The organism is Streptomyces sp. CB01373 (assembly GCF_002803075.1).
Taxonomy (GTDB): Bacteria; Actinomycetota; Actinomycetes; order Streptomycetales; family Streptomycetaceae; genus Streptomyces.
The window spans coordinates 113250-228592 of record NZ_NNBK01000014.1 but is presented as its reverse complement, the minus strand read 5'-3'; the positions used below and the strand labels follow the sequence as shown (position 1 = coordinate 228592).

The 115343-nt window shown below is 71.5% G+C and carries 90 protein-coding genes, 3 pseudogenes and 1 riboswitch (1 of these 94 only partly in view); of the genes and pseudogenes, 53 read left to right on the top strand and 40 right to left on the bottom strand.

The genetic code is table 11. From position 1 onward, the window contains the following. On the top strand, positions 1-690 hold the 3' portion of the coding sequence (locus CG719_RS24005) for an AI-2E family transporter (RefSeq protein ID WP_100570785.1). The gene continues 537 nt to the left of window position 1, outside the view; only the last 690 of its 1227 coding nucleotides appear in the window; its start codon lies beyond the left edge, outside the window; its stop codon occupies positions 688-690. Between the two features lie 79 nt (positions 691-769). Here the strand turns inward: CG719_RS24005 and CG719_RS24000 are convergent, their stop codons facing one another. After that, positions 770-1702 (bottom strand): aminoglycoside phosphotransferase family protein, encoded by a 933-nt coding sequence (locus tag CG719_RS24000; RefSeq protein WP_100570784.1) that lies wholly within the window; start codon positions 1700-1702, stop codon positions 770-772. A gap of 246 nt (positions 1703-1948) precedes the next feature. Here CG719_RS24000 and recA point away from each other — a divergent pair, with 246 nt between their 5' ends. Both recA and recX read left to right on the top strand, forming a co-directional pair. Beyond that, positions 1949-3064, top strand: a complete 1116-nt coding sequence (gene recA / locus CG719_RS23995) for a recombinase RecA (RefSeq protein WP_100570751.1) — start codon at positions 1949-1951, stop codon at positions 3062-3064. 3 nt (positions 3065-3067) lie between these two features. After that, the gene (recX, locus tag CG719_RS23990; protein ID WP_100570750.1) at positions 3068-3937 is read left to right on the top strand and encodes a recombination regulator RecX; all 870 of its coding nucleotides are present in this window, start codon (positions 3068-3070) and stop codon (positions 3935-3937) included. Between the two features lie 112 nt (positions 3938-4049). Here the strand turns inward: recX and CG719_RS23985 are convergent, their stop codons facing one another. From CG719_RS23985 to CG719_RS23955, 8 genes are all read right to left on the bottom strand, one after another. Then, a complete protein-coding gene (locus CG719_RS23985; RefSeq protein WP_100570749.1) occupies positions 4050-4472 on the bottom strand; it encodes a rhodanese-like domain-containing protein in 423 nt (140 codons plus the stop codon). Next, positions 4469-5080, bottom strand: coding sequence for a cysteine dioxygenase (locus tag CG719_RS23980; protein ID WP_100570748.1), 612 nt, complete (start codon positions 5078-5080; stop codon positions 4469-4471). The genes CG719_RS23985 and CG719_RS23980 overlap by 4 nt, the downstream gene beginning before the upstream one ends. A gap of 146 nt (positions 5081-5226) precedes the next feature. Beyond that, the gene (locus CG719_RS37420; RefSeq protein ID WP_324838480.1) at positions 5227-5298 is read right to left on the bottom strand and encodes a putative leader peptide; all 72 of its coding nucleotides are present in this window, start codon (positions 5296-5298) and stop codon (positions 5227-5229) included. A 113-nt stretch (positions 5299-5411) separates the two neighbouring features. Beyond that, positions 5412-7013 (bottom strand): FAD-dependent monooxygenase, encoded by a 1602-nt coding sequence (locus CG719_RS23975; RefSeq protein WP_100570747.1) that lies wholly within the window; start codon positions 7011-7013, stop codon positions 5412-5414. Positions 7014-7291: 278 nt separating this feature from the next. Further along, positions 7292-8197, bottom strand: a complete 906-nt coding sequence (locus CG719_RS23970) for an amino acid ABC transporter permease (RefSeq protein ID WP_100570746.1) — start codon at positions 8195-8197, stop codon at positions 7292-7294. Then, complete coding sequence (locus tag CG719_RS23965) at positions 8194-8859, bottom strand: amino acid ABC transporter permease (protein ID WP_100570745.1); 666 nt, start codon at positions 8857-8859, stop codon at positions 8194-8196. The genes CG719_RS23970 and CG719_RS23965 overlap by 4 nt, the downstream gene beginning before the upstream one ends. A gap of 131 nt (positions 8860-8990) precedes the next feature. Next, on the bottom strand, positions 8991-9830 hold the full coding sequence (locus tag CG719_RS23960) for a glutamate ABC transporter substrate-binding protein (RefSeq protein WP_100570744.1): 840 nt from the start codon (positions 9828-9830) through the stop codon (positions 8991-8993). Positions 9831-9927: 97 nt separating this feature from the next. Then, positions 9928-10704 (bottom strand): amino acid ABC transporter ATP-binding protein, encoded by a 777-nt coding sequence (locus tag CG719_RS23955; RefSeq protein WP_100570743.1) that lies wholly within the window; start codon positions 10702-10704, stop codon positions 9928-9930. A 286-nt stretch (positions 10705-10990) separates the two neighbouring features. On the opposite strand from CG719_RS23955, the gene CG719_RS23950 reads away from it, so the two are divergent. Together CG719_RS23950 and CG719_RS23945 are read left to right on the top strand one after the other, a co-directional pair. After that, positions 10991-11677, top strand: coding sequence for a response regulator transcription factor (locus CG719_RS23950; protein WP_100570742.1), 687 nt, complete (start codon positions 10991-10993; stop codon positions 11675-11677). Positions 11678-11686: 9 nt separating this feature from the next. Beyond that, on the top strand, positions 11687-13102 hold the full coding sequence (locus tag CG719_RS23945; protein ID WP_100570741.1) for a sensor histidine kinase: 1416 nt from the start codon (positions 11687-11689) through the stop codon (positions 13100-13102). Here CG719_RS23945 and CG719_RS23940 read toward each other — a convergent pair. Beyond that, entirely contained in the window at positions 13092-14090 is a 999-nt protein-coding gene (locus CG719_RS23940) for a TAXI family TRAP transporter solute-binding subunit (RefSeq protein ID WP_100570740.1), read from the bottom strand. The two genes, CG719_RS23945 and CG719_RS23940, sit on opposite strands and share 11 nt — an antisense overlap. Positions 14091-14196: 106 nt before the next feature. Between CG719_RS23940 and CG719_RS23935 the strand changes: the two genes are divergently transcribed. Next, positions 14197-14601 (top strand): MazG nucleotide pyrophosphohydrolase domain-containing protein, encoded by a 405-nt coding sequence (locus tag CG719_RS23935; protein WP_100570739.1) that lies wholly within the window; start codon positions 14197-14199, stop codon positions 14599-14601. A gap of 218 nt (positions 14602-14819) precedes the next feature. Here the strand turns inward: CG719_RS23935 and CG719_RS23930 are convergent, their stop codons facing one another. Next, on the bottom strand, positions 14820-16025 hold the full coding sequence (locus tag CG719_RS23930) for a glycosyltransferase family 87 protein (protein WP_234375728.1): 1206 nt from the start codon (positions 16023-16025) through the stop codon (positions 14820-14822). Between the two features lie 233 nt (positions 16026-16258). Here CG719_RS23930 and miaB point away from each other — a divergent pair, with 233 nt between their 5' ends. Further along, positions 16259-17788 (top strand): tRNA (N6-isopentenyl adenosine(37)-C2)-methylthiotransferase MiaB, encoded by a 1530-nt coding sequence (gene miaB / locus CG719_RS23925; RefSeq protein ID WP_100570737.1) that lies wholly within the window; start codon positions 16259-16261, stop codon positions 17786-17788. A 57-nt stretch (positions 17789-17845) separates the two neighbouring features. Beyond that, positions 17846-18559: a class III extradiol dioxygenase subunit B-like domain-containing protein gene (locus CG719_RS23920; protein WP_100570736.1), complete on the top strand. Its 714-nt coding sequence runs from the start codon at positions 17846-17848 to the stop codon at positions 18557-18559. 108 nt (positions 18560-18667) lie between these two features. Here the strand turns inward: CG719_RS23920 and CG719_RS23915 are convergent, their stop codons facing one another. Beyond that, positions 18668-19000, bottom strand: coding sequence for an antitoxin (locus tag CG719_RS23915; protein WP_100570735.1), 333 nt, complete (start codon positions 18998-19000; stop codon positions 18668-18670). A 187-nt stretch (positions 19001-19187) separates the two neighbouring features. On the opposite strand from CG719_RS23915, the gene miaA reads away from it, so the two are divergent. The 6 genes from miaA (at position 19188) to hflX (ending at position 27692) form a co-directional block, all read left to right on the top strand. Continuing rightward, positions 19188-20126 (top strand): tRNA (adenosine(37)-N6)-dimethylallyltransferase MiaA, encoded by a 939-nt coding sequence (gene miaA / locus CG719_RS23910; RefSeq protein WP_100570734.1) that lies wholly within the window; start codon positions 19188-19190, stop codon positions 20124-20126. 108 nt (positions 20127-20234) lie between these two features. Next, positions 20235-20732: a hypothetical protein gene (locus tag CG719_RS23905; protein ID WP_100570733.1), complete on the top strand. Its 498-nt coding sequence runs from the start codon at positions 20235-20237 to the stop codon at positions 20730-20732. A gap of 112 nt (positions 20733-20844) precedes the next feature. After that, positions 20845-21714 (top strand): diaminopimelate epimerase, encoded by an 870-nt coding sequence (dapF, locus tag CG719_RS23900; RefSeq protein ID WP_100570732.1) that lies wholly within the window; start codon positions 20845-20847, stop codon positions 21712-21714. A gap of 298 nt (positions 21715-22012) precedes the next feature. Further along, on the top strand, positions 22013-24193 hold the full coding sequence (locus CG719_RS23895; RefSeq protein WP_100570731.1) for a RelA/SpoT family protein: 2181 nt from the start codon (positions 22013-22015) through the stop codon (positions 24191-24193). A 289-nt stretch (positions 24194-24482) separates the two neighbouring features. Further along, positions 24483-25964 (top strand): M1 family metallopeptidase, encoded by a 1482-nt coding sequence (locus tag CG719_RS23890; RefSeq protein WP_100570730.1) that lies wholly within the window; start codon positions 24483-24485, stop codon positions 25962-25964. Positions 25965-26180: 216 nt separating this feature from the next. Then, a complete protein-coding gene (hflX, locus tag CG719_RS23885) occupies positions 26181-27692 on the top strand; it encodes a GTPase HflX (protein WP_100570729.1) in 1512 nt (503 codons plus the stop codon). A 71-nt stretch (positions 27693-27763) separates the two neighbouring features. Here the strand turns inward: hflX and CG719_RS23880 are convergent, their stop codons facing one another. The 3 genes from CG719_RS23880 to CG719_RS23870 form a co-directional block, all read right to left on the bottom strand. Then, a complete protein-coding gene (locus CG719_RS23880; protein WP_100570728.1) occupies positions 27764-28996 on the bottom strand; it encodes a trypsin-like serine peptidase in 1233 nt (410 codons plus the stop codon). A gap of 152 nt (positions 28997-29148) precedes the next feature. Next, positions 29149-30384: a trypsin-like serine peptidase gene (locus CG719_RS23875; protein WP_100570727.1), complete on the bottom strand. Its 1236-nt coding sequence runs from the start codon at positions 30382-30384 to the stop codon at positions 29149-29151. Between the two features lie 221 nt (positions 30385-30605). Beyond that, positions 30606-31646, bottom strand: coding sequence for a MerR family transcriptional regulator (locus tag CG719_RS23870; protein WP_100570726.1), 1041 nt, complete (start codon positions 31644-31646; stop codon positions 30606-30608). 478 nt (positions 31647-32124) lie between these two features. Here CG719_RS23870 and CG719_RS23865 point away from each other — a divergent pair, with 478 nt between their 5' ends. The 4 genes from CG719_RS23865 to CG719_RS23850 all read left to right on the top strand — a co-directional run bounded on the left by CG719_RS23865 (position 32125) and on the right by CG719_RS23850 (position 39113). After that, complete coding sequence (locus CG719_RS23865) at positions 32125-33837, top strand: diaminobutyrate--2-oxoglutarate transaminase family protein (protein ID WP_100570725.1); 1713 nt, start codon at positions 32125-32127, stop codon at positions 33835-33837. Positions 33838-34245: 408 nt separating this feature from the next. Then, a complete protein-coding gene (locus tag CG719_RS23860; RefSeq protein ID WP_100570724.1) occupies positions 34246-36177 on the top strand; it encodes an IucA/IucC family protein in 1932 nt (643 codons plus the stop codon). 76 nt (positions 36178-36253) lie between these two features. Continuing rightward, positions 36254-36994 carry a GNAT family N-acetyltransferase gene (locus tag CG719_RS23855; protein WP_100570723.1) on the top strand — a complete coding sequence of 247 codons (741 nt, stop codon included), beginning with the start codon at positions 36254-36256 and terminating at the stop codon, positions 36992-36994. Positions 36995-37139: 145 nt separating this feature from the next. Continuing rightward, positions 37140-39113 carry an ATP-dependent DNA helicase gene (locus CG719_RS23850; protein ID WP_100570722.1) on the top strand — a complete coding sequence of 658 codons (1974 nt, stop codon included), beginning with the start codon at positions 37140-37142 and terminating at the stop codon, positions 39111-39113. 172 nt (positions 39114-39285) lie between these two features. On the opposite strand, the gene lexA is transcribed toward CG719_RS23850, so the two are convergent. After that, positions 39286-40065 carry a transcriptional repressor LexA gene (gene lexA / locus CG719_RS23845; RefSeq protein ID WP_100570721.1) on the bottom strand — a complete coding sequence of 260 codons (780 nt, stop codon included), beginning with the start codon at positions 40063-40065 and terminating at the stop codon, positions 39286-39288. A 564-nt stretch (positions 40066-40629) separates the two neighbouring features. On the opposite strand from lexA, the gene nrdR reads away from it, so the two are divergent. Beyond that, positions 40630-41184, top strand: a complete 555-nt coding sequence (gene nrdR / locus CG719_RS23840; protein ID WP_100570720.1) for a transcriptional regulator NrdR — start codon at positions 40630-40632, stop codon at positions 41182-41184. Between the two features lie 160 nt (positions 41185-41344). Continuing rightward, positions 41345-44236, top strand: coding sequence for a vitamin B12-dependent ribonucleotide reductase (locus CG719_RS23835; RefSeq protein WP_100570719.1), 2892 nt, complete (start codon positions 41345-41347; stop codon positions 44234-44236). A gap of 64 nt (positions 44237-44300) precedes the next feature. Here the strand turns inward: CG719_RS23835 and CG719_RS23830 are convergent, their stop codons facing one another. Next, positions 44301-44834, bottom strand: coding sequence for a TerD family protein (locus tag CG719_RS23830; protein ID WP_100570718.1), 534 nt, complete (start codon positions 44832-44834; stop codon positions 44301-44303). 155 nt (positions 44835-44989) lie between these two features. On the opposite strand from CG719_RS23830, the gene CG719_RS23825 reads away from it, so the two are divergent. From CG719_RS23825 to CG719_RS23805, 5 genes are all read left to right on the top strand, one after another. Beyond that, positions 44990-45595 (top strand): YdbC family protein, encoded by a 606-nt coding sequence (locus CG719_RS23825; RefSeq protein ID WP_100570717.1) that lies wholly within the window; start codon positions 44990-44992, stop codon positions 45593-45595. Positions 45596-45710: 115 nt separating this feature from the next. After that, the gene (locus CG719_RS23820) at positions 45711-46379 is read left to right on the top strand and encodes a histidine phosphatase family protein (RefSeq protein ID WP_100570716.1); all 669 of its coding nucleotides are present in this window, start codon (positions 45711-45713) and stop codon (positions 46377-46379) included. Between the two features lie 3 nt (positions 46380-46382). After that, positions 46383-47291 carry an ADP-ribosylglycohydrolase family protein gene (locus CG719_RS23815; RefSeq protein WP_100570715.1) on the top strand — a complete coding sequence of 303 codons (909 nt, stop codon included), beginning with the start codon at positions 46383-46385 and terminating at the stop codon, positions 47289-47291. 332 nt (positions 47292-47623) lie between these two features. Next, the gene (locus CG719_RS23810; protein WP_100570714.1) at positions 47624-48325 is read left to right on the top strand and encodes a ribonuclease HII; all 702 of its coding nucleotides are present in this window, start codon (positions 47624-47626) and stop codon (positions 48323-48325) included. 68 nt (positions 48326-48393) lie between these two features. Next, a complete protein-coding gene (locus tag CG719_RS23805) occupies positions 48394-49023 on the top strand; it encodes a hypothetical protein (RefSeq protein WP_100570713.1) in 630 nt (209 codons plus the stop codon). A 240-nt stretch (positions 49024-49263) separates the two neighbouring features. On the opposite strand, the gene CG719_RS23800 is transcribed toward CG719_RS23805, so the two are convergent. Beyond that, positions 49264-49878 (bottom strand): hypothetical protein, encoded by a 615-nt coding sequence (locus CG719_RS23800; RefSeq protein ID WP_100570712.1) that lies wholly within the window; start codon positions 49876-49878, stop codon positions 49264-49266. A 261-nt stretch (positions 49879-50139) separates the two neighbouring features. Beyond that, positions 50140-50325 (bottom strand): annotated as a pseudogene (locus CG719_RS23795) (hypothetical protein); the annotation flags it as partial. A 140-nt stretch (positions 50326-50465) separates the two neighbouring features. Here CG719_RS23795 and CG719_RS23790 point away from each other — a divergent pair. Beyond that, entirely contained in the window at positions 50466-52625 is a 2160-nt protein-coding gene (locus CG719_RS23790; protein ID WP_100570711.1) for a RecQ family ATP-dependent DNA helicase, read from the top strand. A 204-nt stretch (positions 52626-52829) separates the two neighbouring features. Here CG719_RS23790 and CG719_RS36675 read toward each other — a convergent pair whose 3' ends face one another. The 3 genes and pseudogenes from CG719_RS36675 to CG719_RS23780 form a co-directional block, all read right to left on the bottom strand. Beyond that, positions 52830-53018 carry a hypothetical protein gene (locus tag CG719_RS36675; protein WP_100570710.1) on the bottom strand — a complete coding sequence of 63 codons (189 nt, stop codon included), beginning with the start codon at positions 53016-53018 and terminating at the stop codon, positions 52830-52832. 21 nt (positions 53019-53039) lie between these two features. Then, positions 53040-53121: pseudogene (locus CG719_RS36670) on the bottom strand (4'-phosphopantetheinyl transferase); the annotation flags it as partial. Positions 53122-53293: 172 nt separating this feature from the next. Continuing rightward, positions 53294-54187, bottom strand: coding sequence for a ScbA/BarX family gamma-butyrolactone biosynthesis protein (locus CG719_RS23780; protein WP_159024944.1), 894 nt, complete (start codon positions 54185-54187; stop codon positions 53294-53296). A gap of 159 nt (positions 54188-54346) precedes the next feature. On the opposite strand from CG719_RS23780, the gene CG719_RS23775 reads away from it, so the two are divergent. Further along, a complete protein-coding gene (locus CG719_RS23775) occupies positions 54347-54973 on the top strand; it encodes a ScbR family autoregulator-binding transcription factor (protein ID WP_100570708.1) in 627 nt (208 codons plus the stop codon). 11 nt (positions 54974-54984) lie between these two features. Continuing rightward, on the top strand, positions 54985-56004 hold the full coding sequence (locus tag CG719_RS23770; RefSeq protein ID WP_234375727.1) for an NAD-dependent epimerase/dehydratase family protein: 1020 nt from the start codon (positions 54985-54987) through the stop codon (positions 56002-56004). Here CG719_RS23770 and CG719_RS23765 read toward each other — a convergent pair. Continuing rightward, a complete protein-coding gene (locus CG719_RS23765) occupies positions 55938-57131 on the bottom strand; it encodes an IS701 family transposase (protein WP_100570706.1) in 1194 nt (397 codons plus the stop codon). The two genes, CG719_RS23770 and CG719_RS23765, sit on opposite strands and share 67 nt — an antisense overlap. Positions 57132-57448: 317 nt before the next feature. Between CG719_RS23765 and CG719_RS23760 the strand changes: the two genes are divergently transcribed. The 4 genes from CG719_RS23760 (at position 57449) to CG719_RS37580 (ending at position 61574) form a co-directional block, all read left to right on the top strand. Beyond that, complete coding sequence (locus CG719_RS23760; protein ID WP_159024943.1) at positions 57449-58120, top strand: TetR/AcrR family transcriptional regulator; 672 nt, start codon at positions 57449-57451, stop codon at positions 58118-58120. Positions 58121-58227: 107 nt separating this feature from the next. Further along, positions 58228-60090, top strand: coding sequence for a 2-oxoacid:acceptor oxidoreductase subunit alpha (locus CG719_RS23755; RefSeq protein WP_324838443.1), 1863 nt, complete (start codon positions 58228-58230; stop codon positions 60088-60090). Then, entirely contained in the window at positions 60080-61123 is a 1044-nt protein-coding gene (locus CG719_RS23750) for a 2-oxoacid:ferredoxin oxidoreductase subunit beta (RefSeq protein WP_100570703.1), read from the top strand. The genes CG719_RS23755 and CG719_RS23750 overlap by 11 nt, the downstream gene beginning before the upstream one ends. Positions 61124-61322: 199 nt before the next feature. Further along, on the top strand, positions 61323-61574 hold the full coding sequence (locus CG719_RS37580) for a hypothetical protein (protein WP_376494986.1): 252 nt from the start codon (positions 61323-61325) through the stop codon (positions 61572-61574). A gap of 234 nt (positions 61575-61808) precedes the next feature. On the opposite strand, the gene CG719_RS23740 is transcribed toward CG719_RS37580, so the two are convergent. From CG719_RS23740 to CG719_RS23695, 10 genes are all read right to left on the bottom strand, one after another. Continuing rightward, the gene (locus tag CG719_RS23740; RefSeq protein ID WP_100570702.1) at positions 61809-63089 is read right to left on the bottom strand and encodes a homoserine dehydrogenase; all 1281 of its coding nucleotides are present in this window, start codon (positions 63087-63089) and stop codon (positions 61809-61811) included. A gap of 172 nt (positions 63090-63261) precedes the next feature. After that, the gene (locus CG719_RS23735) at positions 63262-65592 is read right to left on the bottom strand and encodes an amino acid adenylation domain-containing protein (RefSeq protein WP_100570701.1); all 2331 of its coding nucleotides are present in this window, start codon (positions 65590-65592) and stop codon (positions 63262-63264) included. Beyond that, positions 65589-66383 (bottom strand): hypothetical protein, encoded by a 795-nt coding sequence (locus CG719_RS23730; protein WP_100570700.1) that lies wholly within the window; start codon positions 66381-66383, stop codon positions 65589-65591. Before CG719_RS23730 ends, CG719_RS23735 begins: the two co-directional genes overlap by 4 nt. Continuing rightward, entirely contained in the window at positions 66380-67393 is a 1014-nt protein-coding gene (locus CG719_RS23725) for an NAD-dependent epimerase/dehydratase family protein (protein ID WP_100570699.1), read from the bottom strand. Before CG719_RS23725 ends, CG719_RS23730 begins: the two co-directional genes overlap by 4 nt. 2 nt (positions 67394-67395) lie before the next feature. After that, entirely contained in the window at positions 67396-68736 is a 1341-nt protein-coding gene (locus tag CG719_RS23720; protein WP_100570698.1) for a cytochrome P450 family protein, read from the bottom strand. Between the two features lie 25 nt (positions 68737-68761). Beyond that, positions 68762-70033 carry an MFS transporter gene (locus CG719_RS23715; RefSeq protein WP_100570697.1) on the bottom strand — a complete coding sequence of 424 codons (1272 nt, stop codon included), beginning with the start codon at positions 70031-70033 and terminating at the stop codon, positions 68762-68764. Next, a complete protein-coding gene (locus tag CG719_RS23710; RefSeq protein ID WP_234375726.1) occupies positions 70023-73697 on the bottom strand; it encodes a type I polyketide synthase in 3675 nt (1224 codons plus the stop codon). The genes CG719_RS23715 and CG719_RS23710 overlap by 11 nt, the downstream gene beginning before the upstream one ends. After that, positions 73694-77137 carry a non-ribosomal peptide synthetase gene (locus CG719_RS23705; protein WP_100570695.1) on the bottom strand — a complete coding sequence of 1148 codons (3444 nt, stop codon included), beginning with the start codon at positions 77135-77137 and terminating at the stop codon, positions 73694-73696. Before CG719_RS23705 ends, CG719_RS23710 begins: the two co-directional genes overlap by 4 nt. Before the next feature lie 65 nt (positions 77138-77202). After that, positions 77203-78864: a condensation domain-containing protein gene (locus tag CG719_RS23700; protein WP_100570694.1), complete on the bottom strand. Its 1662-nt coding sequence runs from the start codon at positions 78862-78864 to the stop codon at positions 77203-77205. Between the two features lie 10 nt (positions 78865-78874). Further along, the gene (locus tag CG719_RS23695; RefSeq protein WP_234375725.1) at positions 78875-80005 is read right to left on the bottom strand and encodes a cytochrome P450; all 1131 of its coding nucleotides are present in this window, start codon (positions 80003-80005) and stop codon (positions 78875-78877) included. A 518-nt stretch (positions 80006-80523) separates the two neighbouring features. Here CG719_RS23695 and CG719_RS23690 point away from each other — a divergent pair. The 6 genes from CG719_RS23690 (at position 80524) to CG719_RS23665 (ending at position 84755) form a co-directional block, all read left to right on the top strand. Beyond that, a complete protein-coding gene (locus tag CG719_RS23690; RefSeq protein WP_100570692.1) occupies positions 80524-81573 on the top strand; it encodes an aldo/keto reductase in 1050 nt (349 codons plus the stop codon). A gap of 116 nt (positions 81574-81689) precedes the next feature. Continuing rightward, positions 81690-81872 carry a hypothetical protein gene (locus tag CG719_RS23685; RefSeq protein WP_100570691.1) on the top strand — a complete coding sequence of 61 codons (183 nt, stop codon included), beginning with the start codon at positions 81690-81692 and terminating at the stop codon, positions 81870-81872. A 50-nt stretch (positions 81873-81922) separates the two neighbouring features. Beyond that, positions 81923-82402, top strand: coding sequence for a hypothetical protein (locus CG719_RS23680; protein WP_100570690.1), 480 nt, complete (start codon positions 81923-81925; stop codon positions 82400-82402). A 56-nt stretch (positions 82403-82458) separates the two neighbouring features. Further along, positions 82459-82782, top strand: a complete 324-nt coding sequence (fdxA, locus tag CG719_RS23675) for a ferredoxin (protein ID WP_100570689.1) — start codon at positions 82459-82461, stop codon at positions 82780-82782. 15 nt (positions 82783-82797) lie between these two features. After that, a complete protein-coding gene (locus CG719_RS23670; RefSeq protein WP_100570688.1) occupies positions 82798-83574 on the top strand; it encodes a thioesterase II family protein in 777 nt (258 codons plus the stop codon). Continuing rightward, a complete protein-coding gene (locus CG719_RS23665) occupies positions 83571-84755 on the top strand; it encodes an epoxide hydrolase family protein (RefSeq protein WP_401739863.1) in 1185 nt (394 codons plus the stop codon). Before CG719_RS23670 ends, CG719_RS23665 begins: the two co-directional genes overlap by 4 nt. A 329-nt stretch (positions 84756-85084) precedes the next feature. On the opposite strand, the pseudogene CG719_RS23660 reads toward CG719_RS23665, so the two are convergent. Further along, positions 85085-85422, bottom strand: a pseudogene (locus CG719_RS23660) (recombinase RecQ); the annotation flags it as partial. Positions 85423-85567: 145 nt separating this feature from the next. Here CG719_RS23660 and CG719_RS23655 point away from each other — a divergent pair. The 6 genes from CG719_RS23655 to CG719_RS23630 all read left to right on the top strand — a co-directional run bounded on the left by CG719_RS23655 (position 85568) and on the right by CG719_RS23630 (position 95214). Beyond that, a complete protein-coding gene (locus CG719_RS23655) occupies positions 85568-87208 on the top strand; it encodes a DUF4192 domain-containing protein (protein ID WP_100570687.1) in 1641 nt (546 codons plus the stop codon). A gap of 106 nt (positions 87209-87314) precedes the next feature. After that, complete coding sequence (locus tag CG719_RS23650) at positions 87315-88073, top strand: NUDIX hydrolase (protein ID WP_100570686.1); 759 nt, start codon at positions 87315-87317, stop codon at positions 88071-88073. A gap of 152 nt (positions 88074-88225) precedes the next feature. Continuing rightward, positions 88226-90925 carry an ATP-binding cassette domain-containing protein gene (locus tag CG719_RS23645; RefSeq protein ID WP_442802743.1) on the top strand — a complete coding sequence of 900 codons (2700 nt, stop codon included), beginning with the start codon at positions 88226-88228 and terminating at the stop codon, positions 90923-90925. 162 nt (positions 90926-91087) lie between these two features. After that, positions 91088-91975, top strand: coding sequence for a FadR/GntR family transcriptional regulator (locus CG719_RS23640; RefSeq protein ID WP_100570684.1), 888 nt, complete (start codon positions 91088-91090; stop codon positions 91973-91975). A 704-nt stretch (positions 91976-92679) separates the two neighbouring features. Continuing rightward, the gene (locus CG719_RS23635; RefSeq protein ID WP_100570782.1) at positions 92680-94221 is read left to right on the top strand and encodes an RNA polymerase sigma factor; all 1542 of its coding nucleotides are present in this window, start codon (positions 92680-92682) and stop codon (positions 94219-94221) included. A gap of 135 nt (positions 94222-94356) precedes the next feature. Continuing rightward, positions 94357-95214 (top strand): S1 family peptidase, encoded by an 858-nt coding sequence (locus CG719_RS23630; protein WP_100570683.1) that lies wholly within the window; start codon positions 94357-94359, stop codon positions 95212-95214. A gap of 99 nt (positions 95215-95313) precedes the next feature. On the opposite strand, the gene CG719_RS23625 is transcribed toward CG719_RS23630, so the two are convergent. Then, positions 95314-95544 carry a DUF7455 domain-containing protein gene (locus tag CG719_RS23625; RefSeq protein WP_100570682.1) on the bottom strand — a complete coding sequence of 77 codons (231 nt, stop codon included), beginning with the start codon at positions 95542-95544 and terminating at the stop codon, positions 95314-95316. A 442-nt stretch (positions 95545-95986) separates the two neighbouring features. Here CG719_RS23625 and CG719_RS23620 point away from each other — a divergent pair, with 442 nt between their 5' ends. The 3 genes from CG719_RS23620 (at position 95987) to CG719_RS23610 (ending at position 100357) form a co-directional block, all read left to right on the top strand. Next, positions 95987-98110 (top strand): DNA gyrase/topoisomerase IV subunit B, encoded by a 2124-nt coding sequence (locus tag CG719_RS23620; protein ID WP_100570681.1) that lies wholly within the window; start codon positions 95987-95989, stop codon positions 98108-98110. Between the two features lie 103 nt (positions 98111-98213). After that, positions 98214-98768, top strand: coding sequence for a DUF485 domain-containing protein (locus tag CG719_RS23615; RefSeq protein WP_100570680.1), 555 nt, complete (start codon positions 98214-98216; stop codon positions 98766-98768). Then, positions 98765-100357, top strand: coding sequence for a solute symporter family protein (locus CG719_RS23610; protein WP_100570679.1), 1593 nt, complete (start codon positions 98765-98767; stop codon positions 100355-100357). Before CG719_RS23615 ends, CG719_RS23610 begins: the two co-directional genes overlap by 4 nt. A 34-nt stretch (positions 100358-100391) precedes the next feature. On the opposite strand, the gene CG719_RS23605 is transcribed toward CG719_RS23610, so the two are convergent. After that, positions 100392-101081 (bottom strand): response regulator, encoded by a 690-nt coding sequence (locus CG719_RS23605; protein WP_100570678.1) that lies wholly within the window; start codon positions 101079-101081, stop codon positions 100392-100394. A 160-nt stretch (positions 101082-101241) separates the two neighbouring features. On the opposite strand from CG719_RS23605, the gene CG719_RS23600 reads away from it, so the two are divergent. The 3 genes from CG719_RS23600 to CG719_RS23590 all read left to right on the top strand — a co-directional run bounded on the left by CG719_RS23600 (position 101242) and on the right by CG719_RS23590 (position 104041). Beyond that, a complete protein-coding gene (locus CG719_RS23600) occupies positions 101242-102057 on the top strand; it encodes an ABC transporter ATP-binding protein (RefSeq protein ID WP_100570677.1) in 816 nt (271 codons plus the stop codon). Continuing rightward, positions 102047-102910 (top strand): ABC transporter permease, encoded by an 864-nt coding sequence (locus CG719_RS23595; protein WP_100570676.1) that lies wholly within the window; start codon positions 102047-102049, stop codon positions 102908-102910. Before CG719_RS23600 ends, CG719_RS23595 begins: the two co-directional genes overlap by 11 nt. 81 nt (positions 102911-102991) lie before the next feature. After that, complete coding sequence (locus CG719_RS23590; RefSeq protein WP_100570675.1) at positions 102992-104041, top strand: ABC transporter substrate-binding protein; 1050 nt, start codon at positions 102992-102994, stop codon at positions 104039-104041. Between the two features lie 51 nt (positions 104042-104092). On the opposite strand, the gene CG719_RS23585 is transcribed toward CG719_RS23590, so the two are convergent. The 3 genes from CG719_RS23585 to CG719_RS23575 all read right to left on the bottom strand — a co-directional run bounded on the left by CG719_RS23585 (position 104093) and on the right by CG719_RS23575 (position 107872). Beyond that, positions 104093-104773: a response regulator gene (locus CG719_RS23585; protein ID WP_100570674.1), complete on the bottom strand. Its 681-nt coding sequence runs from the start codon at positions 104771-104773 to the stop codon at positions 104093-104095. Continuing rightward, positions 104770-106434: a sensor histidine kinase gene (locus CG719_RS23580; protein ID WP_199836751.1), complete on the bottom strand. Its 1665-nt coding sequence runs from the start codon at positions 106432-106434 to the stop codon at positions 104770-104772. Before CG719_RS23580 ends, CG719_RS23585 begins: the two co-directional genes overlap by 4 nt. Before the next feature lie 496 nt (positions 106435-106930). Further along, a complete protein-coding gene (locus CG719_RS23575) occupies positions 106931-107872 on the bottom strand; it encodes a sucrase ferredoxin (protein ID WP_100570672.1) in 942 nt (313 codons plus the stop codon). Positions 107873-108049: 177 nt separating this feature from the next. Between CG719_RS23575 and CG719_RS23570 the strand changes: the two genes are divergently transcribed. After that, positions 108050-109180: a CobW family GTP-binding protein gene (locus tag CG719_RS23570; protein ID WP_100570781.1), complete on the top strand. Its 1131-nt coding sequence runs from the start codon at positions 108050-108052 to the stop codon at positions 109178-109180. 196 nt (positions 109181-109376) lie between these two features. On the opposite strand, the gene CG719_RS23565 is transcribed toward CG719_RS23570, so the two are convergent. Then, the gene (locus tag CG719_RS23565; protein ID WP_100570671.1) at positions 109377-111833 is read right to left on the bottom strand and encodes a DNA gyrase/topoisomerase IV subunit A; all 2457 of its coding nucleotides are present in this window, start codon (positions 111831-111833) and stop codon (positions 109377-109379) included. Positions 111834-112181: 348 nt separating this feature from the next. Between CG719_RS23565 and CG719_RS23560 the strand changes: the two genes are divergently transcribed. Next, on the top strand, positions 112182-113555 hold the full coding sequence (locus CG719_RS23560) for a M16 family metallopeptidase (RefSeq protein WP_100570670.1): 1374 nt from the start codon (positions 112182-112184) through the stop codon (positions 113553-113555). After that, positions 113552-114940 (top strand): M16 family metallopeptidase, encoded by a 1389-nt coding sequence (locus CG719_RS23555; RefSeq protein WP_100570669.1) that lies wholly within the window; start codon positions 113552-113554, stop codon positions 114938-114940. The genes CG719_RS23560 and CG719_RS23555 overlap by 4 nt, the downstream gene beginning before the upstream one ends. Before the next feature lie 235 nt (positions 114941-115175). Beyond that, positions 115176-115336: riboswitch (cyclic di-AMP (ydaO/yuaA leader) on the top strand. The last annotated feature ends 7 nt before the right edge of the window (positions 115337-115343 follow it).

Sequence of the window (115343 nt, the reverse complement as noted above, 5' to 3'; positions counted from 1 at the left end):
GTGCTCGACGTGTCCGCCCAGGTGCTCGGGGGCCTGTTCCGGCTGCTGACGATCGCCCTGTTCTCGTTCTACTTCGCCGCAGACGGTCCGCGGCTGCGCCGCACCATCTGCTCCCTGCTGCCGCCCGCCCGCCAGGCGGAGGTGCTGCGGGCGTGGGAGATCGCCGTCGACAAGACCGGCGGCTATCTGTACTCGCGCGGCCTGATGGCGCTCGTCTCGGGGATCGCCCACTACGTCCTGCTCCAGGCCCTGGGAGTGCCGTACGCGCTCGTGCTCGGTGTCTGGGTGGGCCTGGTCTCGCAGTTCATCCCGACCATAGGCACCTATCTCGCGGGCGCCCTGCCGATGCTGATCGCCTTCACGGTGGACCCCTGGTACGCGGTGTGGGTGCTGGTCTTCGTGGTGGTCTACCAGCAGTTCGAGAACTACATGCTGCAGCCCAAGCTGACCGCGAGGACCGTGGACATCCATCCCGCGGTCGCCTTCGGCTCGGTCATCGCCGGCACCGCCCTGCTCGGCGCGGTGGGCGCGCTGATCGCCATTCCCGCGGTCGCCACCCTCCAGGCCTTCCTGGGCGCCTATGTGAAGCGGTACGCCGTCATGGACGACCCCCGCGTCCAGGGCCACCGCGGACGCGGCCCGGTCCCGGGCCTGCTCGACCGCGCGCGCCGGATGTGGCGGGCCCGGTAGGGCGTACGCGGCGGGGCGTGCTCGGCTGGGCTTACTCGGCAGGCGTCGCGGCGCTCGGCGCGCTCGGCTCGCTCCTCGGTCAGTGGCGAGCCGTGGCGACGAGGCGTCTCAGCGCGGCCTGTGCGGGTGGGCCCCAGGTCGGCTTGCCGCCGGGGCGGCCGTGGGTGCCGGCATCTCCGACGAGGACGCAGCTGAGGGCTTGCAGCACGGCCCAGCCGCGGGCGCGGCGCAGTGTCGCGGCGTCCGGGGCCGCGTCCGGGCCCGGACGGTAGGCGCAGTGGAAGCGGTCGAGGGCGTCCTCCGGCAGCAGCAGCCAGGAGGCGGCCAGGTCGCAGGCCGGATCTCCCGCGCAGAGGTCGCCGAAGTCGATCACGCCGCAGAAGGTGCCGTCGGCGGTGAGGACGTTGGCCGGATGCAGGTCGCTGTGGATCCATAGGGCCGGGCCCGTCCAGTCGGGCGCGCGGACGGCGTCCTCCCAGACGGCCCGGACGGCGTCCGGGCCGGGGACCAGCCCCAGCCCGGTGGCCGTGGCGAGCGGCTCGGCGAACGAGTCGGGGCGCTCGGCCAGCGGTCTGCCGCGGCCGAAGCGGCCGGTGGGCGCCTCGTCGGGGGCGGGTCGGTGAAGAGCCGACAGGAAGGCCGCCAGGGCGTCGGCCGCCTCCGCGGGGCGCGTGGCGGGGGCGAGGTCGGCAGGAGTGCCCGGCACCCAGGTGGTGACGACCCAGGGCCGCGGAAATCGCTCGGAGGGCTCGCCGAGGCGCTGCGGGACGGGGACCGGCAGAGGAAGGCGCGGGGCGAGGGAAGGCAGCCAGGCGTGCTCCTTGCGCAGTAACGCGTCCGCCGACCGCGTTGCCCAGGGCAGTCGGACGGCGAGGTCGTCGCCGAGCCGCCACAGTTGGTTGTCCCAGCCGCGCGCGCCGAGCCTCAAGGGGCGGTCGGCCAGGTCGGGATGCTGGTCGTGCAGCAGATCCCGGACCAGCTCCGCGGTGATCGCGATCTCGGTGTGGGTCATGCGGAGCCACGGTAGCCGGGCGGTGTCCTGCCCGCTCCGGTGCCGCTCGGCGCGCTTGACACGGAAATCGAACATCCATTCTTATAGGAGCTCCGGCAAGGCTCGACGGAAGGGATTTCGCCCCGGTTCGGGGGGAGAAGTGCCTGAGTTATCCACAGGCCGGACGTGCGTCGGGGCGCATTGTCAGTGGCAGGCGTTAGCGTCTTTGACGTGAAGCGATCGACACAAGCAAACCGGGTGGAACCCATGGCAGGAACCGACCGCGAGAAGGCGCTCGACGCCGCGCTCGCACAGATTGAACGACAATTCGGCAAGGGCGCGGTCATGCGCATGGGCGAGCGGTCGAAGGAGCCGATCGAGGTCATCCCGACCGGGTCGACCGCGCTCGACGTGGCCCTCGGCGTCGGTGGCCTGCCGCGCGGCCGTGTCGTGGAGATCTACGGACCGGAGTCCTCCGGCAAGACGACCCTGACCCTGCACGCGGTGGCGAACGCGCAGAAGGCGGGCGGCCAGGTCGCGTTCATCGACGCGGAGCACGCCCTCGACCCCGAGTACGCGAAGAAGCTCGGCGTCGACATCGACAACCTGATCCTCTCCCAGCCGGACAACGGCGAGCAGGCCCTGGAGATCGTGGACATGCTGGTCCGCTCCGGCGCCCTCGACCTCATCGTCATCGACTCCGTCGCCGCGCTCGTCCCGCGCGCGGAGATCGAGGGCGAGATGGGCGACAGCCACGTGGGCCTGCAGGCCCGGCTGATGAGCCAGGCCCTGCGCAAGATCACCAGCGCGCTCAACCAGTCCAAGACCACCGCGATCTTCATCAACCAGCTCCGCGAGAAGATCGGCGTGATGTTCGGCTCGCCGGAGACCACGACCGGTGGCCGGGCGTTGAAGTTCTACGCCTCGGTGCGCATCGACATCCGCCGTATCGAGACCCTGAAGGACGGCACGGAGGCGGTCGGCAACCGGACCCGCTGCAAGGTCGTCAAGAACAAGGTCGCGCCGCCCTTCAAGCAGGCCGAGTTCGACATTCTCTACGGCCAGGGCATCAGCCGCGAGGGCGGTCTGATCGACATGGGCGTGGAGCACGGCTTCGTCCGCAAGGCCGGCGCCTGGTACACGTACGAGGGCGACCAGCTCGGCCAGGGCAAGGAGAACGCGCGCAACTTCCTCAAGGACAACCCCGACCTGGCCAACGAGATCGAGAAGAAGATCAAGGAGAAGCTGGGCGTCGGCGTGCGGCCGGAGGAGCCGACCACGGAGCCGGGCACGGATGCCGCGGTCACCACCGCCGCGGACGCCACGGCCAAGGCGGCGCCCGCCAAGGCCACCAAGCCCAAGGCCGCCTCGGCCAAGAGCTGACCCGTGACACGGCGAACCGACTGGGCCGAGTACGAGTACGAGCACGCGGACGAGTACGCCGCCTTCGGTGCCCCACGGGGGAGGGGCACCGGGGACGCCCTCGGCTCGGGCACGGACCAAGACGGCGCGTACGGAGACGGCGGGTACGGGGACAGCGGGTACGGGGAGGCCGAGCCGGGCGCTGGTGTGCCCGGGGACGGCGGCGGACAGCGGCGCGCGGGTGGCCCACCCGTGGGTGGTGCGCGCCGGGGCGGCTCGCGTGACGGTGGGCCGCGCGGTGGACGCGGGGGCCGTCGGCGCGGCCCCGTCGAGGCGTCCGCCGAGGACGGGGGCACCTCCTCCGTGTCGAGGGCGGGGCAGGGGGAGCCTCCGGGGGACCCGGTGGAGCGGGCGCGCGCCATCTGCCTGCGCCTGCTCACCGGGACCCCGCGCACCCGCAAGCAGCTCGCGGACGCCCTGCGCAAGCGGGAGATCCCGGACGAGGCGGCGGACGAGGTCCTCTCCCGGTTCGAGGAGGTCGGACTGATCGACGACGGCGCGTTCGCGGACGCCTGGGTGGAGTCCCGGCACCACGGACGCGGACTGGCCCGGCGCGCCCTCGCCCGGGAGCTGCGGACCAAGGGCGTCGACACGGCACTGATCGACGAGGCGGTCGGCCGTCTCGACGCCGAGCAGGAGGAGGCCACCGCACGCGAACTCGTCGCCCGCAAGCTGCGCTCCACCCGCGGCCTCGACCGCGACAAACGGCTGCGCCGCCTCGCCGGGATGCTCGCCCGCAAGGGCTACTCCGAGGGCCTGGCCCTGCGCGTGGTCCGGCAGGCGCTGGAGGAGGAGGGCGAGGACGCCGACTTCCTCGCCGACGAGGGCTACTGAGCCGGCGCCCTCCGGGGCGTCCGGCGCGGGGAGGCACGGACGACACCACGGGGTGCGAGGCCTCGTGGGCCCGCAGGCCCAGGCGGGCGACTCCCTCTGCGACTGCGTCCCTCTACGACGGCTGCCCGCGGCCGTCCCACGGCGTCACCGGCAGCCCGGCCGAGCGCCATGCCTGGAAGCCGCCCACCAGATCGGTCGCCCGGAGCAGCCCCAGCCGGTGCAGGGACGCGGCCGCGAGACTCGACGCGTAGCCCTCGTTGCAGACGACGACCACGCGCAGGTCGTGACCGGTGGCCTCGGGGGCACGATGGCTGCCCAGGGGGTCGAGACGCCACTCCAGCTCGTTGCGCTCCACGACGAGGGCGCCCGGGATCAGACCGTCCCGCGTGCGCAGAGCGGCGTAGCGGATGTCCACCAGGAGGGCGTCGCCGGCCCGGGCGGCCGCGTGCGCCTCGCGCGCTTCGACGCGTTCGTAGCCCCGGCGGACCCGCTCCAGCAACTCGTCGATTCCGACGGGTGGTTGAGGTGTGCTCACTGCCAGTCCTCCGGGCGCTCGACCTGCTCGAGGCGCAGGGTCTGTTCGGTACGGCTGTAGCGGCGGATGCGGGGCAGCGGCGGGTGGTAGGCGTGCACGGAGACGGCGTGCCGGCCGGTGGACTCGTTGAGCACCTCGTGCACATGGTGGCGTCCGAAGGAGCGGCCCCGCCCCGCCGGAAGCCGCCGTTCGCGGTCGACGCCGTCGGTGAGTTCGAGGGTCCGCCAGCCGTCGGTGGGCAACCGGGCGGCGAGCGAGTTCTCCTTCAGTTCGCCCGAGGCGGTGACGAAGGCGCCGACCGAGTCGGCGTGGTCGTGCCAGCCCGTGCCGGTGCCGGGCGGCCAGCCGATCAGCCACGCCTCACTGCCGCCGGGCCCGTCCAGGCGCACCCAGGTGCGGCCCTCCGGGCCGAGCGGAAGCGAGGCGATCAGCTCGGTGTCGGCGGCGGTGCGCCGCACGAAGTCGAGGAGTTCCGCCTGAGTCGGCGCCTGCTCGGAGGACGCGGAGGACGCGGCGACGGCGGGAGCAGACCCGCCGGGAGAGGACTCGGCGGGCGAGGGCCCGGCAGGGGAGGAGTCGGCAGGGGAGAGTCCGGAAGCGGGGGACACGGGAGCCGAGGACCCGAGGGGCGAGACAGACACGTACACCGTCCTGAAGAGCGTTCGCGGAGGGCGCGCGGCGGCACAGGGTACGGACGTATGGCGTACGAGGGTGTGCGGATCGGGTGGCGCGCGCCGGGTGAGGGGAGGCGAGTTCAACAGGCCGGACGACACACGCAGCCCGCATAGCGGACGAGGTCCATATGGACCCTCCGCCACAGGCGCACATCGGTGTCGGTCACGTTCGGGAGTAGACCATGACGGTCCTGACCGGTCAACTCGCCCTCACCCTGTGGACCGCGCGGCGGACGGTCCGCGTGCGGTCCACAGGGCTCCGCGGTCAGCGCGCGCCCGCCTCGGCACGGTCCTCGGCGCGTCCGGCGCCGCCCAGCGCCGTCTCCGCCGCGGTGTACAGGTCGGCCGGGCGCACCCCGCTCAGCGCGGTGACCAGATGCCCGTCGGGCCGTACCAGCAGGACGGTGTGGGGGGCGGCGCCCGGGTAGCTCTCGGCGACCAGCAGTTCGGCGGGGTGCGGCAGCGCGGTCACCGCGGCGGCCAGCCGGGGCATGATGCCGGCGCTCACCCAGTGCCGGCGCTCCCACACCCCCGTACCCGGCGCGATCAGCACCACCAGCAGCGCGCCCCGGCCCAGACGGTCCCTCAGCGGCACGAAGGAGCCGTCCTCCGCGGTCACCACCACGTCGGCGACCGGGGAGCCGGCCGGCGTGTCCACGAGAACCTCGCCGTCCAGGGGCGGGGGTGTGAGCGGCGAGTCCGTGTACGCCCCCGGCGCGCCCAGCGGCCCGCGCCCCAGATGGCCGTCCATCAGCAGGGCGTCGTTCCCACGGCCGGATCCGGGCACGAGGGAGCGCAGTCCGCCGCCCCCGCGCAGTACGGGCAGCAGTTGGTCGGCGGCGCGCAGCCGGGCCGCGACGACGGCGCGCCGCTCGGTCTGGTAGCTGTCCAGCAGTGCCTCGTGCGGCCCGTGGTGCCAGGCCGGCGCCAGCTTCCAGGCGAGGTTGTCGGCGTCCCGCAGGCCCTCGTCGAGACCCTGGGTGCCGAGCGCGCCCAGCAGATGCGCCGCGTCCCCGGCGAGGAAGACCCGCCCGGCGCGCCAGCGGCGTGCCACCCGGTGGTGGACGGTGTGGACGCCGGTGTCGAGGAGTTCGTACGACGGCGAGGTTTCGCCGGTCCAGCCGGTGAGGGTCTCCCGGATGCGGGCGAGCAGCAGTTCGGGTGTGACCAGGTCCTTGCCGGGCGGCAGCAACCAGTCCAGCCGCCACACGTCGTCCGGGAGCGGACGGGCGGCGATCTCCCCGGCGAAGGGGCCGGTCGTCCGCCACGGCGGCAGTCGGTGGAGGAACGCTTCGCCGGGATGGGGCAGTTCGGTGCGCACCGCGGCGACGGCGTGCCGTTCGACGGCCGTGCGCCCGGGGAAGCGGATGTCCATGAGTTTGCGCACGGTCGAACGCGGGCCGTCGCAGCCGACCAGGTGACTGCCGCGCCACCATGTGCCGCCCGCTCCGCGGGTGTGGGCGGTGACCCCCGTGGTCTCCTGCTCCATGCTGTCCAGCCGGCTGTCCACGGCGAGTTCGATCAGCGGTTCGTGGGCGACGGCGGCGCGCAGGGCGCCGGTCAGGACGTGCTGGGCGATGTGCAGCGGCGCGGGTTCGGCGTCGTCGAAGGCGACTTCGTGCATCACCTGTTTGCGCCGCAACGACCGCCATCCGGCCCAACGGAGGCCGGCCCCGCCGAGCGGCACACCGGCCAGGCGCTCCACGAGCGCGGTGGTGTCCTCGCGCAGGACGACCGTACGCGCGGCGCGCGGCGCGTCCGTGCCGGAGCCCTCGTCGAGCACGACGGAGGGCACCTCCTGACGCGCCAGCGCCAGGGCGAGCGTGAGCCCGACGGGCCCCGCTCCGACAACGATCACCGGATCCACGGCGCGGCGCCTCCTGCCAGCAGCGGTGTCCTGGAGGTGAGAGGTGAACAGAAAGCCGGAGCACGGTGCACGATCACAGAACGTATGCAACAGACTGGGCGCCAGCCGGTCAAGCGGGACGCACGCCGGTGCTCCAGGTGCGCGGTGGCGTGCGCCGTGCGGCGGCTCGTGTGCGCGGCCGACCGCCGTGCCCCTTCGCGGCGTCCTACGCCGAGGGGGTGCGGCGGCAACAGGCCACCGCACCCCCCTCGGGTGCCTCAAAACTGCTGGACCATCCGTCAGGTCGAGCCGCCCGCACCCGTTCCGTAGGTGCCACCGGTCTGGGCGGGGTTGACCTCCTCCTCGTCCGCGGCGAGGACGACGCCGGTGCTCCGCTTGCTGCGGCGCAGCCTGCGCTCGAGCCAGCTCGCGAAGCTGGTGAGGGCGAAGTTCAGCAGGATGAAGATGACAGCCACCACGATGAAGCTGGCGATGACGTTGGCGTAGTTGGCCGCGAGCGTGCTGCGGGAGCCCAGCAGCTCGGGGAAGGCGAGCATCGCGCCGCCCAGCGCGGTGTCCTTCACGATGACGACCAGCTGGCTGACGATGGCCGGCAGCATGACGGTGACCGCCTGCGGGAGCAGGATGCCGCTCATCGTCTGGCCCTTGCGCAGACCGATCGCGTAGGCGGCCTCCGTCTGCCCCTTGGGCAGGGCCAGGATGCCGGCACGTACGACCTCGGCGAGAACCGAGGCGTTGTAGAGCACCAGGCCGGTGACGACCGCGTAGAGGGGGCGCACGTCGCTGGCGATGCCCGTGGAACGGACGTAGAACTCGTTGGCGAACAGCATCAGCAGCAGTACCGGGATCGCCCGGAAGAACTCGACCACCACACCGGCCGGAACCCGGACCCACCGGTGGTCGGACAGTCGGGCTATGCCGAAGAACGCGCCCAGCGGAAGGGCGATGACCATGGCGAGCGCCGCGGCCTTCAGCGTGTTGCCGAGGCCGGGCAGCAGGTACGTCGTCCAGGCCGCGGAGGTGGTGAAGGGCTGCCACAGGGCCCACTTGAGCTGGCCCTTGTCGTTCATCGTCGACCAGATCCACCACAGGAGCAGTGCGAGCAGGGCGACGAAGACGACGGAGAGGATCACATTGCGCCGCCTGGCCCGGGGGCCGGGGGCGTCGTAGAGCACGGAACTCATCGCTTCACCGCCAGTCGCTTGCCGAGCCAGCCGAGGAAGAGGCCGACGGGCAGGGTCAGGACCACGAACCCGAGGGCGAAGACGGCGCCGATGGCAAGCGTCTGGGCCTCGTTCTCGATCATCGTCTTCATCAGGTAGGAGGCCTCGGCCACACCGATCGCGGCAGCCACGGTCGTGTTCTTGGTCAGTGCGATCAGTACGTTGGCCAGCGGTCCGATCACCGCGCGGTACGCCTGCGGCAGCACGACGAGCCGCAGCGACTGGCTGAAGTTGAGCCCGATCGCGCGCGCCGCCTCCGCCTGCCCGACCGGCACGGTGTTGATGCCGGAGCGCAGCGCCTCGCAGACGAACGCCGCGTGGTAGGCCACGAGCCCGAGCACCGCCAGCCGGAAGCCCTGGATCTTGAAGTCGGACGCGCCCATCGTCACCCCGAAGATGTCGGCGAGGCCGAGGGAGGTGAAGACGATGAGCACCGTCAGGGGGATGTTCCGGAAGATGTTGACGTAGGCGGTGCCGAAGCCGCGCATCAACGGAACCGGGCTGACCCGCATCGCGGCCAGCAGGGTGCCCCAGACCAGGGAGCCCAGGGCGGAGAGGGCGGTGAGCTTCACCGTCATCCAGAACGCCCCTAGGACGTCGTAACCTTGAAGAAAGTCGAACACGATCTCCCGCGCTTCCGGGTGTGTGGGGTACGAGGACGGCGTGGCGCGCCGCCGCCTTGTGCGCGGTGGGCGGCGGCGCGACTGTGGAACCCTGCTATGCCTGCGGATCCCTGCTTACCGGACGAGCCGGGTCACTTGACGAGGTCGCCGATCTTCGGGGCGGGCTCGTTCTTGTAGTCGGCCGGGCCGAAGTTCTTCTTGACCGCGGCGTCCCACGAGCCGTCGCTGACCATCTTCTCCAGCGCGGAGTTGATCTTGTCCACGGTCGCGGTGTCGCCCTTCTTGACACCGATGCCGTAGTTCTCGTTGCTCAGCTTGAGCCCGGCGAGCTTGAACTGGCCCTTGTAATTGTCCTGGGAGGCGAAGCCCGCGAGGATCGAGTCGTCGGTGGTCACCGCGTCGACGGCACCGCTCTGCAGGCCGGCGATGCACTCCGAGTAGCCCGCGTTCTCCTTCAGGGCGGCCTTCGGCGCGATCGTCTTCTGGACGTTCTGCGCCGAGGTCGAGCCGGCCACGGAACACAGCTTCTTGCCGTTGAGGTCCGTGCCCTTGGAGATGTCCGAGTCGGCCTTGACCAGCAGGTCCTGATGGGCCAGCAGGTACGGGCCGGCGAAGTCGACCTTCTGCTTGCGCTCGTCGTTGATCGAGTACGTGGCCACGATGAACTTCACGTCGCCGTGGGCCAGCGCGTTCTCACGCTCGGCGCTCTTGGTCTCGACCCACTCGATCTGGGAGGGCTTGTAGCCGAGTTCCTTGGCCACGTAGGTGGCCACGTCCACGTCGAAACCGGAGAACGAGCCGTCGGGCTGCTTCAGACCGAGGCCGGGCTGGTCGAACTTGATGCCGACCTTGACCTTGCCGCCACCGCCCGACGACCCCTCGTCCTTCTTGTCGTTCGAGCTGCACGCCGTCGCCGACAGGGCGAGGGCGAGGACGACGGCCGAGGCGGCGGTGACCTTGCGGAGCTTCATGTGAACTTCCTTCGGTGTTGAGGAGATGCTGAGCCGTCGGACGGCGACGGCAGGATCACGGGCCGGCGGCGTACTGCGCCACCGGCGGGCCGCCGCGTCAGTGGTGCAGGATCTTCGAAAGGAAGTCCCTGGCCCGGTCGCTGCGCGGGTTGCTGAAGAACTGGTCGGGCGCGGCCTCTTCGACGATCCGGCCGTCGGCCATGAAGACCACCCGGTTCGCGGCCGATCGGGCGAAGCCCATCTCGTGGGTGACGACCACCATCGTCATTCCGTCCCGGGCGAGTTGCTGCATGACCTCCAGCACCTCGTTGATCATCTCCGGGTCGAGCGCGGAGGTCGGCTCGTCGAACAGCATGACCTTCGGGTCCATGGCCAGCGCCCGCGCGATCGCCACGCGCTGCTGCTGGCCGCCGGAGAGCTGCGCGGGGTACTTGTCGGCCTGCGCGCCCACTCCGACCCGGTCGAGCAACTCGCGGGCCCGCTCCTCGGCCTTGGCCTTCTCCGTGCGGCGGACCTTGATCTGGCCGAGCATCACGTTCTCGAGCACGGTCTTGTGTGCGAAGAGGTTGAAGGACTGGAAGACCATGCCGACGTCGGCGCGCAGCCGGGCCAGCTCCTTGCCCTCCTGCGGCAGCGGCTTGCCGTCGATCGTGATGCCGCCCGAATCGATGGTTTCCAGACGGTTGATGGTGCGGCACAGAGTGGACTTCCCGGACCCGGAGGGCCCGATGACCACGACGACCTCGCCGCGGGCGATCGTCAGCTCGATGTCCTGGAGCACGTGCAACGCGCCGAAGTGCTTGTTGACGCTCTTCAGGACGACCAGATCGGCGGTCGAGGCCACGTCTTCCTTGGCCATCGATACTTCGGTCATCGCTTTCAGGCTCCGTCCTCCTCGGTTTCGGGGGACAGTAATGACCGATGCGACCAGCGTCATCACATCTGAGGGAGATCTGAGCATCACGATCCGGTAGCGGCCGTGCACATGTCGTAGCGCGGCCGGGTGGGGCGCGTACCGGCTGGATAACGACACAGGGTGCGCAACCGGAAGCCTCTTGACGCCGTCCTCGTCCATCAGCGTCACTGCCATGGTGCACACGCGCGCATGCACGACGTGTACACACTGTGACCGTACGACTCATGAACCGGAGGGGGCCGGAATGCGACTGCTCCTCGTCGAGGACGACAACCATGTCGCCGCCGCCCTGTCCGCGGTCCTGGCGCGGCACGGGTTCGACGTCACCCACGCCCGCAGCGGCGAGGAGGCCCTCCAGGCCCTCGTCCCCGAGAGCGCCTGCTTCGGCGTGGTCCTGCTCGACCTGGGCCTGCCCGACCAGGACGGCTACGAGGTCTGCGCCAAAATCCGCAAGCGCACCAGCACCCCCGTGATCATGGTGACCGCCCGCTCCGACGTCCGCTCCCGCATCCACGGCCTCAACCTCGGCGCCGACGACTACGTGGTGAAGCCCTACGACACCGGCGAACTGCTCGCCCGTATCCATGCCGTCAGCCGCCGCACCGCCCACGAGGACGCGAACGCCGCCGGGGAGACCACCCTGCGCCTGGGCGCGGTGCTCGTCGAACTGCCCACCCGGCAGGTCAGCGTGGACGGCGCGGTCGTCCAGCTCACCCGCAAGGAGTTCGACCTGCTCGCGCTGCTCGCCCAGCGCCCCGGCGTCGTCTTCCGGCGGGAGCAGATCATCAGCGAGGTGTGGCAGACCAGTTGGGAGGGCACCGGGCGGACCCTGGAGGTGCACGTCGCCTCCCTGCGCTCCAAGCTGGGCACGCCGGCGCTCATCGAGACCGTACGCGGCGTCGGTTACCGCCTCGTCGCCCCGGCCGCCTAGCGGGGACGGGTGAGCTCACGTCTGCTGCCGCTGCTCATCGTCCTGATGGCGGCCGTCCTGCTCGCGCTCGGCGTTCCGCTCGCCGTCAGCGTCGCGGGCGCCGAGCAGCAGAAGGCGGTCGTGGACCGCATCGACGACTCCGCGCGCTTCGCGGCCCTGGCCCAGTTCGTCACGGACGGGACCAGCGGCCCCCGGCGCACGGTCCCGGACGAGCGGCTGGAGACCCTCCGCCGCGAACTCGGCAGCTACCACGGGGTCTACGGCATCCGGGCGGGCGTCTTCTACCGGACCGGGGTCCCGATGGCCAACGCACCGGACGACTGGTCGCTGCCCGCGCACGGCGAGGTACGCGACGCCTTCGACGAGGCGCTGCTGAGCCGGCGCAGCCACGATCCGGAGCAGGTCTGGCCCTGGCAGCGCCACCGGCTCGTCGTCGCCTCCCCCGTCATCCGGGACGGCGACGTCGTCGCGGTCGTCGTCACCGACTCGCCGACCGGGCAGATGCGTTCGCGGACCCTGCACGGCTGGCTGCTCGTCGGCACCGGCGAGATCGCCGCGATGCTGCTCGCCGTCGGCGCGGCGCTGCGGCTGACCGGCTGGGTGCTCAGGCCCGTACGGATCCTCGACGCCACCACCCACGACATCGCCACCGGACGGCTGAAGTCCCGGGTGGCGGCCGCTGGCGGACCGCCCGAACTGCGAAGGCTCGCCCGGTCGTTCAACGAGATGGCGGACAACGTCGAGGACGTGCTGGAACAGCAGCGCGCCTTCGTCGCCGACGCCTCGCACCAGTTGCGCAATCCGCTCTCCGCGCTGCTGCTGCGCATCGAGCTGCTCGCGCTCGAACTGCCCCAGAACAACGAGGAGATCGCCTCGGTACGCACCGAGGGCAAGCGCCTCGCCCAGGTCCTGGACGACCTGCTCGACCTGGCGCTCGCCGAGCACGCCGAGCCGGATCTGCGACTCATCGACATCGGGGAGCTGGCCGCCGAGCGGGTGGCGGCCTGGGCGCCGGCCGCCGAGGCCAAGGGGGTGCGGCTGGCCGGCGACTGCCCGGCCACCACGGCCTGGGCCGACCCCGTGGCCCTGTCGTCCGCGCTCGACGCTGTGATCGACAACGCGGTGAAGTTCACGCCGGACGGCGAGAGCGTCGAGGTGACGGTCTCCTTCAACCGCGACACGTCGACCGTCGTCGTGGCCGACCACGGCCCCGGCCTCACCGACGAGGAAATCGCCCGCGTCGGCGACCGCTTCTGGCGCAGCGGACGCCACCAGAACATCCAGGGCTCCGGCCTCGGTCTGTCCATCTCCCGCGCCCTGCTCGCGGCGGGCGGCGGCTCGATCTCCTACGCCCGGCACCGGGTGGAGGAGCCGCGCGGACTGCGGGTGACCGTGACCGTGCCGAGGTCGCCTCCTACGGCTTGACCGAGCGGTAGTAGCGCCGCGCGCCCTCGTGCAGCGTCAGGGGGTCGGTGTAGATCGCGGTGCGCAGGTCGACGAGCTGGGCGGAGTGGACGTGGGCACCGATGCCGTCACGGCTCTTGATGACGGTGCGGGTCACCCACTCCGTCAGCCTCGGGTCCATGTCCTCGCGCGTCATCAGCACGTTGGACACGGCGATCGTCGGCACGGCCGCGCCGTTCTGGACCGACGGGTACGCCGACTCCGGCATGTTGGTGGCGCGGTAGTAGCGAGTGGCGCCGCCCTCGGCGTGCAGCCTGGCCACCAGATCGGCCTCGATCGGCACGAAACGGAACGGGAACTGCTCGGCCAGCCGCCGCAGACCGTCCGTCGGGAGCCCGCCCGACCAGAAGAACGCGTCGAGATCGCCCTGCCGCAGCCGGTCCGGGGCGGTGCCGATGCCGTCGCCCATCGGGCGGATGTCCGTCTCCGGGTCGATCCCGGCCGTCCTGAGCACCCGCTCGGCGATCAGCCGGACCCCGGACTCCGGCGGCCCGACCGACACCCGCTTGCCGCGCAGGTCGGTCACGGAGCGGATGCGCGAGTCGCGCGGGACGACGAGTTGCACGTAGTCGTCGTAGAGGCGGGCCACACCGCGCAGCCGCGAGGCACCCGGGCCGTGGTTCACCTCGTACGTCTCCACCGCGTCCGCCGCGGCGATGGTGAAGTCGGACCGGCCGGTCGCCACGCGCGCGACGTTCTCCTGGGAACCGTCGCTGGTCAGCAGCCGCACCTTCAGATCCGGCATGTCCTTGGCGAACGCGGTGCGCAGCCGCACGCCGTATTCCTGGTAGACCCCGCGCAGGGTTCCCGTGCTGAAGGTGATCGTCCCGCTCGGAGGTGCCTCGCCCAGGGGCAGCAGCCACCACAGCAGCAGCCCGAGGACCACGACCCCGGCGACCGTGCCCTGGAGGCCGCGGCGTCGTCCGATGCGGCGGAACAGCGTAGGCATGCGCGCGATCCTGCCAGTGGTACGCCGTGCTGACCAGGGGCGGGTGGCCCGGCGGCCGGTCAGGCGGACGGCCGGTGGCGTCCGGGCCGGCGGCTACCCTCGCGGTATGAGTTCCTCGCCCGCCGATCTGGTCCGTGAGTTCCACCGTGCCTTCGGGCTCGACGCCCGCCCCACGCCGACCCGGGTGCCGCCGGAACTGGCCGCGCACCGCGGGGAACTGCTCGCCGAGGAGGCGGCCGAGGTCGCGGAGGTCTCGGTCGGCGGCCCGCTCGACCGGCTCGCGCACGAACTGGCGGACGTCGTGTACGTGGCGTACGGCACCGCCCTCGTGCACGGCATCGACCTCGACGAGGTGATCGCCGAGATCCACCGCGCCAACATGACCAAGCTCGGCCCGGACGGCCGGATCGCCCGCCGCGCCGACGGCAAGGTGCTCAAGGGGGAGCACTACGTCGCACCGGACGTCTCGGCCGTACTGCGCCGGCAGGGCTGGGCCCCCGAGGGCGTCTGAGGGCGCGCGGCCGTCCTGCGGCGGTCCCGAGTCGGCCGTGCTGCGCCGGCAGGGCTGGGCCCGCGCGGCGGTGTCCGAGTGCGCAACGGGGTTCCACGGCGCTCCCGGGCCGGCCGGGTGGGCGCGGTGGGGGCTGGGGCCCTGGCGGCGTCCGACGGCGCGTGACCGCTCCACGGCAGTGCCGAGGTGCCCGGCGGCGCGCGCAGCGTGCGACCGCCTCATGGAAGCCCGGAGTCGGCGGGCAGTCGCGGTGAGGGGCGGGCGGACCGCACCGCGAGTACCAGCGCCAGCGCGGACAGCGTGGCCGCGTCCTTGAAGGCCCGGCGGGTCGAGGCGTCCAGGTGCGGGAAGGTGAACTGGGGCACCTGCGGGACGAGCGCGACCCAGAACCACGGAGAACGCGTCACCGAGTCAGCCTCCAGCACGCCGGCGACCAGCAGCGGCACCACGACGACCAGATAGTGGTCGTAGGACGGCCGGGACACCAGGTAGGAGGCCAGCATCAGCAGCGCGGCCGTGTCCGCGAGCCGCGCGGGACCGGGAACGCCGCGCCGCCAGCGCAGCCGGGCGCAGAGCACCCCGGCCGTCGCCGCGGCCAGGGCCACCACCTCGGCCGGTACGGTCGGCAGCCCCAGCCGCGGCAGCACCGCCGGCAGGGACGCGTCGAACGGCCGCATCAGACCGTCCCCGCCCTTGAGCAGGAAGGGCAGGGTGCGGGTGAAGAAACCGCCCGGGTCCGGCATGATCAGGGCCGCGCCCGCCGAGAGGGCCAGTGGCACCGCCACCATCCACGCCAGTGCCCGCCACCGCCGGGCCAGCACCAGCAGGACGGCCACGGGCAGCAGCAGCGGCTTCACTGCCACCGAGAGACCCAGGACCACTCCGGCCAGGTCCCAGCGGCCCCGGTCGGCCAGCAGCAGCGCCAGCGGCAGCGCCAGCGCGCCGACCGCCGTCCAGTTCCCCAGGTTCACCAGATGGCCCACCGGCGCCCAGCACAGCACCAGCGCCAGCAGCCCCAGCACCGCGAACCGGCTGTGCGCCGGCACCCGGAACAGGCGCACCGCACACCACCACCCGCCCGCGATCAGCGCCACGCAGGCGATCGGCGCGGCGACGCGCACCACGGGCGCCGGCAGCGCGGCCTGACCGGCGGCGAACAACACGGCACTGGGCAGGTAGAGGAAGCGCCGGTCGGCGTACGGGGCGCCACCGGCCAGCCAGACCTGCCCGGCATGGACGACGAAGGCGTTGTCCATACCTCCCCCGGTGAACGCGACGGCCACGCGCGCGGCACGGGCGAACAGGACGACGGCGAGGAGGGCGACCGGGACGGGACCGGCAGGCCGCAGCAGCCACGCACGCAGCACCGCGGTCGGGGGCACGTCCGGCACGGGTGCCCGCAGGGCGTCACGAAGCTCCGTCACGCCTGTCATTCTGGGTCAGTTGTCCACCTGCGGGAGGAAATGGCCGCTCGTGTCGCCGTCACGCGGGCGCAAAGCCTTCCGGCCGCTCCGTCGCTCCCACGGACCCGCGCGGTGCCCGGTCCCGCCCCGCCCGCATGTCCGTGAAGCCCGGCTCGGAAGCCCGTGAGGCCCGGCCCGGAAGGGCGTGACGCTCCGCCGTTCTGGTGCCGTCCGGGACCACCTACCCTTGTTGCATGACCAGCAGCAGCGACCGGAGCCCCGCAGTGGACGTTCAAGGACCCAAGAGCTACGAGATCCGCACCTACGGGTGCCAGATGAACGTCCACGACTCCGAGCGGCTGGCCGGCCTGCTCGAGGATGCCGGCTACGTGCGGGCGCCCGAGGGGGCGGACGGCGACGCCGACGTCGTCGTCTTCAACACCTGCGCCGTCCGGGAGAACGCCGACAACCGGCTGTACGGCAACCTGGGGCACCTCGCGCCGCAGAAGGCCAAGCGGCCCGGGATGCAGATCGCGGTCGGCGGCTGCCTGGCGCAGAAGGACCGGGACACCATCGTGAAGAGGGCGCCCTGGGTGGACGTCGTCTTCGGCACGCACAACATCGGCAAGCTGCCCGTCCTGCTGGAGCGCGCCCGCGTGCAGCAGGAGGCTCAGGTGGAGATCGCCGAGTCCCTGGAGGCGTTCCCCTCCACGCTGCCGACGCGGCGCGAGAGCGCGTACGCGGCCTGGGTCTCGATCTCCGTCGGCTGCAACAACACCTGCACCTTCTGCATCGTCCCCGCGCTGCGCGGCAAGGAGAAGGACCGCCGCCCCGGCGACATCCTCGCCGAGGTCGAGGCCCTGGTCGCCGAGGGCGTCTCCGAGATCACTCTGCTCGGCCAGAACGTCAACGCCTACGGCTCCGACATCGGCGACCGCGAGGCGTTCAGCAAGCTGCTGCGGGCCTGCGGGAACATCGACGGCCTGGAGCGGGTCCGCTTCACCTCGCCGCACCCGCGCGACTTCACGGACGACGTGATCGCCGCGATGGCCGAGACCCCGAACGCCATGCCGCAGCTGCACATGCCGCTGCAGTCCGGCTCCGACACGGTGCTGAAGGCGATGCGCCGCTCCTACCGGCAGGAGCGCTACCTCGGGATCATCGAGAAGGTCCGCGCCGCCATCCCGCACGCCGCGATCACCACCGACATCATCGTGGGCTTCCCCGGCGAGACCGAGGAGGACTTCGAGCAGACGCTGCACGTCGTGCGCGAGGCGCGCTTCGCGCAGGCGTTCACCTTCCAGTACTCCAAGCGCCCGGGCACCCCGGCCGCCGAGATGGCGGACCAGATCCCCAAGGAGGTCGTCCAGGCGCGCTACGAGCGGCTGGTCGCCCTCCAGGAGGAGATCTCCTGGGAGGAGAACAAGAAGCAGGTCGGCCGCACGCTGGAGCTGATGGTCGCCGAGGGCGAGGGCCGCAAGGACGGCGCCACCCACCGCCTCTCCGGTCGCGCCCCCGACAACCGCCTGGTCCACTTCACCAAGCCCGAGCAGGACGTACGCCCCGGCGACGTGGTCACCGTCGAGGTCACCTACGCCGCCCCGCACCACCTCCTCGCCGAGGGCTCGGTGCTCGACGTGCGCCGTACGCGCGCGGGTGACGCCTGGGAGAAGCGCAACGCCGCCGAGGCCGCCAAGCCGGCCGGTGTCATGCTCGGCCTCCCGAAGGTGGGCGCGCCGGAGCCGCTTCCGGTCGCCGCGGGCAGCGGCTGCGGCTGCGACTGACCCCGGCGGGCTCGGCCGGCCGACCCCCGGCCGACCGGCGGCGTTACGCTGCGGATCATGCTTGTCGCCGCCGCTGTCTGCCCCTGCCCGCCCCTCCTCGTGCCCGAGGTGGCCGCGGGAGCCGCACCCGAACTCGACTCCGCCCGGGCCGCCTGCACGGACGCGCTGGGCGTGCTCGCCGCCGCCCGGCCCGATCTGCTGGTGGTCGTCGGACCCGCGGAGGCCTGCGGGAGCGGCCTTCAACCGGAGGGCGCCCGGGGCTCGTTCCGCGGCTTCGGCGTGGACCTGGAGGTACGGCTCGGCCGGGACACGGGTACCGGGTCCGGGGGCGAGCTGCCGCCCTCGCTCGCCGTCGCCGCCTGGCTCCTCGAGCGCACCGGCTGGTCCGACGCCCCGGTCGAGGGACTCGGCGTGGAGGAGTCACTGACACCCGAGCGGTGCGCGGCGGCCGGCCGGGATCTCGCCGCGCGGGCCGGCCGCGTGGCGCTGCTGGTGATGGGCGACGGCAGCGCGCGGCGCACGCTCAAGGCGCCGGGGTATCTCGACGAACGGGCCGAACCCTTCGACGCGGGCGTCGCCCGAGCGCTGGGGGAGGCCGACACGTCGGCTCTCATGGCGCTGGACGGTGTCCTGGCGCACGAACTGAAGGTGTCGGGCCGGGCCTCCTGGCAGGTACTGGCCGGCGCGGCCGAGGACGCCGGCCTCTCCGGCACCCTGCTCCACGACGACGCACCGTACGGAGTGGGATACCTGGTCGCAGCCTGGTCGTGAGCCTGCTTCCGAGCGGGACGCGGCGCACGTCCTGGTCATGACCGGGAGACGGCGCACACGGCGGACGGCCGGGAGGCCCAGGGCCTCCCGGCCGTCCGCCGTCGCCCCTCAAGACGTGGGCGGCGGTCCCTCCGGCGGCGTCGGCGCGGCAGCGCCGCCCGGCGCCGTGCCGGTGCCCGGGTCCGGGCTCGTGCCCGGCTCAGGGGCGGTGCGGGTCTCCGGGCCCGTCTCGCCCTTGTGGGCGAGCCGGTCCATGGCGTGCTTGGCCTTGCCCGTACCCGCGTGGATCCTGTCGCTGTACTTGCCCTTGGTCTTCTCGTCGACCACCTTCGCGGCCTTGTCGAGGTTCTGCCCGATCGTGCCCCCGTGGCGCTGGGCGAGGTCCGACACCTTCTCCTTCGCCGGGCCGATCCTGGCCTTCATGTTGTCCAGCAGACCCATGGTTCACCTTCCCTGACGGGGCGGATTCCTGCTCCCCGGCGGTCGAGGTCCCCTCCGCCCCTTCGACCTCCGAAGGAGTCGCGCAAAAGCGTCCATACTCACTCGATACCCTACTCGTGCTACCCCCTCACCTGCCGTCACACGACTCGTGCGAGGGACCGCCCGCGGGGTTTGGGAGACTGGTGCGGTGAGCAGCGCACCCCCCGCCCCCCGCGTCATCGCCGTCGTCGGCCCCACCGCGGCCGGAAAGTCCGATCTCGGCGTCTTTCTGGCCCAGCGCCTCGGCGGGGAGGTCGTCAACGCCGACTCCATGCAGCTCTACCGAGGGATGGACATCGGCACCGCGAAGCTGACGCCCGAGGAGCGCGGTGGCGTCCCCCACCACCTGCTCGACATCTGGGACGTGACGGTCACGGCCTCCGTGGCCGAGTACCAGCGGCTCGCCCGGGAACGGATCGACGCGCTGCTCGCCGAGGGGCGCTGGCCGGTCCTGGTCGGCGGTTCCGGCCTGTACGTCCGCGGGGCCGTCGACAACCTGGAGTTCCCCGGCACCGACCCCGAGGTGCGCGCCCGTCTGGAGGACGAGCTCACGCTGCGCGGATCCGGGGCGCTGCACGCCCGCCTCGCCGCCGCCGACCCCGAGGCCGCGCGGGCGATCCTGCCCAGCAACGGCCGCCGGATCGTCCGGGCCCTGGAGGTGATCGAGATCACCGGCCGCCCCTTCACCGCGAACCTCCCGGGCCACGACTCGGTCTACGACACCGTCCAGATCGGCGTCGACGTGGCCCGCCCCGAACTCGACGAGCGCATCGCGCGCCGGGTCGACCGCATGTGGGAGGCGGGGCTCGTGGACGAGGTGCGCGCGCTGGAGGCGCGGGGCCTGCGCGAGGGGCGTACCGCGTCGCGTGCGCTCGGCTACCAGCAGGTGCTCGCGGCGCTCGAGGGGGAGTGCACCCTCGACGAGGCGCGCGCGGAGACCGTGCGCGCCACGAAACGCTTCGCGCGCCGCCAGGACTCCTGGTTCCGGCGCGACCCCCGGGTGCACTGGCTGAGCGGGGCCGCGGCGGATCTCACGGAACTTCCGCATCTCGCCCTGGCGTTGGTCGAACGACCGGTTACAGCCTGATCACGTCATGGCATCGGGACGCCCAGGCCGTCATCCAGGCCTCCGGCGCCGTGCCATCATCAAGCTCGGATCGACCGAGTGAAGTCCTAGTTGGGAGGGCGCGTGGCGATGGAGGCCGGCCCTCGCGACACCGCACAAGACATCGACCGCATCACCGTGGAGCGCGGCGACGCGGAACCGGACGAGGGCTCGTTGAGCCCCGACGGGCCCGACGAGACGCAGGGTGGTGTGACCGCGGACGGACCCGGTCCCGAGGAGATGTTCCCCGGGCCCGAGGTGGAGGTCGAGCTGCGCCCGCAGCGGCGGCTGCGCATCTGGCAGCTGGCCCCGATCGTGGGCCTGGCCGTCGTCGGCTCGCTGATGTTCGCCTTCCCGCTGGCCTTCGACGGCGACAACGGCGCCGTGATCGCCATGCTGGGGCTGCTGATCTGCTCCTGCTCGGCGGGCTGGGGCATGATGGCCGCCCGCCGCGTGGGTTACACCTGGCCGGGCCTGCCGCCGCGAGGCTCCGGGCGGCGCCTCGACTGGCGGGTGATCGGCGCGTACATCGTCGTCGTCGCCGTGGTCGTGGTGCTGGCCGTCTGGCGCGTCGCGCGCCTGCGATAGGGCCTGGCCGCCCGGTCCCGCTCGTACCGCGGCCCCCGACTCACGTGATCACCGGCTGCCGGCCGGTGAACGTGATCACGGGGTTGTCGGAGCGACCCCGTACGATCGAGCCATGAGCACGCGCATCCCCTTCCTCAAGGGCCACGGCACGGAGAACGACTTCGTGATCGTCCCTGACCCGGAGAACGCCGTCGAGCTGTCCCCGGCGGCCGTCGCCGCCCTGTGCGACCGCCGCGCGGGCATCGGCGCGGACGGGGTGCTGCACGTCGTACGCTCCGCCGCGCATCCCGAGGCCCGCGCGATGGCGGCCGAGGCGGAGTGGTTCATGGACTACCGCAACGCCGACGGCTCCGTCGCGGAGATGTGCGGCAACGGCGTGCGGGTGTTCGCGCGCTACCTCCAGTACGCCGGACACACGACGGAGGGCGACCTCGCCATCGCCACGCGCGGGGGCGTGAAGACGGCGCACATCGCCAAGGACGGGGACGTCACCGTCGGCATGGGCAGGGCGACGCTCCCCGAAGGCGACGTCACCGTGAGTGTCGGCGAGCGCAACTGGCCCGCGCGCAACGTGAACATGGGCAACCCGCACGCGGTCGCCTTCGTCGACGACCTCGCCGACGCAGGCGAACTGCTCGCGCCGCCGCCCTTCAGCCCGGCCTCCGCCTACCCGGACGGCGTGAACGTCGAGTTCGTCGTCGACCGCGGTCCCCGCCACGTCGCCCTGCGCGTGCACGAGCGCGGCTCGGGCGAGACCCGCTCGTGCGGCACGGGCGCGTGCGCCGTCGCCGTGGCGGCCGCCCGGCGCGACGGCGCCGACCCGGCGGCCACCGGTGCCCCGGCGACGTACACGGTGGACCTGCCCGGCGGAACGCTGGTGATCACCGAGCGGCCGGACGGCGAGATCGAGATGACCGGTCCCGCAGTGATCGTCGCGGAGGGCGTGATCGACGCGAAGTGGCTGGAAACAGCGGTCGGCTGACGGCCGGTCGGCTGGGCATCGTAGCCCCGGCGGTCCATGGGAAGGTCATACGTATGCCCGGAGACGGAAGCGGGCAGCGAATCCACGGCCCGTCCCCTGCCAGGTGACTGAAAACCGTAAACATCCTGGCCATCGCTCGATTGGGTGATCCGTTTCACGCTCGCCGGGAGACGGCCGGTCGGGCGTGCTGGGCTCGGTAGCATCAATCACCGGCCCGGACGGGGGATCCGTTGCCAACCCCTGTGCCGAGAACGCCCTGGGGCGCCCCGTCCGCCGGTCCACGCAGCCGGAGGTGCCCATGAGTGCGGATGCCACGAATCCTGCGGCCCCGGGCCCGGTGGCTCCCGCCGGGCCCCGACGCAGGGCCCGCCCGCGGATCGACCTGCGCCGGCTCGGCCGTGCCGCGGTGCTCGGCCCGACCGCCCGCGACCGGCTGCCCGACGCCATCGGCCACGTGGCCGAGGCCCACCGCGCGCACTTCCCCGAAGCCGACCTCGAACCGCTGCGCCGGGCCTACGTCCTGGCCGAGTCCTCGCACCGCGGCCAGATGCGCAAGAGCGGCGAGCCCTACATCACGCATCCGCTCGCCGTGACCCTCATCCTCGCCGAACTCGGCGCGGAAACCACGACGTTGACCGCGTCCCTGCTGCACGACACCGTCGAGGACACCGACGTGACGCTGGACCAGGTCCGCGAGCAGTTCGGTGAGGAGGTCCGCTACATCGTCGACGGCGTCACCAAGCTGGAGAAGGTCGACTACGGCGCGGCCGCCGAGCCCGAGACCTTCCGCAAGATGCTCGTCGCCACCGGCAGCGACGTCCGCGTGATGTCGATCAAACTCGCCGACCGGCTGCACAACATGCGCACCCTCGGCGTGATGCGCCCGGACAAACAGGCCCGCATCGCCAAGGTGACCCGGGACGTCCTCATCCCCCTCGCCGAACGGCTCGGCGTGCAGGCGCTCAAGTCCGAGCTGGAGGACCTCGTCTTCGCGATCCTGCACCCCGAGGAGTACGCGCACACGCGCGAGTTGATCGCGGAGAACGCGGGCCGACCGGGCGACCCGCTCACCGAGGTCGCCGAGCAGGTGCGCGGAGTGCTGCGCGAGGCCGACGTGCCCGCCGAAGTGCTCATCAGACCGAGGCACTTCGTCTCCGTGCACCGGGTCTCCCGCAAGCGCGGCCGGCTGCGCGGCAGCGACTTCGGCCGGCTGCTGGTCCTGGTGAACGAGGACGCCGACTGCTACGCCGTCCTCGGCGAACTCCACACCTGTATGACGCCCGTCGTCTCGGAGTTCAAGGACTTCATCGCCGTACCCAAGTTCAACCTCTACCAGTCGCTGCACACCGCCGTCGCCCGCGAGGACGGACAGGTCATCGAAGTCCTCATCCGCACCCACCAGATGCACAAGGCCGCCGAGGCCGGGGTCGTCGCACTCGGCAACCCCTACGCCCCTCCCGCCGAGGAGCACACCACGAGCGACGGTGAGCGTGCCGACCCCACCCGCCCCGGCTGGCTCTCCCGCCTCCTCGAATGGCAGCGGGCCGCGCCGGACTCCGACACCTTCTGGTCCACCCTGCGCGAGGACCTCGCCCAGGACCGCGAGATCACCGTGTTCCGGCCCGACGGGGGGACCCTTGGCCTGCCCGAGGGCGCCACGTGCGTGGACGCCGCGTACGCCCAGTACGGCGAGGACGCGCACGCGTGCATCGGCGCCCGAGTCAACGGCCGACTGGCGACGCTGAGCACCGTCCTGAAGGACGGCGACAGCGTCCAGCTCCTGATGGGCCAGGACCCGGCCTCCGAGCCCTCCCGGGAATGGCTGGACCACGCCCACACCCCGGCCGCCCGCATCGCCATCCAGCGCAGGCTGGCCACCCGCCAGTCCGCGGTGGACCGGGGCCAGGACGCCGACGGGGGCGCCGCACCGTCGCAGGCCGACGCTGCACCGTCGCAGGTCTCCGGACCCCTCGTGACGGTCCAGGCGGCCGGGCCGGCCGTGAAGACCGCCTTCGGGCCCCGCACGGCGAGCGTCGTGGTCGCCGGCCGGCCCGACACGGCCGCACGACTCGCGGGCTGCTGCACACCTGTGCCGCCCGACGCGATCACCGGCTTCGCCGTGCGCGGGGGAGTGGTGACGGTGCACCGCCTGGAGTGCGCGGCGGTCGGACGGATGAGGAGTGCGGGGCGCGCCGAGTTCGGCGTGCACTGGGGGGAGACGACGGCGTGCCGTGTCACGCTGCTCGCTGAATCGTTCGGCCGCCCCCATCTGCTGGCCGACCTGACCGAGGCCATCGCCGTCGAGGGCGTCGAGATCATCTCCGCCACCGTGGCCCCGCCGGCACAGCAGCGCGTCCACCACACGTACACCCTCCAACTCCCCGACGCGGCCAGGCTCCCGGCCCTGATGCGCGCCATGCGTAACGTCCCGGGCGTCTACGACGTGAGCCGGACGCAGCCTCAGCCGCCGGGGCTGTGAGCCGCGCGGGTCCTTCTTCGCGCGTGGCGCCGGGCTGCTGACCATGTGTCCGGCCCGCCGCCCGCGCGTCGAGCCTGCCGCCCGCACGCCCGTCTCGCCGCCCGCGTGTCCGGGGCGCCCGCTCTCGGCACGCGCGCGCCGCCCCGCGCCACCGCGCTTCAGGTGCACCCCCGTGCCCCGGCGCGCCCCCGCGCTTCCGCGGCCCTCGGCGTGCTCCCGTCGGGCCCTTTCGGGTGGGTTGGGCGCGAGTCGGCGCGGTCGGGTGGGTGGGCGCTGGTAGCGGTGGTGCATGCCGCTGAGCCTTGGATCATGTGTTCCGCGTCGCCTGAAGGCGACTCTCCTCGCGTCCGCCGTCTCCGTCTGTCTCGTCGCCGCGAGTGCTCCGCCCGAGCCGCTGGGCATCGGCGACCGGCTCTTCCCGCACCTGGGCAACCCCGGGTACGACGTGTTGTCGTACGACCTGTCGTTCACCTATGGCGGTGACAACGCCAAGCCGCTCCAGGCCGTCACCACGATCGACGCGTGGACCACCGAGGATCTGGAGCGCGTGAACCTCGACTTCGCGCACGGCACGGTGAACTCCGTGGAGGTCGACGGCCTGCCGGCCGAGTTCGCCATCGCGGGCGAGGATCTCGTGGTCACCCCCAAGATCCAGCTGCCCCAGGGAAGTTGGATGCGCATCACCGTGCGCCACACCAGCGACCCCATGCCCGTGAAGGACCGCGACGGCGGCTGGGTGCGCACCTCGGACGGCCTGGCGATGGCCAACCAGGCCGACGCCGCCCACCTGGTGTTCCCGTGCAACGACCATCCCTCCGACAAGGCGATGTTCACCTTCCACATCACCGCGCCCGAGGGGTACACGGCCGTCGCCAACGGCCTTCCGGCCGGCGTCACACGGACCGGTGGGACGACGACCTGGTCGTACCGCACCGGGCATCCGATGGCGACCGAGCTGGCTCAGGTGTCCATCGGCCGCTCCACGGTGGTGCACCGGACCGGCCCGCATGGCCTGCCGCTGCGCGACGTCGTCCCCACCGAGGACCGCGAGGCCCTCGAACCGTGGCTGGCCAGGACCCCCGACCAGATCGCCTGGATGGAGAGCAAGGTCGGAACGTACCCCTTCGAGACGTACGGCCTGCTCATGGCCTCCGCCGCCACCGGCTTCGAACTGGAGACGCAGACCCTGTCACTCTTCGAGAAGAAGCTGTTCACCGAGCCCGCCTACCCCCGGTGGTACGTCGAGTCGGTCATGGTGCACGAGCTGTCCCACCAGTGGTTCGGCGACAGTGTCAGCCCGCGCACCTGGTCCGACCTGTGGCTCAACGAGGGCCACGCCACCTGGTACGAGGCCCTGTACGCCGACGAGAAGGCGGAGAAGCCGCTGGAGACCCGGATGAAGGCCGCCTACGGTGCCTCCGACCGCTGGCGCGCGGCCGGCGGACCGCCCGCGCGGCCCAAGCCGCCGAAGGCCGGCCAGAAGATCGGCATCTTCCGGGCGAACGTCTACGACGGCTCCGCGCTCGTCCTGTACGCGCTGCGCCAGGAGATCGGCAAGCCGGCCTTCGAGAGCCTGGAGCGCGCCTGGGTGCAGGCCCACCGGGACGGCACGGCCACCACCGCCGACTTCGAGCGCCTGGCCTCGGGCATCGCCGGACGCGACCTGAGCGGGTTCTTCCAGGCCTGGCTCTACGGCGAGAAGACCCCGCCCATGCCCGGTCACCCCGACTGGAAGCAGGCCCCGCCGCCGGAGACGGAGAAGAAGAAGTGAGGGGAAGCGAGAAGAAGCGGCCGGAAGCGATCGGAGGTGCCGGGGCGGGCCACCGGGGGGAGGAACCGGGGGGAGGAACCGGAGTAATAACGCCGTGACGAGACGGGCCGTACCGTGCGACCATCTTCAGACCGGCGCGAGCACGGGCCACGGGAATCTCCCGGGGTACCCGTACGTTGTGACATGTGACGGACTCTCCCACCACGTAAGGACCAAATGACCTCCTCTTCTTCCTCTTCCCAGTCGTCCGAGGCGTCCCAGGACAGCAAGCGCCTCGCGCACTCCTACCCCGAAGGTCTCCGGGCCGATGCCCTGATGGAAGAGGACGTCACCTGGAGCCACGAGTTCGACGGAGAGCGGGACGGCGATCAGTTCGACCGTTCCGAGCGGGCGGCACTGCGCCGTGTCGCGGGACTGTCCACCGAGCTCGAGGATGTCACCGAGGTCGAGTACCGCCAGCTCCGCCTGGAGCGGGTCGTGCTCGTCGGCGTATGGACCTCGGGGACCGCGCGGGACGCGGACAACTCCCTGGCCGAACTCGCCGCCCTCGCGGAGACCGCGGGCGCGGTCGTGCTCGACGGCGTGATCCAGCGCCGCGACAAGCCCGACGCGGCCACCTACATCGGTTCCGGCAAGGCGAACGAGCTGCGGGACGTCGTCCTGGAGTCGGGCGCGGACACCGTCATCTGCGACGGTGAGCTCAGCCCGGGCCAGCTCATCCACCTCGAGGACGTCGTCAAGGTCAAGGTCATCGACCGTACGGCCCTGATCCTGGACATCTTCGCCCAGCACGCCAAGTCCCGGGAGGGCAAGGCGCAGGTCGCGCTCGCCCAGATGCAGTACATGCTGCCGAGGCTGCGTGGCTGGGGTCAGTCGCTGTCCCGGCAGATGGGCGGCGGCAGCGGCGGCGGCCTCGCCACGCGTGGTCCCGGTGAGACCAAGATCGAGACGGACCGTCGGCGGATCCGCGAGAAGATGGCGAAGATGCGCCGGGAGATCGCGGAGATGAAGACCGGCCGCGAGATCAAGCGCCAGGAGCGGCGCCGCAACAAGGTGCCCTCCGTCGCCATCGCCGGTTACACCAACGCCGGCAAGTCCTCCCTGCTCAACCGGCTCACCGGCGCGGGTGTCCTGGTCGAGAACGCCCTGTTCGCGACCCTGGACCCGACCGTGCGCCGGGCCGAGACCCCGACCGGGCGGCTCTACACGCTGGCGGACACCGTCGGCTTCGTCCGGCATCTGCCGCACCACCTGGTCGAGGCGTTCCGCTCCACCATGGAGGAGGTCGGCGACTCCGACCTCATCCTGCACGTGGTGGACGGGTCCCACCCCGACCCGGAGGAGCAGCTCGCCGCGGTGCGCGAGGTGATCAGGGACGTCGGCGCCACCGACGTACCCGAGATCGTCGTGGTCAACAAGGCCGACGCGGCCGACCCGCTGGTGCTCCAGCGGCTGCTGCGGATCGAGAAGCGCTCGATCGCCGTCTCGGCCCGCACCGGGCAGGGCATCACCGAGCTGCTCGCGCTGATCGACAGCGAGCTGCCCCGGCCGTCCGTCGAGATCGAGGCGCTGGTGCCCTACACCCACGGCAAGCTGATCGCCCGTGCCCACACCGAGGGCGAGGTGATCTCCGAGGAGCACACCGCGGAGGGCACCCTGCTCAAGGCCCGGGTGCACGAGGAGCTGGCGGCGGAACTGGCACCGTACACGCCCGCCCCCGCGCTCTGATCCCAGCCGTACGGCCCGAGGGCCCGCCCCCTGTCACAGGGGGCGGGCCCTCGGCGTACCAGCGGGCCGGATCACCGGCCGCCGTACGTCCTGCTCATGTTCTGGTACAGCGCCTCCGCGCCCCGCCCCAGCTGCGGACCCGCCAGCCAGGTGTGGTCCGACGGGCCGATCGAGGTGTTGGACACCAGCTTGGTCTTTCCGCCCACCACGCGGAACCAGCCGCCGCCGGAGGAGCCGCCGGTCATGGTGCAGCCGATGCGGTACATCGTCGGGAGCGACGGGCTGAGCGAGAGCCGGCCCGGCCGGTCGACACAGCGGAACATCTTCAGACCGTTGTACGGAGGCGCGGCCGGGTAGCCCCAGGCACCCATCGTGGCGACCCGGGTCGCCGTGGGCGCGGAGAAGTCCACGTCCAGGGCCGCACCGACGGTCTCCTCCAGCGACCGGGAACCGGACTCCGGCTTCACGTGCAGCACGGCGTAGTCGTACGCCGCGCCCGCGCCGCCCGTCTCCGCACCGCCCTGGATCCACTGGCCGGAGGTGGACGCCCAGTCCGCCCACCAGGCGCCGTACGGGGCGACCTCGGAGGCGCGCGCGTTGCTCAGCCGCGCCGCGGACTTGCCGAGGTCGTTGTACGACGGGACGAAGGCGATGTTGCGGTACCAGCCGCCCTTCTTGCCCGCGTGCACGCAGTGGCCGGCCGTCCACACCAGGTTGGACCTGCCCGGGTGGTTGACGTCCTTGACGACCGTGCCCGAGCAGACCATCGAACCCTGGGGCGAGTCGAAGAAGACCTTGCCGACCGGGGCCGCGTTGTCGTGGTAGGGCGTCTTCTCCGCCTGCGCGCGGACCGGCCGCGGCGCCGGGTCGCTGACGCCCTGGTCGGCGACGGCGTCCTGGGTGGAGACCGTCTTGTTCGCCTCCTGGGCGGACTGCATCCGCTCGGGCTTCCACAGGCCCTTGATCACCGGGTTGACGAAGTCCTTGGCCTCACTGAGCCACTTGTCCTTGTCCCAGTCCTTCCAGCCGCCGCGCTGCCATTTGTCGACATCGATGCCGTGCTCCTTGAGCTTGTCCGCGATGTCGGCCGGAATCCTGACCTTGTCGTCGCTGCCGCCGTTGTCGCTGCCGCTGCCCGCGGTCCGCGGGGCGGTTGTGTCCGGCGTGCCGGCGGCGTCGGTCTTGCCCGAGGAGCCGGCGCAGGCGGTGGCGGTGAGCGCCAGGGCCGCGACGAGCCCGGTGGCGGCCAGGACGGTGCGCCGGCGCGCGCGCCGGGGCGTGGCGGACCTACGTATGAGCGGCATGATGCGATGAACCCCCGTCGGTTGGTGTGAACACCGTGCGCGCCCGGCCCGAGCGCCGAACGCCCCTTGGTGCTTGGTGCTTGGTGTCGTGTGCGCGGCGGGACGGTGAAGGTTCCAGGAGAAGCCGTCGGGCGCCCCGCCGCCGTGACGGCCTACTGTCCGGCGAACTTGCCGCTGACCGCGTCGTACACGCTCTTGGCCGCCGGGCCCAGTCGCGGACCCGCCAGCCAGCCGGCCGTCACGGGACCGATCGAGGTGTTGGAGACCAGGGCGGGCTTGCCGTCCGAGCCGGCCGCGACCCAGCCGCCGCCGGAGGAGCCGCCGGTCATGGTGCAGCCGATGCGGTACATCGTCGGGTCCGAGGCGTTCAGCGACAGCCGGCCCGGCTTGTCCTGGCACTGGTACAGCCGCTGCCCGTCGTACGGGGGCGCGGCCGGGTAGCCGGTCGCGGTCAGGCTCTGCACCTTGGGCACGGCCGGGGCGGCGAAGTCCACGGGGAGCGCCGCACCGACGGTCTCCTCCAGCGACCGGCCGCCGCCGCCCTGCTCGGGCGTCACATGGATGACCGCGAAGTCGTAGGCGGCACCCTGCCCCCCGGTCGGACCGCCCTGCTCGATCCACTGCTCCGAGGTCTGCGTCCAGTCCCCCCACCACACGCCGTACGGGGCGACCTCGTCCTTGGCGGCGTTCTGCAGATCGGCGGTGCTGCGGCCCGCGTCGTTGTACGAGGGCACGAAGGCGATGTTGCGGTACCAGCCGCCCTTCTTGCCGGCGTGCACGCAGTGGCCTGCCGTCCACACGAGGTTGGACTTGCCCGGGTGGGCCGGGTCCTGAACGACCGTCGCCGAGCAGACCATCGTGCCCTCGGGGGAGTCGAAGAACACCTTCCCCGCCGTCGCCGCGTTCGCGTGGTACGCCGGCGAGACCGCACGCGCCGTCACCGGGACCGGAGTCGGGTCGGTGACACCCTGGTCGCCCGAGAGATCGTTGTCGACGCCCTTGTCCGGGTCCTTGGCGCGGCGCATCCGCTCGGGATCCCACAGGTCCTTGATGATCGGGTTGACGTAGTCCTTCGCCTCACGGAGCCAGTCGTCCTGGTTCCAGTCCTTCCAGGCGCCGTTCTTCCACTTGTCGATGTCGATCCCGTGTTCCTTGAGCTTCTTCCTGATGTCGTCCGGGATCTTGATCTTTCCGTCGCTGGTTCCGCCCGTGTCGTCGGCGGTCGCGACGGCGGAGGGCCGCCCGTCGGCCTCGCTGTCGCCCGAGTCGCAGCCCGTGGCGAGGAGCGCGAGCCCCGAGGCCAGGGCAACGGCGGTCAGCACGGGGGAGGTTGTGCGGCGGGCGCCCCCTCCTCGACGCGCGGTGAAGAACGGGCGTATGGGTCGCATGCTCTGACTCCCCCTGCTAAGAACGGACTTGCTGCTTGCCGTCGCACTCCCACCGTGAATCCGGGGCCGGTTCACCCCGGCCCCGCGGCGTGCGCGAACGGCACCACACACTATGCGTTCGGCGTGGGGGCCCGCCGACGGAACGGCAACGGTTTCGCTACGGGCAGTGGTTCCGCCACAGGCGGTTCCCCGGTCAGGCGGTTCGCCCCGGGTCCTGCCCCTCAGCGCGCCCGTGCGGAGTGCGCCGCGGCACCGTCGCCACCGCAGAGGCGGCTCAGCGTCCCGACCGCGTCCCGCAGGCCGACGCAGCGGGGGAAGTCCCGACAGGTCCGCCGCTCCCAGCCCGGACCGGCGGGCAGGACGGCAGGCCGCCCGCGCGCCCCCGGCGCCCCCCACTCCAGAGCCGCGACCCGCCGGGCCAGTGGCACCGACGCGGTGGAGCGGGCCTGCGACCACAGGACCACGGCGGTCGGACCGGTACGCCGCACGCAGGCCAGCAGCGCCTCCACCGGCACCGCGGCGCCCAGCATCCGGGTCGGCACCCCTCGCTCGCCCAGCGCCGCGTTCAGCGCCTCCAGGGGGAGGGAATGCTGCTCACCGGTCACGCAGGCCAGCACCACCGGCGGAACGTCCACCCGGACCGCGGCGCGGGGCAGCAGCAGCGGCATGCTGCGCAAGGTGGTCGACACCTGCCAGGACAGCAGGTGCTCCACCTCCACGTACCGCTCGCCGGACGACACCCACTTGCGGCCCACCGCGCGCAGGGTCGGCACCATCACCTCCTCCCACGCCACGGTCAGCCCGTACCGCCGGACCGCGTCCAGCAGTCGGCTCTCCAGCTCCGGCGCGTCCAGGCGCACCGCGGCACGGGCCAGGCCCCGGCACTCCTGCCGCACGTCGCCCAGCGGCAGCCCGCCGCCGGCGCCCCCGCGGAGAGGCGGCTCCCCCACCCCGGACGACGACGCGCGCCGGGCGGAGGGCACGGCGGGGGACGGTTCGGCCTGCCCGGGCGGGCCGCCGCGCCTCAGGCGGGTCACCCGGGCCGCTTCGGCCGGGGGCGCGCCCGCCGACGTCAGCCGGCACATCTCCTCCACCATCGCGATGTCCTGGGGACTCCAGCGCCGGTGCCGTCCCCCCTCCCGCACGGCGGGCCCCAGTCCGTAGCGGCGGTCCCAGGAGCGCAGGGTGGTCGGGGACACGCCCAGGCGGCGGGCCAGAGCTCCCGTGGTCAGCCCCGCCACGGGCGATGTCTCGTCGCTCATGCTTGGGGCCTCTCGTATGGATCATGCCGGGCTCGCGGGCCCTGGCACCGTGCCTCGCGGCGTTGTCGTCGGTTGGCAGGGCTCCGCCCCGCCGCCCTCCTCCGCCTTGCGATCCACGGCACCAGACCCCGCTCCCTGATCCGGCCTGATCCAAACGAAAGACCCTAGGTCCTCGCGCCTGCTCCGCCGGTTTCGCCTGCGATCCCGATCCCCATTGTCCGACGTCCCGTGCGAGACCGCCGCGGATTGGTCACACCCCCCCGGGACCGGCGCGCCGACGAGCAGCGATCCCTGACGCCGGGGATCTTGAGCTCACCCGTAACCGTGCGCTCCGTCCGGGGTTGTAGCGGTGAGGGTCCTGATGTCCGCGTCCGGGACCCCCGCGCCGTGGGCGGTGACTCGCCCCGGCGGCGCGAGAGGCCGGCGCCTTGCGTCAGTGGCAGGCCGACGCCCTGGAACAGCGGGAGGACAAGGAGCCGTGACCGTGACGGAGTCTGCGCCCGTAAGCTGCGCGTCCCCGGGGGCGCACGCCTCGCTCGAGGGGATCCTGCGGCGGCAGTCGGCGCGCGAGTCGGCGGCGCGCACCTATGCGCGAGCCCTGCCGATCGTGCCCGTAAGGGCCCGCGGGCTGACCCTCGAGGGCGCGGACGGCCGCCGCTACCTGGACTGCCTCTCCGGCGCGGGCACCCTTGCCCTCGGCCACAACCACCCCGTCGTCCTGGAGGCCATCCGCAAGGTCCTCGACTCCGGCGCGCCCCTGCACGCCCTCGATCTCGCCACACCCGTCAAGGACGCCTTCGTCACCGAGCTGTTCCACACCCTGCCGCCCGGACTCGCCGGCCGGGCACGCGTGCAGTTCTGCGGCCCGGCCGGCACGGACGCGGTGGAGGCCGCCTTCAAACTTGTCCGGGCCGCCACCGGCCGTACCGGGATGCTGGCCTTCGCCGGCGCCTACCACGGGATGACCGAGGGAGCGCTCGCCGCCTCGGGCCACGCCACCGACGTACGGGTCGCGCGCCTGCCCTACCCGCAGGACTACCGCTGCCCCTTCGGCGTCGGCGGCGCACGCGGAGCCGAACTCGCCGCCCGGTGGACCGAGTCGGTCCTGGACGACCCGAAGTCGGGCGTACCGCTGCCCGCCGGGATGATCCTCGAACCCGTCCAGGGCGAGGGCGGGGTGATTCCCGCCCCGGACGACTGGATGCGGCGCATGCGCCGGATCACCGAGGAGCGGTCGGTCCCACTGATCGCCGACGAGATCCAGACAGGGGTGGGCCGCACGGGCACCTTCTGGGCGGTGGAGCACAGCGGTGTCACACCGGACGTGATGGTGCTGTCCAAGGCCATCGGCGGCAGCCTTCCGCTGGCCGTCGTGGTCTACCGCGACGACCTGGACGTCTGGGAACCCGGCGCCCACGCGGGAACGTTCCGCGGCAACCAGCTCGCCATGGCCGCCGGCACGGCCACCCTGGCCCATGTCCGCGAGAACCGCCTGGCCGAACACGCCGCGTCCCTCGGCTTCCACATGCTGACCCAACTCCGCGACTTGGCCGGCCACTTCCCCTGCGTCGGCGAGGTACGCGGCCGCGGGCTCATGATCGGCCTCGAACTGGTGGATCCGGAGGGGGACTTCGAGAGGGACAGCGGGGGCAGCTCGGCGGCTGGTTCGGGAGGGACCGGTGTGGGGGCGCCGGGCACGCCGGGAAGCTCGGGCACGGGGACGACTGGAACGACGGCGGTGGTGGACGGTGTGGTGGTGGCGGAGCAGCGTCGCGCCGGGGCCGGCCGGGCGTCGGGAGCCGAGGAATTCCGCCGCTGCGACGCCCGGGAGTTGCCGTCGGCGAGGGGCGATGACTGGGGCATCGGCGCGGGTGGCTGTGTCGATGACAGCCCGGGGCCGGCGTCACCCAGTGTCCGAGAGACCCGTCCCGCCGCACCCGAACTCGCCGCCGCCGTCCAACGGGAGTGCCTGCGGCGGGGCCTGATCGTGGAACTCGGCGGCCGCCACGCGAGCGTCGTACGACTCCTTCCCCCGCTGACGATCACCGACGAGCAGGCCGCCGCGGTGCTTGGCCGCCTGGCCGACGCGGTCGAAGCGGCGGCCCGGAGCCACACCGGCCGGGACGGCCAGGAGCGCGGGACCCCTCGGAGGCAGCCGCGACTCACCGGCCGCTCGGAAGGCGCGGGGTAACACACACCCTCCGGCCGTCGTCGTCGGCCGGTGCCCGGGACGAACAGGTCCGGGCTGGCACTGGCCCCGCGCCACCGACCTGGCCCGAGCCACCGGTGCCTGAGCCGGACGGGCCGACCAGTTCACCCGACGCCCGACGCCCCACTCCCGACGCCCGCGTCCGACGCTCGCCCTGCCGAACCCCTGACCCCACGGGCCGGACAGCCCGCCGAAGGCGACCGCCCCGCTCCGCCAGCCGCCCCACCGGCACATCCCGAAACCCCCGGATACCGCCGGATACGCACCCCCTCCGAGCCCACCGCTCACCCGTACCGCCCCACTGCTGCCCTGACCGCCGCCCCCCACGGTCGCCCAACCGGTCCGTCATCGGCCGGACACGTCGACCCGAACGTCACCCGAGGAGCCGTCTTGAACCTCACCCCCATCCCCCACGGCCGCTCCCGCCCCACCCCCGACCCGGCCGAGACGGTCCCCCGTCAGCCGAGAAGGACATCGGCCGCTCCACGGCTCGACGGCACACCCACCGACCTCCTGGAACACCCCGACCCGCACACGGCCGCCCAGTCCGCGGCCGTGGAGAACCTCCTGCGCTGCTGGGTGCGCGAGACCGGCGCCGCCGCTCCCTGCTACGGCACCCTCCGCATCCCCCTACGGGCCGGCGGGACGGCCCTGCTCGTGCCCGTCCACCACTGGTCCCCGACGGGCTGGCACCGCTTCGGCCTTCCGTACCTGGCCGACGCCCCGGAGGACGCCCCGCCGGCCGACGCCGTCACGGTCGCCACCCTGCTCGCCCGGGAAGCACGCGTCAGGAGCCGCGTCCCCAGACCCTCGCGTGGGCCCGCAGCCGTCGACCCGTCACCGGAGCGGACTTCGGCCGAGCCCTGCGACACCGCCGCACTCGACCTCGTCGCCCGTGTCGCCGACTCCGTCCGCGGCACCACTCTCTTCCTGCGCGACCGCCGGCACCGTCCCACCGACGGAACCGACCGTTTCCTCTCCGCGGAGCAGGCCCTCCTGCTCGGGCATCCGCTGCACCCCACCCCGAAGAGCCGCGAGGGCCTGTCGGAAGCCGAGGTCCGCCACTACTCGCCCGAATCGCGAGGCTCCTTCCCGTTGCACTGGCTGGCGGTCGCCGACTCCGTACTCGCCACCGACTCCGCCTGGACCGAACGCGGCCGGACGGTACCCGCGGGGCTGCTCACCGCCCGGCTCGCCGGAGCGGAGCTGCCCCTGCCCGACGGATATACCGCCCTGCCGCTGCACCCGTGGCAGTCGCGCGAGGTACGCCACCGCCCAGGTGCGGCGGCCCTGCTCGACGCGGGACTCCTGCGCGACCTCGGCCCCTGTGGGCCGTCCTGGCATCCCACCTCCTCCGTACGCACCGTCCACCGCACCGGCGCGGCCGCCATGCTCAAGCTGTCGCTGGGCCTGCGCATCACCAACTCCCGTCGTGAGAACCTCCGCAAGGAACTGCACCGGGGTGTGGAGGTCCACCGGCTGCTACGCAGTGGTCTCTCCCCGGAGTGGCGCGCGGCGCACCCCGGCTTCGACATCGTCCGCGACCCGGCCTGGCTGGCCGTGGACGACCAGGACGGGACACCGATGCCGGGTCTGGACGTGATGATCCGGCACAACCCGTTCCATGCGGCGGACGACGTCTCCTGCGTCGCGGGACTCGTGGCACCCCGGCCCTATCCCCGGGCCGGCGCCCCCCTCTCCCTGCGGTCCCGCCTGGCCGAGGTCGTCACCGGCCTCGCCGTCCGCACCGGCCGTCCGTCGAGAGCCGTCGCCACCGAGTGGTTCCTGCGCTACCTCGAACAGGTGGTCCGCCCCGTGCTGTGGCTGGATGGCGAGGCCGGGGTCGCCCTGGAGGCGCACCAGCAGAACACGCTGCTCCTGCTGGACGACGAAGGCTGGCCCGCGGGCGGTCGCTACCGCGACAACCAGGGCTACTACTTCCGCGTCTCCCGGCACGCGGAACTCGACGCCCGGCTGCCCGGCATCGGCGAGCACAGCGACACCTTCGTCTCCGACGACGTCACCGACGAACGCTTCGCCTACTACCTCGCCGTCAACAACGTGTTCGGTCTGATCGGCGCCTTCGGCTCCCAACGGCTCGCCGACGAGCGGCTGCTGCTGGCCGCCTTCCGCCGCTTCCTCGCCGCCACGGCATCTGGACCGGCCCGCATGCGCTCCACCCTGCCGGGCCGCCTGCTCGACTCCCCGGTGCTGCGCTGCAAGGCCAACCTGCTGACCCGGCTGCACGGCCTCGACGAACTCGTCGGCCCGGTCGACACCCAGTCCGTCTACGTCACCATCGCCAACCCCTTGTTCCTCTGACCGTTCCTCTGCCCCGCACTCCGACGTGACTTCGACTCCCGTCCTTCGTAGACCCTCCTTCCGAGAGGAGCGCGCCATGCCTCCCACCGACGCCGAAGCCGCCACCGGGCAAGCGCCGGCAACCGCTCCCCCCCTCCGCACGACCGAGGCGGGCACCGACGGAGCGGACACGCTCGAACTGCGCCTGCCGGACGACTTCGTCGCGCGCTTCGGGGGGACGACCGGGACGCGCACCCCGGCCGTGGCCGACCTGCTCGACGGCGTGGGTGACTGGGGCCCCACCCTCACCCCCGTCGGCGCGTTCCAGTTGGTTCCCGTCCGGCTGGAGCGGGATCTGCCGCTGATCAGTCGCTGGATGAACGACCCCGCCGTCGCGGAGTTCTGGCAACTGGCCGGGCCGCAGGACGTGACCGAGATCCATCTGCTTGCGCAACTCGACGGCGACGGCCGCAGTGTCCCCTGTATCGGCCTGCTCGAGGGCACGCCGATGAGCTACTGGGAGATCTACCGGGCCGACCTCGATCCCCTGGCCCGGCACTACCCGGCCCGGCCGCACGACACCGGTATCCATCTCCTGATCGGCGGCGTCGCCGACCGTGGGCGAGGGCTCGGCAGCACCCTGCTCAGAGCCGTGGCCGACCTGGTGCTCGACCGACGCGTCCCCTGCGCCCGCGTCCTCGCCGAACCCGACCTGCGCAACGCACCCTCCGTGGCCGCTCTTCTGAGCGCCGGTTTCCGGTTCGCCGCCGAGGTCGACCTGCCCGTCAAGCGGGCCGCCCTCATGATCCGCGACCGGTCACTGCGTGATCTGCTGTGACAGTGAGCCCCAGTGCCATCACGTCTGGTACACCGCCCGGGCCGATCCGGTTCCCACCCCGCCGGACGGGAGTAGGAGATCCCCAGCCACCGGAACTCGCCTTGATCGCCCGATTGTCAGTCCCGAGCCGTAGGGTGGTCGCGCTATGACGAAGCCCTCCCTCCCCGAACTCCTGCATGCCGCCGTCGCCGCCGTCGGCGGTTCGGAGCGCCCCGGCCAGGTGACCATGGCCCAAGCCGTCGAGGACGCGATCGACGACGGCTCGCATCTGCTGGTCCAGGCCGGCACCGGCACCGGAAAGTCCCTCGGCTACCTCGTACCCGCCCTCGCCCACGGGGAGAGAGTGGTCGTGGCCACCGCCACCCTCGCCCTCCAGCGCCAGCTCGTCGAGCGGGACCTGCCGCGCACGGTCGACGCACTGCACCCGCTGCTGCGCCGCCGCCCGGAGTTCGCCATGCTCAAGGGCCGGTCGAACTATCTGTGCCTGCACCGCCTGCGCGAGGGCATGCCGCAGGACGAGGAGGAGGGACTGTTCGACCAGTTCGAGGCTGCCGCGCCGACCAGCAAGCTGGGCCAGGACCTGCTGCGGCTGCGCGACTGGGCCGACGAGACCGAGTCCGGCGACCGCGACGACCTGACGCCCGGAGTGTCCGACCGGGCCTGGGCGCAGGTGTCGGTCTCGTCGCGGGAGTGCCTGGGCGCCTCCAAGTGCGCCTACGGCGCCGAATGCTTCGCCGAGATGGCCCGTGAGCACGCCAAGCTCGCCGAGGTCGTCGTCACCAACCACGCGCTGCTCGCGATCGACGCCATCGAGGGAGCGCCGGTCCTCCCGCAGCACGAGGTGCTCATCGTCGACGAGGCGCACGAGCTCGTCTCACGGGTCACGGGCGTCGCCACCGGTGAGCTCACCCCCGGCCAGGTCAACCGCGCGGTGCGCCGTGCCGCCAAGCTGGTGAACGAGAAGGCCGCCGATCAGTTGCAGACCGCGGCCGAGGGCTTCGAGCGTCTGATGGAACTGGCCCTGCCCGGCCGCCTGGAAGAGATCCCCGAGGACCTCGGCTATGTGCTGCTGGCACTGCGGGACGCCTCGCGCAATGTCATCTCCGCCCTGGGCGCGACCCGTGACAGGTCGGTCCAGGACGAGGACGCCGTCCGGAAACAGGCGCTGGCCTCGGTGGAGAACGTGCACGACGTGGCGGAGCGCATCACCAACGGTTCCGAGTGGGACGTCGTCTGGTACGAGCGCCACGACCGCTTCGGCGCCTCCCTGCGCGTCGCTCCCATGTCCGTCTCGGGCCTCTTGCGGGAGAAGCTCTTCGCGGACCGCTCCGTCGTCCTGACCTCCGCGACCCTCAAACTGGGCGGCGACTTCAACGGCGTCGGCGCCTCCCTCGGTCTCGCGCCGGAGGGCACCGAGGGCGACGACGTGCCGCAGTGGAAGGGGGTCGACGTCGGCTCCCCCTTCGACTACCGCAAGCAGGGCATCCTGTACATCGCCAAGCACCTGGCGCGTCCCGCGCGGGACGGTGACCGGGGTGACATGCTCGACGAGCTGACGGAGCTGATCCAGGCGGCGGGCGGACGCACGCTCGGTCTGTTCTCCTCCATGCGGGCGGCCCAGCTGGCCGCCGAGGAGTTGCGGGGCCGTATCCCCGAGTACCCGATCTTGCTCCAGGGCGAGGAGACGCTGGGCGAGCTGATCAAGAACTTCGCGGCGGACCCGAAGACGTGCCTTTTCGGCACGCTGTCGCTCTGGCAGGGCGTGGACGTCCCCGGACCCGGCTGTCAGCTGGTCGTCATGGACAAGATTCCGTTCCCGCGCCCCGACGACCCGGTGATGAGCGCCCGCCAGAAGGCCGTGGAGGACGCCGGCGGCAACGGCTTCATGGCGGTGGCCGCCACCCACGCGGCGCTCCTCATGGCCCAGGGCGCCGGACGTCTCGTACGGGCCTCGGGGGACCGGGGTGTGGTCGCCGTGCTGGATCCGCGTCTGGCGACTGCCAGGTACGGCGGCTATCTGAAGGCGTCGCTGCCCGACTTCTGGCACACCACGGACCGCAACCAGGTCCGCAAGTCGCTGGCGGCCATCAACGCGGTGGCCGAGCAGGAAGGCAAGTGACCGTGGGGGCGGTCTGACCGGTGGTGGTCAGGCCACCCCCACGATCCGCGAGCACGGTGACGGGAACTGCCCCGTACGACCAGACGACGCACAGCACGGAGCCCCGGAACCGGCGCAGGGGTCCCGGGGCCCGATCAAGGGGGCAGGTGGGCGAGTCCGCCCGGCGCGGTACTCACACGCGCCGCAGGACCGCCACCACCTTGCCGAGGATGGTCGCTTCGTCGCCCGGGATCGGCTCGTACGCCGCGTTGTGCGGGAGGAGCCAGACGTGGCCGTCCTCGCGCTTGAAGCGCTTGACGGTGGCCTCGCCGTCGATCATCGCGGCCACGATGTCGCCGTTCTCGGCGACCTGCTGACGGCGGACGGTGACCCAGTCGCCGTCGCAGATCGCGGCCTCGATCATCGAGTCGCCGACGACCTTCAGGACGAAGAGCTCTCCGTCGCCGACCAGCTGCCGGGGCAGGGGGAAGACGTCCTCGACCGACTCCTCGGCGAGGATGGGACCACCGGCGGCGATCCGGCCGACCAGAGGGACGTACGAGGCGGCCGGCTTGCCGACCGTGTCCGTCGGCTGCAACGCGGTGGCCTGGTCGGAGCCGCGGACCTCGTACGCGCGCGGACGGTGCGGATCACGCCGTAGGAACCCCTTGCGCTCCAGGGCCATCAGCTGGTGTGCGACCGAGGAGGTGCTGGAGAGGCCGACGGCCTGCCCGATCTCCCGCATCGACGGCGGGTAGCCGCGCCGCTGCACGGAGTCCCTGATGACCTCGATCACCCGGCGCTGTCGGTCGGTGAGGCCCGAGCTGTCCGCCCGGATGCCCGGAGGTCGGCCCGGCAGGGAGCGCTTGTGCCCCTCGGGATTCGTGGCTTCGTTCATCGCATGCACCGGCTCGAGTCGGCCCTGGGAGCGGTCCTGGGCAGTGATGGTGGCACTGTCTGCGGTGGTGGTCACGTCGGCCCCTCTCGATGGTCTCCCTCCGGCACAACGGTAGTTGCTTTCGAAAGGTTGCGCCAAACACACGTTCGAGTGAAAAAACGCCGACAGCCGGACTTGATCACGTTTCTGGGTGTAAGGGCAGTGCGGTGACCGGCAGGCAAAAGCGCTCATTGTTGTACTCTTCACCGCCGGGACGGCGACCTCGTGGGCGGCTGCCCCAGTCTGCCATCCGGTATGCCGTCATCCGGGTGCCGCCTCCCGTCTGCCCGGGAGTCCCACGCGTCCTCCGTGCGGCGCTCACGGTATCTCCGTAAGCTCCCCCGGCGGGCGCGGGCGCAACCGGCGTGTTGCCCGCGGCGGCGCCGGTGCACGCCGCGTGGCCGCATCACGCGACACGCGCGTATCGCCTGCCCCAATGGAGTCGATCCCCACATGTAGTGGTTGGATGGCTACAGCGGCCCACAGATTGTGTTCCCCCCGGTCTTCGCGCCGCTGTTCATCGCCTATGCTTGTGCCTGCTTCGCGGGGCCCATGGGTCTGGTGAGGTCATTGAGTCTGCTGTGAGGAGGGTTGGAGTCCATGCACTGCCCCTTCTGCAGGCACCCCGACAGCCGCGTGGTCGACAGCCGCACCACGGACGACGGCACGTCCATCCGCAGGCGCCGCCAGTGCCCTGACTGCTCCCGTCGGTTCACGACGGTGGAGACGTGCTCGCTCATCGTGGTCAAGCGGTCCGGAGTCACCGAGCCCTTCAGCCGGATCAAGGTCATCAACGGTGTGCGCAAGGCCTGCCAGGGGCGGCCCGTCACTGAGGACGCCCTTGCTCAGCTGGGCCAGCGGGTCGAGGAGGCGGTGCGCGCCAGCGGCAGCGCCGAGGTGGCCGCTCACGAGGTGGGGCTCGCCATACTCGGCCCCCTGAAGGAGCTCGACCTCGTCGCCTATCTGCGGTTCGCGTCCGTCTACCGGGCGTTCGACTCGCTGGAGGACTTCGAGTCCGCCATCGCGGAACTCAGAGAAGGAACGGTGCACCCCGCCGCGCAGGACGGCGACGGCGCTTGCGCGGGGTGCCAGGAAGACGGCCGCGGGCGCGGTGGGACGGCTGAGGTCCCCCCGCCCGCAGGCGCCGCCGACTGAGCAGCGGGCCGGTCAGGACGACGCGTCCTGACCCGGCTCGGCGGCGGTGAGTGAAACCGGTCGCGGGTGGCAGCGAGGGCGCCCGCGACGCCAGACAGAACACCGTGCTCCGGAACAACAGGGGCACTTCAGGGCGTTTACGCCCGTACAGGGAGGCGGCATGACAGAGACGGCGAGCGGTCCGGCACGAGGTTCCCGAGCCAAGGGCACCAAGGCCAACAAGGGACTGCGTATCGAGCGCATCCACACCACCCCCGGCGTGCACCCGTACGACGAGGTGGCCTGGGAGCGCCGTGACGTCGTCATGACCAACTGGCGCGACGGCTCGGTCAACTTCGAGCAGCGTGGCGTCGAGTTCCCCGACTTCTGGTCGGTGAACGCGGTCAACATCGTCACCAGCAAGTACTTCCGCGGTGCCGTCGGTACTCCGCAGCGCGAGACCAGCCTCAGGCAGCTGATCGACCGCATCGTGAAGACGTACCGGCAGGCCGGCGAGGAGAACAAGTACTTCGCCTCGCCCGCCGACGCCGAGATCTTCGAGCACGAGCTGGCCTACGCCCTCCTGCACCAGATCTTCAGCTTCAACAGCCCCGTCTGGTTCAACGTCGGCACCAAGCAGCCCCAGCAGGTCTCCGCCTGCTTCATCCTGTCCGTCGACGACTCCATGGAGTCGATCCTCGACTGGTACAAGGAAGAGGGCATGATCTTCAAGGGCGGCTCCGGCGCCGGCCTGAACCTCTCCCGCATCCGCTCCTCCAAGGAGCTGCTCTCCTCCGGCGGCAACGCCTCCGGGCCCGTCTCCTTCATGCGCGGTGCCGACGCCTCCGCCGGCACCATCAAGTCCGGCGGCGCCACCCGCCGCGCGGCCAAGATGGTCATCCTCGACGTCGACCACCCCGACATCGAGGACTTCATCCAGACCAAGGTCAAGGAGGAGGAGAAGATCCGCGCCCTGCGCGACGCGGGCTTCGACATGGACCTCGGTGGCGATGACATCACCTCCGTCCAGTACCAGAACGCCAACAACTCGGTCCGCGTGAACGACACGTTCATGAAGGCGGTCTCGGAGAGCGGGACGTTCGGCCTGCGCGCGCGGATGACCGGCGAGGTCATCGAGCAGGTCGACGCCAAGGACCTGTTCCGCAAGATGGCGGAGGCCGCCTGGGCCTGCGCCGACCCGGGCATCCAGTACGACGACACGATCAACCACTGGCACACCTGCCCGGAGTCCGGCCGCATCAACGGCTCGAACCCCTGCAGCGAGTACATGCACCTGGACAACACGTCCTGCAACCTCGCCTCGCTGAACCTGATGAAGTTCCTCAAGGACGACGGCCAGGGCCACCAGTCCTTCCAGGTCGAGCGCTTCGCCCAGGTCGTCGAGCTGGTCATCACGGCGATGGACATCTCCATCTGCTTCGCGGACTTCCCGACCCAGAAGATCGGCGAGAACACCCGCGCGTACCGCCAGCTCGGCATCGGCTACGCCAACCTCGGCGCGCTGCTGATGGCGACGGGCCACGCCTACGACTCCGACGGCGGCCGCACCCTCGCCGGTGCCATCACCTCCCTGATGACCGGTACCGCCTACAGGCGCTCGGCCGAGCTCGCCGCGGTCGTCGGCCCGTACGACGGCTACGCCCGCAACTCCCAGCCGCACCTGCGGGTCATGAAGCAGCACGCCGACGCCAACGCCACGGCCGTCCGTATGGACGACCTGGACACGCCGGTCTGGGCCGCCGCCACGGAGGCCTGGCAGGACGTGCTGCGGATCGGCGAGAAGAACGGCTTCCGCAACTCCCAGGCGTCCGTCCTCGCGCCCACCGGCACCATCGGCCTGGCCATGTCCTGCGACACCACGGGCGTCGAGCCCGACCTCGCGCTGGTCAAGTTCAAGAAGCTGGTCGGCGGCGGCTCGATGCAGATCGTCAACGGCACCGTCCCGCAGGCCCTGCGCCGCCTGGGCTACCAGGAGGAGCAGATCGAGGCGGTCGTCGCCCACATCGCCGAGCACGGCAATGTGATCGACGCCCCCGGCCTCAAGCACGAGCACTACGAGGTGTTCGACTGCGCCATGGGCGAGCGCGCCATCTCCCCGATGGGCCACGTCCGCATGATGGCCGCGATCCAGCCGTGGATCTCCGGCGCCATCTCCAAGACGGTCAACATGCCGGAGTCGGCGACCGTCGAGGAGGTCGAGGAGATCTACTTCGAGGCGTGGAAGCTGGGCGTCAAGGCGCTCGCCATCTACCGCGACAACTGCAAGGTCGGTCAGCCGCTCTCCGCGAAGAAGAAGGACGAGAAGACCGAGGTCGCCAAGAAGGCCGAGGACACGATCCGCAGCGCGGTCGAGAAGGTCGTCGAGTACCGCCCGGTCCGCAAGCGGCTGCCCAAGGGCCGGCCCGGCATCACCACCTCCTTCACGGTCGGCGGCGCCGAGGGCTACATGACCGCCAATTCCTACCCTGACGACGGTCTCGGCGAGGTCTTCCTGAAGATGTCCAAGCAGGGCTCCACCCTCGCGGGAATGATGGACGCCTTCTCGATCGCCGTGTCGGTGGGTCTCCAGTACGGCGTGCCGCTGGAGACGTACGTCTCGAAGTTCACCAACATGCGCTTCGAGCCGGCCGGCATGACCGACGACCCGGACGTGCGGATGGCGCAGTCGATCGTCGACTACATCTTCCGCCGCCTGGCGCTGGACTTCCTGCCCTTCGAGACGCGCTCCGCGCTCGGCATCCATTCCGCCGAGGAGCGTCAGCGCCACCTCGAGACCGGCTCCTACGAGCCGGCCGACGACGAGGTCGACGTCGAGGGCCTGGCCCAGTCGGCGCCGCGCCAGACGGACCTGAAGGCGGTCGCCACGCCCAAGGCCGAGGTCGAGTCGGCCAAGCCCGCGCCCCAGCAGGCGCACACCAGCGCCGAGCTGGTGGAGATGCAGCTCGGCATCCAGGCCGACGCCCCGCTGTGCTTCTCCTGCGGAACGAAGATGCAGCGGGCCGGCTCCTGCTACATCTGCGAGGGCTGCGGCTCGACCAGCGGGTGCAGCTGATCGGATGGCAACACCGTGAAGTAAGGGGCGCCGGCCATGGGCCGGCGCCCCTTACGCGTTTCGGCTACGACGGGCGTGCCCGGCCCATGCTGTGGGTGAAGCCCTCCGGGTCGTCCTCGAAGCCCTGGACGCCGGGGCGGAACTCCCAGGTACCCGCCTCGTTCCGCGTGAACTCCGCGAGTGTGGCCGCCGTCGCGCCGAGGACGCCGCCGAAATCGCCCTCGGCGAGAACGGTGTACCCCTCCCGGACGCGCATTCCGGGAGCGAGGACGCCGGCGAAGGTGCGGCGTGCCGGACGCTGCTGGATGACGACGCCGACCACCACGCGCGCGTACCCGTCGCCGAGCCGGTCGAGTTCCAGTGTCATCACCTCGTCCCACCCGAAGCCCTGACCGTCCCTGCTGTCCCGGTTGAGATAGATGGTGCCGTCGGGAGAGCGGCTGTCGAAATGCACCACATAGGCTGGTTCGCCATGCGGGTCGCCCGCCCGGTAGGTTGCGGCGACCAGATCCAGGTCGGTGGGCGGCTGCCCCGCGGGACTGGGATCCCACTTGACCGCGACCTCGACCTTGCCGATCCCCTTGCTGAGTCCGCTCATCTGACTCCCCTTGACCGACCTTGTGCGCCCCTCTGCCTCAACTTCCCTTCAGCGGGCGCTTGTTGTCCATCGTGCCACGCGCGCGGGGGCGCTTGCGCGGGCGCTGTCCCCACGAGAGTGACCGAGGCCACGTCCCAGGGCCTTACGATGGCGCGGTGCTGGTCAAGTGGATTCGCTGCACCGTGGTGGACCGCCGGGGCTTCGAGCGGGGGCAGCGGAAATGGGCGGGGCTTCTTGGAGAGCCGGGGTTTCGGGGACAGGGGGGCGGGTGGAGCCGGGGGCGGCCGGGTGTCGCGCACATCTTCGCCTTCTGGGAGAGCCGTGCCTTCTACGACTCCTTCATGGCCCGCTCCCACGACCGGCTGGCCGCGACGCAGGCCGGCACCTTCAAGGACGCCCAGGTCCGGCTGTTCGACTACCGGTTCGACGTGAAGACCGGCTTCGAACCCCGCTTCTCGGACGCCGACCTGCTGCGGGTCGCCCTCTGCCGGGTCCACGAGGAGCGCACCGAGCACTTCACGCTGATGCAGGAGAAAGTCTGGAACCCGGCGATGGCCGGCTCGCCCGGCATGGTGCGCGGCCTGTTCGGTGAGGCCCCCGGCAACGAGTTCCTCGTGCTGTCCATGTGGCAGTCCTCCGCCGAGCACGGCAAGTACCGCACCGAGCGCGTGGAGCGCCTCGCGCTGCGCGCCCAGACGGAGGCCGACGTGGCGTCGCTCACGGGTGACATCGTGGAACTCGAGAGCACCTGGACGGTGTGACGGCGGACGCCGGCCCACGCGCGTGTGTGGCGCGTGCCGCACGATTTGTGTGATGTGCGCCGTACGAGGCCCGCCGGAGTCCTCGAACGGCGCCGGCCCGATCTACTGTTCTGGCATGGCACGACCACGGCGCATCATCCTTGTCCGGCACGGCGAGTCAACGGGCAACGTCGATGACTCCGTGTACGAGCGCGAACCCGACCACGCGCTGGGACTCACCGAGCGGGGCCGGCGACAGGCCGAGGAGACCGGCAAGGAACTGCGGGAACTGTTCGGACGCGAACGCGTGAGCGTCTACGTCTCCCCCTACCGGCGCACCCACGACACCCTCCGCGCCTTCCACCTGGACCCCGGCCTCATACGCGTGCGCGAAGAGCCGCGGCTGCGCGAGCAGGACTGGGGGAACTGGCAGGACTGCGACGACGTGCGCCTCCAGAAGACCTACCGGGACGCCTACGGGCACTTCTTCTACCGCTTCGCCCAGGGCGAGTCCGGAGCCGACGTCTACGACCGGGTCGGCGGCTTCCTGGAGAGCCTCTTCCGCAGCTTCGAGGACCCCGACCACCCGCCCAACGTCCTCCTGGTGACCCACGGCCTGGCCATGCGGCTCTTCTGCATGCGCTGGTTCCACTGGACCGTCGCGGAGTTCGAGTGCCTCTCGAATCCGGGGAACGCCGAGATGCGGATGCTCGTTCTCGGGGACGACGGCCGCTACACGCTCGATCGTCAGTTTGAGCGGTGGCGTGAGCCGGAATCGTACGGGATCACTGGATGGAGCGGCTGAGCGATGACCCCTGACTCCTCTCCGGGCGTGCGCCTGGAACGAGCGCTGGCCAGTGCGCGCGGGCTCGCGGTGGGGGACGCGCTGGGCTCGCAGTTCTTCGCCCCGGCGAACCACCCGCTGCTCAGGCGCCGCGAGCTGCCGCCCGGCCCGTGGCAGTGGACGGACGACACCGAGATGGCCTGCTCCGTCGTCACCGTCCTGGCCGCCCACCACCGTGTCGACCAGGACGCCCTGGCGCAGTCCTTCGCCCGGCGCCACGCACCGGAGCGCGGGTACGGCGCGGGTACGGCGGGGCTGCTGCGGCGGATCAGCGAGGGCGGCGACTGGCGCACGCTGGCGCCTGCCCTGTTCAAGGGGCACGGGTCGTGGGGGAGCGGCGCCGCCATGCGCACCGCGCCCCTGGGCGCCTGGTACGCGGACGATCCGGAGCAGGCCACCCACCAGGCCGAGATCTCCGCCTACCCCACCCACCAGCACCGTGAGGCCGTCGTGGGCGCCATGGCCGTGGCCGCGGCCGCCGCACTGGCCGCCGCGCCCGGCGGGCCGCCGACCGCGCAGGCGCTGCTCGGCGGCGTCATCGACCTCGTACCGGCCAGGAGCGCCGTCGGCGCCGGCCTGCGGCGCGCCCGCGACATGCTCGACTACGGCGACGTGGCCACCGTCGCCGCGGTGCTCGGCTCCGGACGGCGCACGACGGCGCACGACACGGTGCCCTTCGCGCTCTGGTCGGCCGCCCGGTGCCTGGCCGACTTCGAGGACGCGTTCTGGACGACTGCCCGGGCCGGCGGTGACGTGGACACCACCTGCGCCATCGTGGGCGGTGTGCTCGCCTCGGGGAAGGCAGGGGCCCCGCCCGCCGAGTGGGTGCGGCGCACGGAGGCACTGCCCGACTGGGTCCCGGCGTCCGTGTGACCTGCGCTTCGCGCGATGATTCGCGAATGCGACCCGGTGTGGGTGGGGTGCTTCCAAATGTGACCGCCGAAGGGGCGGACGGGTCGGGGATCAAGCTTCTTCCGGATGTCTCCTCCCTTTTCGGAATGCGGCCGTGGGAGCGAGGTCGGAGAGGGCGAACAGCGGTGTGCGGGACGTCGTCCGGGGCACGATGACGCGCCGCGCCGGAATGTGCGTGAGCGAACGAACGGGCTTTGAAACCGGACCCCGGCCGTCCGCGTTCGGGGCGGGGGGATGCTCAAGGGAAGGCGGGGTGTCGCAGCGGGATCCGCGCAGCGTAGGCTAAGGGCGCCATGCCGTACGAACCCCCCACTCACACCGTCGAACGCTCCCTCAGGGCGACGACCGGAGCGAAGGTCATTGCCGGTGTCGACGAGGTGGGGCGCGGCGCTTGGGCCGGTCCCGTCACCGTCTGCGCGGCGGTCACCGGACTGCGCCGTCCACCCGTGGGACTCACCGACTCCAAACTGCTGACCGTGAAGCGACGTACCGCACTCGCCACGGAACTGCAGACGTGGGTGACCGCGTACGCCCTCGGGCACGCCTCTCCGGAGGAGATCGACAGCCTGGGGATGACGGCGGCGCTGCGGCTCGCGGCGGTGCGCGCCCTGGAGGGTCTGCCCGTCCCTCCGGACGCGGTCATCCTCGACGGGAAGCACGATTACCTGGGGGCCCCCTGGAGGGTCCGTACGGTCATCAAGGGCGACCAGTCGTGCGTGGCCGTCGCGGCGGCTTCGGTGATCGCCAAGGTCTACCGCGACAAAATGATGGCCGAACTGGGTATCGAGCATGCAGACTTCGGCTTTGCGGCCAATGCCGGATATCCGTCGCCCGTGCACAAGGCCGCGCTGGAGGAGCGGGGACCCACCCCGTACCACCGGCTGTCGTGGGCGTATCTTGATGCGCTGCCCAGGTGGCGGCACCTCAAGAAGGTCCGCGTCTGGGCAGACGGAGGCGTTCCGGAGGTCGAAGGTCAGCTCGGCTTCGACTTCTGATCCTTCCGCTCGGCCTGAAGTGGCACCCGCCCACGCGAGCCGCACCAACGTTTGATAAATATCAGCCCATGCCTCTCATTCCCGAGGAGCCTCAGATTCACGAGAGTGCCCAGGGTCCCCGCGTCACGCCGTCTTCCGGCCGCACCGCGCCGACCCCCCGCCCTGTTCCCGGCCCCCGTCCCGCGGCTCCGCCGCGCCCCGGTCGTCCCGGTGCCGCACGGCCCGCGCCGCCGGCGCAGCGCGCGTCGCGGGAGTCGGCCCCGGCCAAGCCCGGGCCGTCGCGGCCGACCGCCCCTGCCGCCGCGGCGGCCCCGCAGATCCAACTGGTTCCGGCTTCCGCCGACGGCGCGCTCGACGCCGCCGAGGAAGCGGTCGACATGCTCCTGGAGTCGGGCCGTGCCCCGGCTGACGTACTGGTGATCACCACCGGTGAGTCGCATCCGTGGGCCGCGCACGAACTGTCCTTCGGTGAGGCGTCCTACTGGGCGCAGCACGACGCGCGCGACGACGTGTTCTACGCGGACGCCGCCGTGGCCTCGCGTGCCGCGTCCCGGCCCGTGGTCGTGGTCGCGATCAACGGCGGCCCCCAGGCCGCTGGTGCCGCGGCCCTGTCCCTGGCGCACACCAAGGCCGGTGCGCTGCTGGTCGTCTGCGGTGATCCGCAGCAGGTCAACTCGGTGCTGGGCGCGGCTGTCTGAGCCGCGTCCGGCCCGTCCGGCGGTCCTGAGTCCGTACGGCCTCGAGTCCATTCGGCCTCGAGTCCATTCGGCCTTGAGTCCGTCCGGCGGTCCAGGGACCCTCCGGCGGTTCCGAGTTCGTCCGGGGCCGAGGGAAGCCGACGTCGTGCTCGCCGCGCCGTTCGACCGGCGGCGGGGCTTCGTCGTGCGGACACCGGTTGGTCGTCCAGCACGCACGGGTGACGGGGGACGTCCTCTTCGTCAGCGGGCCGCCGCGCGGCGCAGCACCTCGGAGGCCGCGCCGCCGGTGCGCGGCAGCGGGGGTGGAGCCTCGGCGGTGCCGAAGGGCTCGGGTGTCGAGTACGCGTGCGGCCGCCGGCCCCCGCGGCCCTCGCCGAGGACCTGCCAGCCGTCCCGGGTCAGCGTGATGTACGCCCCGCAGCGCAGCCCGTGCAGTGTGCAGGCGTCACGCAGTCCCCACATCCACGCACCGTCCTCCTCGGTCCAACGCGCCTCACCGTCACGGCAGTAGAGCAGTACGGCGGTGCGCACCGGGGTGCGGCGCCGCAGATCGTGCGGGATGACCTGGCGCAGTTGGTCCAGCAGTGCGTTGCGGAACATCCAGCCGTCGGCAGGCGCCTGCCGGCGGACGAAGGAGGCACTCGCCCGCAGCCGCTCGTCCGGGTCGAGGACCGCGACCACGGCGGTGGCGGGCCTGGGACGGTGCCGGGCGTGCAGTCCGCTGACGACCTCCCGCGGATTGCGCAGCAGAGGAATGCCCGCAGACGCCCACTCCGCGGGTTCGAGCACCCTGTGGGCGGAGGTGGCGGACGTTGACAACGATGCCGCCGAGGATGGAGCGAATCCGAAGGTCACGTTCCTCCCTTCGGCTACGCGCCCACACTGCGGGCGGGATCGGATTCGGGGGAGCGCACACCGCAGGAGAGCCCTACCGGCCAACGGCTGAGCCGTGCGGGGAGCGGACTTCAATTCTTCCTGTCGAACTGGGATGCGGCAACGAGCAATTGAGGGCACCGGCCGTTATCGGGCGACGCACGGCTTATATCCCTACCCGGCGCTCGCCCCGCGACTCCTGGGACCGTCCGCGTCGTTCGTGTGGGCCGCAGACATGTCCCATCAGCCCTGCACCGCCAGGACCAGCGGCATCACCGCCTGTGCGCCGGCCCTTCTGAGCAGGCGGGCGGCGACCGCGAGGGTCCAGCCGGTCTCGGTGAAGTCGTCCACGAGCGGCAACGGGCCGGGTTTGGCGGCAAGGGCGGAGACCAGGGTGGGCGGTACGGCCAGTGCCCCGTCCAGTGCCTTACGTAACCAGCGGGCCGGACCGGCCCGGGGCTCGGTTCGGCCCGGTCCGTCCCTCGGGCGGCTGGTGGAGCAGCGGGGCGTGCCGTCCGTCACGCGGGGTGAAGTGGCCGATTGTCCGTGCCGTCGGGTTGCATGGGGGCATGAACGATCTGGAGCTGCGTGCCGAAGCCGACGCCATCCTCGCCGAGCTGGTCGGTGATCCGACGGGGTCGGCGCGGCTGCGGGAGGACCAGTGGCGGGCTGTGGCGGCCCTGGTGGTGGAGCGCCGCCGCGCGCTGGTGGTGCAGCGCACGGGGTGGGGCAAGTCGGCGGTGTACTTCGTGGCCACTGCTCTGCTGCGCCGACGCGGTTCCGGACCTACGGTGATCGTCTCGCCGCTGCTGGCGTTGATGCGCAACCAGGTCGAGTCGGCGGCGCGGGCCGGTATCCAGGCGCGCACCATCAACTCGGCCAATCCGGAGGAGTGGGAGACGATCCACGAGGAGGTCGAGCTCGGTGACGTCGATGTTCTCCTGGTAAGTCCTGAACGCCTTAATTCTGTCGATTTCCGCGACCAGATGTTGCCCAAGCTCGCGGCCACGACGGGCCTGCTGGTGGTGGACGAGGCGCATTGCATCTCCGACTGGGGCCATGACTTCCGTCCCGACTACCGCAGGCTGCGGGCGATGCTGGCCGACCTTGCCCCGGGCGTGCCGGTGCTGGCCACCACGGCGACCGCCAACGCCCGGGTCACGGCGGACGTGGCCGAGCAGCTGGGCACCAGTGGCGGCGAGGCGCTGGTACTGCGTGGCCCGCTGGACAGGGAGAGCCTGCGGTTGGGCGTGGTGCAGCTGCCGGACGCCGCCCACCGGATGGCGTGGCTGGCGGAGCATCTGGACGAGCTGCCGGGTTCCGGGATCATTTACACGCTCACGGTGGCGGCGGCCGAGGAGGCCACCGCGTTCCTGCGGCAGGGCGGTCTTGAGGTGGCCTCGTACACGGGCCGGACGGAGAACGCCGACCGTCAGCAGGCGGAGGACGACCTGCTGCACAACCGGGTCAAGGCACTGGTGGCCACCTCCGCGCTGGGCATGGGCTTCGACAAGCCGGACCTGGGCTTCGTGGTCCACCTCGGCTCGCCGTCCTCGCCGATCGCGTACTACCAGCAGGTGGGCCGCGCGGGCCGCGGCGTGGAGCACGCGGAGGTGCTGCTGCTGCCGGGCAAGGAGGACGAGGCGATCTGGCGCTACTTCGCCGAGACCGCCTTCCCGCCGGAGGAACAGGTGCGCCAGACCCTCGCGGTCCTCGCCGAGGCAGGACGGCCGTTGTCCGTGCCGGCCTTGGAGGCCTCGGTGGATCTGCGGCGCAGCAGGCTGGAGACGATGTTGAAGGTGCTGGACGTGGACGGCGCCGTGCGGCGGGTGAAGGGCGGATGGACGGCCACGGGTTCCGGCTGGGTGTACGACGCGGAGCGGTATGCACGTGTGGCGGAACAGCGTGCGGCCGAGCAGCAGGCCATGCGCTCCTACGTCACCACCACCGGCTGCCGCATGGAGTTCCTGCGTCGCCAACTGGACGACGAGGAGGCTGCGCCGTGCGGCCGCTGCGACAACTGCGCGGGTGCCTGGGCCGACCCTGCCGTCTCGGCGGAGACCCTGGCGGGGGCGACGAAGGAACTGGGCCGCCCGGGGGTGGAGGTCGAGCCGCGCCGGATGTGGCCGACGGGCATGCCCGCGCTGGGCGTCGACCTCAAGGGGCGTATCCCGGCCCAGCAACAGTGTTCCCCGGGCCGGGCTCTGGGGCGGCTCTCCGACATCGGCTGGGGCAACCGGCTGCGCCCGCTGCTGTCCGAGCAGGCGCCTGACGGGCCCGTCCCCGAGGACGTGCTGAAGGCTGTGGTGACGGTGCTCGCTGACTGGGCACGCTCTCCGGGCGGCTGGATGGCGGACGGCCCGGATGTCTCTGCCCGGCCGGTAGGGGTCGTCGCCGTGCCATCCCTGTCCCGCCCCCGGCTGGTCGACTCCCTGGCTCAGGGAGTCGCGAACATCGGGCGGCTTCCTTTCCTGGGCGCCCTGGCGTACACCGGGCCGAGCGACGTGCATGCGGCGCGACGCAGCAACTCCGCTCAGCGGCTCCGGGCGCTGGCCGGCGCATTCACCCTTCCTGAGGACCTGGCCGGCGCTCTGGCCCGTACGCCAGGGCCCGTCCTGCTCGTGGACGACTGCACCGACTCCGGCTGGACCCTCGCGGTTGCCGCTCGCCTGCTGAGGCAGGCGGGGGCCGGCCAGGTTCTGCCGCTGGTGCTTGCTGCGGCGGGCTGACTGCCCTGGCCGACCTGTACCCGGCAGGGACCGCCGCCAGTACGAGAACGACAAGAGCCGGGTTCTGGTTGAAGCAGGTCTCCTGGACCTGCTCATTCACGTGGGGATCAGTGATCTGCCGGAGATGGTGGCCCCCACGCTCTGGTCGTGGCGGTGCCTGAACGGGCCACTGCCTGTCGGCCGCCGCACGCAGACAGCCTGCTGTCACCTGGCTGGTGGACGCCGGGGCGCCAGGCGGCGCAGTTCCGCGTCCCGCCGCGGTTCGGCGGGCAGGGCCATGGACGCGAACACTCCCTCGAGAAGGGGAAGGTGGTGCGCGGCGTCGATGCCGACGCCGCGCACCTCACCGGCGTTTGCCACGGCCGCCGCCCGGTATCCATCGCCGTGCGTCATGCTCCCGACGACACCGTCCGGCCACGCGGGCCCTCCGCCTTCGCCGCTGAGGACGGGGGGCGATGCCCACGTCCGCGAGGGCCCGGCGGGCGCACCAGCGCACAGTGGCGAACTCCCGCGTGCGTTTCCCGACGGCCCCCGCCGCGCTCCCCGGCTCGGCGCCGAGGAGCGGGGCATGGACGGGATCACCGAACGACTCGGCCGGCGCGACCGATGGTGGCTACAGTTTCTCGATCATGATCGTCGTCCCCCCCGGGCGCTCCACCCCGGGGGAATCAGCCGCCCGCCACCGAGGCGATGGACACGACCGCGGAGAAGACGTCCCTGTCCTGCTGCCGGCCGGTGACCAGCACCCTGCGGTTGCCGTTCAGGTCGTCCGGGAGCGAGGCGGACTCGATCCAGCAGGTGGTGTCGAACTCGGCGTAGCGGGCGAAGACGACGCTCATCCCCACCACCACGGCGGCGTCCGGGTGGACCATGGCCTGGGCCGCCTGACGCGCGGCTTCGAGCAGCAGCATGCCGGGCGCGTGGTCCACGGGGTGGTCGAAGAGGATCGGGTGCGCCCGGTCGACCCGCAGCTGCCAGCGCGTGCTGGAGTCGGTGGGCGAGAGGACCACGTCCTCGAAACTGCTCCGCCCCACGCGCTCGGGCGACGCGGGGGAGGGCAGGGGAACCGCCTGCAGGCCGGGTATGTCGGCGTAACGGCCCCGCAGACGTTCGTAGACGGTCCGGTCCTGGATCGTGAAGCGGGTGCGCGCGACGGCGAGGACCGTGCTGTCCCGCACCAACTCGAAGCGCAGCGCCAGGGCAGAGGCGCGCGCCTTGCGGCGTCTGACGTCCGTGCACGTGATGCGCAGGTCTATACCGACCGCGCCGCCGTCACTGCGCAGGGCGTCCGCGTCGAGTTCCCAGGCGAAGTCCTGCCAGAGCAGTTGGTGTCCGAGCGGTACCTCGTAGGCACCGTGGGACAGCAGCGGTAACGTCTGGCGCACCGTCTCGCAGAGCAGCATCGGGTCGTGCATGCCGAGCCGGGTCTCGTAGAAGACATGCTGCTCGGGCCAGCCGGCCTCCACCGCGTAGGAGTCCGCCCCCCTGCGGCACCAGTTGCTCAGCAGCACCTCGGACGCGTCGCGCTTGTGCGTGTACGACCGAGGAATGGCAGTAGGCATTTCTGTCACAGGCAGATGAGCAAGCTGAAGCGACATGGCAGTCCTCCCCTTGGGCTGCTGGCGAATGCCAAAGCGATAACGAGCGGACACGCATGCGTGCCGCCTCGGATAACATAGAGGTCGTTCTTTTTGTTTGTCGAGAGGTTGGGGCGGTCAGTGATGGCACGACGCAGGCAGGAACGTGCCGTTCGTACCCGAGAAGTACTGCTCAGGGCGGCGGCCGAGATCTTCGACGCGGCCGGGTACTCCGGCGCGAGCGTCAACAAGATCCTGGAACGGGCCGGGCTGACGGCCGGGGCCATGTACTTCCACTTCAAGAACAAGGAAGCCCTGGCCAGAGCCGTCATCATGGAGCAGGCCGCCGATCTGGAGTTCCCCCCGAGCGAGCCCGGCCTCCAGCAACTGCTCGACATAACCGGGTACCTGGCGTGCGAACTGAAGAGCAACACGCTGCTGCGGGCCGGCGTCCGGCTGGCGGTGGAGCAGAACGAATCGGGTCTTCAGGAGTACTCGATCTACGAGTTCTGGATCGACCACTTCCGGGAGACCCTGGTCGAGGCGCGCACGAGGGGACAGTTGCGCCCCTACGTCGACGAAGCGGACTTCGCGCGCGTGATCGTCGGTGCCTTCACCGGTACGCAGATCATGTCCGAGATCTCCAGCGAGCGGGCCAACCTGCCCGAGCTGATCGCTGCCATGTGGCGCTGCCTGCTGCCCGCCCTGGCGCCGGACGAGGTCGTCGCGCAGCTCGTCATCCCCCACGACGGGTCGGCGGCGACCGCGTGAGGCCGCCCCGCGTGGCGGTCACCGGAGCCACGGGCTTCGTCGGTTCGGTGGTGCTCCGCGGGCTCCTCGAAGCGCGTGCCGACGGCCGCGTCGACGACGTGCGCGCCCTGGTGCGCACACCTCCCGGGAGACGGCTCCGGGACGAGGCGGGCCCGTCGTGGTGCCCCGCGGACCTGACCGATCCGTCCTCGCTGTCCGGAGCGCTGGACGGTGTGCACGTCCTGGTGCACCTCGCGTCCCGGGTGTCCGGCGAGGCGCGCGCGTGCGAGGCCGTCAACGTCCGGGGGACCGCGACGCTCATCGAGGAGGCCCGCCGCAGCGGTGTCCGACGCGTCGTCCAGCTCTCGACGACCGCGGTGTACGGAGCCGGGCCGCACCGCGGGCTCACCGTGAACGAGATCGCGCCGGCGCCTGTCTCCGCGGCCAGCGCCACCCGGCTCGAAAGCGAGCGGCACGTGCTGGCGACGGGCGGCACGGTGCTGCGGGCCGGTCTGATCGTGGGCCAGGGCGACCGCTGGGTCGTCCCGGCGCTGGCCGAACTGCTCGCGCGGGTTCCGGCCCTCTGGGACGGCGGACGCGGCCTGCTGTCCCTCATCGACGTCGAGGACCTCGCACGGCTGATCACGACGACGGCGCTCATGCCGGACGCGCCGCCCACGGGCATCCATCACGCCGCCCACACCCGCCCCGTACGCGTCCGGGACCTTTTGACCACACTCGCCTCCCTCGGCGTACTGCCGAGTGTGACCGGGTCATGGCCCTGGGACGCCTGCGTACGCCGACTGCGCGAGGTGCCGGGTCCGATGAGCGAGCGCCAGTTCTCCCTCCTCGCCCTCGACCACTGGTACCGCGGCGAGGAGATCTGGCGCCTCACCGGCTGCCCGGAGGGCCCCGGCCCGCTCGCCCGCCTCGCCTCCGCGTCCGCGTGGTACAGGTCGTTCCTCGCCGAAAGACCCTGGGGTCCTCAGGCGGTGCGGGGCAGTGAGGCGGGGGCCTCGGGCGCGGCGGGGGTGGTGGAGGCCGGGGAGTAGAGACGGCTGTAGGTGTAGGCGGCGGAGACCAGGGTCATGTGATGGTGCCAGCCGGGGTAGGAGCGGCCCTCGAAGTCGAGGAGGCCGCAGTCCTCCTCAAGGCGGCTCACGGTGGCGGCGGCGCCGGAAGCCAGGTGGGCGAGCGCGGCGATGCGCCCGGCGCGTTCGTCGAGGAGGGTGGAGAGCCATGCGCGCGGGGCGCCCTGCCGGGCGGGGTCCCACTCGGCGAGGAGGCGGTGGGTCTGCCTGCTGCCGGGCAACCGGACCCGGGTGGACAGCATCCTCACGTCACCGCGGCCCGGGGCGTGCACCGTGGCGTATGTCTGGTGGGTGCCATGCCGGTGCAGGAACTCCTGAACGGACAGGGCGCCTTGGGCGTCCTGGGCGTCGGCAGGGGCGGCGCGAGGGCCGAGCGGGAGTATCCGCAGACCGGGCGGCACCGCCACGACGAAGTTCTGCCCCCGCCGGCTCAGGCCGTTGACCAGGAGGGTCGCGTCCGGGCACTCGCTCATGTCCACCACCGCGGGGACCGCGGTGAGTCCCGCGCGGGACGAGACCATATCGAGCAGATCGAGGATGTGCTCCCAGTACGGGCGATGGCGGGCTGTACCGGGAATCCTGGCCCGCTCACGCAGGTCCGCGTCGTCGCTCCACCGCTCGGGAAGCATCAGACGCCAGTCCACCGGCAGGTGCATGTCCCCGGAGGAGAGGAACAGCCCGACTCCCATCTGGCAGTTGATGGTCCGGCCCAGCCGTGGCACGAAACGGCGGTGCACCCCGCACGAGTGCGCGCCGCGCTTGGGCAGGAACGCCGAGGCGACCGTCAGGGCCAGGGGCGTGGTGCGCCCCTGTACGACCCGGGTCAGTTCCTCACGGGCCGGTTCCCAGTCCCAGGGGCTGGTGTTGATGAACTGCTGCAGAGACTGCGACGCCGTCGGCGACGCCGAGATCGCGGCGGCAAGGCGGCGTATGGACTTCTTGCCCGGCGTCGCGAGCAGCCCGCGCAGGTAGCCCAGGGCCCATCGTCGTTGGTCGGCCCGTGGGAGATGTCCGAAGAGTGTGTCGCTGAAGGTGTTCAGCGAGGCCGTACTCCACTGCGGTGACAGAACCAGGTGCTGCCCGGCCATGGTGCGCTCCCTCCACGTGCATGCCGACCAAAAAAGAATAGCGAACGTTCTCTTTGTTTTTGAGGGGGATGGGCGCTTTCGGTGAGACTTCGGCAAGTCACTGAAGTACCCGCAGGCGTTTCCGTAAAAAACGGGCACAGATGCAGATGCGGCCACCAAACCCCGTACATCTATCGGAAGTCGGCGTTGTGACGGAGCTCTCGCCACCAGAAGCTGGACAGCAACGCGGCCCATCGCATTGAGAGGAGACCAGCAATGACGCGATCGCGGACGTGCGCGGAACGCGACGACCGCCCGGCCCGCGGAGGCTGTCCACGGTGAAACAGGGAAGAGCGGTCCGGACCCGCGAGTCCCTCGTCCGGGCCGCCGCCGACGCCTTCGACGCCGCGGGCTTCGAGGCCACGTCACTGGGACGGATCTGCGCGGGGGCGGGCACCTCCATGGGCGCGCTGACCTTCCACTTCCGCTCGAAGGCCGCACTCGCCGACGCGGTGCAGCAACACGGCATCGCGCTCACCGACGAAGTGGTGCAACGGATCCTCAGAACACGTCAGCCCCCGCTGGAGACCATCATCGCCATCACCCTCGCCGTCGTCGGTCTGCTTGAGGAGAGTTCCGTGGTCCGGGCCGCCGCCGGGCTCAGCCGCGAGCGCGTGGCGACCACCTCGCCGTGGCCCTCCTCGTGGATTCCCGTGATCGAGGATCTGGTGACCCGTGTGCCCGAGGAGACCCTGAGCCCCGGCACCCACCCGCGTGCGCTCCTCTCCCTGGTCACGCATCTCGTGACCGGCGCCGAGGTGCTCATCCACACCGGCGGCGAGGCCGCGGAGCCGGACCATGTCCGCGCGGTGACCCAGGTCGCCGAGATCTGGGAGCTCACGCTGCGCGGGCTCTCCCCGACCGTGCGCCTTCCCCAGCAGCGGCGGACCGGGGCCCGCACGCGGAGTGCTCCAGGACGGGCACGGACGGCAGAGGACGGTGCTGTTTAGGCGACTTGCCAAGATCGGGAGCGGACTTGGCCGGGGGCTGGGACGCGCCCCCTCTCGCCCCATAGTTTCGGCTGCGGCTTCCATCCGAGCGCGACGAGAGGAGCACCGTGTACATCAAGGAAGTCCGCCGGCTGGACCGGGTGATCATCCGGTTCGCGGGCGACTCGGGTGACGGCATGCAGCTCACCGGCGACCGCTTCACCGCGGAGACCGCGTCGTTCGGCAACGACCTCGCCACACTGCCGAACTTCCCCGCCGAGATCCGGGCCCCCGCCGGGACGCTGCCCGGGGTCTCCTCCTACCAGTTGCACTTCGCCGACCACGACATCCTCACGCCGGGCGACGCCCCGGACGTACTCGTCGCGATGAACCCGGCGGCGCTGCGGGCGAACATCGGCGATCTGCCGCGCGGCGCCGAAGTGATCTTCAACACCGACGAGTTCACCGGGCGGGCGATCCGGAAGGCGGGCTACGCGACCTCGCCGCTGGAGGACGGCTCACTCGACGGCTACCGCCTCCACCCGGTGCCGCTGACCACGCTGACGGTGGAGGCGCTGAAGGAGTTCGAACTCTCCCGCAAGGAGGCCGAGCGCAGCAAGAACATGTTCGCGCTCGGCCTGCTGTCGTGGATGTACCACCGGTCCACCGAGGGCACCGAGAAGTTCCTGAAGTCGAAGTTCGCCAAGAGGCCCGACATCGCGGCCGCCAACATCGCGGCGCTCCGCGCGGGCTGGAACTTCGGTGAGACGACGGAGGACTTCGCCGTCTCCTACGAGGTCGCCCCGGCGGCCACCGCGTTCCCGACCGGCACGTACCGCAGCGTCTCCGGCAACCTCGCACTGTCCTACGGCCTGGTCGTCGCGTCCCGGCAGGCGGATCTGCCGCTGTACCTGGGCTCGTACCCGATCACCCCGGCCTCGGACATCCTGCACGAGCTGAGCAAGCACAAGAACTTCGGCGTACGGACCTTCCAGGCCGAGGACGAGATCGCCGGGATCGGTGCCGCCCTCGGTGCCGCCTTCGGCGGGTCGCTGGCGGTGACGACGACGTCCGGCCCGGGTGTGGCCCTGAAGTCGGAGGCCATCGGGCTCGCGGTCTCGCTGGAGCTGCCGCTGCTGATCGTCGACATCCAGCGCGGCGGGCCCTCGACGGGTCTGCCGACCAAGACCGAGCAGGCCGACCTGATGCAGGCGATGTACGGCCGTAACGGCGAGGCCCCGGTTCCCGTGATCGCGGCACGGACGCCGGCGGACTGTTTCGACGCGGCGATCGAGGCGGCCCGGATCGCGCTGACGTACCGCACCCCGGTCTTCCTGCTGTCGGACGGCTACCTCGCCAACGGCTCCGAGCCCTGGCGCATCCCGGAGCCGGACGAACTCCCGGACCTGCACGTGCGGTTCGCGCAGGGCCCCAACCACACCCTTCCGGACGGCACCGAGGTGTTCTGGCCCTACAAGCGCGACCCGCACACCCTCGCCCGGCCGTGGGCGATCCCCGGCACGCCCGGCCTGGAGCACCGCATCGGCGGCATCGAGAAGCAGGACGGCACCGGCAACATCTCCTACGACCCCGCCAACCACGACTTCATGGTCCGCATCCGGCAGGCCAAGATCGACGGCATCGACGTACCGGACCTGGAGGTCGACGGCCCGGACGAGGCGAAGACGCTGGTCCTGGGCTGGGGCTCGACGTACGGGCCGATCACGGCCGCGGTACGGCGGCTGCGCCGGGCCGGGCAGCCGGTGGCGCAGGCGCACCTGCGCCACCTCAACCCCTTCCCGCGTGACCTCGGCATCGTCCTGCGCCGGTACGAGCGGGTCGTCGTGCCGGAGATGAACCTCGGCCAGCTCGCCACCCTGGTCCGGGCGAAGTACCTGGTCGACGTGCGGTCCGTCACCCAGGTGAACGGCATGCCGTTCAAGGAAGAGCAGCTCGCCCACACACTGGAGGCGATCATCCATGACCACTGAACTCCGCCTCCTGCCCAAGCACTTCAAGTCCGATCAGGAAGTGCGCTGGTGCCCGGGCTGCGGTGACTACGCGATCCTCGCCGCCGTGCAGGGTTTCATGCCGGAGCTGTGCGTGGCCCGCGAGAACATCGTGTTCGTCTCGGGCATCGGCTGCTCCTCGCGCTTCCCGTACTACATGAACACCTACGGGATGCACTCCATCCACGGCCGCGCCCCCGCCATCGCCACCGGACTTGCCACCAGCAGACGGGACCTGAGCGTGTGGGTGGTGACGGGTGACGGTGACGCGCTCTCGATCGGTGGCAACCACCTGATCCACGCCCTGCGCCGCAACGTCAACCTCAAGATCCTGCTGTTCAACAACCGGATCTACGGCCTGACCAAGGGGCAGTACTCGCCGACCTCGGAAGTCGGCAAGATCACCAAGTCGACGCCGATGGGCTCGCTGGACGCGCCCTTCAACCCGGTGTCCCTGGCGATCGGCGCGGAGGCGTCCTTCGTGGCCCGCACGATCGACTCCGACCGCAAGCACCTCACCGAGGTGCTGCGTCAGGCCGCCGCCCACCCGGGCACCGCGCTGGTGGAGATCTACCAGAACTGCAACATCTTCAACGACGGCGCCTTCGACGCCCTCAAGACCGCATCCAATTCAAAACCGGGGCAGCGGGCCGAGGAGGCAGTGATCCGACTGGAGCACGGCAAGCCGATCCGCTTCGGCGGCGACCTGTCGCAGGGGGTGGTACGGGACCAGCTCACCGGCGACCTGAGAGTGGTCACGGTGACCCCGGAGAACGAGGCACAGGTCCTGGTCCACGACGCCCACACCCCGTCCCCCACTGCCGCCTTCGCGCTGTCGCGGCTGGCGGACCCGGACACGCTGCACCGCACCCCGATCGGTGTGTTCCGCTCGGTGGAACGGGCCGTCTACGACACAGAGATGGCCGACCAGCTCGACACCGCGATCGAGCGATACGGCAAGGGGGATCTGGCGGCGCTGCTCGCCGGTGGCGACACCTGGACCGTCGTCGGCTGATCCTGAGCGGAAGGCGGTACCACCGGTTCGACCGGTGGTGCCGCCTTCTGTTTGCCTCAGCCGGCCCCGAGTTCCTCCCCGATGGCGACCGCGAACGTGTCCCCGTCCTCCTCGGTGGTGTCGAAGGCGGTCACCCAACGGACCTCACCGGTGCGCTCGTTCCAGACGTCGGAACGGGAAGCGTTTCAGCAGTCGCCGCGTGACGTCCGGTGGCAGGACGGCGAAGACGTGGTTGGCCCCGGGCGCCGTCCATGTGTACCAGCAGGCCCAGGCCGTGGGCCTGCTCGCAGAGGGCGTGGATCTCGTCGTCGGTGTGGCGGAGCCCGGTCTCGGTGCACTGGGTGAGGGAGACGACCTTGGGCTGTGTCCGGTGCAGATGACGGCCTGGCAGACGTCGAGCATGGCCTGCGGCGCCGCCACGTTGGCCCCGGTGCCGCTCAGGACCGGGTGAACGTCCGCTGCGGGACCGGAGTGGCCCCGGACGGTCCGCCCCAGTCGTTCGGTGTGGACGTCACCGCCGTAGCTCGGCTGGTGGCCGCCGTCGGCGCGGGCGATCGCCACCAGCGCCTCGGGGTGGACCCCGGCGTGGTTGTCGCCGGCGAAACCACGCCGGGTGGGTTCGTGGCGGGGGGCGTGCGGCCCTTCCGGCCGGGAGCGTACGGGTGGCGGTCGAAGGCCCCCGCGGTCAGAGGGCCTCGGTGCGGATGGTGCGCGGCACGCCCCGCACCTGGGTCAGGTCGCGCAGTGCCGCCACGGCCGCGGAGAGCGCCCCGTCCAGGGCGCGCTGGGTGGACAGGAACAGCCGGGCGCCGCCGTCGGCACGCGTCTGCCGGAAGTCCTCGACGGACACCCCGTGGCGTTCGAGTACGGCGATCACGGCGCCGACGACGCCCTGCTGGTCCGTCACGTCCAGGGTGATGTGGTAGCGGGTGATCACGTCCCCGATCGGCCGGACCCGGCGTCGTTCGTACGCCGTGTCGTCGGACGCTGTGACACCGGCGAGCCGGTTGCGGCAGGCGGCGACGAGGTCGCCGAGCACGGAGGCGGCCGTGGGCGCCCCGCCGGCGCCGGGGCCGTAGAACATCAGCTGCCCCGAGGCGTCGGCCTCCACGAACACCGCGTTGAACGCGTCGCGCACCGAGGCCAGCGGATGGCCGGCGGGCAGCATCGCCGGGTGTACCCGGACGGTGATGTCGCCGTCCGGGGCGCGGTCGCAGACGGCGAGGAGTTTGACCACCCGGCCCACGGACCGGGCGGCGGCCATGTCCGCTGCGGTGATGTCAGTGATGCCCTCGCGGTGCACCTGGTCGAGGCGGACCCGGGTGTTGAACGCGAGCCCGGCGAGGATGGCCGCCTTGGCGGCCGCGTCGTGGCCCTCGACGTCAGCGGTCGGATCGGCCTCCGCGTAGCCGAGGGCCATGGCTTCCTTCAGTGCCCTCGGGTACTCCCAGCCGGCGGTGTCCATGCGGTCGAGGATGAAGTTGGTGGTGCCGTTGACGATGCCGAGCACCCGGGTGACCCGGTCGCCGGCCAGGGACTCGCGCAACGGCCGCAGCAGGGGTACGGCACCGGCCACCGCGGCCTCGTAGAACAGGTCGACGCCGCTGTCGCGGGCGGCGGCGTGCAGTGCGGCGCCCTCGGTGGCGATCAGGGCCTTGTTGGCGCTGACGACGGAGGCGCCGTGGGCGAACACCTTCGTGATCAGGTCGTACGGGCGGTCGACGCCGCCGATGACCTCGATCACGACGTCGATGTCGCCCCGGGTCACCAGGGCGTCCGCGTCGGTGGTGACGAGGTGGGAGGGGATGCCGGGGCGAGGCAGGTCCGCGCGGCGCACCGCCACCCCGGCGAGCTCCACCCGGGCGCCGATGCGTGCGGTGAGGTCGGCTTCGTGAGCCGCCAGATACCGTGCGACATCGCTGCCGACGACGCCGCAACCCAGCAGAGCTACCTTCAGAGTGCGCATGTCGGACTGCTCCGTTTCCGAGACCGAAGTGAGAGGGCCGTGGTCGGCCGGGAGGGGAAAGGGCGTGGACGCCCGGCGGGCGGTCCCGCGTCCACGGTGGCGAGCCCGGGCGGTGCCGGCAGGGGTGTGCCGGCACCGCCGCGGGCGCGGCCCACGGGCTGATGTGGGCGGTCTACGGGGTGATGAGGCCGGCGATCGCGCCGACGGTCGGATCCTGGAAGAGCTGCCTGATCCGCAGGCGCACACCCGAGCGCTCGTGGATGTCGTTGATCAGCCGGCTGGCCAGAAGGGAGTTGCCGCCGGAGGTGAAGAAGTGCTGCTCGACGCCGACGTCCCGGATGCCGAGAAGCTCGGTGAACAGCTCGGCCACCAGGATCTCCCCCGCCGTGGCCGGTTCACGTCCCGCGCGGGCCACCTGGGACTCGGGCCGGGGCAGGGCCCCCTGGTCCAGCTTCTCGTTGGCGGTGAGCGGCAGCCGCTCCAGGACGACGAACGCGCTCGGCACCATGTAGTCGGGCAGCGCCGACTCGGCCTGCGCGCGCAGCTTGTCCAGGTCGGGGGCCGCGTCGTTCGCGGAGACCACGTACGCCACCAGCCTCTGGTCGCCCGGAGTGTCCTCGCGGACGAGGCAGACCGCCTGGCTGAGCTGCCCGTCGCGCAGCAGGACGGACTCGATCTCCCCCAGCTCGACCCGGAACCCTCGGATCTTGACCTGGTGGTCGAGCCGGCCGAAGAACTCGATGACGCCGTCGGCCCGCCAGCGCGCCGCGTCCCCGGACCGGTACATGCGGGCGCCGGGCCCGCCGTACGGGTCGTCGACGAAGCGCTCAGCGGTCAGGTCGGGCCGGCCCAGGTATCCCTCGGCCAGCTGGACACCGGCGAGGTACAGCTCGCCGGTCACCCCGGGCGGCAGCTGGCGGCGCTGCTCGTCGAGCACGTAGAGGCGGGTGTTCCATACCGGCCGGCCGATCAGCACCGGGCCGGGCTCGGGCTTCTTCGGGCACAGCATCGAGGTCACGTCCACGGCCGCCTCGGTGGGGCCGTAGACGTTGAACAGGTCGGCGTCGAGGACCGAGGAGAACCACGCCTGCAGTTCGGCGGGCAGGGCCTCGCCGCCGCACACCACACGGCGCAGGCTCGTACAGGCGGCGGCGCCCGGCTCCCGCAGGAAAACCTTCAGGCCGGAGGGCACGAAGTGCGTGATGGTGATGTTCTCGGTGGCGATCGTCTCGGCCAGGTACGCGGGGTCGCGGTGCCCGTCGGGGTCGGCGACCACGATCGACGCCCCGGCGAGCAGCGGCCAGAACACCTCGCGCACGGTCACGTCGAACCCGGCCGGCGTCTTCTGCAGCAGCCGGTCGTTCGGCCCCAGCGGCATCTGGTGCTGCATGTGGTGCAGCCGGTTGGTGATGGCACGGTGGGCGACCACCACGCCCTTGGGGCGTCCCGTCGAACCCGAGGTGTAGAGCACGTAGGCCGGGGAGTCGGGGGTGAGCGGTGCGCGCCGGTCGGCGTCCGTGGGCGGAGCCGGGGTGGCCGCCGCGAGCCGGGCCACGGCGTCCGGGTCGTCCAGGACCAACTGCCGCGCGGGCACCAGGACCGAGTCCGTCAGCTCCCGCACGGTCACCACATGGGTGACCCCGGCGTCGGCGAGGACCTGGTTGATGCGTTCCACCGGGTAGCTCGTGTCCACCGGCAGATAGGCGGCGCCCGTCTTGACGATGGCGAGGGCCGTGACGACGTAGTCGACCGACCGCGGCAGCACCATGGCGACGATGTCCCCGTGGCCGGCGCCGTCGGCGATCAGCAGCCGGGCGATCCGGCTGGCGCGCCCGTCCAGCTCGGCGTAGCTGAGCCGCTGGTCACGGTGGCTGAGGGCGGTCCGCTCCGGATGCGCCGCGGTGTTCGCCTCGACCAGCTCGGGAAGCGTCAGGGTCGGCACCGGGTGCGCGGTGTCGTTCCACACGTGCATGATCTGGTGGTGCTCGGCAGGCGTGAGCAGCTCGACGCCGCCCACCTCGGCCGTCGGGCCGGCCTCCAGGAGGCGCCGGGTGAAGTGGCTGAGACGGTCGGTGTGCGCCGCCAACTCCTCGTCGCTGTGGCGCTCCGGGTTGCCCCGCGCCCGGGCGTCAAGGCGGCCGTCCGCGTCGAGGGTGAGGACGAGGGCGAGGCCGTCCACCGCCACCGGGCCCGCGTCGAGGAGCACCTGTGTGCCGCCGGGCGCGGCGACGGCCTCGGCCGTGACCGGCGAGGTGCGGGCCGCGCGGACCCGCTCCACCAGCTCGGCCAGGGTCGTCGTGGGCTCGACGCGGAGCCTGAGCGGCCCGGGCAGGCCGGCCACCCTGAGCTCCACGTCCCCCTCCGAGGTCAGCCGGTAGCGGTAGGCCGCAGCGCAGGCGAGGACGTGGTCGGCCCAGTCGGCGGCCGACGACGCGGTGACGTCGTCGAGGAGGATCCCTCCCGCGGACGTGGTCCGCGGTGCTTGTGTGTCGTGCACGGTCATGCGCCACGCTCCAACAGGAATCGGTGTACGGCCTCGGCCACGTCCGGGGTGTCGAGCAGAGTCGCGGTGTCCACGGGGAAGCGCCGTACGGCGCGTGCGTGCACGGCACCCGGACCGCCGTGCGCCGAGGTCAGGGCGAGCGCCGCGGCCCAGCCCTCCTCCGGGTGCAGTTGCCGGGCCGCGTGCAGGTAGGAGACGTAGGACCGGAACAGGCCGAGCAGGTCCTCGCTGGTCTCCTCGTCGAACCCGAGCAGGTCGAACGCGGTGCCGGCGACGGTCTCGTAGACCTTGACGACCTGGGCCGCGGTGGCGGTGAAGTCCTCCTCGCCGGCCGCCTCGCAGACCGCCAGGACCTCGGCGACCGCGTCGGACCGCTCCTGTTCCGGCACCACCGTGAGGGTGTCGACGGTCTTGCGGAAGTCGCGGTACAGGCTCAGCCGGGCCACCGGCTCGGGGTCGAGCAGCAGCAGCGCCGGCCGCTCCCCCTGCTCCGAGGCGATCTCGTCGGCGAGCGCGGCGGCGAACACACCGCCGACGCAGTAGCCCATGACGGTGTCGATGTGCCGGGGGCCCTCCGGGAGCCGGCGCCACCGGCGCAGATAGTCCTGCGCCGACAGCAGCTCGTTCTCGGCCTCGGCGGGCTGGGCGGTCTGCCAGATCTCCCGTGGCGTCAGACGCGCGGCGAGGCGGCGGAAGTCGGCCTCCGGCCTGCCGGTGGAGTCGAAGTCGACCGCCAGGACCGTACGGGCCGGGTCGCCCTCGCCGATCCTGCGCCAGCTGTTCGCGCTCATCGTGGTTCTCCCCCCGGCTTCCGCAGCAGCTCGGCCTCCTCGGCCGGGGTGAGCCCCGCCTCGCGCTCGCGGTCGAGACCGAGGCGACGCTCGTGGGCGAGGACGTCGCGGACGACGTCCTCGATCGGGCGGTGGGTGAGACCGGCGGCGACGGCCCGGGTGTGGTCGTGGGCCATGAATCCGCGGTCCTCCGGGGGCACCCACAGCGGCAGCGACTTCGGTCCCCGCCACACCTGCACCCCGGCCCGGTCCAGGTGCTCCTCGGAGACCGGCACGAGGTCGGTGTCCGGTGCGCCGACCGTCTTGACGATCAGGTCGAGCAGGTTGCCGAAGGGCAGGCTGGGGCCGACTCCGTTGTAGGTGCCTGCGATGCCCTGTTCGCCCGCGCCGACGATCCACGCCGCGAGGTCACGTACGTCGAGCACCTGCGTGGGCTGCTCGGGGACGTCCGGTACGGCGACGCGGCCGCCGCGGGAGATCCGCGCGGGCCAGTAGCCGAAGCGGTCGGAGACGTCGCCGGGGCCCACGATGAGCCCGGAGCGCACGATCAGCGCCCGCTCGTCCAGGGCGGCGCGCACCGCGTTCTCGCAGGCGACCTTGATGGCGCCGTAGAGATGCGGGTGCTCGATCCGTTCGAGTGCCGACGCGCCCGACTCGGCGGGCTCGTGGAGGGCCGCGTCCTCGTTCTGCCCGGCGGTGACGGCGTCGGCGTACACGTTGATGGATGATACGAACGTCCAGTGCCGGGCGCGCGTGCCGAGCACCCGCAGCGCCTCCCGGACCCACGGGTACGACATGGTGGCCACGTCCACCACCGCGTCGAAGTCGATGCCCGCCAGCGGGGCGAGGCCGTCGGGGGCGTGCCGGTCGACCTTGACGAGCGTGGCACCCTCCGGGACGTTCCCGGAGGTGCCGCGCGCCGCGCAAACGACCTCGTGCCCTCGGCGTACGGCATCGGCGGCGACGGCGTGCGACAGGAAGGCCGTACCGCCCAATACGAGGATCCGCATGCTCAGGAACCCCCGTGGGCGACGGGGCAGCCGGTCATGGCCGACTCCTCGGAGGAGTCGGCGGCGCGGGGCCGCAGACGCTCGTACGACACCGGCAGCTTCGCCAGACCGCGGCTGACCGAGTTGTCGTACACCCACTCGGTGTCCGCCGGGTCGATGGCCAGAGTCAGGCCCTCAAGCCGGCGCAGCAGCGTGGGGAAGACGACATGGCCCTCCAGCCGGGACAGCGGGGCCCCCGGGCAGAAGTGCGGGCCGTGGCCGAAGGTGAGATGGCGGTTGTTGGTGCGGGTGATGTCCAGACGGTCGGGGTCGTCGAAGATGTTCGGGTCGCGGTTGGCGGCGGCGATCAGCAGGTGGACGAACGCCTCCTTGCCGATGGGGACGTCGCCGATCTCCATGTCCTGCGCGGCGACGCGCAGGGTGCCGCGGTAGCTCGGCGACTCGTAGCGCAGGAACTCCTCGACTGCCGAGACCACCAGATCGGGCTGGGAGCGCAGCAGGTCGAACTGGTCGCGGTGGGTGAGCAGGGCGTGAACGCCGTTGCCGATGAGGTTCGTGGTGGTGCGCTGGCCCGCGATGATCACCAGGGACATCGTCGAGGCGATCTCGTCGATGGTGAACGTGCCCTCCTCGTCGGCAGCGCGGAGGAGCTGGCTCACCAGGTCGTCGCCCAGGTCGGAGCGGCGCGCCTCGAGGAGATCGAGGATGTACTGCTCGAAGGCGGAACTCACCTGCTTGAGGCGGTTGTTGGCCTCCTCGTCCGCGTACGGGGCACCGCCGAGGATCTTGGACCAGTCGTAGAGCATCTCGCGGTCCGAGACATCCACGCGCAGGTACTCGAAGATGACCATGACGGGCAGGACGCGGGCGAACTCCATCAGGTCGATCTCGCCCGACTCCGGGAACGCGTCGATGAGGTCGTCGGCGATCTCCTGGATGCGCGGGCGCAGCTTCTCCATGCGGCGCGGAACGAAGGACTTGCTGACCAGCTTGCGCAGCCGCGAGTGTTCCGGGGCGTCCGCGATGAGCATGTTGCGGGCCTGGACGGGGCTGTTGTCGAAGAGCTGGTCGCGGAACCACTTCGGCGCGTTGTCCAGGGACTTGGAGATACGGCCGTCGCCGAACGCCTTCAGCGCCGTGTCGTAGTCCGACACGATGTACGCCTCGGCACCGGGCGGATGGTTGATGGCACGCACGGGGCAGGACGACCGCAGCTGCGCGTAGGTCGCGTTCCGGTCGTCGATCGGGTGGGTGAAGAACTCCGGGGGCAGCGCCTGCGCCTGCCTCCCCGGCAGCTCCGCGCCGGCCTCGACAGGGCCGGCCTCGGTGATCTCCTGTGTCATGGCGACTCCTTGGTGTTGGCTCGAATCACGTCAGGTCCCCGGCGGAGGCCAGGGTTCGGATGCCCTTGGTCAGGGTGGGCAGGGCGCCCAAGGTGGCGACAGCGCCGATCGTGGCGAAAACCCAGGCCGGGCCCGCGGCCTCGAAGACGACACCGATGCCGAGGACGCCGAGGGGCGAGACGATCGTGGAGCTGAAGATGATCGCTCCGAGGACCCGGCCCTGGAGCCTGTCGGGCACGACCTTGGCCGTGTAGGTGAGAAACAGCGCGTTGATGATCGGTCCGCGGATGTAGACGCAGGCGACGACGATGCCGAGCGGTATGACCCCGGGCACGGTCGCAAGCAGCACGGCGGCGACCGGACCGATCCAGTAACCCGCGATGAACACCGCCGACGGACGGGCCCGCCTGATGATGAACTCAGCTACCAGCGCCCCGGCCAGCCCGCCCATGCCGGCGATCGCGAGGGTCAGCCCGATGAACGACTCGGACGCTCCGCGTTCGGTCCCCGTGGCGATGACGGCCAGGGAGATCCCGGTCGTGTTGAACGCCAGGTTGGACAGCGTGACGCTGACGATCAGCGGGCCGAGCACCGGATGCTTCGCCAAGTAGCGGAATCCGCCGAGGAGTTCCTTTTTGGCACCGGGCACCGCCTGCGGCTGCGGTGTTCTGGGGACGAAGAGCATCAGCACGGACGAGACCGCGAAGGAGATGCTCGCGCCGATGAACGGCAGCACCCGCGTCACCCCGTACAGGGCCCCGCCGATGGACGGTCCTGCGGTGATGGCTCCGAACCAGCGGATCTGGTTCTGCGCGGTCGCCTGCGCGAGCTGGTCGGGCCGCACCAGCTGCTTGATCATCGCCATGCCGGCGGGCATCGACAGACCGAAGCACGCCGCCGACACGATGGCGATGCCGAGCGTCACGGCCACGTTCACCGCGTCCGCGAGGACCAGCAGGGTGAACACACCGAGCAGTGCCGCCCGCAGCATGCTGCAGCCGATCAGCAGCTGCTTGCGGTCCATCCGGTCGGCGAGAATGCCGCCCCAGAAGGACATCAGACCCTGCGCGAGCAACTGGGCCGAGCCGACGAGCCCGGCGGAGACCGCCGAACCCGTCGTGGTCAGGATGAGCATCGGATAGGCGACACCCGCGGCGTTCTCGCCGACACCGGCGAATGCCTCGCTGCTCCACAGCGCCTGGAAGGGCCGGTTGCGCAGCAGCGTCGGCCCGGCGGACGGCTCGGGCGCCGACTCGGGCAGGTCGGCCGTGGTGGCCGCCGGCTGGTCACTCGCCATCGTGCCGCTCCTCGATCGAATTGTCGGCCAGCAGGCCGCTGAGCTTCGCGGCGAGATCACCCACGTGGGGCTCTCGCAGCAGCGACCAGTGCTCACCGGCCACCGGCACCACGGTGACGTCGGGCCCGTACAGTCCCTCAAGGCCGAGCCGCAACTGCCGGGCCTCCCCGGCGCCGACGCCCACCTTGAACACCGCGGTCGGGCAGCTGACCGGGCGGGGCCGGTAGCGCGTCAAGGTACGGAACTTGTCCAGCAGCAGCCCGCGCAGCGCCGGGTTGCGCCGGGCCTGCGCCCCCGCCTCACCCACTCCGAGTGCGGCGCAGGCCATGAGCCGCAGGTGCCCCAGCACGAACGTGGGGTCGGCGCCGATGCGGCGGCCCGCCTGGCCGGGCATGTACGCGTCCAGGCAGACGAGCAGGTCGACGCGTGCCCCGCGCCGGGCCAGTTGGCTCGCCATCTCATGGCCCACGACGGCGCCGAAGGACCAGCCACCGATGGTGTATGGGCCCTCGGCCTGGAGCCCGGTCAGCGTCTGTACATGGAACGCGGCGATCTCCTCGATCCGCGCTCCGTCGACGTCCCTGGGCTCCAGCCCCAGCACCGGGCGCGTCGTGTCCAGGCCGTCGGCCAGGGCGAGGTAGCTCAGCGTGGAGTCGGCCGCGTCCGCCACCAGGAACACGGGCCTGCCCGAGCCCTCGCGCAGCCGTGTGAAGCGCGGCTCGGGCGGGGTGGCCGCCTCGGTGACGGCGGCCTCGGGCACGGTCTCCCCGAAAGGCCCGTCGCCCAGCTGCTCCTCCGCGACCCGGTGCAGGTGACCGAAGGTCGGCTCACGCATGAACTCGGCGACGGGGACGACGACGTGAGCCTTCTCCCGTAGCTGAGTCATCAGGTTCAGCACCACCAGCGATTCACCGCCGAGGTCGAAGAAGTTGTCCGGGTCGGAGGCCGACGTCACGCCCAGCGACTGGCACCACAGCTCCTCGACCCGGCGCCGGGCTGCGGACCCCCGGTTGGCGCTGTCGGCACGCGCGGTGTCCGGGCGCGGTGCCTCGGTCCCGGGGTCCCGCTCGGCGAAGGGGTGGCCCGGCAGCGAGCACCGGCGGGCGGTGTCCGGCGCGCCGTCGAGGGCCGCCCCGGCCGCGGCCAGGGTGGGGCCGGCGACGTCCAGGCCGCGCTCCCACAGCGCCCCGAGGCCGCGCAGCAGCCCGCGCTCCTCGTCCTGCTCCCTGCCCAGCAGCGGCACCGCGGCGTGGGCCGGGTCCCACTGGGGGGCGAGGCGCAGCGCGCCCAGCATCGTGCTGCCCGGGCCGAGTTCGACGAACGTGTCGCAGTCGGAGCCGAGCAACGTCGCCATACCGGCGTCCAGCTGGACGGGCCTGCGCACATGCGCACCCCAGTAGTCGGGGCCCGACACGGCGTCGGGGTCGGCCCAGTCGCCGGTGACGTTGGAGACCATGCGCAGCTCGGGCAGCCGGGTGGGCATGACCGAGATCAGCTCCGCGAGACGGTCGGCCACGGGGGCCTGCAGTTCGCAGTGAGCGGCCCGGTCGACGTTGAGCGGCTTCAGGTCCAGTCCGGCCAACGCGTCGCCGTCGATCAGCTCCGTCATGGCCTGCGCGGGTCCGGAGAGCACCACGCCGCCCCGGCTGAACATGGAGACGGTCACCTCGTCGCCCAGCCGCACCCTGCGGGTCACTTCCTCCACGGGGGCGTTGACCGCGAGCATCCGGCCGGGTGCCGTGGCCCGCAGTCCTTCGGCGCGCTCGTGGACCAGGACGGCCGCGTCGGTCGGCGACCACACTCCGGCGAGCGCGGCGGCGGCGTACTCGCCGACGCTGTTGCCGAAGAGCGCCGCCGGCTTCACCCCCCAGTCCTGCAGCTGCCGGGCGAGTGCGTAGCCGAGCGTGTAGAGCCCCAGTTGCTGGTGCGCCCAGTCCTCGAACCACTCCGGCGCCACGGGGGTGCCGGAGACCACCGGGGACAGGTCGATCCCGAAGCGGGCCCTGGCGAAGCCGGCGATCTCGTCGAAGTGCTCACGGAACGCCGGCAGCAGCCGGTACGGGGCCGCACCCGTCGGATGTCGCAGCACTCCGTGCCCGGGGAAGAGGAACGCCACCTGTGACAGCGACCGCCGCTGCGGTGCGCGCACACCGCGCAGTAGCCGGGCTGCCTCGGCGTGGTCGCGCGCGACGACACAGGCCCGGTGCGGATGCTGCCTGCGGTCCGCCAGCGTCCGCGCCACCGCGTCGAGCGCCGGCGCGGGTTCGGCTTCGAGCCGCTCGGCGAGCTGATGGCCGTACCGTCCGAGGGCTTCGGGCGTGGCGGCGGAGAGCAGCAGTGTCCGGGCCGACGAGCCCTCGGCGGGTGCCGGGGTCAGGGGCGCGGCGGCGAGGACGACATGGGCGTTGGTGCCGCCCACGCCGAAGGCGCTGACCGCGGCGACGGGGGTCCGGCCCGCGGGCCACGGGCGGCTGTCGACGCACACCTCGAAGGGCGACGTGTCCAGGTCGAGCAGCGGGTTCGGCTTGGTGTAGTGCAGTGTCGGCACCAGTTCCCGGTGTTCGATCATCAGCACCGTCTTGATGAACCCGGCCACCCCGGCCGCCGCGCTGGTGTGGCCGATGTTGCTCTTGACGGAGCCCAGCCAGGTCGGGTGGTCCTGCTGTGCGGTGCCGAACACATCGGTCAGGGCTGCCACTTCGACCGGGTCGCCCATGGGGGTGGCCGTGCCGTGGCACTCAATGTGGTCGATGTCGCCCGGCTCGACCTCGGCGACCCGCTGGGCGTGCCGGATCACCTCGCTCTGGCCGGGAATGGAGGGCGCGGTGAAACCCAGCTTGTCCGAGCCGTCGTTGTTGAGGGCCGAACCCCGGATCACCGCGGCGATCCGGTCGCCGTCCCGCAGCGCGTCCTCCAGACGCTTGAGGACGACCACCCCCACGCCCTCGCTGGGCACCGTGCCGGCGGCCTTCTCGTCGAAGGGGCGGCAGTGGCCGTCGGGCGAGAGGATGCTGCCCTGCTCGTGCAGATAGCCCCACTCGCCGGGCGGCGACACGGTGACACCGCCGGCCAGCGCCGCGTCGCACTCGCCGGTCAGCAGCGCCTGGCGCGCCATGTGGATCGCCGTGAGCGACGTGGAGCACGCCGTCTGCACGGTGATCGCGGGTCCGCGCAGTCCGAGTTTGTACGCCACGCGGGTCGCCACGAAGTCCTTCTCGTGGCTCACCATGCGGACCAGGGGGCTGAGTTCGCCGGAGCTGTCGAGCAGGGTCCGGTCGGACCCGGCGTACACCCCGACGCGTCCCTCGAACCGGCCGACGTCGAGAGCAGCGTCGTCGAGGGCGGTCGCGGCGCATTCGAGGAACACCCGCTGCTGCGGGTCGATGTGCGCCGCCTCGGCCCGGTTGTAGCGGAAGTACGTCCAGTCGAAGTTGCGTGAGCCGTCGAGCACGCCCTTGGCCGGTACGAACTCCGGGCGCCGCACGAGTGAGGGGTCCGCGCCCTTGGCGAGCAGGGCGTCGATGCCGAACCGCGTGATGCCTTCACGCCCGTCGCGCAGCAGTTGCCAGAACTCGCGTACGTCGGCGGCGCCCGGGTAGCGGCACGCCATTCCGACGACGGCTATCGCTTCGGTGGGCCGGGCCACCGCCATCGTCCCGCTCACTGGTCGTCCGCCCTTCCGAGTTCCTCCACGAGGCGGCGCACATGGGCAGCGGTGGGGGTGAGCAGGAAGTCGCGCAGCCGCAGCGTCAGACCGAACTCCTGCTTGACCAGGCGGATCAGCTGGACCGCGCCCAGCGACGTGCCGCCCATCGCGAAGAAGTCGGTGTCGGCGTCGACCGGCCCGGCGGTCTTCCCGGAGCGGTTGCCCGTGCGCTCGATGGCCGTGGTGAACAGCTCGGCGATCCGCGTCGCCACGTCGTCGGCGGGCGGCTGCGCGGCGGGCGCCGCCGGGGCGGGAGCCCGCCCCGCGGCCGTGGCCACGGCGGCCAGCGCCTTGCGGTCGACCTTGCCGTTCGCGGTCACGGGAATGCGGTCGACGAGCGCCCACAGCGTGGGCACCATGTAGTCCGGGAGCGAGGCGGCCAGATACCTGCGCAGCTCGTCCGTGCCCGGGGTGGCACCGGGATCCGGCACCACGGCCGCCACGAGCCGCTTCTCGGCGCTGTCGGCCCCGGTGACGACCACCACGCAGTCCTTGACCTGCGGGTGTCCCGTCAGCACATCGCTGATGGCGCTCAGTTCGATGCGGTAGCCGCGCAGCTTGACCTGGTCGTCGGCGCGGCCGAGGAAGGCGAGCCGGCCCCGGGTGTCGAGGCGTACGACATCGCCAGTGCGGTAGAGCCGCTCCGGCACGTCGGGCGAGAACCGTCCGAAACGCCGCCGGGTCTCGGCCTCGTCGCCGATGTATCCGTCGGCCAGTCCCTCGCCGCCGGTGTACAGCTCGCCCACGGCGCCGGGCGGAACGAGCCTGGCCCGCTCGTCGAGGACATGGACGTGGGTGCCGGGCATCGGGGTGCCTATGGGGAGCGGTCCCGACACGTCCTCGGGGCGGGTGACCGTGTGCGTGGTGGTGAACGTAGTGTTCTCGGTGGGCCCGTAGCCGTTGGTGACCACCAGGTGGGGGTGGCGGGACAGGGCACTGGCGACATGGTCGTGCGGTACGACGTCACCGCCGGTCAGCAGCTGCTTCAGCGCGCCGAACGAGTCCGGCGCGAACTCCTCGACCAGCCGGAACAGGCCCGCCGTCAGCCAGGCGACGGTCACTTCCCGCTCGACGAGGAAGGCGCCCAGCTCGCTCGGGGAGGGCAGCGAGTCGGCGGGATAGATCTCGAGCGTGGCGCCGGTGAGGAGCGCGCCCCACAGTTCGAGCGTGGAGGCGTCGAAGGGCAGCGGCGACAGCCGCAGCATCCGCTCGCCGGGGCCGGTGCGCACGTAGTCGGCCTGGTGGACCAGTCTGATGACGGCGCGGTGGGGGACGCTGACGCCCTTGGGCTGCCCTGTGGAGCCGGAGGTGAAGGCGACGTAGGCCCGGCGTCCGTTGTCGGCGGCGGGACGCTCGGTGCTGTCCGCCGCGTCGGCGGAGCCGGCCCAGGCCGCCTCCCAGGGCGCGACGGCCGCCACGTCCTGCAGTGCGGCGTGGTCCGCCTTGTCCGCCGGGACGATCACGGCCGCCGGCGCGGCCTTGCCTACGATCAGTTCGGTGTGCGCGAGGGGCAGACCGAGGTCCACCCCGACATAGGCGGCGCCGGCGAAGAGCACGCCGAGGACGGCCACGGCCTCGGCGACGGAGCGCTCCACCCCGACGATGACGGTGTCACCGTCGCGGACACCCGCCTGCCGCAGCTGCCGGGCCTGCCGGTCGGCCGCCCGGGTCAGCTCCGCGTAGGTCAGTTCGACGTCTCCCTCGCGGACCGCGACCGCGTCGGGCGAGCGCCGCGCCACCTGGCGGAACAGCTCGTCCATGGAGGTGGCCGGGAACTCCTCGCGTACGTCGTTGACCGCGGCCAGCTGCGCACGGCGCTCGGCGGACAGACAGCGCACGTCCTCCAGTGCCGCGTCCGGGGCGGTCGCCAGCGCCTCGGTGGCGGCGCGGAAGTCGGCGATGAACCCGTCGGCCTCGGTCTGTGTCCATACGGCGGTGGCGTACTCGACATGGCCGGCGAGCGTCGGTTCGGCCTGTCCCACCAGCAGGGTGAGGTCGAACTGGGCGCCGCCGCCGTGCCCTTCCTCGATCCGGACGTCGAGCTCGGAGGTGCTCAGACGCTGGGGAACCAGCTGGTCGTGCATGCCGAAGCACACCTGGACCAGCGGGTGGCAGCCCACGCTGCGCTCGACGCCGAGACGGGCGACCAGCTCCTCGAACGGCACCTGTCCCGCGTCGATGCTGAGCGTCAGCGAGTGCTGCACGGAACGCAGGTAGCCGGCGACCGACGCCGAGTCGTCGATGTCGATCCGCACCGGAACGAGGTTGCCCGCCACTCCGACGAGACCCTCGAGCTCGGAGGTGTCCCGGCCGAGCAGCGGTACGCCGACCAGCAGACTGCGCACCCCCGTGGTGCGGCCGAGCGTCAGCGCGAACGCGCCGAGCAGCAGGGCGAACGGGGTGATGCCCAGGGCGCGGGCCGTCTCGGTGACGGCGGCGCTGGCCGGGCCGCCCAGGTCGAGGGGCCGGCGGTCGCCCGCCGCGTCCTGCACCGCGGGGCGCTGCCGGTCGGCGGGCAGCTCCAGGACGGTTGGCACGGAGTCCAGGTGCCGGGTCCAGATACCGGTCTGCCGGTCCCACAGGCCGACCGCCCGCTGCTCCTCCTGACGCCGGATGAGGGTGCCGAGGGGGACGCCCCGGCCGAAGTCCGCGGGGGTGCCGCCCGACAGTTCCTCGTAGTGGGCGAGCAGTTCCCTGAAGACCAGGCCCACGGCCCAGCCGTCGAGCACCATGTGATGCGCCGTCAGGACGACGGCCTGGCGGCCCGACGCGTGGGTGAAGTACAGGAAGCGCACGGCCGGCTCGGCCTTGAGGTCGAAGGGGCGCCGCGTGTGTGCCTGGGAGGTACGGCGTACCTCGTCCTCGAAGCCGGCGGCCTCCCCGGCGCAGACGATGCTGGTGAACTCCGCGGTGTGCTCGTCCAGCGCCGTGCGTACCACGGCGCCCGTGGCCTCGTCCTCGGTGAAGACGGTGCGCAGCCCCTCGTTGCGGGCGACCGTGCGGGCGATGGCCTCCTTGAGGACCTCGACGTCCAGGTCCCCCTTCTCGACGAAGGCGGTGAACACCAGGTTGTAGGGGGAGCCGCCGGTGATGCTCTCGATGAGCCACATGCCCCGCTGGGTGCGGGACAGCCCGCTCTCGTGAGCCGCCGTGTCGGCGGCGGCTACGGCCTCCCGCGGCGCGGCCTCCACCTCGGCACCGGCCAGGACGGCGGCCAACGGCTCGCCGCCGAGCAGGGCCTTCATCGGGATTCTCACGCCCAGCTGTTCCCGGGCCAGGGCGGCGAGCCGCATGGCGCGCAGCGAGTCGCCGCCGAGTTCGATGAAGGAGTACACACCAGAACTCGCGCTGTCCGCGTCCGTGTCCAGGACCGCGGCAGCAAGGTCGTCAAGCGTCATTGATCAGTCTCTTCCCACGGGTACGAGGAGTGGTCGCGGTTGGCGTGAGATACGGAAGCCCTGGGTCAGCCGCGGGCGGCGCCGAGGATGCGGTCGCGGGAACCGGACCCGGCGGCGGACGCGCCGGGCCCGGCCGGAGCGGCGAGGAGTTCGGCGTGGCCGCGTACGGTTCCCGCGCGGAAGAGGTCCATGGTCCTCAGGGCCTGGCCGGAGGCCTGGCTGAGCCGCTCGACGAGCATGATGAGCAGCAGCGAGTCGCCGCCGGCGTCGAAGAAGCTGACGTCGTCGCCCACCTGGTCGTCGGTCTTGAGGACCTCCTGCCACAGGGAGCGGACGAGCTCGACGCGGGCCTCGGGCGTGGACAGGTCTACGGCAGCGGACTGGTCGGTCACGGTTTCCTCCGGAGAGTCGACGAGTTGGATGGCACAGCGCTGAAGGTCTGCGAGGAGGGCGGCGACGTCGCCCCGGTCGTAGAGGGCCTCGATGAAGTCGGCGGACAGCTCCAGCTGCCGGGAGCCGGATTCCTCGGTCACGGTGACGAACAGGCCCAGGTCGTACTTCATGTGCAGGGACGGCAGGGGCTGGATGCGGCCCACCACGTCCTCGGCCAGGTGCAGGTCCGCGGGCATCTCCGCCATGTTCACCAGCACCGGGGACAGCGGCGGCCAGATGACCTCCCGCTCGGGCCGCAGGCCGGCGGCGACGGCCTCGAGCGGCACGTCGGCGTCGACGAAGGCCTCCATGGCGGCGAAGCGGGTGGTGCGAAGGAGCTCACGCCAGGTGGTCGCCTCGTCGAGGGGCACCCGGATCATGGCGGTGTTCATGAACATGCCGATGGCGTCGGCGTGGGCCGGATCGTCACGGCCGGGCCACCCGAAGGCGAAGAGGAAGTCCCGCTGGTCGCCCGTGCGCGCCAGGGAGGCGGCGAACAGGGCCGTGGCGACCATGAACGGGGTGCAGCCCTCGGCCTCGGCCACCGCCAGCAGGTCCTCGGTGAGGCCGGCGTCGAGCCGGAGGGCGGCGCTCGCCCCGGACAGCGAAGGGTCGTCGGTCTGCCGGCGGAAGGGGATCCGCACGTCGACGGGGACACCCATGAGCCGTTCGAGGACCGCGGGCAGCCGTTCCTCCGTCTCCTCGGGTCCCGCCATGGTGACCACTTCGCTGGGGTGCGGGGGGGTGCTCAGACGGGGTTCGGCACCGGCGAAGCCCGCCCGGTACACCTCGGCGATCTCCGCCATGAGCAGCGTGCGCGACCAGCCGTCGCAGACGATGTGGTGCACGGTGAACACCAGCAGCGTGGTCCCTGCGTCGACGCGGATCACCTCGGCACGGGCGGGCGCCTCGTCGGCGAGGTCGAAGGGCGTGTAGCACAGGAGGTCCACGAGCCGGTCCAGCTCCTGTGCGGACCAGCCCTCAGCGGCGGCGTCGAGGAAGCCGGTCTCGGCGGGCGGGGCGTCTGTGCGGTACTCGATCCGCTTGTTCCAGGCGTCGAGCCGGAAGCGGGAGCGCAGCGCGGGATGCCGGCCCAGGACCCGTCGTACGGAGGCCACGAGCAGGTCGTGGTCCACCGGTCCTGAGAACCGCACGACGGTGGGGATCAGGCTCGTGGGACGCAGGTGCTCCACCCGGTCCAGGACCCACAGCCCCTTCTGCGCCGCGTTGGCTTCGTACCACTGGGGCTCCGTGGTCGGCCGGTTGAGCGGGAGTATGTCTTTCGCCGTTTCCATCGGATCCCCCTCAGGAGCGCCGGCGCGCGGTGATGGGCACGTGCTTGTAGCCGGACGCGAAGTTGGAGATGAGCCGCTCGGGCTTGCCAGCCGGCTCGAAGTCCTCGTAGCGGGCGAAGAGTTCCTCGAACAGGACGCTGACGGTGATGCGGGCGACGCTGTGCCCGACGCAGTAGTGCGGGCCGATGCCGAATGCGAGGTGTTTGTTGGGCTTGCGCCGGATGTCGAAGGTCTCGCTGTTCTCGAACACCTCCTCGTCGCGGTTGGCGGAGCCGAGCCAGGCGACGACGGCGTCACCGGCGGCGATGCGCGTACCGCGCACGACCGTGTCCCGGGTGGCGTAGCGCAGGACGTGATTGACCGGTGAGGCCCAGCGCAGTGCCTCCTCGTAGGCCGTCCCGTTGACGTCGGGGTGGGCCGCCCAGTCCGCCATCACGTCGGTGCCGGTGAACTCGGCGAGGAAGAAGGTGGGGGCGTGCGGGGTGGTGACATTGGCGCCCAGCAGCAGGCTGTAGCAGTTCGCGACGATCTCGCTCGCGGACATGTGCCGGCCCTCAAAACGGGTGGAGATCAGCACACTGAGCAGGTCGTCACCGAGGTTGTCGCGCCGGTGGCGCATGAGGTCCTGGAAGTAGCCGAACAGCTCGCGGTGCGCCGCCTGCAGCGTCGCCTCCTTGCCGCCCGGGTCCTGGAACTCCGGGTCGTCGGCGGCGATGCACACAGTGGTCAACCTGCTCAGCCAGGCCCAGTCCGCCTCCGGCAGCCCCATCATCGTGCCGGTGACCGACATCGGCAGCGCCAGCATGGCCGTGCCGAAGTCGAACGCCTGGCCCGAGCCGAGCGGTTCGAGAAGGTCGACGACCTTCCCCCGGATCGTCTCCCGCTGGCGGTCCACCGCCTTCACGGCGAGGGCCTTCTTCAGCCGGGCCTGCCGTTCGGTGTGCCGGGGCGGGTCCGTGACGGCCAACTGCTGGCCGCCGGCAGGGTCGTCGGTGCCGAGGAGGTCGAGCAGGGTGCCCCGCTCGGAGGTGAACGTGGTGGAGTCGCGCAGCACCAGATCGGTGTCGGCGTACTTCACCACGGACCAGAAGCCGCGCTCGTCGTCCACCTGGTGCCAGCTGAGACCGTCTTCCTGACGCAACCGGCGCCAGATCTCGTAGGCGTCTCCGCTGCTGTAGAGGGTGGGGTCGATGAGGTCGGCTGATGCCGCATCGACTGGGCAGCCGGAGGAACGAGTTTCGTGCCTGGAGATGGCCCGACTCCTTTCACGGAAGCATCGCGGTACGGAGGGCGGACGGCACAGGCCGGCCCGGGCGTCGGACGGAGAAAGCACGCCGCCCGCGAATTCGAAAAGGAGCGGGGGCGAGTCGCGAGAATCGAGCGGTTTGCCGCCCGCGACCGACATGGCTGGACCGTATCCCCTGGCCGCCCGCACCGGGCAAGCGGCGACGAGCCATGCCTCGACTACTTACGCAACTTGCCATTCTGGTTCCGGGGCACCGGCCATGTGCTGAACCCGGTCGCGTACCCACGTAAGCTCCCGATCCAGCTCGCACACCCCACTTCCCCGGATGTCGCCGCACAACCCGCGGGCTGCACGTTCGTATCCAGAGAAACCCCGAACCATTTCGGCAAGTCGACCTTGCAAGGAGCATGCCCATGCGTTACCGCACGCTCGGCGGGACCGGCATGGAAGTGAGCGCGTACTGCCTCGGCACCATGAATTTCGGCTACGTCGCGAATTCCGACCACGAATCCTGTATTCGCATCGTCCACACGGCCCTCGACCAGGGAATCAACTTCGTCGACACCGCGGACATGTACGCGGCGGGCGAATCAGAAATCATCGTGGGAAAGGCACTCAAGGGACGCCGCGACGACGTGGTGCTCGCCACGAAGGTGCACTTCCAGATGGGTGAGGGCCGCAATCGCAGCGGCAATTCACGACGCTGGATCACCCAGGCGGTGGAGGACAGCCTCCGTCGGCTGCAGACCGACTGGATCGACCTCTACCAGGTACACCGCCCCGACTACTCCACCGATGTGGAGGAAACCCTCGGGGTCCTCACCGACCTCGTCCACCAGGGAAAGATCCGCGCCTTCGGGTGTTCGTCCTTCCCCGTGGCGGACATCGTCGACTCACACCATGTGGCCGAGCGTCGTGGCCTGATGCGCTTCCGCACCGAGCAGCCTCCGTACTCGCTGCTCGCCCGTGGCATCGAGGCCGATGTACTGCCCGCCTGTCAGCGCCACCGGATGGGCGTGCTGACCTGGAGCCCGCTCGCCTTCGGGTTCCTGTCCGGCAAGTACCGCAAGGGCGACGCCATCGACCTCACCCAGGGCCGCCCCGCGGTCGTGCCCGCGCGTTTCGACCCGGCGCTGGCCCAGAACACGGCGAAGTTCGACGCCTTGGAACAGTTGATCGACCTCGCCGGCGACATCGGTTGCACGCTGCCCGAACTCGCCCTGGCCTTCGTCACCGCGCACCCCGCCGTCACCTCCGCAATCACCGGCCCGCGCACCATGGACCACCTCGACAGCGCCCTCAAGGGTGCTTCGCTCACCCTCGACGACGCGGCCCTCGACCGGATCGACGAGATCGTCCCGCCGGGAACCGACCTCTACGCCCCGCTCGCCTCCTGGCCGCCGCCAGCCCTCGCGACCCCCGCGTTGCGCCGCAGGCCGCTCCGGGACCGGGCCGCGGCCTGACGCGCCATCGCCGTGCCGCATTCCGGCCGCCGGCGCGGTACGCCGACGCCGTCACATCTCATTCGCCCATGGGGCGATCATCCCACCACACCGACTGGAAGCCGAGGTCATCCGAGATGAGTCAGGACGAGCAGCCGTCCGGCGACTACGCCGCCACGCCCGCGCGTACTCCCATGGCCCCCATGGAAATCTTCGAGCGCTCCGAGGCACGCTCGATGCCGTGCCGCCACCACACCTGGGACCACAGCCCGGGCGGAGAGAGTTGCCCCTTCACCGACCCCATCTCGCTCGGACTGTGACACGCAGCGGACCCACACCACGCTGAACCTCACACCAAGGAGATTCCATCGTGAGCCAGGACGAACTCTTGGCGCGCTTGGAGACCGCCGTGGTCGACGCGTACTCCCTGTACCGCATCGCCCTGGGACACACCCCACGCGGATCCGTCCTGCGAGACGCGGCTCTGACCGGTGACATCCGCCTGGTCGTGCCCGCGTTCAGCTTCGGCGTCGCCTGCGCCATGCGTACCTGCTGGGACGAGGAGTGCGACGAACGGCACCCGCCTGGCGCCGGGGCGACGATCCGCCGGTTCCTCGGCGGCCCCGGCGTCGAGGCCGCCGAACCCACGCCGGAGGCGACGGTGGCGGCCGGGCAGTTGTACGCGGACTGCGCCCAGCACCGTGTCACGGGCGCCGAGGTCCTCGCCGCCTGCCACACGGTGGTGCTGGCCGGCGATCGCGGGACGCCCCTGGTCTCGGCGGCCCGGGCGTCGTACTGCTATATGCCGCTGGCCGACCGGCGACCGGGCCTCCGTATCGACTACGTCTGACACCGTCACCCGACCCGGTCCGACTCGCCACCACTGAACGGGAGAAGCAACCCCCCATGTCGTATGTGATTGCGCAGCCCTGCGTCGACGTCAAGGACAAGGCCTGTCTCGAAGAGTGCCCCGTCGACTGCATCTACGAGGGCGAGCGCGCCCTCTACATCCAGCCCGACGAATGCGTCGACTGCGGCGCCTGCGAGCCGGTGTGCCCCGTGGAGGCCATCTTCTACGAGGACGACGTCCCCGCGAAGTGGCAGGTCTACATTCAGGCCAACGCGGAGTTCTTCACCGAGCTCGGATCGCCCGGCGGCGCCTCGAAGCTGGGTCTGATCGAGCACGACCACGCCCTGGTCGCCGCGCAGCCCCAGCAGACCCTGGCCTGAGAGGGAATCGTGAGCATGACTGTCCCGTCCCCCTGGCTCAAGCGCATCGGGGGGCCTGCCCAGGCCGACGGCGGCACGCCCGAGTTGGTGTGCTTCCCGCACTCCGGTGGCGCCGCGAGCTGGTACCGGCCCCTCGCCGCCGAGCTCGGCGACGACACCCTGACCGTCGCGGTGCAGTACCCGGGCCGACAGGAACGGCACGACGAGCCGGCCATCACCGATCTGCACGAGCTGGCCAACCGCACCGCCGAGGCGCTCGGCAACGCCGACGCCGGCGTGCCGCGGATCTTCTTCGGCCACAGTATGGGCGCCATCCTCGCCTACGAGGTCGCTCAGCGGCTCGGCGAGCGGGGTCCGGCGGCGCTGCTCGCCTCGGGCCGCCCCGCCCCCGACCGTGTTCGGCCGACCACTTCGTACCTCCTCGACGACGCGGCGCTGGCCGAGCAGATCTCCTGGCTCGGCGGCACCACGAAGGAACTGCTCGACGACCCCGAGATGCGCTCGCTCCTGCTGCCGGTGATCCGCAGCGACTACCGGGCGAGCGAGACCTACCGCCCTCGGCCGGGCTGTGGTCCGCTGGGCTGTTCCCTGATCGCGCTGGGAGGCGATGGGGACCCCGTCGCGCCGCTCGACGACGTCCGGGCCTGGTCCCGCCATACAACCGGCCCGTTCCGCCTGGAGCTTCTGCCGGGTGGCCACTTTTACCTCCTGGACCACTGGGCGGCCATCGCCGGCCTCGTACGGACCTGCGTTCGACCGCTGACGTCGGTGCCTGGAATCATGCCCGGATGAGCGACATGCCTCCCCCGAGCCAGCGCGTCGAGCCGTTCCGCCTGGACATCGCGGAAGCCGATCTGGACGACCTGCGCCGACGCCTGGACCACACCCGCTGGCCCGACGAACTGCCGGGCGCGGGCTGGGATTACGGGGTGCCACTCGCGCATCTCCAAGAGCTCGCCCGGTACTGGCGGCACGACTACGACTGGCGTGCCGCCGAGGCCCGGCTCAACGAGTGGCCGCAGTACACCACCCGGATCGACGGCGCCCGCGTCCACTTCGCGTACATCCGCTCTCCCGAACCCGATGCCACGCCCCTGCTGATGACCCACGGCTGGCCCGGCTCCCTGGTCGAATTCACCCACGTCGCCGGACCCCTCACCGATCCGGCGCGATACGGCGGGGATCCCGCCGACGCCTTCCACCTGGTGCTGCCGAGCATTCCGGGCTTCGGCCTGTCGGGTCCCACGAGCGAGCGCGGCTGGGAACCGCGCAGGGTGACCGCGGCCTTCGCCGAACTCATGCGCCGGCTCGGCCACGAGCGCTACGGGGTGCAGGGCGGGGACTGGGGCGCCGCGATCTCCCGCGAACTCGGCCGTACGCGCCCCGAGGTGATCGGCGTCCACCTGAACCTTCTGCCCAACGGCTACATGGCGCACGACCCCGGCGACCTCTCCGGACTCTCACCGCAGGAGGCCGAGAACACCCGCCGGTCCTGGGCCCGCTTCCAGGAGTGGGTACGCGACCGGCAGGGCTACGCGGACATCCAGTCCACCCGTCCGCAGACCCTGGCGTACGGCCTGACCGACTCGCCGGTCGGCCAACTCGCCTGGGTCGCGGAAAAGTTCCACGAGTGGGCCGAACACACTGTGAACCGTGACCTCCTGCTCACCAACGTCATGCTGTATTGGCTGACCGCCACCGCTGGCTCCTCCGCGCGCATCTACTACGAGCGCGCGCACGCGGACTACTGGGGCACCCCGCCCGAACCCTCCACGGCACCGACCGCCGTCGCCCACTTCCCCCACGACAACTTCGTCCTCCTCAAGCACATCGCGCAGGAGACGAACAACATCGTCCAGTGGACGGACCACGAACGCGGCGGCCATTTCCCCGCCCTGGAAGAGCCGGACCTGCTCGTCGACGACATCCGGAGGTTTTTCCGCATCCTGCGCCTCGGAGCGGATCATAACTGAGCGTCAGCTCCAATAACTGGGTACACCTTGCCGTGCGTGAATGGGGTGCTCTGGGCATATCGGTCCAGCGCGCCCGATTCGCGGAAGGTGGGCGATGAGCAGTGCCGAGACGCGCATCAAGGCGTGAAGCGGGACCGCGACGGAGACCCGGTCAATGGCGAGCCCGTCGTCATCGATCTTCCTCCCATCTTCACGCCCGCCGAGATCAAGGAGTTGAAAGCCGCCGCCAAGCGCCCGGCGCGACGATCGCCCCAGAGGCGGATCTATGAACTCTCCGGGCGCGTCGTGAGCCCCTGTGGCCAGCGACAGGACGTCGACCGCCCCCTCGCCTCGGTGTTCGCCGAGCTGATCGTCCGGGCGTGGATGCCGGCCCGGGCCGCGGCCTCGACCTGGTTGCGCATGAGGGCGAGCAGCGGGGAGACGATCACGGTGGGGCCGCTTCCGCGCGCCCGGAGCAGGGAGGTGGCCACGAAGTAGACCGCGGACCTGCCCAGCCGGTGCGCTGCACCACCAGGGCCCGGCGCCGGTCGGCGACGAGGGCCTCGATCGCCTTCCACTGGTCCTCGCGCAGTCGGGCCGTGCCCGTGCCGTCGCCGACCGGACGGGCGAGGACCGCGTCGGCCGCCTTCCGGAGGTCTGTGTTGCTCGTGTGCTCCGTGGGTTCCATACGACAGGACGGCACTGACAACCGGGAAAGCCCGGAGCCGGGGCAGGCGCGTCGAAGCGGGCACGCGGGCTGCGACTGACGTGTCCTCGTCCAGAGTTGTCCACAGGCCCAAGCGGACTTTTGCATTCCGCGAGATCGTCGGCACATGACGAATCACAGCGAAACGGCCGGACCCTTCGAAAACGGGGACATCGCGTACGACGGATCCGACGCCGTGCACCAGGTCACCCTCCGCACCCCCGCCGAGCTCGCGGACGCCCTGCCCTATCTGCTTGGGTACCGGCCCGAGGACAGCGTCGTCCTGGTCGCGCTGAACGACCGGGGCGGGCGCGGCCGGTTCGGCGGCCGCGCCCGGGTCGGCATTCCGGCCAGCAGTGACGACTGGCCCTTCGCGGCCCGCCAGCTGGCCCACGGTTTGATCACGGGCAGCGAGCGGAGAGGCGCCAAGCCCGGGCAGATGGTTGCCTTCCTCTGCCAGGAGCCGGCGGCGGGCGAGTCGGGCCGGGACGTCGTACGGCGGCTGGAGCCGCTGGCCCAGAAGCTGCGTACGGAATGCGGTCACCTCGACGTTCCCGTGATCGAGGCACTGTGCATCTCCGGCGGGCGCTTCTGGTCGTACTGCTGCCCGACCGACGGCTGCTGCCCCGACGACGGACTGCCCATGGGGCTGCCCGGAACCTCCGTGCTGGCCGCCGCGGCGGCGTACGCGGGCGTTCAGGTCAGGGGCAGCCTGAGGGAACTGCGGGCCAGGCTGCTGCCCTGGGAGACCGCCGCGGCCCTGGAACAGGAGATCGCCCTGGACACCGCGGGACTGTCCCTGGTGCCCAGGATTCTCGACGAGGCGGAGCGTGTGGCGGTGGCCGAGGAGACCCTGCGGCTCGCCGAGCGCGTCATGACCCGGTTCGCCGAGGCGCCCTTCGTGCCCGGTGCCGCCCGCGCGGACCTCCACGACGACCAACTGCTCGATCACGAGGAAGCGGCGTCGCTGATCCTGGGCCTCCAGGACCGTACGACGCGGGACCGCGCGGCGGAGTGGATGGAGGGGGACGAGGCCGGTCCGGCGCTGCGGCTGTGGCGGTCGCTCGCCCGACGTTGTGTCGGTCCGTACGGAGAGCACGCGGCGGCCCCCCTGACCCTCGCGGGCTGGGTGGCCTGGTCGGCCGGGGACCAGTTGGAGGCCCGCGAGGCACTGGCCATGGCGCTGGGCGCGGACCCCGACTACCTCTTCGCCCGTCTGCTGCACCAGGCCTGCAACGAGGGCCTGGACCCCGAGTCGGTCCGGCGCTGCCTGCGGGCGGAGCGCCGGGGACGGGCGGGGTCGACAGCGGCGGACGCCGGCGCCGTCGCGGAAGTGGCCGGGGCGGCAGCGGCCGGGGTCGAGGCCCACCAGGGCGAACCGGCCGCCAGGGCCGACACGGTAACTGCGATCACCGCGGTCACCGCGCCCCCTGGGGACGCCGAGGACACCATGGCCACCGGGGACGCCGTGGCCACCGCGGTCAGCGAGGATGCCGTGGGGCCGCAGGGGGCGAGCGGAACCGGGGGCGGCGCTGCCTCGGGGGTGCCGGACCCCGTGTCCGGCCGTGGTCGTCCGACGCGCGTGGAGGGGCCCGTTCCGGCCGGGTCGCGCCCCGCGACCTCACGGACGGACCGAGCGTGCCCGGGTCCCGCCAGGTCGCCGGGCCGTCCGGGTACGCGCACTTCAGGACGGGGTGGTCCGCGTCGCCGAGGTGCCGGCAGGCCGGGTGCCGACCGGGGGAGCGGTGCCTCCGAGAAGCGCCCGTGAAGGAACGCGCACAGGGTCGCGAAGTGAGGGGGACCGATGCGGATCAGCCATTGACGGGACCGGCGAAAGGAGTGTTTATCGTCAGGCAGACGACTATGATCGCGACATGCCCTACGACCCGTCAGCCTTTCCGCCTTTCGCCGTCACCGTTGACCTGGTCGTGCTGACCGTGCGCCGCCATTCCCTGTGCGCGCTGGCGGTGCGCAGGGGTGAGCCGCCGTTCCAGGGCCGGTGGGCGCTTCCCGGAGGGTTCGTACGGGAAGACGAGGATCTGGCACAGGCGGCGGCGCGGGAGCTGGCCGAGGAGACCGGACTGCGCGTACACGACCCGTTCGCCCCGGTCCAGGACGACGGCGCGCACCTGGAGCAGCTCGCGACCTACGGCGACCCGAAGCGTGACCCGCGGATGAGGGTCGTCAGCGTCGCTCATCTCGCCCTGGCTCCGGATCTGCCGGCGCCCCGGGCGGGTGGCGATGCCGACCACGCCCGTTGGGCGCCCGTGGAGGAGTTGCTGCGCCAGGGCGGCTACGGCCGTGACGGAGAGCCGGTGGCGCCGCTGGCCTTCGATCACGCCCAGATCCTCGCGGACGGAGTGGAGCGGGCCCGCTCGAAGATCGAGTACTCGTCGCTGGCGACCGCGTTCTGTCCGCCGGAGTTCACCGTCGGTGAACTGCGCCGTGTCTACGAGGGGGTGTGGGGCGTGGCGCTGGATCCGCGCAACTTCCACCGCAAGGTGACGGGCACCCCGGGCTTCCTCGTGCCGACCGGAGGGACGACCACCCGCCAGGGCGGCCGGCCGGCCCAGCTCTTCCGGGCCGGGGGAGCCACGCTGCTCAACCCGCCGATGCTGCGCCCGGAGGTCTGACCCTCGTCCGCCCGTCGCCGTCGTGAGCCGGTGTGTTCGCCAAGCCGGACGCCGGGCACGGAGAACCGATCCAGTTGACCATGTGGGAGGAAGGAGGCGAGTAACGCCGAACGGTTGCCGAAAGCGAGGCGCGATACCCGGAAAAAGCGGACATGACGCGCTATCTTGCTGCGGTGATCCAGGCCTTCGGACTGACCAGCGACTCCCGTAAGGACCTTCCGCTCTCCGTCGACGACGTCTCCTTCGCAGCGCACGCGGGTCGTGTCACCGCGCTCCTCGGAACGGCGGGCTCGGGCAAGACGACGACGCTCAGACTCATGCTCGAGCTTCAACAGGGCTGCGGCATCACCTACTTCAAGGGTCGCCCCCTGCACCGCATCGCTCACCCCTCGCGTGAGGTCGGCGTTCTTCTGGGCGACGTTCCGGGACACCCCGCGCGCACGGTCCGTGGCCATCTGCGCATGCTGTGCGCCGCGGCGGGGCTTCCGGTACGGCGCGCCGACGAAGTCCTCGAGGCCGTCGGGCTCGTCAGCTTCCGGGACGAGCGACTTGGCACTCTGTCCCGGGGGATGGACCGCCGGCTGGGGCTGGCCTGCGTCATGCTGGCCGACCCGCACACGCTGGTGCTCGACGCCCCCGCCGGCGGACTGTCCGTGCGGGAAGGCCGTTGGCTGCACGGTGTGCTGCGGGCCCATGCGAACCAGGGCGGTACGGTCCTGTTCACCACGGCGGACCCCAAGGAGGCGGCCCGCACCGCCGACCGCGTCGTGACGCTCGAACGCGGCAGACTCGTCGCCGATCAGGAGGCCGCGGACTTCGCCCGCCACCGGCTGCGTCCCCGCGTCAGCGTGCGCAGCCCGCACGCCGCGCGACTCGGTGCTCTCCTGACCAAGGAGGCCCGTACCGCCCGCCGCTCCGTCGAAGTCGTACGCGAGACCGGCAACCGTCTGTCCGTCTACGGCAGTACGTGTGCCGATGTCGGCGAGGCCGCGTTTCGCCACGGCATCCTCATCCATCAACTTGCCCACGAGGTGGGGGACATGGGCGCCGGCGCCGGTTCAACGCCTTCGGTGGCGGACGCGGGGGCGCGGCTCGCGGACAGCGAAGAGGGCGGCGCGAAAGAGGGCGGCGCGCTCGCCTCTTCGCCCACAGACGGCGGTTCCGCCGACCAGCACTCGGAGGAGCCGCACCCGGGGGAGCCGCCTGTCATCAGGCGCCCGAAGAGCGAGTCCGGCACGGCGCAAGGCCTCGGCTCTGCCCTGGAGCTGCGGGCGATGGTGGCCTCCCCCGCGGCTCACAAGGGAAGCCTGCTCCCGGCGGCCGGCTCCGGTGAAGGGAGGCCCGTCACTCGTACCGCCGACGGCGCGGATCTCACGACCGGTTCCGGGGGCCCGGGCGCCAACGCCGAGCCTGACGACCCGGTTGCCCTCACCGGCGTCGGCGCCTCGGGGCCCACCATCGGCCACGGCGGTCCGGGCCGCGCCCACGATTCCCAGGCGCCGGCAACGGCCACCGGCTCCGAGGGCAGCACCGGTGCCCCCGCTTCTCTGCCCCTCGTCCCGACCAACGGTTCCGAAGCCCCCGGCACCACCGCCGGTTTCGAAGCCCCCGGCACCACCGGCGGTTTCGAAGCCCGTGACTCGGCCACCGCCCCCAAAGCCCGTGACTCGACCACCGCCCCCAAAGTCCGCGACTCGACCACCGCCCCGGAAGTCCTCAACTCGACCGTCGCTCCCGAAGCCCGCGGTTCGACCACCGGTTCCGAGCCGAAGGCCGCCACCGCCACCACCCCTGACGTGGCCGGCGCCGCCCCCTGCGCCGCCGGCGTTTCCTCGCTCTCCGAAGAACCGTCTGCGTGTGCTGAAACCGCGGACGAAGCCGCCTCGGCGACCACGCGCCCCGACCAACCCCCGGCCACCCGGCGGACGACCGCGCACCCCGCCCCCGCACACCACCCCGCCCCCGTACCTCCAACGACCGACCACCCCGCACACCCCCACCCGTCCATCCCAACCCCCCGCCCTGCCGAGGCCGCCGGCATCGACGGTTCGTCCTCCCTGCCACCCCCCATCTCCGTCCGGCCCGGTGCCGGCCCCCTGCGGCCCCTGCGGTACGAGCTGCGCCGGGCCACCGGGGTCGGCACCGGCTTCTTCGTCAGTGCCGTCGTCCTCGTCTGTTCCGTCCTCACGGCTCTGGTCATGGGGCGGATGGGACATGCTCCGCAGCCTCGGCTGCTGGCGGCGTGGCCGCGGCAACTGCCTCTGCCGCCGGCGGCGCTCGGCGCCGGGTTGCTCGGGGCGTTCGCCTTCGGGGACGAGTTCCGTCACCCCGCGCTGGCGGCGGACCGTGGCACCGTCCCCCGTCGGCTGGGGCTGCTCGCCGCGAAGCTGACCGTGGCCACCGCGACCGCGCTGGTGCTCGCCTTCCTCACGGTCGGCTGCGACGCCGAGGTGCTCTATGCCATGTACGGGCAGGAACTCGCCCAGGTTCCGGGCGACTGGCTCTCGCTGAGCGCGAGTTGGCTGTGCCTCGTGGCGGGCTGCGCCTGGGCCGGGGTGCTGGCGGCGGGGGTGTTCCGGTCCACCACGGCAGGGCTCGCGGCCGTGCTCTCCGTACCGGTGCTCGTCGTGCCCCTGGTGGAGAAGGCGTTGGGAGGCAGGGAGTGGGACGCCGCCGGTCTTACCGCCCGGCTGCGTCGGGTCCACCTGCTCCAGTGGCCCTTCGGCGGTGACCGCTACGTGGCCGCCGCAGCGCGGCTGATCGCCCAACCCCTGGGCGGGGCTCTGGCGTTGACGCTCGGCGGGCTGCTGTGCGCGTACCTGCTGACGGCGCTGCGGAGCCGGACCCGATGACAGGGGTTCGCTCCCTTTCGGTCGGGCTCCGTAAGCAACTTCCCAGGGAGAGCCCATTTCTTTCCGATAAGGCGTCAATTGAGGCGAAGTGAGCGATCACCCTTTCGTGTGCTTTTCACCAAAGACCTCAAGGGAGTTGGAGACGACGCCGACAAAAGATCCGTGAGTACCCTTGCGCACACCATGATGACCGCCGCCCGCTCCACAGACTCCGGTCTCGTCGGCCCGGGCGAACTAGACCGTTACCCCTACGCCGAGGCGCCCGTCCCCGGCCGCGTCGCGAGCCCCGCCTGGGAGGGCGCCGACCCGGAGCTGGGGCGCGTGGGCCGGCGTGCCGCGGGCAGCCGCGGACGCGGACTGCACGGCCAACTCGTCCAGCAGCTGGGTCAGATGATCGTCTCCGGCGACCTGGGCGCCGACCGTCCGCTGGTGCCCGAGGAGATCGGCCAGCGCTTCGAGGTCTCCCGCACCGTCGTCCGCGAGTCGCTCCGCGTGCTGGAGGCCAAGGGCCTGGTCAGCGCCCGCCCGAACGTCGGGACGCGGGTGCGCCCGGTCAGCGACTGGAATCTCCTGGACCCGGACATCATCGAGTGGCGGGCGTTCGGTCCGCAGCGCGACGACCAGCGCCGCGAGCTCAGCGAACTGCGCTGGACGATCGAGCCGCTCGCCGCGCGTCTCGCCGCCGGGCACGGCCGCGAGGACATCCACCAGCGCCTGTCCGACATGGTCGAGATCATGGGGCACGCCCTGGGGCAGGGCGACGCGCTCACCTTCTCCCGCGCGGATGCCGAGTTCCACTCGCTGCTCATCCAGATCGCGGGCAACCGGATGCTGGACCACCTCTCCGGGATCGTCTCGGCCGCCCTCCAGGTGTCCGGCGGGCCCGTCACGGGCTGCGACCGTCCGAACGAGGCCTCCCTCGCGCAGCACGCCCGCATCGTCGACGCGGTCGTGGCCGGCGACGGCACCGCGGCGGAAGGCGCCATGCGTCAATTGCTCACGGTGCACCCCGAGGTCGAACGGGTGGTTCCCGCGCCGCGCGAGCACTGAACCGCGCGAGCACCGGTCCCTGCGTGGGCGGCACGGCCCGGGCCCTGCCGTCCTCCGGCGGGCTCCCGCGAGAGGCGGGTCGCCGGCCGGCCGTGGGTGTCACACCCGACACACACCGGCTGACTGCGGGCACGGCTCGCGCCGCAGGCCGGCTGACGGCGGGAAGCGCCCCGTCGCCCACCGGCCGACCGAGGGCATCGCCCCGCCGCGGACCGGCCGACCGCAGGCACCGCCTCCGTCGCACACCGGCCGACCGCGCGCGGCACCGTCGCACCCCGGCCGACCGTGTGACCCGCTCCCGTCGCCATACGGCCGACCGAGGGCGCCGACCCGCAGCAGACCGGCCGACCGGTACGCCGCCCCCGCCGCGAACCCGTGAACCCGCGGAGCCGTACGTGACCGGGGCGAGCCGCCTGTGGGTTCGTCACCGTGGTGGGTACCCGACTCCATCTGCCCATCTCTGACCCTTTTTACGCACTTACGGGGTGTGACTGGGGCCACGCAGATTGGGCGTAACACTCCTGGGTACAACGCGATGACCTAAGAGGTGACGGCCGAGGAGGGAATACGGACGCCGATGTACGGCGCTGTGCAACTTCCCGGCCCCCGCCCGCGCCGTCGGCCCAATCCCCAGGCCGGTGGTCGGCTCCTGTCCATGACGGACGGGGCCGGAAGCCGTTTTCCAACGTTCCGAGAGGTTGTTCGTGTCGGCCAGCACATCCCGTACGCTCCCGCCGGAGATCGCCGAGTCCGTCTCTGTCATGGCGCTCATTGAGCGGGGAAAGGCTGAGGGGCAGATCGCCGGCGACGATGTGCGTCGGGCCTTCGAAGCTGACCAGATTCCGGCCACTCAGTGGAAGAACGTACTGCGCAGCCTCAACCAGATCCTCGAGGAAGAGGGTGTGACGCTGATGGTCAGTGCCGCGGAGCCCAACAAGCGCACCCGCAAGAGCGTCGCAGCGAAGAGCCCGGCCAAGCGCACCGCCACCAAGACGGTCGCGGCGAAGACGGTGACCACCAGGAAGGCCACCGCCACCGCTGCCCCGGCGGCGCCCACCGCCGGCGCGTCCGTCGAGGAAGAGACCCCCGCGAAGAAGGCCGCTGCCAAGAAGACGACGGCCGCCAGGAAGGCGGTGGCCAAGAAGACGACGGCCGCCAAGAAGACGGCTGCCAAGAAGACCACCGCCGCCAAGAAGGACGACGCCGAACTTCTCGAGGAAGAGGTGCTCGAGGAGGCCAAGGGCGCCGAGGAGCCCGAGGGCACCGAGAGCGCCGGCTTCGTGCTGTCCGACGAGGACGAGGACGACGCGCCCGCCCAGCAGGTCGCCGCGGCCGGCGCCACCGCCGACCCGGTGAAGGACTACCTCAAGCAGATCGGCAAGGTCCCCCTGCTCAACGCCGAGCAGGAAGTGGAGCTGGCCAAGCGCATCGAGGCGGGCCTCTTCGCCGAGGACAAGCTGGCCAACTCCGACAAGCTCGCCCCCAAGCTCAAGCGCGAGCTGGAGATCATCGCCGAGGACGGCCGCCGCGCCAAGAACCACCTCCTGGAGGCCAACCTCCGTCTGGTGGTCTCCCTGGCCAAGCGCTACACGGGCCGCGGCATGCTCTTCCTGGACCTCATCCAGGAGGGCAACCTCGGTCTGATCCGCGCGGTGGAGAAGTTCGACTACACCAAGGGCTACAAGTTCTCCACGTACGCCACCTGGTGGATCCGTCAGGCGATCACCCGGGCGATGGCCGACCAGGCCCGCACCATCCGTATCCCGGTGCACATGGTCGAGGTCATCAACAAGCTCGCGCGCGTGCAGCGCCAGATGCTCCAGGACCTGGGCCGTGAGCCCACCCCGGAGGAGCTGGCCAAGGAGCTCGACATGACCCCGGAGAAGGTCATCGAGGTCCAGAAGTACGGCCGCGAGCCCATCTCGCTGCACACCCCGCTGGGCGAGGACGGCGACAGCGAGTTCGGTGACCTCATCGAGGACTCCGAGGCGGTCGTCCCGGCCGACGCGGTCAGCTTCACGCTGCTCCAGGAGCAGCTGCACTCGGTCCTCGACACCCTGTCCGAGCGCGAGGCCGGCGTCGTCTCCATGCGCTTCGGTCTCACCGACGGCCAGCCGAAGACCCTCGACGAGATCGGCAAGGTCTACGGCGTGACGCGTGAGCGGATCCGCCAGATCGAGTCCAAGACCATGTCGAAGCTGCGCCACCCGTCGCGCTCGCAGGTGCTGCGCGACTACCTCGACTAGTCCGGTACTTCGACTGGTCCGGTCGTATGACACCGAGGGCCCGGTTCCCCCAGGGGGCCGGGTCCTCGTGCTGCGCGTCGCGTCACTGTGCATGACTCTGGGTGTTCCGTGATCGTCCGAGAGTGAGGAGCACCCATGCGACGCCGTTCTGCCCGTGCCCTGATCTGGCCGCTGGTCCTGGCGGCCGCGGGAGCCGCGATACCGCTGTCAGCGGCCGCACCTGTAGCCGCTGACAGCGTTGTCATCGGCGGCTTCCCCGTCGACGTCTCGCAGAGTCCGTGGACCGTGGCGCTCTCCAGCCGTGACCGGTTCGGAGGCACCCGCGCGGGGCAGTTCTGCGGGGGCGTGGCCATCGGTCGCACCGAGGTGCTCACCGCGGCCCACTGTCTGGCCAAAGAGGCCGTGGGCGCGCCGCCGACGCCGGATCTGAAGGTGATCACGGGCCGTACGGATCTGCTCTCCGATCAGGGCAAGGAGGTCCCCGTGCGGTCCACCTGGGTCAATCCGCACTATGACCCCACCACCAATGCCGGTGACTTCGCCGTGCTCACTCTTGCCGAGCCCATGCCGGAGAACGCCGTCGTCCCCATGGCAGCCGCGGGTGACCCGGCGTACACGCCGGGTACGAGCGCCACGGTCTACGGGTGGGGGGACACCACGGGTACCGCCGCCTATGCCCACAGCCTGCATGGGGCGCCTGTGCACGTCCTGCGGGACGAGGAGTGCCGGCAGGCCTATCCGGGCGGCGGCGAGGGCACGTACCAGCCCGAGAGCATGCTCTGTGCGGGAGAGACCGCTGGGGGCCGGGACGCGTGCCAGGGCGACAGTGGGGGCCCGCTGGTCGCCCAGGGGCGCCTGATCGGGCTTGTGTCGTGGGGCAGCGGCTGCGGGCGCGCCGGGAGCCCTGGTGTCTACACGCGTGTCTCCGAGGTGGTCCGGGCGCTGGGCCGGGTCGGCAAGAAGGCGCCGCGCCCGCCGTCCGGCGAGTCGTGACCGGCGTCGCCGGTCACGAGGACGGGCGGTCGCTCCTGGGTGCCAGGGGCGACCGCCCGTTCGCCGGTCTGTGCCGAGCTCGCTCGTCGGGCGGGAGGGTCAGAGCTCTTCCTCGGAGGCGTTCGCCGGAACGGAGGTCAGGCGCTCGGTCTCGTCCTGTATCTCAGCGGCGATCTTCTTGAGTTCTGGCTCGAACTTGCGACCGTGGTGGGCGCAGAAGAGCAGTTCTCCGCCGCTCAGCAGGACGACGCGCAGGTATGCCTGGGCGCCGCAGCGGTCGCAGCGATCAGCGGCCGTCAGTGGGCTCGCGGGGGTCAGAACAGTAGTCACGTCGCCTCTTCTCTAGCTCGACGAGCTGTCGTACCAGGGTCAACATCCAACCAGCCCCAAACGTTCCCGATCGTGGCTTTTCCTCGAAAAATCTTCTTCGGGGCGGCAGGCTGCTGCCGGTTTGGCGGCGAATGTGCCGTATCGCGTGTCTATGTGTCGTACGGGTTCGCGCTCTCGGTCATGGTCGGTCCTCCCCGGCCGGGTTGCCGGTTGTTCATGAGGACGTGCCCGGAGCCTAAATGGTTCATGCCTCGAAGGGAACGTGATATGTGCTTCACTCGGATGAAGGATCGAACGTGTATGCGACCCTCTACTAGTCTGTGTTCCTGCCGAGGGTTGCGTTACAAGGGCTCTACCAGGCCTCGGTACCCTCTGAGCGGCTACCCAAGCCGCGCCCTTACCCAACAGGGCCACATCTGAAATTCAGCGAGGAGCGAACCGCGTGACCGCCGAGACGTCCGTGCCGTCCACAGCGCTGCTGGCAGGAGCAGACCGCGACGGTTCCAACTACACCGCTCGGCACCTGCTCGTCCTCGAGGGGCTCGAGGCCGTGCGCAAGCGCCCGGGCATGTATATCGGGTCCACCGACAGCCGCGGTCTGATGCACTGCCTGTGGGAGATCATCGACAACTCCGTCGACGAGGCCCTCGGCGGCTACTGCGACCACATCGACGTCGTGCTGCACGACGACGGCTCGGTGGAGGTGCGCGACAACGGCCGCGGCATCCCGGTCGACGTCGAGCCCAAGACGGGCCTGTCCGGCGTCGAGGTCGTGATGACCAAGCTGCACGCCGGCGGAAAGTTCGGCGGCGGCTCGTACGCCGCCTCCGGCGGTCTGCACGGCGTCGGCGCCTCCGTGGTCAACGCCCTGTCCGCCCGGCTGGACGTCGAGGTGGACCGGGGCGGCCACACCCACGCCATCAGCTTCCGGCGCGGTGTGCCCGGCGCGTTCACGACGGGCGGGCCCGAGGCCAAGTTCGAGCCCGGGAGCGGACTGCGCAAGGCCAGGAAGATCCCCAAGTCCCGCAGCGGTACCCGCGTGCGCTACTGGGCCGACCGCCAGATCTTCCTGAAGGACGCCAAGCTCTCCCTGGAGAACCTGCACCAGCGCGCCCGCCAGACGGCGTTCCTGGTGCCCGGGCTGACCATCGTCGTGCGTGACGAGTACGGCCTCGGCGAGGGCGGCAGCAAGGGCGAGGAGTCCTTCCGCTACGACGGCGGCATCAGCGAGTTCTGCGAGTACCTGGCGAGCGACAGGGCCGTCTGCGACGTGCTCCGCTTCACCGGGCACGGGACCTTCAAGGAGACGGTCCCGGTCCTCGACGACCACGGCCAGATGACGCCCACCGAGGTCACCCGCGAGCTCGGCGTGGACGTCGCCATGCGCTGGGGGACCGGCTACGACACCACCCTGCGGTCCTTCGTCAACATCATCGCCACCCCCAAGGGCGGCACGCACGTGGCCGGCTTCGAGCAGGCCGTCGCCAAGACCATGAACGAGGTGCTGCGCGCCAAGAAGATGCTGCGCGTCGCCGAGGACGACGTCGTCAAGGACGACGCCCTGGAGGGCCTCACCGCGGTCGTCACGGTCCGCCTGGCCGAGCCCCAGTTCGAGGGGCAGACCAAGGAGGTCCTCGGCACCTCGGCGGCCCGGCGCATCGTGAACAACGTCATCACCAAGGAGCTCAAGGAGTTCCTGACCTCCACCAAGCGCGACGCCGCGCAGCAGGCGCGCGTGGTGCTGGAGAAGGCCGTCGCCGCGGCCCGCACGCGCATCGCGGCCCGCCAGCACAAGGACGCGCAGCGCCGCAAGACGGCCCTGGAGTCCTCCTCGCTGCCCGCCAAGCTCGCCGACTGCCGGAGCGACGACGTCGACCGCAGCGAGCTGTTCATCGTCGAGGGCGACTCCGCGCTCGGCACGGCGAAGCTGGCCCGGAACTCCGAGTTCCAGGCGCTGCTGCCCATCCGCGGCAAGATCCTCAACGTCCAGAAGTCGTCCGTCACGGACATGCTGAAGAACGCCGAGTGCGGCGCGATCATCCAGGTCATAGGAGCCGGATCCGGCCGGACCTTCGACATCGACGCTGCCCGCTACGGCAAGATCATCATGATGACCGACGCCGATGTGGACGGCTCCCACATCCGGACCCTGCTCCTGACGCTGTTCCACCGCTACATGCGCCCCATGGTCGAGGCGGGCCGGGTGTTCGCCGCGGTCCCGCCGCTGCACCGCATCGAGCTGATCCAGCCGAAGAAGGGCCAGGACAAGTACGTCTACACCTACTCGGACCGCGAGCTGCGCGACAAGCTGCTCCAGTTCCAGAGCAAGGGCGTGCGGTACAAGGACTCGATCCAGCGCTACAAGGGCCTCGGTGAGATGGACGCCGACCAGCTCGCGGAGACCACCATGGACCCGCGCCACCGCACCCTGCGCCGGATCAACCTCTCCGACCTGGAGGCCGCCGAACAGGTCTTCGACCTCCTGATGGGCAACGACGTGGCACCCCGCAAGGAGTTCATCGCGAGCTCCGCCGCGACCCTGGACCGCTCGCGCATCGACGCTTAGGGCGCGTCGGACGCGTAACGCACAGCCGGGACGCGTCACCTGATGGGGTGAAGACCGGAGGGAAGAGAAGTCAGGGAACTTCCGGTTCTGTCCATCCTTGGGCATGCAGTCAAGCAACGACCGCCTCCGCGCCGGCGGGGGCGGTCCCGGGAACGTGCCCGGGACCGACGAAGGCCCGGACCCGGAGTCCGGGGACATCAGATACCGCGACCCCTGGTACGACGCGCTGGCCTCCGGCTGGGGTGACGGCAATGGCACGGCGGCCCCCGCCGCACCGGTACCGGCGGCCCGCCGCGAGGATCGGACCGGACCGGGGGACGGCGCGGCGGCCGCCGCGTACCTCGAGGTGCAGCGCAGCCCTGCGTTCCAGGAGGTGCGCAGCCGCTACCGGAGGTTCGTGACGCCGGCGGTCGCCCTCTTCCTCGCCTGGTACGTGGGCTACGTCGTGACCGCGACGACCGCGCCGGGGTTCATGGCCCGGCCGGTGGCGGGCGTGGTGAACGTGGGGATGCTGGCGGGCCTCGGGCAGTTCCTCAGCACCTTCCTCCTCGCCTGGGCCTACGCCCGGCACGCCCGGCTGCGCAGGGACCGTGCGGCGCTCGAACTGCGCTGGGACACCCAGGAGCTGACGCGCGGTGCGGGCGGTGGTGCCTCGTGACCGGCAACCACCAGACCCTGGCGCTGGTGCTGTTCAGTGTGTTCGTGGCGGTCACCCTGGGGATCACCACCTGGGTGAGCCGCAACCGGCACGGATCGGCGGAGGAGTTCTACGCGGGCGGGAGGCTGTTCTCGCCGATGGAGAACGGTTTCGCCGTCGCGGGCGACTACGCGTCGGCCGCCTCCTTCCTGGGTGTCCCCGGTCTGATCGCCCTGTTCGGCTACGACGGTGTGCTGTACGTGGTGGGCTTCTTCGTGGCCTGGCTGGTCGTGCTCTTCCTCGTCGCCGAACTGGTCCGCAACTGCGGGCGCTTCACGCTCGCCGACGTGGTCGCGGCGCGGATGAGCGCGCGGCCGGTGCGGATCGCGGCGGGAACTTCCTCGGTCACCGTGTCCGTTCTGTATCTGGTGGCGCAGATGGTGGGCGCGGGCAGCCTGGTGGCGCTGCTCCTGGGCCGGACCGGCGCGGGGGTGCAGGCCTGGACCGTCATCGGCGTCGGCGCGCTGATGGTGATCTACGTGTCGTTGGGAGGGATGCGGGCCACCACCTGGATCCAGATCGTCAAGGCGGTCCTGATGCTGGGCGGCACAGTCGTGCTGACCGTGCTGGTCCTGGTCAGGTTCCACGGCGACATCGACCGGCTGCTGCTCACCGCGGCCGAGCGCAGCGGTCACGGGGGCGCCTTCCTGGTGCCCGGACTGAAGTACGGCGGGGATCTGACCTCGCGTCTGGACTTCATCAGTCTCGGACTGGCGCTGGTGCTCGGCACGGCGGGGCTGCCGCACATCCTGTCCCGCTTCTACACCGTGCCGACCGCTCGGGCCGCCCGGCGCTCGGTGATCTGGTCCATCGGGCTGATCGGCGGCTTCTACCTGATGGCGATCGTCCTCGGCTTCGGAGCGGCCGCGATCGTCGGTCCCGACGCCCTGCGCGGGTCCAACGCGGCCGGGAACACGGCGGTCCCGCTGCTGGCCCTCGACCTCGGCGGCGGCGCCGACTCCACGGCGGGGACGGTGCTGTTCGCGGTGGTGGCCGCGGTCGCCTTCGCCACGATCCTCGCGGTGGTCGCCGGGATCACCCTCGCCTCCTCCGCGTCGGTGGCCCACGACCTGTACGCGTCGCTGCGGCGCCGCGGTGCCCGGCAGCGCAGCGAGGTGGCCGTGGCGCGCGTCGCCGCGGTCGGCATCGGCCTGGTCGCGATCGCCCTCGGCCTGCTCGCCCGCAACCTCAACGTGGCCTTCCTGGTGGGTCTCGCGTTCGCCGTCGCCGCCTCTGCGAACCTGCCGGTGCTGCTGTACTCCCTGTTCTGGCGCGGCTTCACGACCCGCGGTGCGGTGTGGGCCGTGTACGGCGGTCTGGTTCCCGCGCTCGGGCTCGTCGTGCTCTCCCCGGTGGTCTCCGGCAGTCCCGACGCGCTGTTCCCTGGCGTCGACTTCCAGCTCTTCCCGCTGGAGAACCCCGGCATCGTCTCCGTCCCGCTGGGATTCCTCGCCGGCTGGCTGGGCACCGTCACCTCCCCCGAGGCCCCGGACGAGGCCAGGCACGCCGAGACGGAGGTGCGGTCGCTGACGGGGGCGGGGGCCGTGTAGAGACACCGGGGCCCGTAAACCCCGTGCCTGCCGGCTAGGGCGCCACCCACGCGTAGCGGTGCTCCGGCCGTCCCGTGTCGCCGTACTTCAGGGACAGGCGCAGGCGTCCTGCCTGTTCCAGGTGGCGCAGGTAGCGCTGGGCGGTGGAGCGGCTCAGGCCGGTGCGGGCGGCCACCTCGTGGGCGGACAGGGGCTGGTCGGCGCGGTGCAGGACGCCGCAGATGAGGTCCGTCGTCGGTTCCGACTGGCCGCTGGGCAGCCCCGGGGACGTGGGAGCGGGCGTGGTGCGCAGGGCGCCGAAGATCCGGTCCACCTGCTCCTGCCCGGTGACGCCGCGCCCGACCCGGTCGACGGTGCGGCGCAGGGCGGCGTAGGACTCCAGGCGGGTGCGCAGCGCGGCGAAGGTGAACGGTTTGACCAGGTAGTGCAGCGCGCCCAGGCGCATGGCCTGCTGGACGGTCGCCACGTCGCCGGCCGCCGTGATCATGATGACGTCGGTGCCGATGCCCTGTTCCCGCATGCGGTTGACGAGTTCCAGACCCGTGCGGTCGGGCAGGTAGTGGTCGAGCAGGACCAGGTCGATGCCGTCGCGCTGCACGGTGGACAGGGCCTGCGCGGCACTGTGCGCGCGGGCGGCCACCCGGAAACCGGGAACCTTTCCCACGTACTTGGCGTTTATTTCGGCGACACGGAAGTCGTCGTCGACCACCAGGACGTCAATCATCGGGCCTCTTTCCCTCAAGGCCAGGCGGGCGTTGAGCTGTTGTCGGGCTCCGTTGTTGTAGCGCGAGCAAAACGAGCACAACAGGTGCTTGCGAGCAAAAGAACGGCTTGCGCTCAGAAGACTGATGCTGTGGCCGGGGACACATCTACCGTCCCGGGCCATGAGCGCAGACACCAGCCCCGTCATCGAACTACGGGGCGCGAGCAAAACGTTCAGGACCCCGTCAGGGGGCCTGCACACGGCCGTCAGGGACCTCGACCTCACCGTGCGGCGCGGCGAGTTCGTGGCCGTGGTCGGCCCCACCGGCTGCGGCAAGTCGACCACCCTGACCCTCGTCAGCGGGCTGGAGGAGCCCACCGAGGGCGATGTGCTGGTGGCCGGCGAGCCGGTGCAGGGCGTCGGCGGGAAGGTCGGCTTCGTCTTCCAGCAGGACGCCACCTTCCCCTGGCGCTCGGTGCTGTCCAACGTGATGGCCGGGCCGCGATTCCGCGGCATGCCGAAGGCCGAGGCGAAGGAGAAGGCCCGCGCCTGGCTGGCCAGGGTCGGACTCGCCGCCTTCGAGGACCGTTACCCGCACCAGCTCTCCGGCGGCCAGCGCAAGCGCGTCGCCCTCGCCGCCACCTTCGTCAACGACCCCGAGATCCTACTGATGGACGAGCCGTTCTCGGCGCTCGACGTGCAGACGCGGGCGCTGATGTCGGACGAGCTCCTCGAACTGTGGGAGGGCACGGGCGCCTCGGTCGTCTTCGTCACCCACGACCTGGAGGAGGCCATCGCCCTGGCCGACAAGGTCGTCGTCATGACCGCCGGCCCCGCGACCGTGAAGCAGGTCTTCGACATCGGCCTGCCGCGGCCGCGCAAGGTCGAGCAGGTGCGCCTCCAGCCGGAGTTCATCGACATCTACCGCGAGATCTGGGAGTCGCTCGGCGAAGAGGTCCGCATCACCCGTGAAAGAGGTGCCGCCCATGTCGCCTGAGGTTCTCAGCACTCCGGTCGTCGAAACGGTCAAGACCTCGGACCGGGCGCACTCCAGGGCCCGCGCCGCCCGCAGACGCAAGGTGGTCGTCGGCTCCGCCCGCGCCCTGGTGCTGGTGGCCGTGCTCGGCCTGTGGGAGGCGCTCTCCAGGGCCAAGGTCATCGACTCGTTCAACTTCTCCATGCCGTCGGAGATCTGGGACCAGATCTGGACCTGGATCACGCACGGCACCGCGCAGGGCTCGCTGGGTGAGCAGATCTGGTACACGCTCTACGAGGCGCTGATCGGCTGGGTGCTCGGCGTGGTGATCGGTGTGGTCCTCGGTATCGCGCTCGGACGCATCACCTTCCTCGCAGATGTCCTCGGCCCCTACATCAAGGTTCTCAACTCCCTCCCGAGGATCGTCCTGGCCCCGATCTTCGTGATCTGGTTCGGGCTCGGACCGCTCTCCAAGATCGCCTCGGCCGTGGTCCTCGTGTTCTTCCCGGTGTTCTTCAACGCCTTCCAGGGCGCCCGGGAGGTCGACCGCAACCTGGTGGCCAACGCGCGGATCCTCGGTGCGAGCGACCGCAGGGTCACCTTCCAGGTGGTCATCCCGTCCGCGACCTCGTGGATCTTCACCAGCCTGCACGTCAGCTTCGGCTTCGCCCTCATCGGCGCCATCGTCGGCGAGTACATCGGCGCCACCAAGGGCATCGGCCTGCTCGTCGCGACGTCCCAGGGCAACTTCAACGCGGCCGGCGTGTACGCCGCGATGGTCATCCTTGCCGCGGTCGCGCTCGTCGCCGAGGGACTGCTCACCTTCGCCGAGCGCCGCATCTTCCGCTGGAAGCCGGCGGGCTCCGGGGACTGACGTCCGCCGCCGCACCGGCTTCCCTCCCGCCCCCCGCACCTCGCTTCCCGTATCGCCTTTTCTCACAAGGACGTGACCCTCATGCGCAAGAGCACCAGATTCGCTGCCTCGGCCGCCGCCGGCCTGCTCGCCCTGTCCTCCCTCACCGCCTGCGCCAACGAGGCGGCGAGCTCCACCGGCAGCGGCGGGGGAGGCAAGGGGGAGAAGGTCAAGATCATGGTGGGTGGCCTGGACAAGGTCATCTACCTGCCCGCGATGCTCACCCAGCGCCTCGGCTACTTCACCGAGGAGGGCCTGGACGTCGAGCTGCTGAGCGAGCCCGCCGGTGTCCAGGCCGAGACCGCACTCGTCTCCGGCCAGGTCCAGGGCGCCGTCGGCTTCTACGACCACACCCTGGACCTCCAGACCCACGGCAAGTACGTCGAGTCCGTGGTGCAGTTCTCGCACGCGCCCGGTGAGGTGGAGGTCGTCTCCACCAAGGCGGCGGACAAGATCACTTCGCCGAAGGACTTCAAGGGCAGGAAGCTCGGCGTCACCGGCCTGGGTTCCTCGACCGACTTCCTCACCAAGTACCTGGCGGTCAAGAACGGTGTGAAGGTCAGCGAGTTCAGTCCGGTCGCCGTCGGTGCGGGGCCGACCTTCATCGCCGCACTCGAGCAGGGGTCCATCGACGCCGGCATGACGACCGATCCGACCGTAGCGACGATCCTGGAGAGGAAGGCGGGCAAGGTCCTCATCGACATGCGCACGCCCGAGGGCTCGCAGGAGGCGCTCGGCGGCCCGTACCCGTCGTCCAGCCTGTACATGCAGTCGGACTGGGTCAACAGCCACAAGGAGACCACCCAGAAGCTGGCCAACGCGTTCGTGAAGACGCTCAAGTGGATGTCCACCCACAGCGCCGACGAGATCGCCGCCAAGATGCCCGCCGACTACTCCCAGGGCAACAAGACGCTGTACGCGGAGGCGATCAAGAGCACACTGCCGATGTTCACCAACGACGGCGTGATGCCTCAGAACGGCCCCGAGACCGTCGAGAAGGTGCTCAAGGCGTTCAATCCCAACATCCAGAAGCACGACGTGGACCTGAGCAAGACCTACACCACCGAGTTCGTTGAGAAGGCCAAGGGCTGAGATCCGTATGCAAGGGGGCCACGGCCTTCCCCTCCCCCCGGAGCCGTGGCCTCAGGCGCGGGCCGCCCACACATAACGGTGTTCAGGGCGGCCCGCGCCGCCGTACTTCAGCGTCAGCCGGACCCGTCCGGTGCGCTCCAGGAACTTCAGGCAGCGCTGGGCGGTCTGCCGGCTCACCCCGGTCCGCTCGGCGACCTCGTGGGCCGACAGGGGCCCGGCGGCTCCCATCAGGGTCCGGCGGACGAGTTCGACGGTCGCGGGGGAGTGGCCCTTGGGCAGGCTGGGCTCCGGCGGCGCCGACAGCGCCCCGAAGAGCCGGTCGACCTCGGCCTGTTCGGCCTCCCCGCCACTGTCCAGGGTGCGGCGCAGTGCCGCGTACGCCTCCAGTCTGGAGCGCAGCCCGGCGAAGGTGAACGGCTTGATCAGGTACTGCAGCGCACCGTGCCGCATCGCCGCCTGCACGGTCGACACGTCACGGGCCGCCGTCACCATGATCACGTCGGTCCCGATGCCGCGGCTGCGCATCTCCCGCACGACCGACAGGCCCGTGTCGTCGGGCAGGCAGTGGTCCATGAGGGCCAGGTCGAGCTGAGGCAGCGTCTCCAGCCGGTGCAGGGCGTCGGCGGCGGTGTGCGCCGCGGCGGCGACGCGGAAGCCCGGCACCTTCTCCACATAGGCGGCGTTGATCTGCGCCACCCGGACGTCGTCGTCCACGACCAGGACCTCGATCACTGCTCCTCCTCGCCGGTCCCGGCGCCGAGGGCGGCCACCTGCGCGGGCTCCGCGTCGGCGAGCGCCTCGGGCAGTACGACCGTGAACTCCGCTCCGCCGCCGGGCGCCTCGCCCACCGTGACGGTTCCGCCCTGCCGCTCGGCGAGCCTGCGCACCAGGGACAGACCTATACCGCGCCTGCCGTGCGCCGGCGGCTGCTTGGTGGACCACCCTTCCGTGAAGATCAGGTCGCGCCGCCCCGCCGGGATTCCGGGCCCGGTGTCGCGCACCCGGAGCACGGCGGTACGTCCCGCCGCGCGCAGTTCGCCCTCCACACGCGCGTGTGGAGTCCCGGCGACCGCGTCCAGCGCGTTGTCGACCAGGTTGCCGACGATCGTCACCAGCCCCCTGGGGTCGACGAGCCGGTCCGGCAGGTGCGTGCGGTCCGACAGCCACAGCGCGACCCCGCGCTCGGCCGCGACGGTCGCCTTGCCGACCAGCAGGGCGGCGAGCAGCGGGTCCTGGATCTTCTCGGTGACCTGCTCGGTGGTGGCCCGGTGGTCGCCGACCACCTCGCCGACGAACTCCACGGCGTCGTCGTACATCTCCAGCTCGAGCAGGCCCAGCAGGGTGTGCATGCGGTTGGCGTGCTCGTGGTCCTGGGCGCGCAGGGCGTCGATCAGGCCGCGCGTCGAGTCCAGCTCCCGGCCCAGCTCCTCCAGCTCGGTGCGGTCGCGCAGGGTCGCGACGGCGCCCCCGTCGTCGGTCGGCATCCGGTTGGCGACCAGGACGCGCTGCCCGCGCACCGTGAGCAGGTCCGTGCCCGTCACCCGCCCGGCCAGGACGTCGGTCGTACGGCCCGCCCCGAGCGCCTCGTCGAGCGACCGGCCCACCGCCTCGTCGCCGAGGCCGAGCAGCCGCTGCGCCTCGTCGTTGAGCAGCCGGATCCGTCCGCTGCGGTCCAGGGCCACGACCCCCTCCCGGATGCCGTGCAGCATGGCCTCGCGTTCGGCGAGCAGGGCCGCGATGTCCGAGAAGGCGAGGTCCCTCGTCTGCCGCTGGACCCGCCGGGAGACCAGCCAAGCCGCCAGCGCGCCCACGGCCAGGGCGCCGCCCGCGTAGGCGAACAGGCCCGGAATGGCGTCGATCAGCTTGCCGCGCACGCTGTCGTAGGCGATGCCGACCGAGACCGCGCCCACGATGTGGTGGCCACCGTCGTACAGGGGCACCTTGCCGCGTGCCGAGCGGCCCAGCGTGCCGGTGTCGATCTCCATGACCTTCCGGCCGGCCAGGACCGACTCCGCACTCGTCGACACGTGCCGGCCGACCTGCTTCGGATCCGTGTGCGACCAGCGCATGCCCCGTCTGTCCATCACGACGATGTACTCGGCGCCGGTCGCCTTCCGGATCCGCTCCGCCTCCTGCTGCACGGGGCCGTCGACGGTCGGGACGGTGTGCTGGAGGTCCTGTGCGATCTGCCGGTTCTCGGCGGTGGTCTCGGCGATGGCGAGGGCGCGGCGCATCGCCTGCTCGTCCAGCTGGTGGCTCAGCGGCGCGAGGAACAGGCCGGTCGCGAGCACGGCGACTCCCGCGGCGATCGCCAGCTGCATCAGCAGCACCTGCGAGAAGACACGTCGCGGCAGACCCAGCCGCCGGCGGCGGGCGGGAGGAGTGGCGCTCATGGCCATGACAGTACGTCGGGACACGGGGCCGTTCCCGGGCTGTTCCCGGTGTGTGGCGCGGATCATCTCTCACACCACCGCCGCACGGCCGCCCCGCCTCGGCCCGTCGCCTTGCCGCTGCCGTTCCGTCGCGCGACTGCGGTGTCGCCGCTGTCCCGCGCCGTTGCCCCGGCTTGCCGCCGTTCCGTCGTGCCGCCGGGCGGCCGCCGTTCCGCCGTGCGGTCGCGGTGTCGCGTCGAGTCATCGCGCTGATCTGCTGCCGTGCGGCTGCCTCGCGGCGCCGCCTGGCGCTGTCCCGCGCCGCTGCCGTGCCGCCGGATCGCCGTGTCGAGGCTGTGCTGCGGTCCGCCGGTCCGCCGTGCCGACGCTGTGCTGCCGTGCTGTCGTGCGGCTGTCTCCCGGCGGCGGTGCCGTGTCGCCGTTGTCCCGAGTCGCCCCGCCGGACCGTTGCCCCGGTCCGTGGGCCGTCAGTGGGCAGCCCGTGGCTGGTGAGCCGTCAGGCCGTCAGTGGTGCGGTCGCCAGTTCGCGGACGGCGGTCACGTCCATGTGCGTGGGCCCGCCCAGCACCGAGGTGCCGCAGCTCTCCGGGCGCGGCGGCAGGGCGGCCCCCTGGGACACGGCCACGTGCCACCGGCGTCCGTCGGCGTGGGCGACGGTGACCTCCCAGCGCGGCGCCGATCCGTCGGTGCGTACGACGCTCAGCGCGTCCGCGCGGTACTCGCGCGCCGTCTCCCGCACCGCCAGTTCCGCGGCCTGCCCGGGCCGTTCCCAGGCCGTTCGGCCCCGGCAGCCCTCGAGGACCATCCGGCCCTCGCCCACACGGTGCAGGATCTCCTTGACGGCGTGGGCCTCGGCCCGGCCGTAGGCGTATCCGAACGGCAGCACGAGCAGGGTCGGCGAGAAACGGTGGCCGCCCAGGTGCGTGACCTCCCAGACGTCCTGGACCCCGGAGGCGGCGAGTTCGGCCGCGAGGGGACGGCCGAGCAGGGCGCAGCACTGGTCACGCTTGCCGTTGGTGCACACCAGCGCGAGCGGATCACCTGTGTGCGGCCCGCCCTGGAGGGCGGCGTCGAAGGTGTCGTGGTCGCCCATGCCCAGCGCGGCGAAGTCGAGGGCCAGCAGGCGTTCCGGGTCGGCGGTCACGGCGCTGCGCAGCCATACGTTCCCCGGGACCGTATGGGCCGCGTACACATGCCGTACGGACTGGGTGCGGCGGTCGGCGTGCCGCCCCGGACGGCGGATGAGCGCGATCCGGACGCCGGTGCCCCGCGCCGCGCGATCGAGCGCACGTCCGAGCGTGGGGTCCAGGTGGCTCGAAGTGAGTGCCTTGGCACCCCAGGGGCCGGGCTGTTCCAGCAGCAGCCATGTCGTCGCCGTGGCCGCGGTGGCGGCCATCGGCTCGTCGAGCTGCCGGGAGACGGTAGAGCACGTACTCACGCAGGTGAGCCTAACCTGACTCGGCCCGGATCCACGCCAGCCGTAGGGGTGATCTTCGCCGGGCGCTCGCGCAGCGCCCCGGCGTGCGCACGGCTCGTATCCTTGGTCGGCATTCCATCCTCGTACGTGCGCAGGGCCGTGAGCCGGTGCACGCGTCGGCATGAGAGAGGTCGCGTGGTGAGTCAGCCGAGCCGGTACCCGAGTCCGAGCCGCAGCGCGGCGCAGATCCCGGTCGTGGTGCTCGCCGGTTTTCTGGGCTCGGGCAAGACCACGCTCCTCAACCACCTGCTGCACCGCAGCGGCGGCAGCCGCATCGGCGCGATCGTCAACGACTTCGGCGCGATCGAGATCGACGCCATGGCGGTCGCGGGAGCCCTCGGGGACTCCACCGTCTCCCTGGGCAACGGGTGCCTGTGCTGTGCGGTGGACGCCAGTGAACTCGACGTCTACCTCGACCGGTTGACGAGCCCGGCCGCCGGTATCGACGTCGTCGTCATCGAGGCCAGCGGGCTCGCCGAACCCCAGGAACTCGTCCGCATGGTGCTGGCCTCCGAGAACCCCCGGGTCGTCTACGGCGGGCTCGTCGAGGTCGTGGATGCCGCCGAGTTCGGCGACACCCGTGCGCGGCATCCCGAGATCGACCGGCATCTCGCGCTCGCCGACCTCGTCGTCGTCAACAAGACCGACCGGGCGGCCGACGGCGAGAAGGTGCTCGCACTCGTACGGTCCCTGGCCGACGGGGCCGCCGTCGTCCCGGCCTCGTACGGCAGGGTGGACCCGGAGTTCCTCTTCGACTGCCGGCCGAGCGAGGAGCGGATCGGGCAGCTCTCCTTCGACGACCTGCACGCGTCCGGCGCGGACGAGGACGACGACCACCACGCCGCGCATCTGCACGCCGGCTACGACAGTCTCTCCTTCGTCTCCGACGTGCCGCTCGATCCTCGCCGGCTGATGCGGTTCCTGGACAGCCGCCCCGACGGGCTCTACCGGATCAAGGGGTACGTCGGCTTCGGCCGCCACGACGTGCGCAACCGCTACGCCGTGCACGCCGTCGGGCGTTTCCTGCGCTTCTACCCCGAGCCCTGGCCGGACGGCGACGACCCCCGTCCCACCCAGCTCGTGCTCATCGGCTCCGGCATCGACGCGGGCGCCCTCGGCAAGGAGCTGGAGGTGTGCAAGCAGGACACCCCGCACGCCGACGAGCACGGCATGTGGGGCGTCCTGCGCTACGTACGGGACCCCGAGAGACACGACCCCGAGGCCCCGGGTCAAACGGACCCGGACCTGCCGGACCCGGACCTGGCCTGACCGAAACCGGCCCCGGACCCGGCGGACCCCCGGCCTAGGGCCTCTCGTTTGGATCATGCCGGGCTCGCGGGCCCTGGCACCGTGCCTCGCGGTGTTGTCGTCGGTTGGCAGGGCTCCGCCCTGCCGCCCTCCTCCGCCTTGCGATACACGGCACCAGACCCCGCTCCCTGATCCGGCCTGATCCAAACGAAAGACCCTAGACGGGCCCCGCGACCACCGCCACCGTCTTCGGCAGCGACACGCCCGAGCCGTCGCGGCGCGGGTCGAGCTGCGGGAGTTCGGCCGGGCTGCCGTTCTTCTGCGTGGCCAGGGCCGGGGTGGGCCCCGCCCAGGCGAAGGCCAGGCAGTCCTCGCCCTTCAGGAACCGCTGGCAGCGCACACCGCCGGTGGCGCGGCCCTTGCGCGGGTACTGGTCGAACGGTGTGACCTTGCCCGTCGTCTGCACGGAGTCGTCCAGCGAGCCGCGCGAGCCTGCGATGGTGAGGACGATCGCGTTTGCGGCCGGGTCGACGGCCGTGAACGAGATGACCTTGGCGCCCTCGGTGAGCTTGATGCCGGCCATGCCGCCGGCCGGGCGGCCCTGCGGGCGGACCTGGGAGGCCTGGTAGCGCAGGAGCTGGGCGTCGTCCGTGATGAAGACCAGGTCCTCCTCACCGGTGCGCAGCTCGACCGCGCCGACGATCCGGTCACCCTCCTTGAGTGTGATGACCTCCAACTCCTCCTTGCTGGAGGGGTAGTCGGGCACGACCCGCTTGACGACGCCCTGCTCGGTACCGAGCGCCAGGCCCGGAGACGACTCGTCCAGCGTGGTCAGGCAGACCACGGTCTCGTCGTCCTCCAGGGAGACGAACTCCGCCAGTGGCGCTCCGCCGGCGAGATTCGGAGCCGACGTCTGCTCCGGCAGATGGGGCAGGTCGACGACGTTCACGCGGAGCAGACGGCCCGCCGACGTCACCACGCCCACCTCGCCCCGGCCGGTCGCCGGGACCGCCGAGACGATCACGTCGTGCTTCTGACGCTTGCCGTCCGTGCCCTGCGCGAACGGTTCGCCGTTCGTCGTGCGGGCCATCAGACCCGTCGAGGACAGCAGGACGCGGCACGGGTCGTCCGCCACCTGCAACGGCACCACGGCGGCCGGGACGTTGCTCGCCTCCAGCAGCATCGTGCGCCGGGGAGTGCCGAACTTCTTGGCGACCGCGGCCAGTTCGGCCGAGACCAGCTTGCGCAGCTCCGCGTCGGACTCAAGGATCCGGGTCAGTTCCTCGATCTCCGCGATGAGCTTGCCCTTCTCCGCCTCCAGCTCGATGCGGTCGTACTTGGTCAGCCGGCGCAGCGGGGTGTCGAGGATGTACTGGGTCTGGACCTCGCTCAGCGAGAAGCGCCGCATCAGGCGCTCCTTGGCCTGCGCGGAGTTCTCGCTGGAGCGGATCAGACGGATGACCTCGTCGATGTCCACCAGCGCGGTGAGCAGGCCCTCCACCAGGTGCAGTCGGTCGCGCCGCTTGCGCCGCCGGTACTCGCTGCGGCGCCGTACGACCTCGAAGCGGTGGTCGAGGTAGACCTCCAGCAGCTCCTTCAGACCGAGCGTGAGGGGCTGGCCGTCGACCAGGGCGACGTTGTTGATGCCGAAGGACTCCTCCATCGGCGTCAGCTTGTACAGCTGCTCCAGGACGGCCTCGGGCACGAAGCCGTTCTTGATCTCGATGACCAGGCGCAGTCCGTGCTCGCGGTCGGTGAGGTCCTTGACGTCGGCGATGCCCTGGACCTTCTTCGAGCCGACCAGGTCCTTGATCTTGGCGATCACCTTCTCCGGGCCGACGGCGAAGGGCAGCTCGGTGACGACCAGCCCCTTGCGGCGCGCCGTCACGGTCTCCACCGAGACCGTCGCGCGGATCTTGAAGGTGCCGCGGCCGCTCTCGTAGGCGTCCCTGATCCCGGACAGGCCGACGATCCGGCCGCCGGTGGGCAGGTCCGGGCCCGGGACGTGCCGCATCAGGGCGTCCAGGTCCGCGTTCGGGTGGCGGATGAGGTGGCGGGCGGCCGCGATGACCTCGTTGAGGTTGTGCGGGGGCATGTTCGTGGCCATGCCGACGGCGATGCCGGAGGCGCCGTTCACCAGCAGGTTCGGGAAGGCGGCCGGCAGGGCCACCGGCTCCTGCTCCTGGCCGTCGTAGTTGGGGGCGAAGTCGACGGTGTCCTCGTCGATGGACTCCGTCATCAGGCTCGTGGCCTCGGCCATCCGGCACTCGGTGTACCGCATGGCGGCCGGCGGGTCGTCGTTGCCCAGCGAGCCGAAGTTGCCGTGGCCGTCGACGAGCGGGACACGCATCGAGAAGGGCTGGGCCAGGCGCACCAGGGCGTCGTAGATCGACGCGTCGCCGTGCGGGTGCAGCTTGCCCATGACCTCGCCGACGACGCGGGCGCACTTCACGTAGCCGCGCTCGGGGCGCAGCCCCATCTCGTTCATCTGGTAGACGATGCGGCGGTGCACCGGCTTGAGTCCGTCCCGGGCGTCCGGCAGCGCGCGGGAGTAGATGACCGAGTACGCGTACTCGAGGAAGGAGCCCTGCATCTCGTCGACGACGTCGATGTCGAGGATCCTCTCCTCGTACGAGTCGTCGGGCGGCGGGGTCTTCGTGCTGCGGCGGGCCATCGCTGCCGGCTCCTTGCTGAAGCGTGGACGGGATCTGACGCGGACCATTGTGGACCGCGCGACTGACAGCCCGGACCACGCCCCGTCCCCACAGGGCACGTTCCGCCCTCCCGCCCCGCCTCCGGGGACCCCCGCCGTCCCGTGGCCGCTGGTGGCGGTGGTGCCTCTGGTGCCGGTGCGAACTGCGGGGACGTCCTGTTCCGCGGTGCCGTGACGCGCGGCTTTCCGTCTCGCTCTCGGCGTACGGACCGTGGGAACTTCGCCACGGGTCCGCACGCTTGCATACAGTGGCAGGACCGGCAGGAAAAGGGCGGTTCGCAGACCGCCATCGCGATCGAAGGGACGTACATGCCCATGGGTCACACGGCTGCAGCCGAGGCAGGCTCCGGCGGCCTGACAGCGACCGAGTACCGCCTGGCCAACGGCCTGCGCGTGGTGCTCTCCGAGGACCACCTGACCCCGGTCGCGGCGGTGTGCCTCTGGTACGACGTCGGCTCGCGCCACGAGGTCAAGGGACGCACCGGCCTGGCTCACCTTTTCGAGCACCTGATGTTCCAGGGCTCCGCCCAGGTCAAGGGCAACGGCCACTTCGAACTGGTGCAGGGCGCGGGCGGCTCGCTCAACGGCACCACCAGCTTCGAGCGCACCAACTACTTCGAGACGATGCCCACCCACCAGCTGGAGCTCGCCCTCTGGCTGGAGGCCGACCGCATGGGCTCGCTGCTCGCGGCGCTGGACGACGAGTCCATGGAGAACCAGCGGGACGTCGTCAAGAACGAGCGCCGCCAGCGCTACGACAACGTCCCCTACGGCACCGCCTTCGAGCGGCTGACCGCCCTCGCCTACCCGGAGGGCCACCCGTACCACCACACGCCGATCGGATCCATGGCGGACCTCGACGCGGCCACGCTGGAGGACGCGCGCGCGTTCTTCCGCACGTACTACGCCCCGAACAACGCCGTCCTGTCGGTCGTCGGTGACATCGACCCGGAGCAGACGCTCGCCTGGGTCGAGAAGTACTTCGGCTCCATCGCGTCCCACGACGGCAAGCCCGAGCCCCGCGACGGCTCCCTGCCCGACGTCATCGGCGGGCAGCTGCGCGAGGTCGTCGAGGAGGAGGTCCCGGCCCGCGCCCTGATGGCCGCCTACCGGCTCCCGCACGACGGCACGCGCGTGTGCGACGCGGCCGACCTGGCGCTCACCATCCTCGGCGGCGGCGAGTCCTCGCGGCTCTACAACCGGCTGGTGCGCCGCGACCGTACGGCTGTCGCGGCCGGTTTCGGCCTGCTGCGGCTGTCCGGCGCGCCCTCCCTCGGCTGGCTGGACGTGAAGACCTCCGGCGATGTCGAGGTCCCCGTCATCGAGTCGGCGATCGACGAGGAGCTCGCCCGGTTCGCCGAACAGGGTCCGACGGCCGAGGAGATGGAGCGCGCGCAGGCCCAGCTGGAGCGCGAGTGGCTGGACCGCCTCGGCACGGTCGCCGGCCGCGCCGACGAACTGTGCCGTTACGCCGTCCTGTTCGGCGACCCGCAGCTCGCCCTGACCGCCGTCGCCCGGGTCCTGGAGGTGACGCCCGAGGAGGTCCAGGAGGTCGCCAAGTCCCGTCTGCGTCCCGACAACCGCGCGGTGCTCGTCTACGAGCCGACCGCCGCCGCTGCGCAGGACGACGCCCAGGACGCGGACGCCGCGGCCACCGACGAGACCGAGGAGGCGGCGAAGTGACCGAGCTCGCCACGATGGAGTTCCACCCCCAGCCCCGGGCCGGCGCGGCCAGGCCGTGGGCGTTCCCCGCCCCCGAGCGCGGGACGCTGGACAACGGCCTGACGGTGCTGCGCTGCCACCGCCCCGGCCAGCAGGTCGTCGCCGTGGAGGTGCTGCTGGACGCGCCCCTGGAGGCGGAGCCGGCCGGCCTGGACGGCGTGGCCACGATCACGGCGCGGGCCTTCTCCGAGGGCACCGACAAGCACTCCGCCGAGGAGTTCGCCGCCGAGCTGGAGCGCGCGGGCGCCACCCTCGACGCGCACGCCGACCACCCCGGCGTGCGGCTGAGCCTGGAGGTCCCGGCCTCGCGTCTGGCCAAGGGGCTCGGCCTGCTGTCCGACGCCCTCAGGGCGCCCGCGTTCGCCGACTCCGAGGTCGAGCGGCTGGTGCGCAACCGGCTCGACGAGATCCCGCACGAGCTGGCCAACCCGGCCCGCCGCGCCGCCAAGGAGCTGTCCAAGGAGCTCTTCCCGGCCGACTCGCGCATGTCGCGTCCCCGCCAGGGCACCGAGGAGACGGTCGGCGCCATCGACTCGGCGGCCGTCCGCGCCTTCTACGACCGGCACGTGCGCCCGGCCACGGCCACCGCCGTGGTCGTCGGCGACCTCACCGGAGTCGACCTCGACGAGCTGCTGGGCCGGACCCTGGGCGCCTGGAACGGCGCGCCCGCCAAGCCGCGGCCCGTGCCTCCGGTCACCGCCGACGACACCGGCCGGGTGGTCATCGTGGACCGGCCCGGCGCCGTCCAGACGCAGTTGCTCATCGGCCGGATCGGCCCCGACCGGCACGCCCGTGTGTGGCCCGCCCAGGTGCTCGGCACCTACTGCCTCGGCGGCACCCTCACCTCCCGCCTGGACCGCGTCCTGCGCGAGGAGAAGGGCTACACCTACGGCGTCCGGGCGTTCGGCCAGGTGATGCGTTCGGCCCCCGACGGGTCGGGCGCCGCGATGCTTGCCATCAGCGGCTCGGTCGACACCCCGAACACCGGCCCGGCCCTGGACGACCTGTTCACGGTGCTGCGCAAGCTCGCCGCCGAGGGCCTCACCGACGCCGAGCGTGACGTCGCCGTGCAGAACCTCGTCGGTGTGGCCCCGCTGAAGTACGAGACGGCCGCCGCCGTGGCGGGCACGCTGGCCGACCAGGTCGAGCAGCACCTGCCCGACGACTACCAGGCGACGCTCTATCAGCAGCTCGCCGCCACGGGCACGGTGGAGGCCACCGCGGCCGTCGTCAACGCCTTCCCGGTGGACCGTCTCGTGACGGTCCTCGTCGGTGACGCGGCGCAGATCAAGGAGCCCGTCGAGGCCCTGGGCGTCGGCCGGGTCACCGTCGTCGAGGCCGAGTAGGAGCACACCCGGTCGCCGCCGTGCGCGGCGACCGGCACACACGCGCGTGGGGCCCTGGTGACCGAAGCGTCACCAGGGCCCTGTGTTGTCCGAGTGTGGTCCGAATTGAGGGGGAGAGTGCCTGTCTGCCCTGTGGTATGCGCTACAAAACTTCTGATCCGTTTGGGAATTGAAAGCGGCCCCGCTTAGCGTCGGTCCGGCTGTTCGTCGGGCAGTGCGCCGCGTCCGCGGCACCGGACAGTCATCGCCGAGTCCCCGTACGGCGCGAGCCAGGGGAGCCGGGGACCCATCGTCCCTGGGGTGAATCGGACACCCGCGCGCGATGCGAGGGGGCCGTAGGAGACCTTCCCGCTCCGAACCCGTCAGCTAACCCGGTAGGCGACACGGAAGGAAAGGATCCACG

Coding starts and splice junctions, on each gene's coding strand:
- CG719_RS24000 (WP_100570784.1), bottom strand. CDS start 1,702: ATGACCCACACCGAGATCGCGATCACCGCGGAGCTGGTCCGGGATCTG.
- recA (WP_100570751.1), top strand. CDS start 1,949: ATGGCAGGAACCGACCGCGAGAAGGCGCTCGACGCCGCGCTCGCACAG.
- CG719_RS23970 (WP_100570746.1), bottom strand. CDS start 8,197: ATGAGTTCCGTGCTCTACGACGCCCCCGGCCCCCGGGCCAGGCGGCGC.
- CG719_RS23960 (WP_100570744.1), bottom strand. CDS start 9,830: ATGAAGCTCCGCAAGGTCACCGCCGCCTCGGCCGTCGTCCTCGCCCTC.
- CG719_RS23955 (WP_100570743.1), bottom strand. CDS start 10,704: ATGACCGAAGTATCGATGGCCAAGGAAGACGTGGCCTCGACCGCCGAT.
- CG719_RS23950 (WP_100570742.1), top strand. CDS start 10,991: ATGCGACTGCTCCTCGTCGAGGACGACAACCATGTCGCCGCCGCCCTG.
- CG719_RS23940 (WP_100570740.1), bottom strand. CDS start 14,090: ATGCCTACGCTGTTCCGCCGCATCGGACGACGCCGCGGCCTCCAGGGC.
- CG719_RS23935 (WP_100570739.1), top strand. CDS start 14,197: ATGAGTTCCTCGCCCGCCGATCTGGTCCGTGAGTTCCACCGTGCCTTC.
- miaB (WP_100570737.1), top strand. CDS start 16,259: ATGACCAGCAGCAGCGACCGGAGCCCCGCAGTGGACGTTCAAGGACCC.
- CG719_RS23920 (WP_100570736.1), top strand. CDS start 17,846: ATGCTTGTCGCCGCCGCTGTCTGCCCCTGCCCGCCCCTCCTCGTGCCC.
- CG719_RS23915 (WP_100570735.1), bottom strand. CDS start 19,000: ATGGGTCTGCTGGACAACATGAAGGCCAGGATCGGCCCGGCGAAGGAG.
- CG719_RS23905 (WP_100570733.1), top strand. CDS start 20,235: ATGGAGGCCGGCCCTCGCGACACCGCACAAGACATCGACCGCATCACC.
- dapF (WP_100570732.1), top strand. CDS start 20,845: ATGAGCACGCGCATCCCCTTCCTCAAGGGCCACGGCACGGAGAACGAC.
- CG719_RS23895 (WP_100570731.1), top strand. CDS start 22,013: ATGAGTGCGGATGCCACGAATCCTGCGGCCCCGGGCCCGGTGGCTCCC.
- CG719_RS23890 (WP_100570730.1), top strand. CDS start 24,483: ATGCCGCTGAGCCTTGGATCATGTGTTCCGCGTCGCCTGAAGGCGACT.
- hflX (WP_100570729.1), top strand. CDS start 26,181: ATGACCTCCTCTTCTTCCTCTTCCCAGTCGTCCGAGGCGTCCCAGGAC.
- CG719_RS23880 (WP_100570728.1), bottom strand. CDS start 28,996: ATGCCGCTCATACGTAGGTCCGCCACGCCCCGGCGCGCGCGCCGGCGC.
- CG719_RS23875 (WP_100570727.1), bottom strand. CDS start 30,384: ATGCGACCCATACGCCCGTTCTTCACCGCGCGTCGAGGAGGGGGCGCC.
- CG719_RS23870 (WP_100570726.1), bottom strand. CDS start 31,646: ATGAGCGACGAGACATCGCCCGTGGCGGGGCTGACCACGGGAGCTCTG.
- CG719_RS23855 (WP_100570723.1), top strand. CDS start 36,254: ATGCCTCCCACCGACGCCGAAGCCGCCACCGGGCAAGCGCCGGCAACC.
- CG719_RS23850 (WP_100570722.1), top strand. CDS start 37,140: ATGACGAAGCCCTCCCTCCCCGAACTCCTGCATGCCGCCGTCGCCGCC.
- nrdR (WP_100570720.1), top strand. CDS start 40,630: ATGCACTGCCCCTTCTGCAGGCACCCCGACAGCCGCGTGGTCGACAGC.
- CG719_RS23835 (WP_100570719.1), top strand. CDS start 41,345: ATGACAGAGACGGCGAGCGGTCCGGCACGAGGTTCCCGAGCCAAGGGC.
- CG719_RS23830 (WP_100570718.1), bottom strand. CDS start 44,834: ATGAGCGGACTCAGCAAGGGGATCGGCAAGGTCGAGGTCGCGGTCAAG.
- CG719_RS23820 (WP_100570716.1), top strand. CDS start 45,711: ATGGCACGACCACGGCGCATCATCCTTGTCCGGCACGGCGAGTCAACG.
- CG719_RS23815 (WP_100570715.1), top strand. CDS start 46,383: ATGACCCCTGACTCCTCTCCGGGCGTGCGCCTGGAACGAGCGCTGGCC.
- CG719_RS23810 (WP_100570714.1), top strand. CDS start 47,624: ATGCCGTACGAACCCCCCACTCACACCGTCGAACGCTCCCTCAGGGCG.
- CG719_RS23805 (WP_100570713.1), top strand. CDS start 48,394: ATGCCTCTCATTCCCGAGGAGCCTCAGATTCACGAGAGTGCCCAGGGT.
- CG719_RS23790 (WP_100570711.1), top strand. CDS start 50,466: ATGAACGATCTGGAGCTGCGTGCCGAAGCCGACGCCATCCTCGCCGAG.
- CG719_RS36675 (WP_100570710.1), bottom strand. CDS start 53,018: ATGACGCACGGCGATGGATACCGGGCGGCGGCCGTGGCAAACGCCGGT.
- CG719_RS23780 (WP_159024944.1), bottom strand. CDS start 54,187: ATGCCTACTGCCATTCCTCGGTCGTACACGCACAAGCGCGACGCGTCC.
- CG719_RS23775 (WP_100570708.1), top strand. CDS start 54,347: ATGGCACGACGCAGGCAGGAACGTGCCGTTCGTACCCGAGAAGTACTG.
- CG719_RS23765 (WP_100570706.1), bottom strand. CDS start 57,131: ATGGCCGGGCAGCACCTGGTTCTGTCACCGCAGTGGAGTACGGCCTCG.
- CG719_RS23750 (WP_100570703.1), top strand. CDS start 60,080: ATGACCACTGAACTCCGCCTCCTGCCCAAGCACTTCAAGTCCGATCAG.
- CG719_RS23740 (WP_100570702.1), bottom strand. CDS start 63,089: ATGCGCACTCTGAAGGTAGCTCTGCTGGGTTGCGGCGTCGTCGGCAGC.
- CG719_RS23735 (WP_100570701.1), bottom strand. CDS start 65,592: ATGACCGTGCACGACACACAAGCACCGCGGACCACGTCCGCGGGAGGG.
- CG719_RS23730 (WP_100570700.1), bottom strand. CDS start 66,383: ATGAGCGCGAACAGCTGGCGCAGGATCGGCGAGGGCGACCCGGCCCGT.
- CG719_RS23725 (WP_100570699.1), bottom strand. CDS start 67,393: ATGCGGATCCTCGTATTGGGCGGTACGGCCTTCCTGTCGCACGCCGTC.
- CG719_RS23720 (WP_100570698.1), bottom strand. CDS start 68,736: ATGACACAGGAGATCACCGAGGCCGGCCCTGTCGAGGCCGGCGCGGAG.
- CG719_RS23715 (WP_100570697.1), bottom strand. CDS start 70,033: ATGGCGAGTGACCAGCCGGCGGCCACCACGGCCGACCTGCCCGAGTCG.
- CG719_RS23705 (WP_100570695.1), bottom strand. CDS start 77,137: ATGACGCTTGACGACCTTGCTGCCGCGGTCCTGGACACGGACGCGGAC.
- CG719_RS23700 (WP_100570694.1), bottom strand. CDS start 78,864: ATGGAAACGGCGAAAGACATACTCCCGCTCAACCGGCCGACCACGGAG.
- CG719_RS23690 (WP_100570692.1), top strand. CDS start 80,524: ATGCGTTACCGCACGCTCGGCGGGACCGGCATGGAAGTGAGCGCGTAC.
- CG719_RS23685 (WP_100570691.1), top strand. CDS start 81,690: ATGAGTCAGGACGAGCAGCCGTCCGGCGACTACGCCGCCACGCCCGCG.
- fdxA (WP_100570689.1), top strand. CDS start 82,459: ATGTCGTATGTGATTGCGCAGCCCTGCGTCGACGTCAAGGACAAGGCC.
- CG719_RS23670 (WP_100570688.1), top strand. CDS start 82,798: ATGACTGTCCCGTCCCCCTGGCTCAAGCGCATCGGGGGGCCTGCCCAG.
- CG719_RS23665 (WP_401739863.1), top strand. CDS start 83,571: ATGAGCGACATGCCTCCCCCGAGCCAGCGCGTCGAGCCGTTCCGCCTG.
- CG719_RS23655 (WP_100570687.1), top strand. CDS start 85,568: ATGACGAATCACAGCGAAACGGCCGGACCCTTCGAAAACGGGGACATC.
- CG719_RS23650 (WP_100570686.1), top strand. CDS start 87,315: ATGCCCTACGACCCGTCAGCCTTTCCGCCTTTCGCCGTCACCGTTGAC.
- CG719_RS23645 (WP_442802743.1), top strand. CDS start 88,226: ATGACGCGCTATCTTGCTGCGGTGATCCAGGCCTTCGGACTGACCAGC.
- CG719_RS23630 (WP_100570683.1), top strand. CDS start 94,357: ATGCGACGCCGTTCTGCCCGTGCCCTGATCTGGCCGCTGGTCCTGGCG.
- CG719_RS23615 (WP_100570680.1), top strand. CDS start 98,214: ATGCAGTCAAGCAACGACCGCCTCCGCGCCGGCGGGGGCGGTCCCGGG.
- CG719_RS23605 (WP_100570678.1), bottom strand. CDS start 101,081: ATGATTGACGTCCTGGTGGTCGACGACGACTTCCGTGTCGCCGAAATA.
- CG719_RS23600 (WP_100570677.1), top strand. CDS start 101,242: ATGAGCGCAGACACCAGCCCCGTCATCGAACTACGGGGCGCGAGCAAA.
- CG719_RS23595 (WP_100570676.1), top strand. CDS start 102,047: ATGTCGCCTGAGGTTCTCAGCACTCCGGTCGTCGAAACGGTCAAGACC.
- CG719_RS23590 (WP_100570675.1), top strand. CDS start 102,992: ATGCGCAAGAGCACCAGATTCGCTGCCTCGGCCGCCGCCGGCCTGCTC.
- CG719_RS23580 (WP_199836751.1), bottom strand. CDS start 106,434: ATGAGCGCCACTCCTCCCGCCCGCCGCCGGCGGCTGGGTCTGCCGCGA.
- CG719_RS23565 (WP_100570671.1), bottom strand. CDS start 111,833: ATGGCCCGCCGCAGCACGAAGACCCCGCCGCCCGACGACTCGTACGAG.
- CG719_RS23560 (WP_100570670.1), top strand. CDS start 112,182: ATGCCCATGGGTCACACGGCTGCAGCCGAGGCAGGCTCCGGCGGCCTG.